Origin of the sequence: Paractinoplanes rishiriensis, from assembly GCF_016862375.1 — a bacterium.
GTDB classification, from domain to species: domain Bacteria; phylum Actinomycetota; class Actinomycetes; order Mycobacteriales; family Micromonosporaceae; genus Actinoplanes; species Actinoplanes rishiriensis.
The window spans coordinates 1-115,343 of the sequence record NZ_BOMV01000073.1; the positions used below are offsets into that span (position 1 = coordinate 1).

Consider the following 115,343-nt stretch of genomic DNA (forward strand, 5'->3'; position numbering starts at 1 on the left):
CCGGCACCATGAAACCGAGCAGCACCCCAGCCACGGTGGCGTGCACCCCGGACGCGTGCACCAGCGCCCACGTGGCCGCCGCCAGCGGCAGCAACAACCACCAGGACCGCACCCGCCGCTGCACCAGCACCGCGAACACGCCGAGCGGCACCAGCGCGCCCAGCAGCGGCACCACGTCGAGGGAACTGGTGTAGAAGATCGCAATGATCAGGATCGCGAGCAGGTCATCAACCACCGCCAGTGTGAGCAAGAACGTGCGCAGCGCGGCCGGCAGATGGGTGGAGATCACCGCGAGCACGGCAAGCGCGAACGCGATGTCCGTGGCCGTCGGCACCGCCCACCCCGCCGGCGCCCCATCGGCCATCGCGGAGTTGACCGCAACGTAAATAAGCGCGGGCGCGGCCATGCCACCGATCGCCGCGGCCACCGGCATGATCGCCCGCCGCGGATCGCGCAGGTCACCCGCGACAAACTCACGCTTGAGCTCCAGCCCCGCCACGAAGAAGAAGATCGCCAGCAAGCCGTCGGCCGCCCACTGCGCCAGCGTCAGATCCAGATGCCACGCGTGCGGGCCAACCCGAACCGCACTCAGCTCCTGGTAGATCTGCGACCACGGCGAATTCGCCCACACCAGGGCCAGCACCGCGGCACCCAGCAGGAGCGCACCGCCGACAGTTTCGGCGCGCAGCACGTCACCGATCCGGCGCGCCTCCGGCCAGCTACCACGACCGAACAGGAAACGAGGGGGACGAGACGGCGATCCGGTCACGAGACTCCTTCACCACGGCACGGCAAGAACATCGCCGACCAGGCTTCCCGGCACACCAGTCTCTAACCTACCGTGTCACCACGGTAGCGGCAGCGATACATCCACCCGAGACCAAAGCTCATCGACGGGCTGACGCCGCCTGTTCCAACAAGTCAACGGCAACCGCTACGCCGTCCTCGGCCCGAACCCGCTCGCCCAACCGGCAAGCCGCATCGTTGATCGACGCGTCGCCGATCGCCTGCCGGATCGCCGCCGCGAGCGCCGCAGCCGTCAAGCGACGCTGGCCGATCGGCTCCGGCGCGACACCGAGCCGGCGCATCCTGTCGCCCCAGAACGGCTGATCGCCCACGAACGGACACACCACCTGTGGCCGGCCCGCACGGACCGCCGCCGCGGTCGTCCCGGCCCCTCCGTGATGCACGACTGCCGCCATCCGCGGAAACACGCTCTCGTGCGGCACCTCCCCCGCCAGGACAACATCCGATGCGGACGGCACCCCACACAGCCCACCCCAGCCGGGGGCGAGCACACCACGAACCCCGGCCGCCCGCAACGCCTGCACCACCACCCGAGTCGTCTCTGCCGGATCTGGACCAGCCATGCTGCCGAACCCCACGAAGACCAGCGGCGCTGACCCGCCAACCACATCCCGCTCACCGAGAATCGGCTCGGCCGCATCCGGCAGCCGGTCGGCGAACCAATAGCCGGTGACCTGCGCCGCAGGCGGCCAATCCCGGGGACGAGGCAGCACGGCAGGGCTCACCGCGTGCAACACCAGCGCCGGCCCACCATCAGGATCGCGCAACGGATCGTGCCTGCCGCGCCGACGCTGCAGGTCCAGACCGGCCCGCCACCGGTCGACTGTCCGGCCGAACATCAACGAGGGCGCCTTCATACCCGCATACGTCAGCCGGTTCACCGCAGCAGGCAACCACGACGGGAACTGCTGCCCCAGCCACGGGAACTCCCCCGTCGGCACATACATCGGCATCGGCAGCGCCAACACCGCCGGCACACCCAGCTTCTCCGCCACGTGCTGCCCGGCCATCACCTGCCCGTTGTGCACGATCACGTCAGCGCCGGCACCCGGCCCAGCCGAAGCGATCCGCCAACAGTCCTCCAGCACACGGGTGAACATCGCCGGCATGCGACGCATCAACGCCAACTTCGCGCGCACCCCACCAGCAGCCACGCCGCCCACCGCGGAGGCATCATCGAGCAGCCGTAACGGGCCGTCGTCCACACCGGCGAAGTCGACACCTCGACCACCGACCACATCGGCGAAACGCTCGGGAGCGCCCAGCACGGCCTCGTGACCTCGCCGCCGCAACTCCTGCGCCAACGCCACGAACGGCTGCACATCACCGCGCGTACCCATAGTAAGGATCAAGACCTTCACGATGAGCCTCCTCAGCCGACGACACAGCCCGTGCCGACCAGGCTTCCCGGCTCACCGCGAAGGAGCATACGCCCGTAGGTGATCGACAGTACCGTCGTTGGTTGCGATCCACCGACGCAAGGTCAGGGCGGTGGCTACCCGCTGCTGGCTGTCCCTTACGCCCGGGACTTTAGCCCCTGTCCGAAATGCCGGCCGCCCGATGATGGTGGAGCTACGACACGCGGACAGTTCATTCTCGCCATTTCGACGGTTGTGGGTCGACCGCGTACTAGGGGGTGACAGCGCCAGAACGCTCGGACCTGACCGGCCGTAATCGACCGATCCGAAAGGAAGAACCGATGACAACGTCCGTGCTCTCCGGCAGCGCGAAACATCATGGGCTCGCCGCCCACGAGGTAGTGCTGCTGTTGGAAACCGACGCGCACCGCGGTCTGGGAGTCCTTGAGGCGGGTGAACGGCTCGGCCGGTACGGGCCGAACACCCTGCCTCCGGCCAAAGGCGCGGGGCTGCTGAGGCGAATTCTGAGCCAGTTCCATCACCCGCTGATCTACGTGCTGAACGCCGCCGGTGTCATCACCGCCGTACTGGGTGAGTACGTCGACTCGGCAGTGATCTTCGGCGTCGTACTGATCAATGCGGTCATCGGGTTCATCCAGGAATCCAAGGCCGAGGCCGCTCTGGAGGGCCTGCGGTCGATGGCGCGCACCCAGGCCACGGTGATCCGCGACGGTCACCGGCGCATCGTCGCCTCCGAAGATCTGGTCCCGGGAGATCTGGTGCTGCTGGACGCGGGCGACAAGGTACCCGCCGACATGCGGCTGATCCGGTTGGCCGAGTTGCGGATCAACGAGTCGGCGCTGACCGGGGAATCGGTGCCGGTCGGTAAGGATGAGGTGGTGCTGGCCGAGCCGGTGCCGGTGGCCGACAGGCACAACATGGCCTACTCCGACACGCTGGTCACCACCGGCAGCGGCGCCGGTATCGTGATCGCCACCGGCGCCGAGACCGAACTGGGGCAGATCCACCGTCTGGTCGGCTCCGCCCAGATCCTTGACACCCCGCTGACCCAGAAACTTGCCGGCTTCAGCAAGATCCTTACAGTTGCGATCCTCGCTCTGGCCGCAGTCACGTTCGCGGTGGGCTTGCTGCGTGGTCACGATGCGGTGGAAACGTTCACCGCCGCGATCGCGCTGGCGGTCGGCGCCATCCCGGAAGGGCTCCCGGCGGCGGTCACGATCACCCTCGCAATCGGGGTGACGCGGATGGCACGCCGGCGGGCGGTGATCCGCCGCTTGCCCGCTGTGGAGACACTGGGCAGCACCACCGTCATCTGCTCAGACAAGACCGGCACCCTGACCGAGAACCAGATGACCGTACGGAACCTCTGGACCACCGCCGGCCTCTACGAGGTGACCGGATCCGGGTACGTCCCCCACGGCGCCCTGCACAGCCCCGCGGGGGAGATGACTACCGTTGACGCCGACCATGCGCTGCGCTGGACACTACTGGCCGGAGCGGCCTGCAATGACGCCGCCCTCACCCACCGCGACGGGCACTGGGACATCGTTGGCGATCCCACCGAGGGCGCTATGGTGGTCGTCGCCAACAAAGCCGGATTCGCCTCCGATCAGGTCAAGTCGATGCTTGCCCGCGAGGCGACGATCCCGTTCAGCTCCGACCGGCAGTACATGGCGACCCTGCACCGCGACGCCACAAGCGGCACTTCGCACGGGCAGGTAGTCCTCGCCAAAGGCGGCGTCGAACGGATGCTCGAGTTGTGCGGCGCGCAGATGGACGCCGACGGCACCGTCGGTGGTTTGGACCGCGACGTTGTGCTCGAGGCGGCCGGTGAACTGGCCAGGCGCGGACTACGGGTGCTGGCCACCGCCATGCGCCCGGCGACTGGCGCCGAGGATTTCGCCGAGGACAGGCTGCCCGGCGGTATGGTGCTGATCGGCTTGCAGGCGATGTTGGACCCGCCCCGAGCCGCCGCGACCACTGCCGTAGCCGCCTGCCGCACCGCTGGCATCAAGGTCAAGATGATTACCGGCGACCACGCCGCAACCGCCACCGCGATTGCCGGGCAGGTCGGCCTGCTCGACCCGACCGAAACTGGCAAGGACCGGGTACTGACCGGCGCGGACCTGGCTGCGCTGCCCGCCGAGGAGCTCCCGGACGCGGTGGACCGGGCAGCCGTGTTCGCCCGGGTCTCCCCGGAGCAGAAACTGCGTCTGGTGGAGGCTTTGCAGGCCCGCGGGCACGTGGTGGCGATGACCGGTGACGGCGTCAACGACGCCCCCGCGCTGCGGCAGGCCGGGATCGGAGTGGCCATGGGCGCCAGCGGCACCGAAGTGGCCAAGGACGCCGCCGACATGGTGCTCACCGACGACGACTTCGCCACCATCGAAGCTGCGGTCGAGGAAGGCCGCGGTGTCTTCGACAATCTCACCAAGTTCATCACCTGGACGCTGCCCACCAACATCGGTGAAGGGCTGGTCATCCTGGCGGCGATCCTGTTCGGTGCGGCCCTGCCGATCCTGCCCACCCAGATTCTGTGGATCAACATGACCACCGCGGTCGCGCTCGGGTTGATGCTGGCCTTCGAACCCAAGGAGACCGGGATCATGACCCGGCCCCCGCGTGACCCGGATCAGCCGCTGCTCACCCGCGCCCTGATGGCGCGGATCCTGCTGGTGTCCGCGCTGCTGGTCGCTGGCTCGTGGTGGCTGTTCCAGTGGGAGCTCGACAACGGCGCGAGCGTGGCCGAGGCCCGCACCGCGGCGGTGAACGTGTTTGTCGTCGTAGAGGCGTTCTACCTGTTCAGCTGCCGCTCACTGACGCGGTCGGCGTGGCGGATCGGGATGTTCACCAACCGGTGGCTCATCGCCGGTGTCACCGTGCAGGCCGTCGGGCAGCTCGCCATCACCTACCTACCCGCGATGAATGCCCTGTTCGGCACCGCTCCCATCGATGGCGGCACCTGGTTGCGCATCCTCGGCATCGCCCTGGCCGCCAGCCTCGTCGTCGCGGTCGACAAGCGCCTGCGGCGACCAGCCTGACCCCGCGCGGGCGGGAAGGCGACTTCGTCAACGCGTTCGACGGCCGTCGTCCGCCGACACCAGTCGACTCCGATGGATGCGTCTACATGCGAAACTTGGCGACCAGCCCTTGCAGCTCGTCTGACATGACGGAAGGGTCGGTGGCGGCCTGCTCGGCGTGGCCGACGTTGTCGCGTGCCGAGGTCGCGGAGTCGGAGACCAGCAGGATGCTGGTGCGGATCTTGCCGGCGCCGTCGGCAGCCTGTTGTGCCAGGCGGCGCATCTCGTTGGTGGTGGCGGTCTGTTCCTCGACCGCTGAGGCGATGGTCCCCTGGCAGTCATTGATGCGACTGATGATGCCGCTGATTTCCCCGATCGCCTCCACCGCTCCGGACGTGTCGCCTTGGATTAGCCTCGATCGTGGCGTTGAGGGCAAGAAGGTTCGTCTGTTCGGCGATGCTCGTGATGACCTTGAGCACGTCGCCGATCTCGGCGCTGGAATCACCAAGCTTCGCGATCATGGCGTTTGCGGAGCTCGCACTCTGCACCGCCCCCGACGCGACTTGAGCCGCGTCCGTTGCGTTGCCGGAGATCTCCCGGATTCTCTCACCCAGTTCCTCGGCACCCGCTGCTACGGTCTGGATACTGCGGCTGACGTCGTCGGCGGCCGACGTGACAGCCCTGACCTCGTCACTGGTCCGGTCCGCGCCGGCGATAATGGCACTGCTGACGGTGGTCAGCGACCGTGACGAATCCTGCAAACGCTCGGCGCTGGAACCGAAGGAAAGCAGCGCTCCACGGCCTGGCTTTCATGTAGCTGGCGAAAGCGTCATCCCACTGGATGAGTAGGTCCCGTTCCGCCGGTGTCCGATGACCGCTGGTGAAGGAACCGCAGCTCCCACAGTGCGTTCTGGGCCGCGTTCAGTTGCACCGTCGAGGCGACGGTACCCTCGAACAGCTGTTTGGATTCTCCTTCGATGGACCGGACACCCTGCCGGCCGGCGATGCCCACAGCCGCCATCAGGAACAGAACCAGAAAGAACGCTCCGAACAACGGCTGCCGGATGCTCAGCCTTCGCACAACGCCCCTCCTACGGGACAACAACCGGGTCTGTCACGTCCCCCTCTACTCCTCAGCATGGTCGGCAAGGACTTTAGTTAAGGGCTACCTGCGGGGATGATTGTCATCGCCTGTCGCAGCGACGTGCGCCGCCCTGCAGCGGTCTCCGTCGGCTCGCGGGCCCGGCGGGAGGTGACCCGCCTCGATGGCGAGCGTCATCCACAATTGCCGAAGCGCGGCTTCCAGCTGATCGTGCGCGGCGACCAGCGCCGCCGAAAGCTCGACCGGCATGCATCGCGTGCCCTGCCCGGCCAACATCGCTCGAGCTGCCTCCAGCCGACGCACGCCGGTGCCCAGTACCTCCACAGCGGTGATTACCGCAGCTCGGTATTCCGAGGTCACCAGCCGACCGTAAACCACCGGACCCACCTCGGAGGCCGGTTCCCCGCCTATGCCCGGCCGCCTCGATCCACGCAGGCAACAGCGCAACGTACCGGAATCATCGGCCTGCCCCGGCGCAACCGGCACGAGCGGCCGGGCGACCGAGCTGTTCGACCCGATCTCACGGATTCCGATCTGGCGCTGCTGCTGTGGCTCCAGTTGAGGCTGCGGGAGTGATCCGGCCGGTGACCCGGCCGAAACCGATCCGGGTGCCGTCCGGGCCCGGCGCGGAGGCCGAAATGCTCACCTCGTCGCCGTCCTCGAGGAACGTGCGCTCCTCACCCTTGACCGTGACGGGTTCGCGGCCGCCCCAGGTCAGTTCGATGAAGGCGCCCCGCTGGTGTTTCTGCGCGCCCGAGATGGTCCCGGAGGCGAACAGGTCGCCGGTGCGGACCGAGGCGCCGTTGACCGTCAGGTGGGCGAGCATCTGGGCCGGCGACCAGTACATGTCGCGGTACGGCGGGCGGGCGACCGGCTCGCCGTTCCACTCCACCGTCAGGTCGACGTCCAGGCCCCAGAGGTCGCCGCGCAGGTAGGGCAGCGGCTGCGGATCCTGCACCGGCAGTGCGATCCGGGCCTCCCGCAGCGCCGCCATCGGCACCACCCAGGGCGAGACCGAGGTGGCGAAGCTCTTGCCCAGGTGCGGGCCGAGCGGGACGTACTCCCACGCCTGGATGTCCCGGGCCGACCAGTCGTTGACCAGCACCGCGCCGAACACGTGCTCGCCGAACTCGTCGACCGTCACCGGGCGGCCCCGCACCGATCCGGCGCCGACGACGAACCCGAGTTCCGCCTCGATGTCCAGCCGGCGGCTCGGCCCGAAGGCCGGTGCGCTCGCGCCGGCGTCCCGGCGCTGGCCGCACGGCCGGATGATCTCGGTGCCGGACACCACCACGGTGCCGGCCCGGCCGTGATAGCCGACCGGCAGGTGTTTCCAGTTCGGCAACAGGGGCTCGGCGTCCGGCCGGAACAGCCGGCCGAGGTTGGCGGCATGGTGCTCGGAGGCGTAGAAATCCACGTAGTCCGGGATGTCGACCGGCAGATGCAGGCGCACCTTCCGGGCCTCGTGCAAAGCCTGATGCGGTACGTGTCTGCCGACCATGACCCGGATCCGCTCGCGCACCTCCGCCCAGCGCCGGGGCCCCTGCGCCAGAAAGGGATTCAGCGTCGGTGCGGCGAACACCGGGTCGCCGAGCAGCACCGCCAGGTCCACCACGGTGTCGCCGACCCGCACGCCGGCCCGTGGGGCACCGCCGGCCACCGAGAACACCCCGTAGGGCAGGTTGTCCGGGCCGAACGCCGAGCCGTCCGGGATGTCGATGACGCTCACGACGTGGCACCTCCGGCGACGACGCCCATGTCCACCAGCTCCTTCAGCGGGTCGGTGATGCTGCACGTACCGAATGACGTGAATGCGGACCGCGCCCGCCGGACCCGCGCCTCGCCCAGGTCGCCGATCAGCCCGGCCACAGTCGCGGCGCGGCGCTCGGCCAGCAGCGCGCGGGCGTCCGACTCGGATCCGCCGCCGGCGAGGGAGTCGGTGGCGAGCAGCAGGTTCAGGAAGCCGTGCTGTTCGAACCCGGTGACCGGATCGGTGTTGCGCACGGCGTGGTGCAGCCCGGCGGTGGCCTTGAACGGCACCCCGGCCGCGACCACGGCGGCGATGGCGCCGGCGAGTTCGGCCTCGCCGGGATGGAGGTCGGCACGGACGCCGCCGGTGCGGAACTTGGCCCGGTACCGGCCGGCGATCGCCTCGATCAGCGGGAGACGCCGGTGATCGCGCGGCACCTCGACGTAGACCTCGAGGCTCCCGGCGCCGGCGAGCCGGTCGGCCAGCTCGCCCGGCGCCACGCCCTCGGGCACGGCCACCTCAACCGAGCGCAGCTCGATCGGCAGAGCTGACGCACCGGCCAGAACGCCGGGCAGGCCGGCCGGGCCGTCCGGAAGGGTCACCGACACCGGCAGCGGCGGGTCGTCCGCGGTCAGCAGCGGCGCGAGTTCGGGCAGCGCCGCCGCGGTGAGCACCAGCGGCCCGACCAGGTCCGCGTACCAGGTGCCCTGCCGGTCGCGGTAGGCCCGGACCGCGTCCGGCAGCGGGGTGAGCCCGGGCGGGAACACCGCGGCGTCGTCGCACAGGCCCGCCACCACGGCCGGGACGGTCATGCTGACGGCCCTCGGCCCGCCCACGTCCAGGCATAGGCCGGATCCTCGCTGGCGAGACCGCCCTCGCCCAGCTCCAGCGGCCGGAACGTGTCCACCATGACGGCCAGCTCGTCGAAGAACTCGGCGCCCAGCGAACGCTCCACCGCGCCCGGCTGCGGCCCGTGGCTGTGCCCGCCCGGGTGCAGGCTGATCGAGCCCTGCGCGATCCCGGATCCCTTGCGGGCCTCGTAGTTCCCGCCGCAGTAGAACATCACCTCGTCCGAGTCCACGTTGGAGTGGTAGTACGGCACCGGGATCGACAGCGGGTGGTAGTCCACCTTGCGCGGCACGAAGTTGCAGACCACGAAGTTGTTGCCCTCGAACACCTGGTGCACCGGCGGCGGCTGGTGCACCCGGCCGGTGATCGGCTCGAAGTCGGCGATGTTGAAGGTGTACGGGTACAGGCAGCCGTCCCAGCCGACCACGTCGAACGGGTGCGTCGCGTACACGTACCTGGTCCCGGTGATGCCGCGCGAGCCCCGGTGCTTGACCAGCACCTCCACGTCGGTCCCCTCGGCCAGCAACGGCTCGGCGGGTCCGTGCAGGTCCCGCTCGCAGTACGGGGCGTGCTCGAGCAGCTGGCCGTACCGCGACAGGTACCGCTTCGGCGGCGCGATGTGCGAGTTGGCCTCGATGGCATACAGCCGCACCGGCTCGTCGCCGGTGGGTATCCAGCGGTGCGTGGTGGCGCGCGGGAGGATGACGTAGTCGCCCTGCCGGGCCGGCAGGACACCGAAGACCGTCTCGACGGTCGCCTCGCCGGACTCGACGTAGACGCACTCGTCGCCGATCGCGTTGCGGTACAGCGGCGACGCCTCCCCGGCGGCGACGTAGGAGATCCGCACGTCACCGTTGCCGAGGACCAGCCGGCGCCCGGTGACCGCGTCGACCGCCTTCCAGTCGTTGCTGGTCAGCTCGTGCAGTTTGAGATGCCGGGGCATGAGCGGCCGGTTCTCGGTGGTCTCCTGGCCGGGCAGGTCCCAGCCGGTGGCGTCGACGATCGCCGACGGCACGCCCGTGTGGTAGAGCAGCGAGGAGTCCGAGGAGAAGCCCTCCTCGCCCATCAGCTCCTCGTAGTAGAGAGCGCCCGACGGCGTCCGGTGCTGGGTGTGACGCTTGGGCGGAATGCTGCCCAGGCTGCGGTAAAAAGCCACGTTGTCGCCTCCGTCCGTCAGAAGTTGCCGCGCTTGGCCTGCTCCCGCTCGATGGCCTCGAACAGCGCCTTGAAGTTGCCGATGCCGAAGCCCAGCGACCCGTGCCGTTCGATGAACTCGAAGAAGACCGTCGGGCGGTCGCCGAGCGGCTTGGTGAAGATCTGCAACAGGTAGCCGTCCTCGTCCCGGTCGACCAGGATGCCGCGGGACTGGAGCTCCTCGATCGGCACCCGCACCTCGCCGATCCGCGCCCGCAGCTCGGGGTCGGAGTAATAGGAGTCGGGGGTGGCCAGGAACTCGATCCCCTTGGCCCGCAACGAGTCCACCGTACGCAGGATGTCGTTGGTCGCCAGGGCCAGATGCTGGGCGCCCGGACCGTCGTAGAAGTCGAGGTACTCGTCGATCTGCGAGCGCTTCTTGCCGGCGGCCGGCTCGTTGAGCGGGAACTTCACCCGGTGGTTGCCGCTGGCCACCACCTTGCTCATCAGCGCCGAGTAGTCGGTCGCGATGTCCTCGCCCACGAACTCGGCCATGTTCGTGAAGCCCATGACCCGGTTGTAGAAGGCGACCCACTCGTCCATCCGCCCGAGCTCGACGTTGCCGACGACGTGGTCCAGCGCCTGGAAGATCCGCTTCGGTTCGGTCGCCGGCTTCGCGTACCCGGAGGTGCGGGCGACGTAGCCGGGCAGGTACGGCCCGGTGTACCGGGACCGGTCGATCAGCGTGTGCCGGGTCTCGCCGTAGGTGGCGATCGCGGCCATCCGGACCGTGCCGTGCTCGTCCGCGATGTCGTGCGGCTCCACCACCACGGTGGCGCCCTGGGCCCGGGCGTGCTGGATGCAGCGGTCCACGTCCGGCACCTCGAGCGCGATGTCGACGACGCCGTCGCCGTGCCGGCGGTGGTGTTCGAGCAGCGGGCTCTTCGGGTCGAACCCGCCCTTGAACACGAACTGCACGGCGCCCGAGCGCAGCACGTACGCCTGGTGGTCCCGGTTGCCGGTCTCGGGTCCCGAGTAGGCGATCAGCTCCATGCCGAACACGATCTGATAGAACAGCGCGGTCTGGGTCGCGTTGCCCACCGACCAGACCAGCGCGTCCCATCCCTTGACCGGGAAGGGATCACTCCGCGCGTCGTACTCCACCAGCCCGACGAGCTGGCGCAGCTGCTGGAGGTCGAGGTCGGCGAGACGTTCCTGGCTGGTGAGGGTCTGGTCGATGCTCACAACTGCCTCCCGGTACGGGTTCGGGTGCGCTGGTAGGCACCCAGCACACCGCAGCCCGGGAAGCAAGGCAATCGTGCCAGCTAGAAGTGGTCGCAGTGCACATCCCAGCAAGCGATTACCGCATTCAGCTATACACGTTGTCCACCCGTTCCCATTTGCCTGAGCTGGCTTCGACGCCATGTGTGACTACCGACAGGTGCCTGGACGAGGCGACGGGGCATGCCGGTGCCGGTCGGTGGGAGTTCGTCACCTTCGATGGATGGGACGGTCGAAGCTCATGATCGGTGTTCACGGCCGGCGCGCCCTGCTCGGTGGGCTGGGGCTGGCGGTCCTCATGGCCGCCTGTGACAACACCACACCGGCACCGGGGCCCGCCCCCTCGTCCGGCCCGGTCGGCGGCGCGTGGGACGTGCTGTGGAGCGACGACTTCGACGGCGCTGCCGGCGCCCGGCCCGCGGACCGGAACTGGATCTTCGCCACCGGGACCGGCTATCCGGGCGGCGCCACGCAGTGGGGAACCGGCGAGGTGGAGCGGATGACCGACAGCCCGGCCAACGCGTCGCTCGACGGTCGTGGGCGTCTCGTCATCACGCCGCTGCGGCAGGGGCCGGGCGCCGGTTCCTGGACCTCGGCGCGACTGGAGACCCGGCGGACGGACTTCGCCGCGCCGCCGGGCGGCGCGGTCCGGCTCGAGGCGTCGGTCAAGATGCCGGACGTCCAGGGGCCGGCCGCGGCCGGCTACTGGTCGGCCTTCTGGGCGCTCGGCGCCCCGGCCCGGCAGGCCGGGGCGACGAACTGGCCGCACATCGGCGAGTGGGACGTGATGGAGAACGTCAACGGCCGCGACTCGGTCTGGCACACCCTGCACTGCGGCACGCCCGTCGGCGGTCCCTGCAATGAACCCACCGGCATCAGCAGCGGGGAGCTGCCGTGCCCGGGGTGCCGGACCGGCTTCCACACCTACGCCATCGAGTACCACCGTGAGGTCACACCCGAGGAACTGCGCTGGTTCGTCGACGGCCGGAACACCTTCACCGTCCGCGCGGACAAGGTGGATCCGGGCACCTGGGCCGCCGCCAATCAGCACGGGTTCTTCATCATCCTGAACGTCGCCGTCGGAGGTGCCTTCCCGGCGGCCTTCGGTGGCGGCCCGACCGCCGCGACAAAGCCGGGTGTACCGATGCTGGTGGACCGCGTCGCGGTGTCCATGAGCGCTCGCCGGAGCTGAGCACGAGGAGGTGCGAGATGGCCACGCCTGACGGCATCGAGCAGGGCCGGGTGCCCGGGGAGCTGACCTGGCGGCCGATCCAGCGGTCCACCCGCCTCGCGGTCGCGGTCGCCCTCGCCGTGACGCTCTACTACATGGTCTTCCTGCTCAACCCGGCCTACCGGGGCGACGTGTGGGTCTGGGCCCTGGTCCTGTTCGCCGAGGGGATCACGATCTTCAACGCGCTGGCGATGTGGTGGACGGTGCTGGTGTTCGTGCCCCGCCCCGACCCGCCCGAGGTCTACGCCTGGCGCCGTCAGCTGCTGGCCGGCGAGCTGACACCCACGATCGACGTCTTCATCACCGTCTACGGCGAGCCGCTGGACATCATCCTGGTGACGATCCGGGCGGCCCGCGAGATGCGGGTGCCGCACCGGGTCTGGGTGCTCGACGACGGCGACAGCGACGAGGTCCGCGCCGCCGCCGACGCGGAGGGCGTGGGCTACCTGCGCCGCAAGGAGCACCTGCACGCCAAGGCCGGCAACATCAACGCCGCGCTGCGCCGCACCGACGGCGAGTTCGTCGTCATCTTCGACGCGGATCATGTGCCCAGCCCGGACTTCCTGGTCCGGGCCCTGCCGCACATGCAGGACCCGGGCGTCGCCTTCGTGCAGACCCCGCAGGCGTTCCCGAGCGCGCGCGGTCTGGTGGCCGAGGGCGCGGCCGAGTCGCAGAAGATCTTCTACGAGCTCGTGCTGCCCGGCCGGAACTTCTTCAATGCCGTCTTCTGCGTGGGCACCAACGTCATCTTCCGGCGGACCGCGCTCGAGGAGATCGGCGGCATGTACACCGCCAGCAACTCCGAGGACATCTGGACCTCGATCGAGCTGCAACGACGCGGGTGGCGGTCGTGGTTCGTGCCGGAGATGCTGGCCCGCGGACTGGCGCCGGACAGCCTCCTGTCCTATTTCAAACAGCAATTCCGGTGGGCGTACGGCGCCTTCGAGGTCATGTTGCGCGGCGGACTGTTCCGGCGCGGCACCGGCCTGACCCTCGACCAGCGATTCCAGTACCTGCTGGCCGGGGTCAACTATCTGCTGTCTCTCGCCGCGCTCATCCTGATGTGCCTGCCAGCCGTCTACCTGCTCTTCGGGCTGAGCCCGATCCGCACGGACATCAGCGTGTGGCTTGTTCACTACGCGCCGTTCTACCTGCTCATCGTGCTGGTGACGGTGATGCAGCTGGGCGGTTTCAAGCCGGCCGCGGTGATCACCAGCATCGCCGCCGCGCCGGTCCACGTCCGGGCACTGGTCATGGCGATCTTCAAGCGCAAGGTGCGCTGGACGGTCACCAATTCGGGCCCCGCGGGCCTGCCGGGAGTGGAACTGGTGCTCCCGCACGTCGCGCTGCTGCTGCTCAACGCCGTGGCGCTCGCGGTCGGCGTCAGCATGCTGCCGCTGCGCGGCACCAACGTCGTCGGGGTCGGACTCTCCATCGCCTGGGCCGCCGTCTATGTGGTCGTACTCGGCCGCGTCGTCGTCGAGGCGGTCATCGCTCCGCACGTCGTCAGGGAGCGGCTGGAGCAGCGCAAGGCCGGCGCGCTGCTGGCCCGGGCGCTGCCCTGGCCGGCCCGGACGGATGCCAACGATGACCTGGTCAACGCCGCCTTGGCGGAGTCCGCGAACCCCGGCCCAGCACGGCGCCGGTCGGCCTGAGAGGAGTCGTCATGGTGCAGTCGAGCGAAATGAGTCCCCCGGAAGCGGGCCCCGTCGAGGCGCCCCGGGTACCACCCGCGGGCCGGCGGCGTGTCAACTGGCGTAAGTGGCGCGCCCGCTTCTTCGTCTTGCTGCTCCTGGCCGCCGCCGTTCTGGCCTTCATCCGGATCAGCGCGAGCCGGGCTGCGGAGTCCGACCGGGTGAGCCTCGAGGAGGTCGCACTCACCGCCCAGGTCCTGCCGGTCGAGCCGGCCTTGACCGGGCAGGTGACCAGTGTTCTGGTCACCGCCCTGCAGCCGGTGCGGCCCGGCCAGCGAGTCGGCACGATGGAGGTCGTCGGCACCGACCAGGACGGCGACCCGAAGATCACCAAGGTGAACCTGACCGCTCCTCGCGCCGGCATTGTGATCGACGTACCGACTCCGGTCGGTTCCACCGTTGGGCCCGGTCAGCCGCTCCTGCAGTTGTACGACCCGGCGCAGCTCACCTTCGTCACCGAGGTCCCGGTGGAGGACCTGCCGGTGATCGCGCCGACGATGACCGCCGTCCTGCGGACGGAAGGGGTGAACCGGGCGGTACGCGCGACGGTTCAGCGCATCATTCCCCGGGTGGAGGGCGCCCGCACGACCTCCGGTGACGATCCTGACGCCCTGCAGGTGGTGCTGGTGCCGGCGAGCGCCCGCGATGTCGAGGGCCTGGTACCGGGACTGCGCTTCACCGGGTACATCAACACGGTCAGCGGCCGGCCCGGCACCGCCCGGCTGGTGTCCCTGCCGTACCCGGAGACGAGCAGCCGTGGAGTTTGACGTCACGGTGGAGATCCCGAAGGGCACCCGCAACAAATACGAGGTGGACCTGAAAACCGGTCGCATCCATCTCGACCGGACGCTGTTCACCGCCACCCAGTACCCGGCCGACTACGGCTACATCGAGCACACCTGCGGCGCCGACGGCACCGCCCTGGACGCGCTGGTCCTCGTCCAGGAACCGACCTTCCCGGGATGCCTGGTGCTCAGCCGTCCCATCGGGCTGTTCAACATGCGGGACGAACAGGGCGCCACCCCCAAGGTGCTGTGCGTGCCCGCGGCCGATCACCGGCTCGCCGGCCTGCGCGACATCAGCGACCTGGACCGGTACCTGCGGCTGGAGATCCAGCACTTCTTCGAGGTCTACAAGGCGGTCGAGCCGGGCAAGTCCGTGTCCATCGACAACGCACCCTGGTCCGGCCGGGCGGCGGCGGAAGCCGAGGTGGAACGCGCGGTGGAGCGTGCCGGCCGGCCGGCCGGCGAACGCCGGTGAGCGTCAGGCCCCGTACGCCTGCACCTCGAGGAGCCCGACCGAAGCGGTGCCGCTCTGCAGGACCACGCGCAACTGCGTCGTGCTCACCGCCGGGAAGGTGACCGCGTTGTACCCGTTCGCCGCGACCGGGTAGCCACTGGCGCCGGGCACATCGGTGAAGGCGCCGCCGCTCAGATACTGCAACCGCCAGGACGCCGGCAGCCGCACGCCGCCGTTGTCGTCGAAGAAGTACACGCTGGCCGAGGTCAGCCGCTGCGCCTGGGGCCAGGTCAGGGTGACCGACTGCTCGCCCTCGTTGGGCCAGGTGCCCCAGCGCGGGTTGACCGTGTCGTTCGAACTGGCCGGCTCGGCGCCGTCGTTCACGGCCGCGACGCTCTCCCAGGACGAGGTGTACGAGGCGCTCGCCGTTGCCGAGCGCGCGAGGTTGGTGCCCGCCGGGGGCGTGGTCGGCGCCGGTCCGGGCGTGCCGATGACGGAGCGGATCCAGGCGATGCTGTTCGGGACGCTGGAGTAGTTCTGGATGCTCTGCCCGTCCGCGGTGGACGCCACGCCCACCTGCTGGTCGTTGTAGAACTGGGGACCGCCGGAGTCGCCGTACCACGCATTGCCGTTGATCCGGCTGCTCTGCAGCGCCTGGCCGCCCTCGGCGTCCCGGGAGAGCCGGTCGAACCGGACCGTGGCGACCTTGAGCTGGCCGGAGGCGCCGCAGCCGCTCTGGCAGGTCTGACCCCAGCCGTAGATGGTGTTCGTCGAGCCGATCGGCGGGTTGGTGCCGGCCAGGGTGACGAACGAGGTGCCGACGGACCGGTCGAGTTCCAGCAGCGCCAGGTCGTGCTGGCTGGCGGTGCGGACCACGGTGGCGACGACGCCTCCGCTGGACCGCTGCACGCTGCCGGCCCGTACGGTCATCTGGTTGCCGTTGATGCAGTGGTGGGCGGTCAGCACGTAGCGCTCGGCGACGATCGAGCCGGAGCAGGAGAAGCCGCCGCCGTTGAAGACGGCAGCCGCCCAGGGCGCGGACGCGACGGTGTCCCCGCCGATGATCATCGGGCCTGGGGCGGTCCCGGCGGACGCCGTGTGGGCGATGGCCGCCCCGCCGGCGCTGGTGACCACTACCGCGGCAAGGATCGTCAGACCCGAGCGGATCCGCATGACAGGCTCCATCCATCGATACTCATCGACCGAAAGCGTTTCGGTAACCTAGGCGCGCGCACGGCACAACGTCAAGAGCAGTTGCCGAAAAGGTTTTCGTCAGCGATGGTGTGCTGGTAATCGAGATGCATCGATATCAGTCGAGCCGCTGAAGGAGACGATGATGCTGCACCGATCACCCGGAGCCCGGTTCCTCGCGGCCGGCCTCACCGCCGCCGTAGCCGTCGGAGCGGCCGCGATCGCCACCGCCGCGCGGGCGGACGCGGCGGGTTGCCGCGTGGAGTACGCGGTCGGTTCCCAGTGGGCCGGCGGCTTCTCGGCCAACGTCACGGTCACCAACCTCGGCGACGCCGTCACCGGATGGACCGTGCGGTGGTCGTTCACGGCCGGCCAGACCGTGGCCCAGGCGTGGAACGCCACCGCGACCCAGTCCGGCGCCGCGGTCACCGCGGTCAACGCCGGCTGGAACGCGTCGCTGGCCACCAATGCCAGCACGTCGTTCGGGTTCAACGGCTCGTGGAACAACGCCAGCAACCCGGCACCCGCGAGCTTCTCCCTCAATGGTGTCGCCTGCACGGGCACCGCCGCACCGACGACCGCACCGACGACCGCACCGACGGTTGCGCCGACCGTGGCACCGACGACATCGCCGACATCCGCGCCGGGGACCCCGCCGGCCCGCACCGTCCGGGTCTTCTGGCTCAAGCCCACCGACGTGGCGTTCGACCAGCGCTATCCCGACGGGATCGGCAACGTGATGCTCGAGTCGCAGCGCTTCTTCCGGCAGCAGCTCGGCAAGACGTTCACGCTCAACAGCCCGGTCGTCGAGGTGGTCAACGGCCAGCACGACACCAACTGGTACATCAACAACAACTGCCCGCCCAACGGCGACCGGTACGCCTGCGTGATCTTCAACATGCAGGGTGAGCTGCGGCAGCGGTTCGGCCTGGGCGCCCCGGACAGCCGCTGGCTGATCGTCGGCGAGGTCAGCGCCGAGGAGGTCGGCAAGTCCGGCGGCGGCGGCCAGCCCGGCTGGGTGATGCTCAGCGGCCACGACGCCGACGGGGCGGCCGGCAAGACCGAGCCGATGCCCCGCTGGTACGGCGGCATGGTGCACGAGCTGGGCCACGCGTTCGGGCTGCCGGACGCCACCTCCACCGACGGCACCTGCATGTCCGCGTCGTTCTACGGCTACCCCAACTGCACCTTCAGCCAGGCGCAGAAGAACGGCATGCTGAACGGCCCGTACGGCAGCTTCCTGTCCTGATCGACCGGCGGCCGGCCCCGCTCACCGCGTCAGGGGGGTGAGCGGGGCGGCCGCCCGGTTCTCCCGGAACCACCGCTCGGCGTCCTCGCCCGGCAGCGGCCGGGAGAAGAGGTATCCCTGCCCGTACGGGCAGCCCATCGCGTGCAGCGCGGCGTGGTCCCCGGGCTCCTCGATGCCCTCGGCCACGACGCCGAGGTCCAGCGTCTGCGCCAGCTTCACGATGCCCTCGACCAGGGCGTTCTGGTGCGGGTTCTCGTTGCCCAGCCCGTCGACGAACGACTTGTCGATCTTGACGACGTCGACCGAGACCTGGCGCAGGTAACTCAGCGAGGAGTAGCCGGTCCCGAAGTCGTCGATGGCGACCCGGATCCCGTGCTCGCGCAGCGTCGCCAGATGGGTCCAGGCCTGTTCGTCGTCGCGCAGCAGCATGCTCTCGGTGATCTCGAGGAGCAGCCCGGACGGCGGCAGTCCGGCGGCGGTGAGCCGTTCCATCACCTCGTCGGCGAAGCCGGTGGTGCGGAACTGCCGGGCCGACACGTTCACGCTCACGTACGGCGGGCGCTCCGGGCGCAGGTCCCGCCAGGTCACCGCGGCGGCCAGGCCCTGTTCGAGCACCCAGAGGCCGAGCGGCACGATCAGGCCGGTCTCCTCGGCCAGCGGGATGAACTGGTCCGGCGGGACCATCCCCCGCTGCGGGTGCTGCCAGCGGACCAGTGCCTCCATGCCCAGCGTGATGCCGCTGCCGAGCTCGACGAGCGGCTGGAAGTGCAGGGTGAACTCCTCGTCGGCGATCGCCTGTTCCAGGTCGGCGCGCAGTTGCTGCTGCTGGAGCATCGGGGTGTGCAGGCTCGGCTGGTAGCGCCGCCACTGCGCCTTGCCGGCCCGCTTGGCGACGTGCAGCGCGAGGTCGGCCTGACGCAGCAGTTCGGCCGCGGTGTCGGCGTCGGCCGTCGACGCCACCCCGATGCCCGCCGAGGACAGCACCGACATGTCACCCAGGTCGAACGGCTCGGCGAACTCGTCGACGATGCGGGCGACCATCGCGTTGATCTCGACGGGCGAACTGAGGTCCTCGGCCAGCACCGCGAACTCGTCACCGCCGAGCCGGGCCGCGGTGTCCGCCGAGCGCAGGGTCGAGCGCAACCGCTGCGCGACCATGGCGAGCAGGCGGTCGCCGGTCTGGTGGCCGGACGCGTCGTTGACCGCCTTGAAGCCGTCGAGGTTGATCAGCAACACCCCGATCAGCCCGCCGGTCCGGCCGGCGCGGGTGACCGCCTGCTGCAGCCGCTCCTGGAACAGCACCCGGTTGGCCAGGCCGGTCAGGCTGTCGTGGAAGGTCTGCCGGGTCAGGTCGTGCTCCAGCTGGCGCCGGGCGGTGACGTCGCGGAAGGTGACCACCAGCCCGCGCACGGTCGGATCCTGCCGCAGGTCCCGCACCGAGGCCGAGACGCGCAGCGACATGCCGCCGGCGTCGTGCAGCCGCCAGTCCGCGCTGTCGGCGTGGCTCTCCCCCGGTTGCAGCATGTCGATCAGGTCGCCCGCGCGGCCGGCGTCCCGGGAGTCCACCAGGTCGAACAGGCTGGTGCCGGTCAGCGGGCCGGCACCGAACATCTGGGCGGCGGACGGGCTGGCGTACCGGACCCGCATCTGCTCGTCGAGGATCAGGATGACGTCGGCGGTGTTCTGCACCAGGGTGCGGAAGTACTCCTCGCTGGCCCGCCGGTTGATCTCCGAGGCCAGCCGGATGCGTTCCCAGGCCAGCGCGGCCTGCCCGGCCAGCACCTCGATGACGCCCTGGAGGTTGACCAGTTCCACCTCCGCCGCGGCCACCGCGAGCGCACCGCAGTCGCGCCCGCCGCCATCGCCGTCCCGGGAACCCACGGTCATCGGGCAGACCAGGGCCAGAGCAAAACCACCAAGCTGATCCCGTACGCTCGGCGGCAGCTCGGCGGCCGAGCGGAGCAGGACGCCATCCCGCCGTACCAGGCAGGCCGCGTCCTCGGGCCGCCGCTCGACGAGCACGGCGTGCGGCGTGCCGGCCGGCAGCAGCCGCGCGGTCGCCTCGCGCAGGATGGTGTCGATCTCGTCGAGGCCGGTCGCGGACACCAGGGCGGCACCGGCGCTGCGCAGGCCCCGCTCCCGGTTCAGGGTCTGCTGGTGGGTGCGGACGACACCGGCGAGCCGGCTCAGTCCGAGCCAGATGATCAGCGTGGACATCAGAGCGATGGCCGTACCGTCGGTCACCCCGCCGTTCTCCACCTGGTACATCAGCACGGTCGGGCCGGTCACCAGCGCGACCGCGGGCAGCCACAGCCGCCGGGCGTTGACCGAGCGGGGCCGGGGCGGCCGCGGCTCGGTGAGGCCGGTCATCGACGGATGCAGCGCGGCCGCGCCCCACAGCAGGTAGAAGGCGAACCAGCCGAGGTCGACCGGGCCGCCGGACGCCCAGGTGCCGGCCAGCCGCAGCAGCCCGTACAGGATGTCGGCGGTGAAGAGGCCGGCGGCGCCCAGGATCACCAGGACGACCGCCCAGCCGCGGCGCACCTCCAGCAGCAACCGGGTGGACAGCGCCAGCAGTACGACGTCACCGAGCGCGAAGCAGACCACGCTGATCTTGTCGACGTCGGTCAGGTCCGGGTTGCGGACGTTCGGCGAGACCAGCGCCACCCACAGGAACAGGCCCACGCCCGCGGCCAGCGCGTAGGAATCGAGCAGGCTGCCCGGGTCCCGGTTGCCACCGGCGTTGGCCAGCATGATCATCGCGGCGGTCATCAGCGGGAAGATCGCCAGATACAGCACCCCGGACAGCAGCGCCTGCCACTCGGCCGGGCCGCCGCCGAGGTCTATCTTGCCGACCGTGTCGCCGGCCACGAACGCCGTCACCGCGAGGGCGAGGAGATACCAGGGCCGGCGCTTGCGCGGGCGATGATGCCGCGTGCCGGCCACGATCGCGGCGACGCTGGACATGCCGATCAGTGCCCACGCCGCCACCCGGGCACCTGGTACCGCGAAATACACCGCCGCCAGGACGACCATCCAGCCGCCGTAGCAGGCAATCAGCCTACGGACTGACAAGATCCTCTCCGACCTGCCGCGGTGCGCACGGGCGCCTTTGCGGTTCCCATCGGCCGGACCGAACAAGATCTGAACCGATTCGCCGACATCGCCCGGCCGGAGCGGTTCCGCCCGAGATGCGACATCGATCAAGGTCACTTAACGTCGTGATCATGCGTCGATTCGATCAGCAAGGCATCGAGGAGAAGCGCGACCCGTTCGCCCGGGTGCGGCGGTGGGCCGACAGCCTGCGCCATGCGAACCGCCTCCGGCTGCGCCCGGCCCGCCTGTCCGACGTACCGGATCTCGTTGAAGTTGATCTTCGGGCCTTCCACCACGTCTACCGCGAGTACGGCAAGAGCCCCGAAGAACTGCGCGCCATGCTGTCGGCGTCGTTCGAGAAACGGCTGTCGCGCCTCGGCCCGGACTGGACCCCCGTGCTGTGCGACGGGGACCGGGTGGTCGGCTTCCTGATGGGTTGCCGCACCAGCCGCTCCACCGCCGACTTCCGCACCTGGGACGAGATGACCGACGCCGGGACGCTGGAGTCGACCTACGACCCGGACGGCCGGAACCTGTACATCGTGACCCTGTCGATGCTGCCCAGCGCGGCCAGCCGGGCGGGTCAGAACATGCTGTTCGCCAACCAGATCTCGGCGATCATCCGCTACGACATCACCGAGGTGTTCTTCGAGAGCCGCCTCCCCGGCCTGCGCGCGTGGACGGTGCGGCAGTGCCGCCGCGACGGCCGGCGGATAGCCGACCTCACCAGCGCCGAACTGCACGCGCACGCCGAGACGTACCTGACCCTGACCCGCACGGTGAACGGCCGCGAGGTGCCGCAGGACCACCTGCTGGCCATCTACCACCGGGTGGGCGCCCGCGTCGTCCGGCTGATCGAAAACGGCTACCAGGACGGCCAGTCGCTGAACTTCGGGGCGCTGTGCGTGCTGCCCAACCCGATGCCAGACTGGGCGCAGCGCAAGCCCCCACTACGCGCCCTCGGCGGCCGCGGCCTCGGCTTGGCGTCCCGCTCCCCGCTGCTGATGCGCAAGGCATTCCCCGACTAGCCCTCGCCCTCGCCGCCGGCCGCCTTCGCCCTAGCAGGGACATACCCGATAAATACCCCCTAAATCGCCTGGCCCGCCGGCTCCTCGGCCGGATGCTCGGCGACGTCCGGCTCGCGCCACCAGCGTTGCGCGACGACGGCGACCAGCACCGCGCCCACCAGCGCCGCGCTCCCCCCGGCGAAGGCGGCCGCCGGCGACGCCCGGTCGACCAGCACGCCGGCGATCGACATGCCGGCCGCGCTGCCGGCGGTCAGCCCGGTCGTCAGCCACGCCTGGGCCTCGCTGCGCCGGTCGGGCGCGGTGTGCCGGTCGATCAGCGACTGCTGGACGATCAGGCTGGGCGCGATGCACAGGCCGGTGGCCAGCAGGATCACCACCAGCAGCGGCAGCGGCGCGGACGGCAGGACCACCAGCACGGCGGCTAGCAGCGCCGACCCGGCCGCGAAACCGGCCAGCGCGACCGGCAGCTGGTGCCGCTCCTGGCTGCGCCACTGCCGGGCGCCGTAGCCGAGGCCGCCCGCGGTGCTGCCGATGGCGGCGGCCGCGAAGAACAGGCCCAGCACCGCCTCGGAGTTGAAGACGCGTTCCGCGGTGGCGGTCATGGCCACGTCGAAATGGCCGAAGGCGACCGCCATGGCCAGGCCGACGACGAGCGTCAGCATGGTGCCGGGCGCGCGCAGCGGCGTGCCGCCCCGGGAACTGTCTGCCGCCGGGGGCACCGGTCGCCAGGTGCGGGCCGCGTAGGTCCGCGCGTAGCCCACGCCGCCGGCCAGCATAAGACCGGCCGTCACCAGCAGGGGCAGCGCCGCGGGACCGGCCAGCAGCACGGTCAGCAGCAGCGGGCCGAGCACGAAGATCGTCTCCACGAGCGAGGCGTCGAGGGCGTACGCGGCCCGGCGGGCGGGCTCGTCCGGCAGGATCACCGACCACGCCACCCGCATCGCCGGGTTTACCGGCGGGCAGCTCAGGCCGACCGCGGCGGCCAGGGCGATCAGCAGGCCGACCGGCGCACCGGCCACCGCGACCAGGGCGAACACGGCCAGCATCAGCGCGGCGAAGACGGAGGTGCCGGCGATGACCAGCGGCTGGCCGATGCGGTCCATCAGCCGGCCCCACACCGGTGCGGAGGCCGCGGTGAACAACGCGAACGTGCCGGCGACCACCCCGGCGCTGGCGTACGAGTCGTGCACCTCGGCGATCAGCACGATCGCGCCGAGCGGGGTCATGGCCAGCGGGAAACGGGCGACGAGCACGGCGAGCAGCGGACCTCGCACGTGGCGGCGCCGCAGTAGATCAACGTACGGGACCGCCATGCCGCTACATTAACGAACTTCGACCTTCAGTGCGCGGCGGCGTTGGTGGTGGCCAGGCGGCGGCCCTCGGCCAGCTCGAAGTGCATGGTGTCGGACTGCCCGTCCCAGGCCACGCCCAGCTCGAAGCCGTGCTGGACCATGGACTTGAAGAACTCGAGATTGAAGCCGTGGGTGTTGCTCCAGGTGCCGGCGGCCGCCTCCCGTTCGCCGCCCTGCTCCGGGTCCGGGGTGAAGAAGCCGCCGCCCTGGGTGCCGCCGGTCAGGCCGAGCAGCTGCACGATGCCGGGGTCGGACACCGCCCGGCTCTTGAGCACGAAGTCGATGTCCGTGCTGAGCGCCCGCGCGGTCTCGTCCAGCCAGTACAGCTTCTTGCGTTCGGCCTGCAGCTGCGCCAGCCCGCCCTTGCCCACGATCGTCGTGACGTCGGCGTTGCGCTGCTTGCGGCCGGCCAGGTCGTCGGCGGTCTCCTGCCGCTCGGTGCGCCGCTCCCGGAGCGGGGCGTCGATCTCATTGAGGCCGGTACGGTGTTCGCCCAGCCGGCCGCCGGTCTTGTCCAGCGCCCGGGTGAGCTGCTCGACCGTCCGCTTGCGGCCGCGTACGTCCTCCTGCTTCTGGGTCTTTGCCTCGCGATCGGGAAGCAGGTCGATCAGTTGCGACTCGAGCAGGACGGCCTCGGCGAGTTGTTCCTCCGCCGTTGCCCTCTCCGCGGCATCGTCGGGCAGCAGGCCGGCGTCGGCCGCGTTCTGCAGCGCGCTGCGGTGCGTCGTCCGCACCGCGTCCAGCAGCTTGCCGGCCGTCCGCTCCATCTTCTGCACGCCCGCGGTCAGCGTGGCCGAGTCGGCGCCCAGCTGCTTCAGCGTCTCGGCCGTGGTGACCTCGCCGCGCAGGTCGACGCCCTGGTCGGCGGCGGCCTGCTCGATCCCGGCCGAGCGCAGCGCGATCTCGTCGAGCCAGGGCTGGAAGATGGTCGACAGGCCGGCCTGCACCTCGGCCTTCTTCTCTTCGAACGCCTGCTGGGCCGCGGCCAGCTCGGCCTCGATCGCCGGCCGGTCGCGGGCGGACGCCTTCTTGAACCGGGCCGCGAGCTTCTCGGCGGCGGCGCGGAGCCCCTCGACCTCCCGCAGCTGCTCCAGGGCCGACTCGGGCAGCGACGTCTTGAAGCCGGCCGACGCCGCGACCAGCCGGTGGTACTCGGCGGTGATCGAGTCGAGCAGCCGGCGGGCTTTCGCCGGGTCGGCGGTGCCCCGGCCCATCTGCTCGATCAGCGTGCGGCGGGCGTCGCCACCGAGCTTGCGGCCGTCGACCTCCAGCTGGAACGAGGCCGGGCCGCCGGTCACGGTCTCGAACAGGGTGTGCAGCTTCGGGTCCTTGATGTGCGGCGCCGCGTACGCCTTCCAGTCGCAGGCGAAGCCCAGGCCGTGGGTCATCATCCCGGCGCCGGTGTTGCTGTGCAGATGGCGGCCGCGCAGGTGCTGGCCCACTGTCGTCGACGGCATCGGGATCTGCTTGGCCGCCAGGTCGGCCTGCACCTCCAGCAGCCGCTCCCGGGCCGAGTCGTGCATCCACAGCTCGGCGCCGCGGCCGATGGCGATCGGGTGTATCGCCTGGAAGTGCGCCCGGACCTGGTCCTCGCCGCCGAGGAAGCGGATCATGTTGTCCAGGAACGTCGTCCGGTTGCGCTGCCGCTCGTCGAGCAGCTTCTGCTGGGCGGCCCCGGTGGCCTTGTCCACCTTCGCCTGCCCGAACGTGTCGATCTGGTCCTTGAGGTACGACGGGAGTCCCTCGATCCAGGCGAGCCGGTCGACCGGGGCCGGCGACGCGCCGTCGCCCAGACCCAGCCAGGCCCCTATCTGTTCGGCCCAGCCCGCTTCCCCGTCCGCGGTCACCCGGTCGCCGTCGGCCAGCAGCTGCATCAGCCGCAGCACCATCGCGTTGCCGCCGCTGGCCTGCAACATCGCCAGCTGCGCGGCGGGCGCGGGAACGGGCGCCCCGTGCGCCGCCTCCGGCCCGGCATCCGTCACCCGGTCCGATCGCTCGTCGCCGTGCTGCCGCGTACCCGGCCCGCTGCCCATGAGTCAACCTCCCCACGAGCATGATGCCGCGCCCGCGCCACCCGCGATGGCGTCTCGCCGACAGTTCGCGGGGCGGCCCGGGTGGCTGCCGGTGCGTACGCTGCACTGTGCTCGGAGGGGGTGGGCAATGATCGATCTGGACCAGCCGGCTCAATACCGGACACCGCCGGACGGGACTCCGGCCGGTTTCTGGCGCCGGTTCCGCACCATGCGGGCGCTGATCCTGGCCGTGGCGGTGTCGCTGCTGGCCGGCGGCATACTGGGCGGCGTCGTGACGTACCTGCGGTGGTATCAGCCGTTGGCCGCGTCCGTGGAGAAGGCGGATCAGGCCGACCGGTCCGCGGTCGCCGTGCTGCTCTTCGCGGAACCCGGCCTGCGGACGGCGACCGGGCAGCGGCGGGCACGCATCGAAGCCCAGGTGGTGGTCGTCAACGCCGGGCCGGAACCGGTCGACGTCCGGGCTGTCCGCGTCGACCAGCCGGGCGTCACCGTCCGCAGCCCCGAGAAGGAACGCCAGGTCGCGCCCGGGACGGCGGTCCCCGTCGACGTGGTGGTCGAGTGGACCTGCGGGGTGGACCGGCCGGCGGCTCTCGCTGCTTCGGTGAGCGTGGAGACGGCGGACGAGCAGGTCCGCGACGTCACGCCGGTAGCCCTCAACGGCGCGCCGTGGACGGAGAGCTGCCGTTAGGCAGGCCCGGATGGCGGGTCACGGCAATGCCGGGGCCTGACAAATCGCTCCATCGACGACAGCGAGAGACCGCCCGGAAGCTGCCTAGCTCGGCCTGATCTCGCGGGCTCCGTCGTGGACGATCACCGCCTGGTCGTCGCGGAGGGGGACGAAGTCGTAACGATCGCCCTCGCTCGCGATGATCCGCGCGTAGAGGTCCTCCCGGCCCCGGTTGGCGTGCGACAGCGGATAGAAGGACACCAGCCCGAGCCCGACGGTGTCCGTCACCCGGCCCGGATCGTCGTCGCCGCGGTAGCGCCCGAGGTCCGGCGCGGCGAGTGCGGCCCCGGAGGACATACCCGCATAGGCGAGCCGGCCCGCGGTGACGCCCTTGCGGACGGCACCGGCGAACCCGGTTCGCTGCGCGTGCTGGAGCAGGAAGATCGGGTAGCCGCCGGTGACGAACACCAGGTCCGCGCCGGCCACGGCGGCGGACACCGCATCGGGTTCGGCCGTTTCGAGGTCGAGGCGACCCACCGACAGTCCCTCGGCGGCCATCGCCGCCTCGGCCACGTCGACCCACGGCATCGCCGGCATCGGGTTGCCCGCGGTCGGAATCAGGACTGCCCGCCGCGGCCGGCGGGCCAGCGCGTCGAACCAGGCGCCCATGGCACCGAGCCCCTGGCTGCCGAGAAAGAGATCCATCGCGGCAGTATGGCGGCGGGGTACATTTCACGGCAGGTGTGCCGGGAAGTCTGGTCGGCGATGTCCTTGCCGTGTCCTGTGAGGGAGTCCCGTGACCGGAACACCGTCCCGCTTCCTGTTCGGCCGCGGCAGCTGGCCGGAGGCTCGCCGGATCGCCGCCGTGCTGCGCACCGAGACCACGGGTGGTGCGCTCCTGCTGGGCGCGGCGGTGCTGGCCCTGGTCTGGGCCAACTCGCCCTGGTCATCGGCCTACCAGACGTTGAGCGGCCTGCGGGTCGGTCCGCACGCGCTGCACCTGGACCTGACGCTGGCCCAGTGGGCGGCCGACGGGCTGCTGGCGATCTTCTTCTTCGTCGCCGGCCTCGAGCTCAAGCGCGAGTTCGTCGCCGGCGACCTGCGCGATCCGCGGCGCGCGGTCATGCCGGTGGCCGCGGCGGTGGGTGGCATGGCCGCACCCGCGCTGATCTACGTGACGGTCAACGCGACCATGGCCGGCGGGTCGCTGGCCGGCTGGGCGGTGCCGACCGCGACCGACATCGCATTCGCCCTGGCCGTGCTCGGGGTGATCGCCACCCACCTGCCGGCGGCGCTGCGCACCTTCCTGCTGACCCTGGCGGTGGTCGACGACCTGCTCGCCATTGTGATCATCGCGGTGTTCTACACCAGTTCGCTGCACGTGCTGTGGTTGCTGGCCGCGCTGGTGCCGCTGGGGTTGTTCGCGGTGCTGGTGCAGCGGCGGGTGCGCACCTGGTGGCTGCTGCTTCCGCTCGCCGCGATGACCTGGGGGCTGGTGCACGCGTCCGGCGTGCACGCGACCGTCGCCGGGGTGCTGCTCGGCTTCATGGTGCCGGTGCTGCGCCGCTCGCCGGGCCCCGGACCGGGTCTGGCGGAGCATTTCGAGCACCGGTGGCGTCCGCTGTCGGCCGGCGTGGCGGTGCCGGTGTTCGCGTTCTTCGCCGCCGGGGTGCCGATCGCCGGCGCACTCGGCGCGACCCTGCGCGACCCGGTCACGATCGGCGTCGTCGCCGGTCTCGTGCTCGGCAAGTGCATCGGCGTGCTGAGCGCCACCTGGCTCGTGCGGCGGATCACCCGGTCCTCGCTGGGCGACGGGGTGAGCTGGTGGGACGTCCTGGGGCTGTCACTGCTGGCCGGGATCGGATTTACCGTGTCGCTGCTGATCGGCGAACTCGCGTTCGGCGCCGGCACCGGGCAGGACGCGCACGCCCGGATCGGCATCCTGGCCGGATCGCTGATCGCCGCGCTGCTGGCCACCGTCGTGCTGCGTGCCCGCAACCAGCACTACCGTCGGGTGTCAGCCGAGGAGGAGGCCGACGCGGACGCCGACGGTGTGCCCGACGTCTACGAACGCGACTGATCACCGGTCAATCACCTCCCGGACGCAGCAGGTGCTCGGGAGTGCCGAACTGATAGCCGCGCGACCGCGCCAGCTCGCTGTCGTCGAACTGCCAGGTCAGCTGGTCGACCACCGTCACCACGCCGGCGACCTCCCCGACGAGATCCACCGCCAGGCGGGCGAGGCTGCGTGTTTCCACCTGCCCGTGCAGCGTCACCGTGCCGTCGTCCACGCCGACCGTTACCGCGTCCGGGTCGATCCACAGGGTGCGGCGGAGGACGTTGTCGGCCACGTCGGCGCGGATGTCGTCGTCCGTGCGGGTGTGTATGCGGAGCAGGTCGCGGCGCGACACGATGCCCAGCAGGCAGCCGTCCGCGCCGACCACGGGCATGCGCTTGACCTTTTCGTCCTCCAGGCGGCGGGCCGCGGAGACCACGGACACCTCCGGTCCGACGGTGATCGCCGGCGCGGTCATCAGGTCGGCCGCCGTGGTGGCGTGCTCCTTGATCTCCCTGATCTCCGCCGAGCGACGCAGCGCCCGGACGATCCGCGGCCGCTGCGGCTCGCCGACCGCCTCGACCTTGTGCAGCAGATCCGCCTCGGACACGATGCCGAGCACCTGCCCCTCGGTGCCGGTGACGGGCACCGCGCTGACCCGGTGCTCGATGAGCCGGTCGACCACGTCGCGGTAGGAGGCACTGGGCGGCACCGAGATCACCTCGCGCGTCATGACGTCCTGGACTGTCCACTGCTTCATCGGAGCGCCCTCCCTCGGAGACCGGTGCTATCGAGCCTCGCACCTCCGGCCGCGGCGCGGCAGTGCCGATCGGCATGGTTCTGCCGTCCATCGAGGACTTTCACCCCGGCCGGATGAGACCCGGCCGGATGAGACCGGGCCGGATGAGACCGGGCCGGATGAGACGCGGCCGCGGGATCGACCACGCTCTGCCCGCTCGCCCGATCGCCGTCAGCCGCGGTCCAGCCGCCGCCCGGCGAGACCGGCGATGTGCTGCGGCACCGGCACGGCCGCATCAGGAAGGGCCGGATCCGGCACGGGACGCTCCCACCGCGGCGCCACCGGGAGCTCCCCCGCCCAGAGCCCGAGCGCCGCGTCCGGGCTGTCCCCGTCGTCCGGCGGCCCTGTTCTGATCTTGACCGAGGCCTCGGCCAGCGAGAGCGCCAGCAGGGCGGTCGCGGCCAGTTCCTTGCGCGACGGCGGCCGGGCGTAATCCCACTGCCCCGGCGCCACGTGCTCGGTGAGAATCCGCAGGCCGTGCAGCTTCTCGTCGCGGCCGGTGACGGCCCGCGGCACCCCGTAGATCATCGCGCTGCGGTAGTTGATGCCGTGCTCGAACACCGACCGGGCGAGCACGAGACCGTCAAACAGGGTGACCGTGAGGCAGACCTCCGACCGCGCGGTGAGGCTGCGGCTGGCCACCGACCCGTGGAAGTAGACGTTGTCGTCGTCGTGGCCGTAGACCGTCGGCACCACCATCGGGCAGCCGTCCACCACCACACCGAGGTGGGCGACCAGGCCGCCGCGCAGCACCGCGAGCAGATCGGAGTGCTGCGTACGCCCCTTTTCCCTCATCCGCCGCAGCCGGGTGCGCGGGGTTGCGGACAGCGCCGGCCGATCACTCATCCCCGGGACCATACCGCGCTGACATACTCCGGTAATCGCTCGTGACGCAAACGGGAAGTGCGATGCAGGACTACGACGAAATCCGTACGGCGCCCGCGATTCCCGCGCAGCGCCGCCCGGCGGAACCGATGGCGGGCAACGCCGGATCAGACGCCGGCAGCACACCGGAAAAGCGATCACCATGATGGGCGCGGCCACCTCCCGCGACGAGAACCGCTGGCTCTGCGAGGGCGTAGCGGAGTACATCGGCGAGTGGCCCACGCCCGCCACGAAGAGCGCCAAGGTGGACAAGACCTGCGCCGCCTGGATCCGCAAGCAGAGGTAGCCACCGGACGGCCGGCGGTTCAGCCGATCACCCACTCGGCGATCGCCCGATGGGAGGCGGAGTCGAGGCTGACCCGCAGCCGGGACAGCCGGACGTCCGGGCCCACGTCGTACGCCACGAACTGGTCGGTCTCGCCGCCCGGCGCGAACAGGACCGGCTCGAAGGACCCGACGGCCGGTTGCCTCCACCCGGTCCGCTCGTCGGCTGCCCAGGTGACCGGCCGCAGCCTCAGGTCGGACAGGCCTGCACCGAGCGACTCGAAGTGCAGCCGGAACGACACCCGGCGGGTGCGGCCCGGTCCCGGCTGCTGCGTCGGCTCGACGCGCGGATCCAGCGCCCGCGTGGCGGTCACCTCGACCAGCTGACCCATGGCGGCGAGGGTCACGGTCTCGCCGAGCACGACCACCCGGCACGGGGGAAAGCCGACGTCGATGGGTCCTTCCGGTGCGGCCGGATACGGTGGCGGCGTCCAGGCGGCGAGATCCTGACAATCCGGCTCCGCCGAGGCGACCGGCGCAACCGGGGCCGGGACGGACGGCGCGGGGAGAACGATCGGCGCGATCTCCGAGGTCGACGGCGGCCTCGCGGCGATCAGGGCCACCGTCCCGGCGACGATGGCCACGGCGGGAACGGCAATCAGCGCGGCCCAGTTGCGCCGGGCTGCCGGCGGCGCACCCCGCGCCGGAGGTTGCGAGTGCACCGGCGGCGGGAGCGGCTCCGGCTCGGCTTCGCCCCTGCGCCGCGAGGCACGGACAGCGGCGGTCACGCCCGCCGCGGCAACGGCCGCGACCGCGATGACGGCCGCCCGCTGCGCCCGGCGTCGCGACGGTGATGTCACGGCTGTCCCTTCGGCGGGGCCCGGCCGGAACTGAGCCGCGAACCCCGCCCCGGCGGGGCGTTTACCCTGCATATTGGGGATTGTCTGACGAATTCGGCCGACCATACCGTCTCCGGATGCGTAGCCTTGGGACTCGTTTTCTCCTCGCCGCGGTCACCGCCGCGGCCACCGTTCTCGTGGCGGTTCCCGCCCGGGCCGCCGTGCCGGCCGACTGTGCACCGGACCCCTGGGAGCCGGACGGCGACTTCGGCTTCTCGGGGGGTGTCGCCGCGCCGATCGCGGTCGGCGGGACCGTGACGCGGGCGATCTGCCAGGCGCCGAACCCGTTTCCGCGCACGATCGCGGGCCAGGACTATGACTTCTTCCGGTTCACCGCGGCCGGCGGCAAGGCGTACACCGGTGAGATCACGGCGGCGGGGGCGGCGCTCGGGCTCGGCGGGCCGGGCGGCCTGCTGATCGGCGGCCTGTACCGGGTCAACGCCGACGGGTCGGGGACGTCGATCAACAACGTGACGATGGCCAACAGCTTCGAGCGGTTCACCACCGACGTGCTGCCCGCCGGGGAGTACGGCTTCCTGACCTACACGCCGGACAACGAGAGGTACCCGAACAACACGCTCGACATCCGGACCGTCTCGGGGCCGGCCGGCGCGTACACGGTCAGGGTTTCGGAGTCGGCGGTCGTCGTGCCCTCGGTCGCCTCGGTCACGCTGCGCTCGACGTCGGTCAAGTACGGCTCGACGGTCACCGGAACGGTCACGATGAGCGGCCCGGCCCCGGCCGGCGGGATGTTCCTGTTCACCGAGTCGAGCTCGCGGCTGACCGCGAACCCGAGCGTGCCCTACCTGCCCGCCGGGGCCCGCACCGCGACCCTGACGGTCACCACCACCACGCTCCGGCCGAGCCGCGACACCCAGGTCACCATCTCGGTCAACACCACGACCGGCGTGCCGAGGTCCGTCGTCCTGACCGTGCGGCGGTAGGCGTCAGGAGCCGAACTTCGTCCATCGCCCCTCGGAGACCACCTCGGCCACGCCGTCGACGACCGTGATGGCCGTCTGCTCGTCGATGGCGTAGGCCGGGGCTCCGAGGCCGGCGGCCCACCGCTCGGCCTCGGCCGGCGTGTTGGTGGGGAACGCGTTCAGGTGCGGGAAGATCGAGAAGTCGACGACCCCCAGGGTGCGGTCGTCCGGCGCGGACGGCCACTCGACGAACAACGTGCCGATCCGGGGCGTCAGCACCATGCTTCCGGCGCTCACCCCCACCCAGACCGTGTCGGGCAGCTCGGGCAACAGGTCGGCCAGCCCGGATTCCCGCATCCAGTGGCACAGGTACGTGGCGTCGCCCCCGTCGACCAGGAGCACGTCGGCCTCGCGGACCCACGGCACCCACCGCTCCGCGCCGATGGTGGGCAGCGCGGTCAGTTCGAGGACGCCGAGCGATGCCCAGCCCAGACCGGACAGGTGCTGGAAGCCGGGCCCGGCGGCGACGAAGCCGCGCACCGACTGCGGCCCGCACATCGGGTGGCCCCACTGTGCGGTCGGGACGCAGAGGGCGTGGCACTCGGCGATCGGTTTGCCGAGCAGCCGCACGAGCGCCGCGGCGATGCTCGGGTTCGTGACGCCGCCCGACGTGAGCAAGAGCTTCAAAGGTGTCTCCCAGTTCGCTGGCCGCGCGGGTTTTGCCGTCGTACGTCCGTGGTCGTTTTTACCACCGCGACCGCCGCGCTCGCCGTCCCGCCGACGGCCTGGCCGTCGCCGGCCCGATTATCGGTAAACCATCGAAGCAGCCGTGCGGCGAGGTCCAGGCCTGATGGCGCGCCTGGCCGGACGACCGCACGCGCCATCGGCCTCGGCGTCCGCGCCGCGGTGCGCATTCTGTCCGATCGGCTTTCCGGACCGTACGATCAACGCATTGACTGACGTCTATTACATAAATAGCCTGGCGGCACCGCATAACTTGCTGGAAGGGGTCCTGAATGCGAAAGTCTTTGTACCTCTTATCCGCCATATCGGTAGTGCTGGCGACCACTTTGTCCGCCGGTCCGGCCGCCGCCGTCAAGTCCGCGATCACCCCCGCGCCGCCGCCGGCCGACGAGGTCATCGTCGACGTCGTGACGACCAACGGCAGCGGCTGTGCGCCCGGCACCGCGGAGGTCGCCATGGTCCCCGGCAACTTCGCCTTCAAGACCACGTACTCGAACTACACGGCCCGGACCGGCGTCGGCGCCGCGCCCACCGACTTCCGTAAGAACTGCCAGATCAACCTGATCGTGCTCGTGCCGGCGGGCTACACCTATGCGATCAACAAAACCAATCACCACGGCTCCGGGTCCCTCGCCGTCGGCGCCAATGCCTCGCAAAGGTCGAATTACTACGTCAAAGGCCAAAGCCAGACCGCGTACGCCGTCCACCCGTTCACCGGCCCGATCGACACCGACTGGCAGACCACGAACGAGGTGGCGGAAACATCCATGGTCTGGTCCCCGTGCGGAACTCGCCGCAACCTGAACATCAACACCGAAGTGCGCGTCGCGGCGGGCACCTCGGACCCCCGCACGACGACCAGCTCCTTGACATTGTTCGCCGGCGTCTACCACCTGTCCTGGGCGCGTTGCCCCTGACCGGCGACCGCTTCGCCGCCTTCGCCAGCCCGGAGATCTTGGCGCAAGCACACCCGAAACGGTGACCAGCCAGCAGGATCTCCGGGCGCGGCCCAAACCCGCGTCGTCTGGCGGTGGTGGCTCCGAGTCGCGATCTCTAGCCCCGGCGGCACACCGACGCCCAGCTAAAGCAGCAATGAGCGACCGCCACCCGATCGGTGGCTTGCCGCCAGCTGCCTAGTCGCCGCCCGCACCGCCGTCCCAGTCGCCCGGCGTGGTGTCACCGCTGACCCCGGAACCGCCGCCCTCCCGGTCCTCCACGCGCGTGCGGCCGCGGTTCCTGGCCCACGAGATCACGCCGAGCACGACGACGGCGAGCAGCATCGCGCCGAGGACGATCAGACCCACCAGCTGGATCGTGTCGACCATGGCAGCAGCATAGGGGCCTCAGCCGAGAATCCGCTCCACCGCGTCGGCGGCGGCCGGAACCCCGCCGGCGGCCGTCATCTCCCGGCGCATCCAGGTCAGCCGCTCGCGGACGTGCTCATCGCCGGCCACCCGCTCGACCGCCTCCCACAGCGATTCCGCGGTCACCTCGCCGGGCGGCAGCACCGTGCCGAGACCGAGTTCGGCGAGCCGATCGGCATTGGCCCGCTGTTCGGCCATCTGCGGTATCGCCACCATCGGCACCTCGAAATGCAGGCCCTCCATCGTGCCGCCCATCCCGGCGTGCGTCACGAACGCGCGCGCGTGCCGCAGCACCGCCAGTTGCGGCGCGTGCCCGTACACCTGCACGTTGGGCGGCACCGCGCCCAGCGCCTCCCGGTCCACCCCGCCCACCGCCAGCACCACCTGCCAGGGCCGGTCCGCCGCCGACCGGAGCACCGTCCGGTAGAGGTCGGGCCGGTCGTTGTAGGCGGTGCCGAGCGACACCAGCATCACCGGGAGATCACCGGACGGCTCCCAGCCACCCTGGTGACCGCGCTCGGCGAACAGCGGCCCGACGAACTCGTACCGGTCGGTGAAGGTCTCCCCGGCGTACTGGAATGCCCGCGGCAGCGTCACCAGCCGGAGCGCGGCGGGGTCGCCCCGCATGAACGCCTCCACCCCGCCGGCGCCCTGCTGCTGCAGGAAGCGGCTCAGCCGGGCCGCCATCAGCAGGAAGCCGGGGCTCAGCGGGTTGACCGTCGTGTACTTCTGGGCCATCGACCAGTGTTCGTTGCTGACCAGGTTCGGCCAGGTCTCCACCGAGGGCACCTGCCACCGCCCCGCCAGGATCCGGCCCCACCAGCACATGGTTCCGTCGTGCACCACCAGGTCGGGCCGCGCGACGCCGCTCAGTTGCGCCAGCATCGCCTTCGTTTCGATCAAGAGCAATTTCATGGCGCGTACGAGTTCCTTGCCGTGCATCTGCGGTGTCCGGATGTCCCCACCGCGCCCCTCCCAGGTGGAGGTGACCGGCACGACCTCGGCGCCCGTCCCGGCAACGCGTTCGGCGTACGCCGTCGTGGTGGCGTAGGTGACCCGGTGCCCGCGCCGCACCAACTCGGCGGCGAGACCGAGCGTCGGGTTGACGTGCCCGGCGGCGGCCGGGGCGAAGAACGCGATGGTGGCCATACCGAGGTATTTAAGTGTCCGAGGCCGGTTCCCGCTGTCCCGCGGTTGCTTTGCGGACGTCCGCCAGCAGCTTGGCGATCACCGCGTCGGTCATCCAGGCGTCGCCGGTCCGGTCGGCGGCACCCAGCCAGTCACCGACGTCCCACATCGCCCGGCAGGCAGCCAGCACCGGGAAGGCGGCCACCTCGTCCCGGCTCAGCGGCCGGACCTGCTGGTAGCCGGCGAGGACCGCGGCCCAGCGTTCCTGTTCCTCCGCCGGCGAGTCCGGCCCGCGATAGAGCGCGATCAGGTCGTACGCGCGTAACCCGAACCCGCAGTGGTCGAAGTCGAACGTGACGAACCGTCCGTCGCCGTCGATGTGCGTGTTACCCCGGTGCAGGTCCGCATGAATGATCCCGTACGCGCCGCCGACCGCCCGGAGCCGCCGGAGCTCGCCGGTCAGCCACGCGCCGAGCTTGCCGAGTTCGGCGAGGTCGGCCGCGGCCCGGCCCGAGCCGGCATAGCGGGCCAGGCCGGCCAGCGGCCGTTCCACGAGGATGCGTTCGTCGAGGTGGTAGCGGTCGTGGCCGGTGCGGAAGGCGTCCATCTCCCGGTGCATGCGGGCGATACCCGAGCCGAACTCGCGCCACAGCCCCTCGGCCATCGTGCCTTCGAACAGGGGCGACCCGGGCGCGTGGGTGAACAGGGCGAAGCACCGTTCCCCCTCGGGCGCCGTCAGCCGGCCGAGCCGGTCGCCGCCGGTCCGCTGGTACGGCCGGATCACGCCCAGCCCGGCCGCGCCCAGGTGCTCGAGCAGGTCGAGCTCGAAGCGGAGGTCGGACTCCGACCGGATCCAGTACTTCTCCCGGTTGTAGACCCGCAACACGCGCCGGCCACCCTCGGCGTCGACGACGAGGTAGGTGTCGTTGAAGCCCCGGTTCAGCAGGCTCACCGTGACGGGCGCGGCGACGGCGTACTCCCGTTCCACCCGCCGGGCGAGGTCCTCGGCGTGCAGGAGCGAGTGGGTGACGCGCATGTCGAGTGACCCTACAAGGGGCGCATCGGCCCCCGGCGTTCCACCTCGACCGCCAGCGCCGCGCGCGAGGCCAGGCCGAGCTTGGCGAAGATGTGCTTGAGGTGGGTCTCGACCGTGTAGCGCGAGATGAACATCTGGGCCGCGATGGCCGGGTTCGACAGGCCCTCGGCGATCAGCCGGGCCACCGTCAGCTCGGTCGGGGTCAGTGCCGCCCAGCCGGTCGTGGCCCGGGCATGTGACCTTCTCGGCGCCGCCCGGACACCGAGGGCGCGCAGTTTCGCGACCACCCGGCCGACGTCGTAGGCGGCACCGACCGACTCGTACCCGGCGATCGCCTCGGCCAGCAGCGGCCGCGCCTCGTCCCGGCGGCCCGCCCCGGCCAGCGCGACCGCGGCCTGCTCGCGGCTGCACGCCAGGTCGACCGGCCGCGGGGCCTGCCGGCATGCCTCGACCGCCTCGACCGCGAGCCGGGCGTCGCCGTCGACGAGCGCGCGGCAGCGCAGCGCGGCGCCGGCCGCGGACGCCGTGCCGAACCGCTCGGCTGCCGCCTGCGTCCGGGCGCTGACCGCGCGGGCGCGCCCGGCGTCGCCGGCCGCGAGCATCAGTCGTACCGCATCCGGGGCGAGCAGCCAGTTGCTGTGCAGGAAGCGCAGCTCCGGCAGGCAGTCCCAGGCGCGGGCGGCGCTCTCGGCCGCCTCGGCGTCCCGGCCCTGCGCCTCGTGCAGCAGCGCCCGGGTCCACCACACCCAGTTGCAGCCCATGATCAGGCCGGCCGTGCGGATCTCGGCCTCGGCCGCGTCGAGGTGGGCGGCCGCGGCCGGCATCTCGCCGCGGGACAGCGCGATCCGGGCGAGCAGGGCAAGTGCGTGCAGCAGCCACGGCGTGTTCAGCTGCTTGGTGACGGTGAGGCCGGCCTCCGCCTCCGAGCGGGCGTTCTCCCAGTCGCCCGCGTGCAGCCGCAGGATCGCCAGCTCGGCGTGGTAGTGCGGCATGAGGTTGGAGCCGCCCAGGCGGTTGGCGTGCGCGATACCGGCCTGATAGCTGCGCTCCGCCTCGTCGAGACGGTCGGCGTCGGTCAGCGCGCGGCCCAGGCAGACGTACGGCATCAGCAGCCCGCCGAACGACGTGGCCGGTCGGGCCGCGACCGCCACGCAGCGCCGGCCCAGCGCGACGGCGTCGTCCATCGCGCCGGTCGCGGCGGCGCCCAGGGTGAGGGTCATCAGTGCGGTCGCCACCGCGATGTCCCGGCCGGCGGGCTCGGCCACGGCCAGGCAGGTCCGCGCCCTATCGACCGCGGTCGTCACCTCGCCGAGCACCAGGTAGAGATAGGTGCCGGGGGCCATCGCGGCGGCCCGGGCGGTGTCGTCGGAGGCGTCGGCCGCCGCGGCGGCCGCGTCGATCCTCTCCCGCGCTTCCTGCCATCGCCCCTGCCTGGTCAGTGCGTGCGCCACCGCAAGATGCAGCCGTACGGTCAGAGCCGCGTCCCGGGTGTCGGCGACGACACCGGCCACCGCGCTCTCCGCCTCGTGCAGCCGGCCCGCCACCACGAGCAGCGGGGCCAGCTCGGCGGTCAGCGCCACCCGGTCGGGGTCGCCGTCGCCCACCAGGCCGAGGGCGCGTTCGTACCATTCCACCGCGACGAGCGTGGACCGCGCGCAGGAGGCACGTGCCGCCTTCCACAGCCAGTGCACGGCCTCCGTGTCGTCGGCGGCAGCCAGCCAGAACTGCTCGGCGATCCGGGTCTCGGCAGCGTCCGCTCCGGCCAGCGCCCGGCCGGCGACGCGGTGCAGGTCGTTGCGGATCGCGACCGGAATGTTCTCGTACAGCGCCTGCCAGACGAGGTGGTGCCGGAAGGCCAGCCGGGCGCCGCACTCGTGCAGCAGGCCGGACCGGATCGCGGTGTGCAGCACCGGCAGCAGGTCGACGGCGGAGCGGCCGCTGACCGCGGCCAGCTCGCTCATCCGGAAGGACGCGCCGAGGATCGCGGCCACGTGCAGTGCGTCGAGCGTCTGCTCGGGCAGGAAGCTGTACCGCCGCAGCAGCGTGGTGCGCAGGTCCGGCGGCATGAGACCGGCGACGACCCGGGCCTCGCCCGCCGACGTGGAGATGGCGCCCTGCTCCCCCAGCGCCCGCAGCAGCTCCAGCAGGAACAGCGGGTTGCCGGCCACCCCGGTGATCTGCTCGCGGAGGCTGCTGGCCGGCGGTGCGCCCAGCACGCCGGTGGTCAGCGCCACCACCGCGTCGTCGTCGAGCACCTCCAGCGTCCGGACCTGGCCGCCGGCGGCCAGCACCTGCTCGAGCAGGCGGTCGAGGTAGCGGCTGCGCGGGAACGGGCGCAGCGTGCAGAGGATCGCCACCGGCAGGTCGCCGAGGCGCCGCAGGAGCGAACTGATCAGGGTCAGGCTCGACACGTCGGCCCAGTGCAGGTCCTCCAGCGCCAGGACCACCGGCCGCTCGGCGGCGAGTTCCTCCAGCCAGGCGATCACCATTTCGGTGATCCGGTAGCCCTCGTCGCCCAGTCGTGAGCGCCGGTCCGCGGGGGGCCCTTTCCGCAATACCTCGGCGAACAGCCCGAACGGTTGATGTTGCGCCAATTCCTCGGCGGTCGCGTATATGACAGTGAATTCGCGATCTCCGGCATACGCGAGCGCTTCCCGCAACAGCCGGCTCTTTCCGACACCGGGTTCGCCCTCCAGCGCCAGCGCGAACAGCGGACCGGCAGCGGCCCGGTCGAGATCGTCCCGGAGCCGGCCGAGTTGTGACTGCCGGCCCACCAGCGGCACCTCGGAAACCAGGATCGGCGAGACCACTTCATCTCCCGCGGTGCGGTGTGCTCACTGTGACCAGGAAAGAGTAGCGGTGCCGGGGGTGCCGGGCCTTCTTTTTACGTGCCGCTTCGCGGGCCGGAGATCAATTCATCCACCCGGGTGTGTCAATTGCCTGAACTCAGGGATGTCTGCCCGCCCGGCGTCGGCGAATATCAGCACAACAGTCTCAGCACTGATGACCATTGCCCAGGAGGATCTTCCGTGGACAACATCGCTCTCACGCTCGCCCGCCGGCTGCCGGGTCTCCTCGAACCACTCGCCCGGATTCCCCTGGTGCGGCGGGTGGTGAGCAGCCTGGCGATCGACATTCTGGCCAGTTCGACCTCACCGCGCCCGCGCGCCTTTTCGATGGCCGGCGACTACACCACCTGGATGAGTCTGACCGATCGCAAGTTCACCGGACGGCACCTGCCCCCTTTCGACTGGCCGCCCGATCTCCTCCCGGCCGAGTCCGACGTGAGCCTTCTGTTCCAAAGCCCAAAAGACGACAAGGGCGACGACGTACGGGTGGAATCGTCGGACACCAGCGTCATGTTCTCCTTCTTCGCGCAGTGGTTCACCGACAGTTTCCTGCGGACCAGCCGCGCCGATTTCCGGCAGAACACGTCGAACCAGGAGATCGACCTCTGTCAGATCTACGGTCTGACCGAGGAGAAGACCGGCATGCTGCGCTCGCACGAGGGCGGGCGCCTGAAGAGTCAGCTGATCGACGGCGCCGAATATCCAGCCTTCCTGTTCGAGCCCCGCTCGCCGGGCGGCACGCTGCTGTTCAAGCCGGAGTTCAAAGATCTGCACGACGAGGCGTTCATCACCGACGTCATCCTCGGCGACTGCCCCGACGACCGGAAGGACTCGTTCTTCGCGGTCGGCCTGGAGCACGGCAATTCGACCATCGGCAACACGATCCTCAACGTGCTCTTTCTGCGCGAGCACAATCGCATCGCCGACGCGCTGCGCGAGGCACACCCGGAGTGGGCGGACGACCCGGAGGGCGCCGACCCGCGCCTGTTCGAGACGACCCGCAACATCATGATCGTGCTGCTCCTGAAGATCGTGGTCGAGGAGTACATCAGGCACATCACGCCGGGCGACTTCCCGATCGAACTCGTGCCGTTCGCCGCGGACGGCAAGACCTGGAACCGGTCCAACTGGGTGTCCATCGAGTTCAACCTGCTCTACCGGTGGCACTCCCTGGTGCCGAGCGCGATCACGCTGGACGGCGGGCGGGTCCCCTCGACCGATTTCCGGAACAACAATCCGCTCATCATCTCGCGCGGGATCGAGACGCTGATCGCGCAGTGCTCGCGGCAGCGCTCCGGCCGGATCGGGCTGTTGAACACCCCCTACTTCCTGTCCACCCGGGCTCCTCAGCACCCCGACGTCCCGTCGGTGGAGGAACGGGCCGTCGCCCTGATGCGCAAGGCCCGGCTGGCGTCCTACAACGACTACCGCGAGCAGTTCGGGCTCGACCGCCTGCGCAGTTTCGACGAACTCACCAAGAACCGGGAACTCCGCAGCCGGCTGGCGGTGCTCTACGGGGACATCGACCGGCTGGAATGGTACGTCGGCATCTTCGCCGAGGACTACGGCCGGGACGAGATGATGGGCTCGCTGATGACGACGATGGTCGCGTACGACGCCTTCACCCAGGCGCTGACCAATCCGCTGCTGGCGCGCAACGTCTACAACGAGGCCACCTTCACCCGGACCGGGATGGACATCATCGCCGGCACGAGCACGTTGCAGCAGATCCTGGCCCGCAACTCGATGTCGCCGGAAACCGCGTACTCGAACTTCAAGTGCTGACACCGGACCGCCCCGCCGGCTCGGGGGTGGCGGGGCGGTCCGGGTCGCACTAGCGCAGGACGCCGGCGAACCGCAGGAACGCCGGGATGCTGTCGACCGGCGACCCGTCCGGCAGGCGTACCCCCGCACTGGGTGACCAGCTGGTCTGCCGCAGGTACGACGTCGGGTCGTGCCGCAGCTGGCCGACGAAGGTCTCCACGACGATCCGGCTGCCCAGCGGGCCCAGGGTGTTGCCCTGGGCCAGCACCTCGGCCTCGCGCAGGATGTAGAACCACAGCGGCGTACGCGTGGCGAAACCGCCGGCCTTGACCGCCGCGGCGATCGGGTCGGAACCGGCGACCTGCTCGGGCGTCAGCGCCGGCAGGCCCAGCACCTCGGCAACCGCCTGGCCGGTTGGCAGCCCGAGCCGGTAGCCGCGCAGCAGGTTGCGCCGGGCGAGGTGGCGGAGCAGCGCCAGCACGTCCGGCGTGCCGGTCTGGCCGGCGGCCTGGTTCGCCATGTCCGCGAGCGGCCGGGCCAGGTGCGTGTCGATCGGCTCGGCGAACCGGTCGGGGAACAGGCTGTCCTTGTCGACGAACCGGTCCCACTCGATCGGCCAGTTGCTCGGCAGGGATCGGTTGTCCGTGGTTTCCGAGGAGCCCAGCCCGCCCACGCCGGTGAACCGGAACAGCAGGTCCAGCGACGCGTTCGGCAGGGGTCCGTTGCCGGGCCGGCCGAAGTTGCGGTTCCAGTCGTACGCGCCGCGGATCATGCTGTGGCCGAAGCGGTAGGCGGCCACCGCGAACTCCAGCGGCATGTAGGGCCGCGGCCGGGAGCCGAGGCCGAGCAGGTCGCCGGTGTCGTTGCCGAGCACGAAGTCCACGACGTCCGGCACGGTGACGGTGCGCAGGAAGTCGTGCAGGCAGAGCCACTGGTACGTCCAGCGGGTCAGGTCCCGGGCACGCAGGAAGACGTCGCTGACGCTGGTCCGGTGCGGCTCGTTCGCGCGTACCCAGTCGACGGTGGCGTTGTGGAAGCGCAGGAAAGCGACGTGGAGCTGGGCCACCACCAGGTTCTCGTCGTTGCGGGAATCGCCGATCAGCGGCGTCCGGTCGTCGCGCCGCGGCAGGTCGCGGGCGAGATCGCCGGCCGGCGGGACGATGACGCCCCCGGTGCCGATCACCTTGATCGTCCCGAGCCGCAGCTTGGCCCGGTCCTCCTCCTGGTACGGCACGGCGATTTCGCCGGGACCGGCCGGCGGTGGCGCGAACGGCCCGTCGCCGTACACCGAATCGAGGTTGAGCGCGGGATTACGCGCATTCGTGAGCAGTTCCCGGACCTGATCGGGGTCCAGCGGCGGCAGCGGCGTATCGCGAATGCTGATTTGGTTGTCGTTGTCGGTGGCCGCGGTGAGGTCGTGGTCGACGAACTGACCCCAATAGGTGTACACCGGCGGGATCGGCGAACTCTTGCCGCCGGACGGCGACTCCTGCGCGATCATGGCGTTGCCCAGATCGTTGAGCGCGGCGACGGTGGCGATGACCTCGTCGTCGCTGCCCGCCGGCAGGTGCTTGTCGGGCCGGCCGACCAGCTCGGGGAAGAGATAATCGAAATCCGTGGTGCCGGCGTCCGGGCTCTGTACCGCCTCGCTGAGTTTCGTCCAGCCCTTTTCGCTGAGCTTGTCGGCATCCGGTGCCGCGTCGGCAATAGCGTGCGAACCGTGTCCAAGACGGGTGATTACCCGGCGGACCTGACCTTTATTATTGTTCATGTTTCTCCACCCGTTACGAATTGCCTGAACAAATTGTCGCATCGGGGTCGGGTAAATCCTGGACGTGTCGCGCGGCTGGCAAATAGCCGACAGTGTCGTAATGATTCGAGCCAATTGCTAGGGTGGCGGGATGAAATTTGGGCTGTACGGGCTGCACCGCGACCGCAACGTCACACCCGAGGTGCTGGTGCGGCGGGCCAGGATGGCCGAGGAGGCGGGTTTCGAGTCGCTCTGGGTGGGTGACCACATCGCGCTCCCGCCCGGCGAGGGCAACCCGCCCCGGCTGGAGGCGCTGGTCGCGCTGACCTACCTGGCCGCGGTGACCAGCCGGGTCCGTCTCGGCGTCGGCCTGATCGTGCTCCCGCAGCGCCAGCCGGTGCTGCTGGCCAAGCAGCTCACCTCGCTGGACGTGCTGTCCGGCGGGCGGCTGACCGTCGCCGTCGGATCCGGCTACATGGAACCGGAGCTCAACGCGATGGGCGTGACCCTCGCCGAGCGCGGCGCCCGCACCGACGAATACCTGGCCACGATGCGCGCGCTGTGGTCCGCTGAGCCGTCGTTCACCGGCCGGTTCGTCTCCTACGACGGCGTTGTCCAGCACCCCTCGCCGGTCCAGCAACCGCACCCGCCCATCGTGGTCGGGGGTCACTCGCCGGCCGCCTACCGCCGGGCCGTGCGGCAGGGCAGTGGCTGGTACGGCTGGGGCCTGGACGTCGACGAGACCGGCCAGGCGGTGCGCGCGCTGGCCGAAACCGCCCGCGACGTGGAGCGACCGGCCGCCCTGGGCGACCTCGAGATCACCCTCACCCCGTCGGGCGTGCCCGACCTCGACACCGTCCGCCGGTACGCCGACGTGGGCGTGCACCGGCTCATCATCGAGCTGGAGGGCATCGACGACAGCGCGGTCGACGACCTGATCACCTCAGTGGGAGACGACCTGGCCGGCGCCACAGGGTAGTGGCCGGCGCGACCCGGAAACGCTGGTGGTACCGCGCGACGAAGTGTTCCAGCCGGGCGAAGCCCCACCGGTGCGCGACGGCGATCACCGACGTACCGGCCGGATCCCCCGCGACCAGCTCAGCGTGCGCCGCCACCAACCGCACGTCGCGCACATACGCCATCGGCGCCATACCGTACTGCCGCCCGAACTCCACACTCAGCCGGCCAGGACTGGTCCCCGCAATCTCCGCCAGCAAACCCACCGTGTACGGCCGCCGCGGGTCAGCATGAACCGCATCGACCGCCGCCGCGATGCTCCGCGGCGCATACCCGAAATACGGCTGCCCGGCCAACATATCCCGGTACTGATGATCAACCGCCAGCAACAACGCCGTCATCAGCGCCTCCTCCACCGGCGCGGCCACGATCGGCTGATAGAACAAACTGCCCGCATTGCCGATCTCGCCACTCAACAGACCCGCCAACGCCGCGCACGAACGCCCAGCCGCCTGATCCAGCTTCACCTGACCGGACAACCGCACCACACCCCGCACCGGAGCATCCAGCAGTGCCCCCAGATGCGCCTCCAGCGCCGACCTGTCGATCTTCACCGCCAACAGCCGGCAGTCGGCGCTGGCATAGTGCAACTCCGTCTCCCCCACCGGCCGGTACACCGCAGCCCGGCCCGGCTCGGCAGCCAACGGCCGGCCAGCCTGGCCCGCCCAGAAATGGCCGGAACGAGCCACGTTGAGGTGATAGCTGCCCAGCTCACCGGTCACCCCGGCCACCTCGGCCCCGTAGCGCACATCCGCCACCGTCATCGACCCGAGATGCAGAAACGCAAACCGCGCGTCGAGACTGGCGCCCGGCCGCAGCAGCCGCATCGACCGCGGGTACAGGTGTTCACCGCAGACGGCACGGGCCACCTCGGGATCGCCGGTCTGCACCGCCACCGCAGTCGATCGATGCGGTTCCACCAGGCAATCGTCCACGGCGGCCGGGCGCTTGGGAAGTGGGCCGGCCGGACAGCCGGCCCACTCCGTCATCCGTAGATGGTCGCCTGCCGCGCGGTCGACCGGATGCCGTTGGCGCCGTTGAACAGGCGCTGGCCCCACGAGGTCAGGGCACCGGCGTTGAAGTTGGTGACCTGGTCGAGGTATTCCACGCCGCCGCCGTTGCCGCTCCAGGACCAGCCGAGATAGCCGATGCCCTGGGAGACCGCGGTGGCCATGATGGTGTCCTCGTCCGGGTTGCCGTCGCTGTGGTTGTGGCCGAACTCCCCGATGACCAGGGGCAGGTTCCGGCTCTTGAACGACGAGACGTACGAGGTGATCTCCGCGGCGGTGTCGAAGACGCCGTACATGTGCACCGAGAAGATCGTGTTGCGCTGGCTGTCCGCGGCCGCGACGGTGGCGGCGTTGTCCCGCATGACGAACTGCCAGTCCTGGCCCCAGTTGGGTGCGTCGACCATGAGGGCGTGCTGGAAGCCGTTGCTGCGCATCTTCTGGATCGCGGCGGTGGTGGCACCGGTCCACTGGGCGGCGTTGTTGTTGCCGACCGGCTCGTTGCCGATGTTGATGATGATGTAGTTCTCCTGGCCGACCAGCGAGTTCTTGATGCTGATCCAGTAGTTGACCGCCTGGTCGAGCGAGGTGGCCGCGCCGTCCTCGCCGTACCCGGTGGTGTCGTGGTTCTCCAGGACGCAGATCAGCCGGCTGGCCTTGCACAGCGAGATCACGTTGGCCACGTCGCTCGCCGAGCTGGCGCCCCAGCGCCCGCCGCTGAGCACCACCCGTACGGTGTTCGCGCCCAGCGCCTTGATGTTGGCGAACGAACTGGTCTGGCTCTGGTACCAGACGTGCGCGTGGCTGGTGCCGCGCATCACGAACGTGCTGCCGTTCGCCTCGACGATGTTCGACCCGCTGACCCGCAGGCCGACTGCGGCATGCGCCGGCTGTGCCACCAGCAGCGACGCGGCCACCAGCACGAACGTCGCGACGGCCGCCGTGCCGAATCGCTTCTTCATGGGTTACCTCCGGTGTTCTTCTCCCCCGTGACTAGGCAGTGATGATCTTCTATGTGTTACCGCCATGTTAAACCGGGACGTATACCCGTGAGTGCGCAAGGAAGGCGCGAACGGCGCATGCCGGAAAGTCCGCTGGCCAGGCCTTGCCGCGGTGGCCGCGCGGTACTAACTTAAGTCGGTTAAATAGCCCGGCGTCAGCCGACTCCCGGCGCCGTGACCGTGCAGACGACGGCGGCCTGGCCCACCGCGCTGTCGCTCTTCAGCGACCAGTACAACTCCAGCCGGTCACCGGTCTGGATCGTCCCGCCGCCGGCGGAGCCCTTCCAGTTGTACTTGTTCAGGCTGCCGTGGAAGTCGTACGTGTTCCGCTCGAAGTGCGGGCCGTACGGCGAGGTGATCTCGCGGCTGTTCACGAAGGCCCGGTCGATCGAGACCGTGAGCATCGGGCCGAACACCAGCATGGCCGCGGGGGTCAGCAGGAAGTTCCAGTCGATCCGGCCGACCGGTGCCGGCGACCGCCGCATGGTGATCAACGCCGGCGACCAGAACGAGGTGAACAGGCCGGCGCAGGGCGGGTCCGCCAGGGCCGTTGCCGGCCGGGCGACCGGCGCGGCGAGAGCCGCCGGTGCGCCGACCGTCGCGGCCATGGAGGCGGCCAGGACGGCCAGCGCCAACCGGTAAGCCGCTCGGGGCATGGGTGCTACGGAGCGTTTCATCGAAGTCCCCTCGACCTGTCGGGTCGCGCGGCCCGGGTGGGCCGCGCGCCGATCATCCTGGCCGGGAGGTTCATCGAAACGGCATCGCCCGCTTCATCGCGGGTGCCCCGGGGTCAGCCGACCGGGTTCCAGCCGTCGTTGCCGGCCAGGTACTTCTGCGGGGTGTAGTTCACGGCCTGCGCATCGGTGAGCTGCTTGCGGTTGCTGTTGGTGGTCGCGCCGGCGCCGGTGTTCCTGTATTCGTAGAACCGGGCGTTCTTCCACGAGTTGCCGGACATGTCGGTCCACGGCTGGGCGATCTTGATGGTGGCGCTCAGCGCCGACTCGCGGACGGTGACCTGGCCGGCGGCACCCCACGGGCGGCCCAGATAGGTCACGTTGTTCGCGGCGCCGGTGACCGTCGACTTGTAGATCAGGAAGCCGTACGCCTGGCTCGCCGGCGTGTTGGCCGCGGTGAGGTAGCCGCCGGTGCTGCGCTTCTCGTAGATGCGGCAGGCGTTGAAGACCGCGGTGCCGTTGCCGTAGATGAAGTCCACGGTGCCTTCGATGTACGAGTTCCAGATGTACGCCCGCGCGCTGTTGTAGATCAGCAGCGTGTCCTGGTCGGCCGTGACCCGCACGTTCGCCAGATGCGCCTTGTCGCCGTAGAGCGCCAGGGCGAGCGCCTGCGACGAGCCGTTCCTGGCCTCGTCGTAGTCGTTGTTGAAGGTCAGGTTCCGGGCGATGAACTCCTTGGCCTGCACGTAGACCGTCGCCGAACCGGTGGTGCCCGCGGTCGACGCGGGCTTGTTGTTCACGATGACGGTCTCGGCGGGGTTCGTGGTGGAGCCCTGGAACGTGATGAACGCTTGTTCGACGGGATCACCACGCTTTCCCGGTAGGTCCCCTTCTTGATGGTGATCGTCGCCCGGCTCGCGTTGTTCGCCGCGACCGCGTTCACCGCCGCCTGCACGGTCCGGTACTGGCCGGTGCCGTCGGCGGCGACCGTCAGGGTGGTGGCGGCCTGCGAGGACAGCGAGCTGATACCGAGGAACGCGGCCGGCACGGCGATCACCGCCGCCAGACCGAGAGCCATTGTTCGTAACGTACGCAAGTCATACTCCTTGGGGCGAGGGATGGGGGTGAAAGTAAATCGACGGACATTAATCTGTCGACCATTTCAGAAAGACAGAAATATCTCCGGCAAAAAGCGTGATGCCGTTCTCCGGGAAGCCTCGTCAACAAAGATTCGAGATTTCTGATATCTGTGTCTTCCGGCGGCATCTACGAGTCGCGGGGGAAGTTCGGTCCGGAGAGGCGGTACGGCGATGTCGGAGGGCACGGCTGACGTCGTGATGGCGGCACAGGCGGGCGACGAGCAGGCGCTCGCCGAGTTGTTCTCCGCGCACCTGCCGATGGTCTACAGCGTCGTCGGCAGCGCCCTGGACGGGCACCCGGACGTCGACGACGTGGTCCAGGAGACCATGGTGAACGCCGTCCGCGGCCTGCCCGGGTTGCGCGAGCCGGACCGCTTCCCGTCCTGGCTGGCCACCATCGCGTACCGGGAAATCCAGCGCAACCAGCGCAGCAAGCGCACGATCGCGCAGCGCCGGCGGGACCTGCCGGCCGATCCTCCGGACGCGAACGCCGACTTCGCCGAGCGGACGGTGACCGGGCTGCTGCTCGCCGCGCAGCGCCGGGAACTCGCCGAGGCCGCCCGCTGGCTGGACGCCGGCGACCGGCAGCTGCTGTCGCTCTGGTGGCAGGAGCAGGTCGGCCGGCTCGACCGCGACGGCACCGCGGAGCAGCTGACCGTCGGCACCGGCCTGCTCGGGATGCGCATGCTGCGGATGAAGGGGCGGCTCGAGGCGGCCCGCAGCGTGGTCCGGGCGCTGGCGGCGGCACCACGCTGCGCGGAGCTCGGTACGGTGCTGCGCGACTGGCACGGCGAGGTCACCTCGGTGTGGCGCAAGCGGCTGGTCCGGCACGTCCGCGACTGCGACCGCTGCGTCCGCTACCGGCACGGGCTGATCGCACCGGAACGGCTGCTGCTCGGCGCCGCGGTGCTGCCGATTCCCGCCGGGCTCGGCACCGGCGTCCCGGTGACGGCGACCCCGGTCTGGAGCGCCGTCCAGAAGTTCTGCTCCGGCAAAGTCCTGGCCGGCGCGGCAGCCGTGACGGTCGCGACCGGCGGCGGTTTCGCCTACGCCGTCCACGTGACGCCGGTGCCCGACGGCGAACCGCAGGCGCTCGCCCGGCCGCCCGCGGTCGCCATCCGGACCCCCAGCGCTCCCCCGTCCAGGGCGGCCGCCACCTCGGCGCCGGCGGCCAGGCCGTCCGGCGCACCGGCCGGCACCGGCGTCGCGGCGGCCGACATCTACGTCGCGCCCGGCGGCTCCGACTCCGGCTCCGGCACCCTCGAGCGCCCGTTCGGCACCCTCGCCAAGGCGGTGGCCACGGTGCGCCCCGGGCAGACGATCGCGATGCGCGGCGGCACCTACCGCCCCACCGCCACGGTGGTCATCCGGACCAGCGGCACGGCGGACCGGCGGATCACGCTCAGCAACTACCGCGGCGAACGACCGGTGATCGACGCCGGCCGCGTGCCGGACGAGTGGGCGGTCAACCACAAGGCGGCGTACTGGACCGTGCAAGGCCTGGAGATCAAAAACTCAACCACGCACGCGTACGTGTGCACTTCTTGTCGTTCGATGGTTTTCCAGCGACTGTCGATGCACGGCAACCGGCGGTCGGGCCTGACCCTGACCGGCGAGGGAACGGTCGGCAACCAGGTGCTGAACAGCGACTTCTTCCGCAACTACGACCCGGCCGCGGGCGGCGGTGCCGGTGCCGGGCTGGCCGTCCAGCACGGTTCCGGCGCCGGCAACGTGATCCGGGGAAACCGCGCCTTCCACAACGCCGACAACGGCTTCGACCTGAGCGGATTCGCCTCCCCGGTGACCCTGGACCACAACTGGGCCTACGGCAACGGCGTCAACCGCTGGAACGTCGCGGGCTGGCAGAGCAACGGCGACGGCTTCCACCTCGGCGGCGGCGCGACGGAGCCGGCCGCGGCCCACACGGTGCGCGACAACGCCGCCTGGGACAACGTCAACGACGGCTTCAGCAACAGCACCAACCGCGGCGCGCTGCGCCTGACCAACAACACCGCCCTCCGCAACGGCCGCCACGGCTTCCGCCTGCTGGAGACCACGGCCGGCGCGCTGACCGACAACGTGGCGTCCGGCAACAGCGGCGACCCCGTACGCGCCAACGCGGGCGCAACCCAGCGCGGCAACATCTGGCAGGACGCGGCCGCCTTGTTCCGCTCCACCGACGCCGCCGTCGCCCAGGGTCCGCGCGCCGCGGACGGCACGCTCCCCCGCAGCGACTTCCTGGTCCCCGCCGGCAGCGCGGGCGCCGACATGTCCGCGGGCTGACGAGAGGGCTTCCGGGACAGCGATCTGCGCCCTCGCCGTCGTCGCCGGGGCCGGGGCCGTGGCCGGCGCGTGCCCCTCCGGGCAGGGAGGTCAGCCCAGCAAGCGTGCGACGTCCGCCGCGGACAGCCGGCCCTGCGACTCCAATTGCAGCGCCAGCGCCCGGGCATGCTCGACGCCGCGGTCGCGCCGGACCGCGAGCACCGAACCGGCGAACCGGTCCCGCTGCCAGCCTGCCGGGTCGGCATCGTGCCGTTTTCCCTGGTCGAGCCACCGCTCCAGCTGGTCGCGGGTGACCCCGTACCCGAAAAGGTGTTGAAGTCCCATCGCGGTGATCGGGTCGTCGACGGCGACGGCGTCCTCCTCGATCCACGGCCGGACGCGCTCCTGGATCTCCTCCTCGCCGCACCGGCCGTCGAGCAGGTCGCGCCACCACCCGGCGACCTCATCCCGTGACGGCGGCCGCACCGCGCGGCGCGCCGACCCGTCCTGCGGGTCCCAGATCGTCAGCCCGTAGTCGGCCGCGAGATCCTGGATCAGCTCCAGGGCCGGGTTGCTGCGGACGCCGAAACTGAGGCTCATGAACACGTGATCGATGCCCAGGTCCAGCGGCGTGCTCATCCATGGGCTGTCGTCCCCACCAGGCGGATGGTCCGGGAACTCCGCCCGCAGCCGCTCGTAGAAGCCGACGATCCGCGGATCGAGATCGCCCTCGGCATGGTCGGCCCGACGGCACCGCTCGACCATCGCGACCACCTCGGCCACGTCGGTCCAGCCGTCGATCGCCAAAACCCCAAGATCAAAGCTCATCCGGTACGCCTTCCGTGCCGCAGCCCCACCCGGCCGGCCGGGACATCGAACCACATGGTGCTGGCGACCGGAGCACTCAGCTGCGCTGTCACCGTGCCGATACTCGCCGTATGCAGAGCTTCATATCGGGCCGGCAGTCCGGCGGCAACGCCTGCCGTCGGCGTCAGGGTCCGGCACCGGCGCGGACGGCGGCCATGCGGCGGAACGCCCGGCGCCTCGGGTTGACGTGGCTGACGGTGTTCCTGGGCGTCGCCGTGACCGGTGGGAGCGCGGTGGCCATCAGCCAGCTCCAGCAGTACGCGGCCGAGCGCGGCGAACTGCGCATGCTGCTCACCGAGATGGACGTCGCCGCGTGGCAGCAGAGCACGCTGCGGCTCCAGGCCGTCATGGCGGGTCAGCTGTCACCGGAGGCTGCGCAGGCCCGGGAGGAGGTCGACGAGACCGTCGACGCCATCGGCGAGCAGTTCGCGCAGCGCGATCCGGCCAGCGCCGAGGCGCAGGCGGTGCAGGACGCCTTCCTGGCCTACGACGCCGCGGTCGACCACGAGTTCGACCTGCTCGCCGAGGGCGACATCGAGGCCGTGCGGCAGGTCGACGAGAGGGAGGCCGACCCGGCGTTCCAGACCCTGGTCACGGCAATCGAGGCGGCCGACCACCACTACAAGCGACTCGCCGACCGGGCCGACGACCGGGCCCGGCTGGGCACCGTCCTGATCCTGGCGGTGGCCGCGCTCACCGTCGTGCTGGTGGTGTGGCAGTCGCACCGGGTGCGGTCCCGGGCCTTCCGCCGGGCCTCGTATCAGGCCACGCACGACGCCCTCACCGGCCTGCCGAACCGGGTCCAGCTGCACCAGTGCATCACCGCGGCCACCGACCCGGAGCACGGCACGGCCGGCGCCGCGCTGCTGCTCATCGACCTCGACCGGTTCAAGGAGGTCAACGACACCCTCGGCCACCACTACGGCGACCAGCTGCTGGTCCAGGTCTCCGAGCGGCTCCGTGCCGCCCTGCGGCGCGAGGAGACGGTAGCCCGCCTCGGTGGTGACGAGTTCGCCGTCCTGCTGCCCGGTGTCACCGACGAGCAGGACGTCGCCGCGGTGGCGGCCCGGCTGCGCGACGCCATGGACGCGCCGTTCGTGCTGGACGGCCTGAGCCTGTCCGCCGGCGGCAGCATCGGCGCGGCGCTCAGCCCGCAGCACGGCAGCACCGCCGAGGAACTGCTCCAGCGCGCCGACATCGCGATGTACACCGCGAAGACCAACCGCCTCGGGTACACCATGTTCGACAGCAGCCAGGCCAGCACCGACCCGCGCAAGCTGACCCTCGCCGGCGACCTGCGCAGCGGCATCGAACAGGGCCAGCTCGTCCTGCACTACCAGCCGAAGGTGGACGCCCAGACCGGCGCGGCGCTGGGTGCCGAGGCGCTGGTGCGCTGGCAGCACCCCGAGCACGGCCTGATCCCGCCGGACGAGTTCATCCCGCTGGCCGAGCACACCGGCCTGATCACCCCGCTGACCACGTTCGTGCTCGACACTGCGCTGCAGCAGTGCCACGCCTGGATCCTGGCCGGCCACGAGCTCACCGTGGCGGTCAACGTGTCCACCCACCGGCTGCTGGACCTGGGCTTCCCGGAGGAGGTCGCCGGCCTGCTGGCCCGGTGGGAGGTGCCGGCCCGGCTGCTCACCATCGAGATCACCGAGAGCGCCATCATGGCCGACCCGGACCGCGCGATGCTGGTGGTCGAACGGCTGCACGCGCTCGGCGTCCACCTGTCCATCGACGACTTCGGCACCGGGTACTCCTCGATGGCGTACCTCAAGACGCTGCCGGTGCAGGAGCTGAAGATCGACCGCTCGTTCGTCAGCTCGATGACCATCAGCGAGCGCGACGCGGTCATCGTCCGCTCCACCGTGGAACTGGGCCGCAACCTCGGCCTGCGGGTGATCGCCGAGGGCGTCGAGGACCTGTCGACCTGGCAGGAGCTGGACGCCGTCGGATGCGACGCGCTCCAGGGCTACTACATCTCCCGCCCGGTCCCGTCGGACCGGTTCGACGAGTGGCTCGACAGCCGGCCGGTCAGGACACCGGCCGGGACCTACTGACCGGTCAATCGGAAGCGGACCCGGGTCTCGCCGTCGTGCCGGTCGATGGCGAGACCGTCGCAGAGCTGGCCGGCCAGCCACAGCCCGACACCCCGGCGGTGCGGGTGCTGCGGCGGGCGGTAGCCCGCCAGCGGGTCGGCCGGGCCGTTGCCGTGGTCGGTCACCTCACAGGTGATCGCCCGCTGGTCGACCCAGACCTGGAGCCGGCGGTCACCGCGGCCGTGCCGCAGGCTGTTCACGGCCACCTCGGTGGTGACCAGCAGCAGGTCGTCGACCGCCGGCCGGGTCCAGCCGAGGGCGCGGGCCACGGCCACCAGGGTCTGGCGGGCCCGGCGCAGGCCGGCCGGCCCGGTCAGGTCCAGCACGAGCAACGCCTCGCCGGCGACCGGTGGCAGCGGTTCGGCCAGGTCGCGCAGCAGCTCGGCCGGTTTCTGGTAGCCCGGCCCGGAGTCGCCCCGGGCGGCGGTCATGACCGGATGGGTTCGCCGGGCGCTGGCCACGACCCGGTCCGGCAGCCGGCGGGTGTCGTACGGGCAGATGATCCGGGCCGGCACGTCGACGAACACCTCGTTGACCGCGGACTCGTACCGTATCCAGGTGTCCTGCCGGGTTGCGGCACCGAACTCCACCTCGCCGACGACGCGCATCGACTGCCGGCCGCGCGCCCGCTCCGCATCGAGCAGGCCGGACCATCCGGCGATGGTGGCGGCGGGCCGCCGGTACCAGGTGTCGCGGTCGATGAACGTGACCTGGCCGGCGTCGTCGCCCAGCCGTCGCCGCAGCAGGTCGATGTTGTGCGCGGTGACGGCCGCGATCACGCCCTCGCCGCGCCGCAGCCCGCCGGCGAGGAACGGGACCAGCGCATCGACGAACTGGTTGTCGTTGTCGTAGATCAGTGCTTCGTGGGCAAGTGGCATCCCGATTATCGTCAATCTTCGAGGATCGCGTGGGGGAAGTACTCCGACCAGCCGGCCGGCTTCCAGATCTTGCGCAGCAGTGGCGTGGCTCCGCGGAGCGTGGTGGGCCCGTGCTCGTCGGCGATGGCCTCGCAGAACCTGCCGATGGCGCGCGCACCGCTCACGTCGATGAAGCAGACGCCGCTCACGTCCAGCACCGCGGTCGGCCGGCTCGGCGCCGTCTGGGCCAGCAGCCGATCCACCTGGGCGGCGGTCAGGAAGTCGACGTCGCCGGACAACCGCAGGGTGCCGTCCCGGCCGACATTCAACCGGAACGCGCTGTGCTGGCGGGACCGCCGGGTGTGCAGCGGCTCGGCCAGCATCAGGTTCCGGGTCGGCCAGCGGCGGGCGTCGTACCCGCACATCGCCGTGATCGGCAGCTGTTTCACCAGCAGGTCGGTATGCAGTTCGTAGGCCGGCCAGGCGGACAGCGCGTCGGGATGCCGCAGCAGAAAATGCGTCTCGACGTACACCCGCAGGCCGGTGTGTCCCTGCGCGATGGCGGATCGGGCCGCGCCGGCACAGCGCTCCAGTCGCTCGTCGGCATCGAAGACACCCTCGGCCAGATACGCCGACTCGGCGGAATCGACGATCAGCAGGCCGTAGTCCACCAGATCGTCGACGGGCAGACCGACGTCGCGCAGATCGTCCAGAATGGTGGCGCTGGCCGCACCCGGAACGGTGAAGACCCGGACCTGCTCCCAGCGCGCAAGACCGGCGAGGGCGTATTCCACCAACGCCTGCCGGACTTCGGCGTCCCGGTCGTACACGAAACACAAATGGTCGTGCACGGTAAGATCGGGAACGCCGCGAACTGCCAGCACGATCATTACTCCTCGGTCGTCATTGCTGGTCAGGTGCACGCCGCTCTGCGGTTCCGGACCAGGATATGGCGCCTCGCCTCCGGCGCCTACCGGCATTCCCCCGAACGGGTGCCGCCACAATCAGGCCCATCGTCATTTGCGGCGCGGGACGACCAGGCCCGATTCGTACGCCCATACGACCAGCTGCGCGCGGTCGCGGCAGTGCAGCTTCATCATCGCCCGGTTGGCGTGGGTCTTGGCGGTCAGCGGGCTGATCACCATCCGCTCGGCGATCTCCTCGTTGCTCAGGCCCCGGGCGACCAGGCCGACGATCTCCTGTTCCCGCGCGGTCAGCACCTCGCGCCCGGCGGCCGGCTCGGCCGGCGCCGGGCTCGCCACGAACTCGCTGATCAGGTGGCGCGTCACCGCCGGGGCGAGCAGCGCGTCCCCGCGCGCCACCACCGCGATGGCCTGCAACAGGTCGGCCGGGTCGGCGTCCTTGAGGAGGAAGCCGCTGGCACCGGCCCGCAGCGCGGCGAAGACGTACGCGTCCAGCCCGTAGTTGGTGAGGATGACGACGCGGACCGCGGCCAGGCCGGGATCGGCGGCTATCCGCCGGGTGGCCTCGATGCCGTCCAGCCCCGGCATCTGCACGTCCATCAGCACGACGTCGGGCCGCAGGAGCCGGGCCTGCCGGGCCGCGGCCAGGCCGTCGGCCGCCTCGCCGACCACCTCCACGTCCTCCTCGGCGTCGAGCAGGGCGCGGAATCCGGCGCGCATCAGTGGCTGGTCGTCGGCCAGCAGCACCCGGATCATGCGGCGCCGTCCAGTGGGAACGTGGCGCGGACGGCGAACCCGCCACCGTCGCGCGGCGCCGCGTCCAGCGTGCCCCCCAGGCCCAGGACGCGCTCCCGCATGCCGCTCAGCCCGACGCCCGGCGTCACCGGACCGGCCGCCGGAGCCTGGCCGTCGTCGGTCACCGAGACGGTCAGCGCGGCGGGGGTGTATTCCACGTGCACGTCGGCGGTGGCCGGCCCGGCGTGCCGGGCGACGTTCGTGAGGGCCTCCTGCACGATGCGGTAACCGGCCTGGTCCACCTCTATCGGCAGGTCCGCGGCCGCACCCGAGACGGTGACCACCACCGGCACGCCGGCCGCCCGGGTCCGTTCGGCGAGTTCGTCCACCCGGTGCAGCCCGACCCGGTCCGCGTCGTCGCCGGGCGAGCGCAGCACCTCGAGCGTCGACCGCAGTTCGCGCATCGCGGTGCTGCCGGCCTCCTGGATCGCCAGCAGCGCCGGTGACGGCTCGGCGCCCTGCTTGCGCGCCAGGTGCACGGCGATCCCGGCCTGCACCTTGATCACCGAGATGCTGTGGGTGAGCGAGTCGTGCAGGTCACGGGCGATGCGCAGGCGCTCCTCGCCGGCCCGCCGCAACGCCATCTCCTCGCGGGTGCGCTCGGCCTCGACCGCCCGTTGCTCGACCTGTTCCACGTACGCCCGGCGCTGCCGCGCGACCAGCCCGGCGATGTTGGCCGCCAGGAACCAGCCGAGCAGCAGGCTGGTGCGTTCGACGATCTGCTGGCCCGGCTGGCCGGCCTCCGCCGCCGAGATGTCGCGGGCCAGGAACCCGCCCAGGAACACGACGCTGGCCAGGGCCGCGGCCGCCCGGTGCCCGCGCCAGGAGGCCACATAGACGGCGACCAGCACGGCGAACCCGGCCGCCACCCCGGCGTGCACGCGCACGTGGAAGGCCAGCATGGTCGCGGTCACCACGGCCAGCGCCGGCACCGGGAACCGGCGGCACCCGGCCAGCGCCCCGGCCGCGACCAGCACCAGGGCGACGTCGAGGGCGCCGACCGGGCCGGCGTCCGGCGCCAGCGACGCGTTGCCGAGCAGGAACCCGCCGAGCACGGCGCCGACCAGGACGTAGGGCAGGTCAGGACGCATGACCGAACTCTAGGACGGCGCGCCGGTGGCGGGCATCCCGCGGGCGCAGGCGCCGGCCGTACTGCGTACGCGGTATCCCGCCGCGCCAAGAGCCTGCGGTGGCACGACGCCCTCGCGGCCCGCCGCGACCAGCATCGAGACCCATGACCTACCGTTTCTTCACCCCTGCCCCACCGGCGGCGGCAACCGGCCGCACCGCCCAGGTCTACCGGCAGTTGCGGGCGGACTTCCTCGGGCCGCTGCCGACCTTCCAGGCGCTGTCGCCGGTCCCGGAGATCCAGGCCGCGACCTGGGTCCTGATGCGCGAGGCCCTGCTGGCCGGCGACACGTCCCGGGTCGAGCGCGAGGTCGTGGCGTCGATCGTGTCCCGGGCCAACCGGTGCCGGTTCTGCGTGGACTCCCACGCGACGCTGCTGCACGCGCTGGGCGAGCACGACCTGGCCGAGGTCGTGGCCCGCGGCGGCACCCCGGCGCAGCCCCGGCTCGCCGAACTCACCGAGTGGGCCGCGGCGAGCCGGACGCCGCGGGACGCCGGCTGGTCGGGCCGGTACGGCCCGGAGCTCACCGGCACGCTGCTCGCCTTCCACTTCATCAACCGGATCGTCTCCGCGCTGCTGGCTCCGGACCTGCTGCCCGGGGGCGTGCAGCGGTTCCCGGCGGTGCGGTCGGTGGCGGGCCGCCTCACCGCCCGGGTGGCCCGGGAGCGGAAGGAGCCGGGCCGCAGCCTTCCGCTGATCGGCGCCGCGGCGACCGCCGACGACCCGGTCGGCGTCGCCTATGCCGCGCTGCGGGACGCCGCCGCACCGGGCGGCGACCTGCTGAGCGCCGTGGCCCGCCGGACCGTCGCGGCCACCGTGCGCTGGGAGGACGGCCGGCACCCGGCCGACGCGGCGGCCTGGGCCACCGAACTGACCCGCGACCTGCCCGCGGCCGACCGGGTGGGCACCCGCATCGCGCTGCTGGCGGCGTTCGCGCCGGGCGCGATCAGCGTGGGCGACGTCGGCCTCTGGCGGCTGTCCCGGCCGGCGGACGAGGACCTGGTCCGCCTGGTCGCGTACGGCGCCATCACCGCGACCGAGCACATCGCCGGGGCACTGGCTCCGGCTTTCCGTTAGGGGGCCACCGTGCGCAAGGCATTCTCCATCGTCAGCGGCGTGCTGATCGTCGCGTTCGCGTTCCAGTTCGTGTTCGCCGCCGTGGGCGCGTTCACGAAGCCCGCGGACGACGGCGCGTATGCGCTGCACAGCATCACCGGGATGGCCGTCATCCCGATCCTCACCCTGCTCACCGTCCTGCTCGCCGCGCTGGCGAAGGCGCCCGGCCGGGTCATCGGGCTGGCCGCCCTGCCGTTCGGCCTGGTCGTCCTGCAGGCTCTGCTCGCCGGGTTGGCGAAGGGGTTCACCGACGAGTCCGGCTCCAGCACCGTGGTCGGGCTGGTCGTCGGCGGCCTGCATGCGGTCAACGGGATCGTGGCGGTGCACGTCGCGGTCGGCGTCGCGCGGGCGGCTCGCCGGCTGGGCGAACCGGTGCCGGACCAGCCGGGGCCGGACCAGCCGGTGCCACATCGACCGGTGACCGCCGCATGACCACCGGTTCGATTCTCGCTGCCGACCTGCTGATCGCGGTTCTCGCGGCGGCAGGCTGGCTGGGCGGCGGGGCGGCGTCGGTCACGGGGCGGCGCCGCCTCGCACTCGGCCTGGCGGCCTTCGCCCTGGTCGCCACGCTGGCCCGGGTCGTGACGATCGTCGCGCTCGCCCGGGCCGGGTGGTGGTTCGCCGCGGAGAAGGTCCTGATCGCGGCCCCGCTGTCGCTGATCGCGACGGCGGGCGCGGGCGCCTGGTGGCTGAGGTCGCGGTCCGTCGGGGTCGCGCTTTTCCTGACCGGGTACGCGCACAGCGCCGCTCTCCTGGTGACCGTGCTGCACGGTTATCCGGCGTCGGCCGGCGCGGCCCTGCTCGCGGCGTCCGGGGTGATCGCCGCGACCGCGGTCACCTGGCGGCTGCTCGGCGCGCGGCCGTCCCGCACGGTCTCCCGGACGGCCGGCGTGGTGGCGGCCGCGGCGCTGGTGGCCGGCACCGGGCTCGCCGCGCAGCCGGGTAGTGCTGACGTCGTACCCCATCTGCATGAAGCCGGTGTGGCAGCCGGCGTGGGCGAACCCACCAAGCGCTTCACCCTGGTCGCCGGCACCACGGCGACCGGGTGGGCGTTCAACGGGCAGGTGCCCGGGCCCGAGCTGACCGCAACCGTCGGTGACGTCCTCGAGGTGACGCTGCGCAACACCGATATCGAGCGCGGCGTCACCCTGCACTGGCACGGGTACGACGTGCCGAACAGCCAGGACGGCGTGCCCGGCATCACCCAGGCGCCGGTGCTGCCCGGCGCGGAGTTCGTCTACCGGTTCCGCGCCGACCAGGCCGGCACCTACTGGTACCACACGCACGCGGTTTCCGATGTCGGCGTCCGCAAGGGACTGTACGGCGTGCTGGTGGTCCGCACCGTCCCGGTGACCGGCGTCGACGTCACGATCCCGGTGCACACGCTGGGCGGCCGGACGCTGCCGGAGCCCCGGACGGAACGGATCGCGGCGGGGCAGCCGGTCCGGCTACGGCTGGTGAACACCGACAACACAACGCATCGTTACGCCCTGACCGGAACCCCGTTCCTGGTCGCCGCGATCGACGGCTCGGACCTGGCCGGCCCGGCGCCGCTGACCGGAACCGCGGTGCTGATCCCGGCCGGCGGGCGCTACGACCTGGTGTTCACCGCGCCGGCGACCCCGGTGGCGCTGCTCGTCGACGGCCGGGCGATCTGGTCGACCGGAGCGGTGACCACCGCGACCGGGAAGTGGCCGGTGCTGGACCCGCTCGGCTACGGGCGGCCGGCGCCGGTGCCGTGGAGCCGCCATGACCGGGAGTTCACCCTGGTGCTCGACCGGGGCCTGGACCTCAAGGGCCTGCTCCCGCGCTATGCGCACACGGTCAACGGCGCGGCCGACCCGGACACCGGGGTCCAGGTCGCCCGCCTCGGCGAGACCGTGAAGTTCACGGTCGTCAACCGCTCCACCGTGGTGCATCCGTGGCATCTGCACGGACATCACGTGCTGGTGCTGTCCCGCAACGGCCAGCCGGCGACCGGCAGCCCGCTGTGGCTGGACTCGTTCGACGTCCGGCCCGGCGAGGTCTGGGAGGTGGCCTTCGTGGCCGGCAACCCCGGCATGTGGGCCAACCACTGTCACAACCTGCCGCACGTGGAGGCCGGGATGACGCTGCACCTGATGGTCAGGGGATAGCCGCCGCCACGAGTTCCTGGTACGCGGCGACGCCGTCCGGGTCGAGATACCCGCCGGCCGGGACCGTGGTGGCACCCAGATACCAGTTGTCCATCTGCCAGTAGTTGATCACCCGGAAGTTGCGGGCGGTCAGCCAGGTGCGCGAGGCCCGGATCGCCGGCCCGCGGGAGGCGCGCACCCCCTGGTCGTCGTCGATGCCCCACTCCGGCAGGGTGAGCGGACGGCCCAGCCCGGAGAAGGCGTTGTACCAGCGGGTCATCCGTGGGTCGCTGCCGACGCTGACCGGGTTGTCCGGCTCGCTGCCCCGGGTGCTGGCCTGCCAGTAGAGGTCGAAGCCGTACGCGTCGGCGAACAGCGGCGGCACGATCCAGTCCTGGATCTCCCGGTCGCCGCCGGTCCCGTTGTTGGTCACCCCCGGCGAGCCCGGCCGCCACTGGTAGGACATGTGAATCGGCACGATGTTGACCGACGGATTGACCGGTTTGGCGACCAGATAGACATGGCTGAAAGCGGCCACGAACTGCGTGCCGGTCATGTCGTCCTCGGGCTCGTGGAAATAGGTCAGGAAACTGTTCGCCGGCATCGCCGCCGCGATGTTCAGGATCTCGGTGTCGCAGCCGCCGGTGGCCACCACGGCCGGCGTGCACGAGGTCTTGAACGAGAACCAGAGGGTGGCGTTGTGCGTGGTGTGGCAGGTGACCGCGTCGGCCGGCGGCAGTTGCCCGGCCGACGCGAACACCCGCCGGATGCCGAGGTAACCGAGGTTGTTGCGCTCGTCGAGGAAGCCGGCACAGGTGTTTCCACTGCCGACGGTGTCGTTGACGGAGGTGGTCGCGCCGACCGCCAGGGTGGGCAGCGCGGCGTGGGCCGGGGTGGGATTCGCCGTCGCCACAAGCACGGCCACGGTGGTGGCGGCAAGGGCTCGGTACAGGACACGAGACATATTCGGAGCATAGGTAGATGAATGGAGGAACCCCCATGCATGAATGCGTGAGGGCTCCGTTCATGTCGTTTACACCGGCCAGAGCTCCCAATGCTGCAACGGATGCCCGGTCCAGGCCCAGTTGCCCACCGGGCTGCCGTTGCCGAGACCGCCCGACGCGAAAGCGTCGATGTGGTTGTGCGGCCCGCCGAGCATGACGGCGAAGATGTACGCGCCGAGGTCCGCGTTGTAGTCCCTCCGGAACTTCTGGCCCGAACTGTTCACACAGTCCCACAGCAGGTACTGGAAGCCGTTGGCGCCGCCGGAGTTGGCCGGGTAGTCCAGACAACGGCGTTGGCTGTTGTCGGTCGGCGTCCGCGCGTTGACGAGCTGGAACCGGTAGTCCACCGCATCGATGTTCTCGTAGAGGTCCCACTGCGTGCTGATCCCGCCGTTGCACTGCCACAACCCCACCCTGTTGCCGTTGAGGCCGCCCCCGTTGAAGTGTGCGTCCAGGCAGGTGCCGGTGTAGCTGTTCCGCAGCTCGTACCGTCCGTAATAGACCCAGATGGCGGCCTGGGCCGGGCTGCCCACCACGGTTACCAGGCCGGTGGCGAGCAGCACCGCCACCAACAGTCCTCTCAGGAATCGCATGCGTTCTCCCCTCTCGGTGCCTCGCCCCCGTGGCGGGCACGATCGAAGCCTGGCGATGACCGGTTTCACGGTGGTTTCATGGACCCGGCCGGCGCTCGGGGGGAAGGCGTTCGCGATGGAGTTCGGGTTACTGGGGAGCCTGCGGGTGGTCGTCGACGGACGCCCCGCGACCTTGGATCAGCCGATGCCGAGCCGCCTGCTCGCGGTGTTGATCTGCCGGGCCGGCACGCCGGTCTCGGTCGACGCCCTCATCGAGGAGCTCTGGGGCGGCACCCGGCCGGCGACCGCCCGCAAGACGGTCCAGCTGTACGTGCACCGGCTCCGCCGGATGCTCGGCGACCCGGACCGGATCCGGCACGGCGCCGGCGGCTACACCCTCGTGATCCACCCCGGTGAACGCGATCTCGACCGGGTGGAGGACCTGGTCCGGGCCGCCCGCGCGACTGCCGACCCCCGCGGCCGGGCCGCAAAGCTCGCCGACGCCCTGGCCACCTGGCGGGGTACGCCGATGGCCGAGTTCGCCGGCCTGTCCGCGGTGCGCGCGCTCACCGACCGGCTGGCCGACTACCGGGCCACGGTGCTGGAGATGCGCGTCGACGCCGACCTGGAGCTGGGCCGGCACGCCGACCTGGTGGGCGAGCTGGCGGAGGCGGTGGCGCACCATCCGCTGCGCGAACGGTTCGCGGCCCAGTTGATGCTGGCGCTCTACCGCTGCGGCCGGCAGGCCGAGGCGCTCGCCGTCTACCGCCGGACCCGGGACCGGCTGGTGGCCGAGCTGGGTGTCGAGCCGGGACCGGAACTGCACGACCGGCACCTGGCGGTGCTCCGGGCCGACCCGGAGCTGGACCCGCCGGCGCGGTGGACGGCCGTCCGGGCGGCTCAGCTGCCACCCGCGCCGCAGCCGTTCACGGGTCGCACCGCCGAACTCGACCGCCTCGACCGGCTGCTGACGGACCGGCCGGCCGCGCTGGTCATCTCGGCGATCTCCGGCACCGCCGGCGTCGGCAAGCCGAACCCAGAAAATTGGCACACTTTTAAGATCACCCATTGACCCGATTAGGGTCGATCAGCGCCGCTGATGCGCGGCGCCCAACCCGTCAGGCCGACGTCCAGCCGGTACCCGCAGCGCGGGGCATCGCCTCCCGGACGCGCCTCGCCGTTTCAGCGTAGTTGCCGGGGCCGCGTGGGTCGCCGTGTGCCCCTCGTTCGGGTGACTCCCACCCGCGAACCCTGATCATTTCGCCCGGTCCCCGCAGCGCGGGGTCGGGCTACCGGCGCATGCCCTTGCGCCGTCACGTCTCCCGACCCTAGGCGCCCGCGCGCCTCGGGAGGCGGCCCATCGAATCCCTTACCTGCAAAGGACTCCTTGCCATGATCCGCGCCCAAGAACAAGTGCAACCCGCAACCACAACCGACCCAAACCGGTCGCACCAACGATCACCCAACGCGGTGCGGCCCGACCCGATGCACAGCCGATCCGGCCAGCCAAGCCGACAACTACCGGTCCGACCTGAGCAGGGAACACCGGTCGGTCCCGGTCCCGGTAAGCCTCGCCGGATGGGTCCTGCTGCCCGTCCGGGACGGGACGGCATGGCTCACACAAGCGTGCGCCCGTGGACCTGTGACACCTACCTACGCGTGCAGGTCGGGGACGTGTACCTGTCGATGCTCGCCGCGAACGCGCGGCGGGTGCTCGCCGATCTGTCCGCCCTACTCGCACTCGCCGCTATCGAGGGGGTGGCCCTGTGAACACCAAGACTGACAAGACATTGCTGATCCTTACCGCCCTGTTCGTGGGTGGACTCGCGGTGGTCGCGGGCGCGATCAGCTTCGACCACATGCGGGAGCTGGCCACCCACCACGATCAGACCGGGTGGAAGTCGTACGCGTTCCCGATCAGCGTGGATGGCCTAGAGATCGTGGCCAGCCTCTACCTGGTCGCGCAGCGACGCGCCGGGCGCCCGACCGGGTGGGTTCCGTGGGTGGCGCTGATCGTCGGCACCGCCGCGAGCCTCGCCGCGAACGTCGCCGTGGGCGGCGCCGATCCGGTCGGCAAGGCGCTTGCCGGGTGGCCGGCGCTGTCCATGCTCGTGTCCGTGAAGCTGTTGTTCGCCATGTTGGATCATGAAACACGAGATGATCAGCGGACGATCGTCCGGGACGATCAGCAGACGGTTCGAGACGATCAGCGGACGTCCGGGACCGTCCCGGCCGACCCGGAGATCGTCCGGCGGAGCGGACGGGACGACGCGGCACCGTCCGCGACCGTCCCGGCCGACCGGTCGGCCGACACACCGACTACAACCGCCCCGGGCGGCAGTGGGCACCCGGGCGGCCCGGCGGCACCGATCGACGTGCGCACCGTGGCGCACCTTATTCCGGCCGCGCGGGCGGCCCGCGCCACGCTCGCTGAGACTGGCCTGTCGCTGTCGCGGGACCACCTTGCCGACGTCATGCGCGACGAGGGGCACGGCGTGTCAAACGAACGCGCGTCACTCCTGCTCAAGATGCTCAAGGCCGAACAGGACGTGACCGCGATCGAACCGGGCACCATCCCACCTCGATCGCAAGAACCGGAAACGCTAACGGAGGTGGTGGCCTAATACGCCAGCCGTAGATCGTGATGGTTATGGATGTTGGTGCTGGTAGTGGCTGATTTTGGCGCGGTGTTGGTGGCGACGTTGCCAGGTTGACCAGGTGTCCGGGCAGGCGATGCGGCTGGCGGTTCGATGACGTGGACGACCAGCAGGTGCCGGATTTCGTTGCAGGTCAATGCGATCAGCCCGTCTGGTGGTGGGGTGCGGGTCTGAATGGGTGCAAGGCTTGCCCGCTTCCGTTAGGTATCCAGCCGCCTCCGCGAGGTGTGGGAAGATTTGGTATCACCCCGTGAATTGCGTGAAATCCTCGATGTACCTCCACCGGACCGCCCATTCAGGGAGCTGCTTCGCTACCGTCGGTAGGGCTGTCAACGCGCGGAGGAGCCCCATGACCGACACGCCGTCTACATTGGCTGATCTCTTGAGATTGGCGACGTGGGGTCCACGTGACCTGGTGGCCGCCATCAACACGCGGTTGTCGCGGCAGGGACGCGATCGTCAGCGTATCGATCCGACCGCCGGCTACTTCTGGCTCCGTGGGGGTCAGCCCCGTCCGTCCGTGCGCTGGCTCGTCGCAGCGGTGCTGACCGAGCGACTCGGTTTCAACGTCGACACAAGCCAGCTCTGGCCAGGCACAGAGACCGGTGAGGTAGCGGCGGCGAGCGGATTCGAGTCGGTGTCACATGTAGATGATCTGCTGCGTGAACTCGGCCACCTGTCCACCATCGCGGCTACGCCGTTAAGCCCGGTCGGTGATGCCTCCGGTCTCGACCTCATCGGAGTGGTACTGGACCAGTTTCGTGGCCTTTCAGTCTCCGCCCGGCTGCGACCCGATCATGAGAACATTAATCCCGAGCAGGTCGATCTTGTTGCGGCTCACGTCGCCGATTTGCGGCGGCTGGATGATCGGCACGGTGGCGGCGCGTTAAGCGTGCGTTATGTGACATCCCAGCTGCGCAGCACGATGGACATGGTTGAATATGCGAGCTACGACGCCGCTACGGGTCGGCGGCTGTTGGCAATCGTGGCCGATCTGGCGCAACTGCTCGGATGGCTTCATTTCGACTCCAGCCGCTACGGTGCGGCGGAGCGATATCTGCTGCTCAGCGTGGGCGTTTGCCGCGCGCTGGGGGACACCGAACGTGCTGCGAACGTCATCGGAATGCTCAGCTACGTGTCCGCTTTCGCTGGGCACGGCCGCCAAGCCGTGCATCTCGCCGAGGCGGCACACACCGAGTCCCGATCGCAGGACGCGCTTATGAGGGCACGACTTCTTGGCCGTGAAGCGACCGCCGCTGCGTCGGACGGTGACCTCGCGGGCTTCCGTCGCTGCGCCGAGGCAGCCGCTGTCCTGCTCGGTGAGGACGTCACGGATGAACCGAGGCCGACGTTTTTGTACTACCTCAGCCCTCTGCAACTGGCTGCGGAAACCGGCCAGGCATTAGTGACGCTCGCGGCCCGCTCGACCGTCCATCGCAAGCGGCTGCTCGACGAGGGAATCGACGTGCTGAGCACCGCGGTAGCCGAGATGACTGGTACTGACGACGCCAACGGGCCGGCCTACGCCAGATCGGGGCTGCTCCACAGCACATTCCTCGCGCAGGCACTCATGCAACGTGGCAGGACGAGCGAGGCCATCGGAGTGATCAGGGACGGTTTGCCGCTTTTGCCTACAGTTCAGTCACCTCGTAGCCGTAGTTACCTGCGGGTCCTCCGGCCGGTCCTGGGCCGTCACTCGCGGTCCGCAGAGGTCAAAGCCTTCCTTCCTGAGTTCGATGCCGCACTATTGCATGCATGACCACCGGCAATCTCGATGCACCCTTCCATGGTGATGCACACAACGACGTCATTTTCGTTGTACGGCGGACCGATCATCCAGACGCCGCGAGGATGCTCGGCGCGTTCTACCGCGAGCAGGTAGGGCGGTACGGATACGCCGAGTCCGTCGATCTTGACCCGAACGTCTACGACGATCCGAGCGGGATCTTTCTTGTCATCTACCGAGACAGCAGGCCGGTCGGCTGCGGTGGTTGCCGCAGGGCCGACAGATCTAGAGATACCTTCGAGATCAAGAAGACGTACCTGGTTCCCGAAGCCCGTGGATGCGGCCTCGGTCATCAGCTTCTCGAAGCGTTGGAGCGCGCCGCCGTCGCCGGGGGCGCGCACAGAATCATCCTGGAAACCGGCATACGCAACAGCGCGGCGCTGCGGCTGTTTATCGGCAGCGGTTACACGCCGATGGCGCGCTACGTTGCCGGGCGAGACCCGGCGATCAACCGAGCGTTCGAGAAGATGCTGACGCGGTCGCCGCAGCGACTCAGGACTGGGGATGCTCGGTCAGCCATCGTTTGAGCAGCATTTGCTCCCGTGCCGGGTTGATTCCATGTTCGCTGAAACGTTCGTGCTCGACGGGTCGGCCACCACGTCTCAGCCAGGCCCAGGTGTCGGCGACGGTCCGGGTTAGGGGACGGCAACGCAATCCTGCCGCGTGAGCCCGATCGGTTCGCATGCTCCAAGGCGCAGCCGCATTACGCCACAACGGCAGCTCGGTCCACTCTGTGACGCCTCGGCTCGTCAACCAATCCTCGTCAACCCAGACAAAGATTATCGGCCAATTCGTTACCCCGACTGCGTCGGCACACGCGTTCAGCATGTCACCGAATGTCGCTTCACCCATTTTCGGTGCAACGTTGTAGACGCCGTTGTCTAGATTTTCTACCCGCTCTAGAAGGAACAGAGATAGATCGCGGACGTCTACCGGCTGAATACCGCGGTCAGGTGCGGGCACCAGTATGTCTCCTCCGCGGTGAATTCTAGTCAGCCACCATTGCAGACGGCCGACGTATTCGCGCGGGCCAAGCACGACATGCGGTCGCAAAATTAGAAGTCGTTCTTTCCCAAAAGCCCGCTCGCAGGCCATCTCGCATCCCACCTTCAGCGGACCGTACGCATCGGGATCCCATTGTCGTGTCACAGGATCCAGGTCCGGGTAGCCATCCCATAGCGGAGAATCCTCATCAACCGGAGCATGCGGCCAATCACGGTAAGCAGAAATCGTCGAAACGAACGTGTAGTGTCCGGTTGCCGGTGCCAACAGTTCGGCCGACCGCCCGACAACCGCGGGCACACTTCCCGACACGTCGACCGCAGCGTCCCACGGCCCTTCCTGTAGCAGCGACTTAAGATCCGCTGCGCTCTCGCGGTCGCCCTTCACATGGCGCACACCATCGGGTAACGCCGCAGGGGATCGGCCTCGATTGTACACAGTGACGTCGTGGCCCCGCGCGACGGCGCTCTCGACAAGCGTCCGACCGACAAACCACGACCCGCCAAGGACCAAAATCCGCACGACCTCACCCCTCGGAACCGGAAGCTGCACGCGACACTTTTCACACAATTCACGTCTACATCGTGGACATTCTCATTGTCCACGACGAGGCGGCCTTCCGGCAACGGTGACCCATTCGCCATGATGATCGGCGAGCACAGCGGTGGCCGCACGGGCACGACGGTCGAGCCAGTTGGTATTGGACCGAACGGGTTTGCAATTGAAACTATCCAGAAGACGAATCCTCTATGCCGTCGGTGCGCGATCGGTTCTCGCACGCCGACACAACGGATCATCGCGACGAAGCCGGAAGGAAGAGAACGATGATGTTACTGGTAGCAGTGATCGCGATCTTCGCACTGTTCCTGGGCCTCCTCGGCGGGTTCGTTCTCGCCAAACGTTCGCAGCGATGGTGTCCCGGGTGCGGCATCATCATCACGACGGAGCACTGCCCCGTCCGTCACCAAGGAATTGGGCCACCCGCCGAACTTACTACGGCCGCTGGCCGCTGCCTCGATTTCAAGCAACGCGCTGTGATGACGGGCTGAACGGCGCCGCGTGCCGCCGGCCCGTTCCACTTTCCGCGGAGGATCTTCCAGTCTTCCAGTCTCCTCAAATGTGTTTTCACTAGGGCCTAGGTGCGCTCCATCATCGTCGGCCTTGGGAGCCGCAGCGGCGGGACTACACAAATCCATCCGTGGGTCAGCTGCGAGCGCTAGGTGGGCTCGTGTCAATACGTAGGTGCGGAAGGTGGTCGTCATGTCGTCATCCCTGGCGTCGAAGCTCACTGATGCTCTGTGGCTTGCGGCGCATGACGGCGTTGATAGCAGGCCGTGTATCGGTGAACGGCCGCTGGCCGTTGGATTGGCGGCGGGGCTGCTCGCCGAGTTGCTGCATGGCGGTTTCACCGAATTGCGACAGGGTGAGCTTTTCCGCGCGACGGACGTGTTGCCTGGTGATCCTGCTCTTTCTCCGTTGCTGGTGACGATGGTGACGGAGGAGCGGGATTGGCAGCGGTCCGCACCGGTGGTCCGGGCGCATGCGCGGGTGAACGAAGGCTACGAATGGCCTCGGCTGGCTGGCGATGGCCTGGATGGGCTGCAATCGGCCCGTGACGGGCGGGGCAGATCCAGTGTGGTGCAGGGAGAGTTCCGGCATCGGATGCGCGGTCATGACCTTGGCGTGTGGTTGTCGTATCTGGCTTATGAGCAGCGTGCCGAGCGGCTGGTGATCGACCGCCTTGAGCGTGCCGGCCTGGTGCAGCGTCAGGGACACACACGTCTGTTCCGCAGTCCGGTGGTGCGGTTCGTGCCGTGCGACTCTGCGGTGTCTGGGAATCCGGCGAACGGCATCACGACGGCGATACAGCGTGGGTACAGCCTCAACGGCCGGGAGTTGGTTCTAGCCGGGTTGTTCTTGGCGACCGGTCTGCACCATCACGCGCTGGCCACGCTGAGTCTTCACGAACGCTCCGTTCTGGCCGACCAGCTCGGGCAGGGCCTGGATCCGATGTCGCGAGAACTGCTGAGCGCTGCTGACGCCGCTATCGGCGAGGCGGCCATGCGCTAACACCGCGGAACATCCCCATCCCTCACCCTTCATCCCTTGTTTCAGGAGGACTTCATAGTGTCCGCAGTATCCGCCCCCCTCGCGGGGAGCACGGTCTCCACCGCGTTAGCCCGTAACCGGCTCGGCGCGTTCGCGATCGGTTCGACGATCGCCTCGTCAGTGGCACCGCTGACGGTGGTCGCACTGGTGGTCAGCACCGCCTTGGCGGTGACCGGCCTGCTCGGCGTCCCGATCGCGATCATCGCAGTCGCCACGATCCTGATGATCTTCGTGGTCGGGTACTTGGCGATGGCCCGGCACATCCCGAACGCGGGCGCGTTCTACGCCTACGTCGCGCACGGTATCGGCCGGCCGTTCGGCGTCGGTACGTCGTGGCTGGCGTTGGCTACTTATAACGCGTTCCAGTTGTGCTGTTACGGCGGGTTCGGTGCGGCGATCGCGGTGCCGCTGGCCCAGCAGTGGTTCGGCATCGACCTGCCGTGGTTTATGGCCGCGTTCGCCGTGTGGCTGCTCGTGGCGGTGCTCGGAGCGAACGAGATCAGCCTGTCGGAGAAAGTGCTGGTCGTGTTGGTCGTCGCCGAGACGATCCTGGTGGTGCTCTACAGCGCCGCCATTATGGCCACGCCGGGGTTCGGTTTCACCGGCGCGGCGGTGGCGCCGAGCAATCTGTGGGCGCCGGGCGCGGGCACGTTGATCGTGATCGGGATGACCGCGTTCGCCGGGGTGGAACAGTCGGCGGTCTACATCGAGGAATCGAAGAACCCCCGGCGCACGATCCCGGTGGCCACCTACGCCACCATCGCCACGATCGCGGCGGTGTACGTGTTCGCCGCGTGGGTGCAGATCTCGGCCGGCGGAGCACAGATCATCGACCGGGCCGCCGCGGAGGGTGCGGATCTGTTCTTCAACCAGACCGCTGTCGTATTGGGCGCAGCGGTCGTCGACGTCGGGCATGTGTTGTTGGGGACCAGCCTGATCGCCGCTTTGCTGGCATTCCACAACGCGGTCGCCCGCTACACCTTCGCGCTCGGCCGTGAGGGTGTGCTGCCGCGGGTGTTCGGCCGCTGCACCCGCAAGGGTGCTCCCCGTAACGCGTCCCTGGCGCAAACCGGTCTCGCGTTCGGGGTGCTCGTTCTGTACGCGGTCGCGGGCTGGGATCCGCTGGTGCAGTTGTTCTACTGGGGCAGCACCTCCGGCGGTCTCGGAGTGCTGCTGCTGATCACCGCAACCAGCATCGCGGTGATCGGGTTCTTCGCCCGCGACACCCACGGTGAAACGCTGTGGCACCGGCTGTTCGCGCCGCTGCTCGCGGTCGTAATTCTGCTGGGCGTCTCCTGGCTCGCCGTGACCAACCTGCCGACCCTGTTCGGCGTCGAAGCGGGCACCGGCCCTGCCAAGGTCGTACCGGTCGCCTTCCTGATCATTTTCGCCGCGGGTATCTGCTGGGGTCTGATCCTGCGCCGTGCCCGGCCCGGCGTCTACGAGGGCATCGGTCGCGGCACCCGCAGCGCCGTCGCGGCACCGTCCGGCCTGTCCGCCATCCTCTCCGAAAGGCACCCCTCATGACCGGCCTCGAAACCAGCGCGAGCAATAGCACGAGCCCGGCCCTGCGGATCGCCGCGGACGGCGACATCGACCGGGTAGCAGATCTGATCACTGACGCGTTCGACCACCTGACGGTCATTCATTTCCTGGTGCGAGACCCGGCGCGGCGTCGGCCGGTGGTCCGTGACTGGTACCGGCTGTGGGTCGAACACGCCATCAGCGGCGCCGGGCAGGTCGTCATGACCGAGGCCGGGGATGCGGCGGCGGTGTGGTTCGACCGCACCGGCACGGCCGGCGAACCCGAGGACTACACCAGACGCCTGACTGCCTTGGCCGGTGACGACTTGTCACGGTTCGAGCATCTGGATGCGCAGATGGACGCCCACCACCCGGGCGAGGCGCACTGGCACCTGCTGTTCCTCGCCGTGCGTCCGGATCGGCAGAACCGCGGGCTCGGCGGCGCCCTCATGCAGCACACTCATGCCCGTCTCGACGACGCCGGCACCGCCGCGTATCTGGAGGCGACCGGTGAGGACAACCGCAGGTTGTACCGGCGGCACGGCTACATCGACATGACCCCCGCCACCCTGCCGGTAGCCCCCGGGATCCGCCTGTACCGGATGTGGCGCCCCGCCCAGGACACCTAAACCCGGCAGGTCAGCTGCCCACCGCAACCCGAACCTGCGATGGGAACAAGATGCCTGCCCCGTCCGGCCCGTCTCCCCGCATGCGATCGACGTCGCCCGATCGCGAAGGGCCGGACCCCGGTGGTGTGCCGCCACCATCGGCCTCCCCACTCTCCGGGGCCGTCGCGGCGGCACACCACCACCCGAACATCGGCCAACATCAGCAACCCGCAGGGAAAGGACCCACTGATGAGCTTGCACCGGCCGTCTCCGATTCCACCCTCGACGTCGGCGGGAACGAACGGCCGCCTGGCTCCGCGCATCCGCGTGGTCCCCAACCCGCGCCGCAACCTGGCTGGCACGCCGGGAGTCTCGTCATGACCAGCGACGACCTGCGTGAGCGGATCGACACGACGCGGCCGCATCCCGCGCGACGGTACAACTACTGGCTCGGCGGCAAAGACAACTATGCCGCCGACCGCGAGTCCGGTGACGAGATCGCCAAGCGGTGGCCCGCGATCGTGACCGCGGTCCGGGAGAATCGGGCTTTCTTGCAGCGCGCGGTCCGCTACAGCGCTGAGCAACTTGGTATCCGGCAGTTCCTGGATATCGGCACCGGTCTGCCGTCGGCGGACAACACCCACGAGGTGGCCCAACGGGCCGATCCGGCCTGCCGGATCGTCTACGTCGACAATGATCCGCTCGTCCTTGCTCATGCCCGTGCCCTGCTCACCAGCACACCTGAAGGCGTCACCGCCTACATTGACGCCGACCTGCGCGAACCTGCCAAGATCCTCAGGGATCCCGGGTTGGTCGGCGCCCTGGATCTGAACCGGCCGGTGGCGCTGCTGCTCGTTGCGGTCCTGCATTTCATCCCCGAGACCGCTGACCCCTACGCCATCGTGAGCACTCTCAAGGACGCGCTCGCACCGGGCAGCCTGCTGGTGCTCTCGCACGGCAGCTTCGACCTGCTACCGCAAGCCACCGTCACCGCGCTGACCGGCGACCACTACCCCGGCAATGACCACTTCCACGCTCGCACCCGCGTCCAGGTCGAACGGTTCTTCGACGGCTTCGATCTGATCCAACCCAGCCCGGACGACCTCGAACGGCCACCGCCTGAACTCGGCGTCATCAGCGACTGGGCTCGCGCCCCGCATGACGGAGGACCGGCTCCGGAGCAGGTCTCCACCTGGGGCGCCGTGGCCCGCAAACCGCGCAGCCGCGGAGACCGCAGTGCTGCGTAACGCCCTGTTCGCCACCGCATCCCGCCTGCCCAACGCCGACGTGGGAGTGGTGATCTGGGGGGTCTACGTGGAGATCGAGGGAGTGCACCTCGACCCCGAACACGGCCGCATCGTCCTGGAACTGGACGAGGACGCCCTACCCGCGGCGATCCGCCGCGCGGCGGACGAGTAGCCCCCCGATGAAGAGCAGGCCCATTGCTACCAACGTTCTCCCAGGCACCAACGGCGGTGACTTCGACCATCTGATCGAGCTGCCGACCGGCCGGCGTGCGCACCGCTGCGGAGTGCGCCCGCCCGGCTTGCCGACAGGGTCCACCGAACCACGCTGATCGGCCCTCGCCAGACCGCCAGGAGCGGCGTCGCGTCACCCCTGGTCACCCACCAGCACCCCGTACTGCAAAAGGAAAACTTCCGATGACTATGTTCCGGCCGTTGCTGAACGCGTCCTTACTCTCCAGCGCGGGCAACGGCCGTGCGCTGCCTCTCGTCACCGCCGGCTCGCGGGAACGGGCGTCAGCAGCGGAGCACAGGCCCGCATGGTGGCGGGCCCGCTTCGCATGGCCGGGTACGCGGCCCCGCCCGGGGCGGGTCGCCGGCCGCGTACCCGGCCCATCCACCGCCACGCTCGACCTCGACCGGCTGCCCCGCACTTGGCGGCAGCGCCGCGTCCCTGGATTGCCAGTGTCGGCTTGCGTGGAGGCGAGGTGAGCAGCGACATTGACCGCGACCCGCGCGTCGCTGCGGATCTCGCCCGCCTCGACAGTCTTCTCGGCGTGCGACCCCGGCGCCGGGCGCCCGCGCGGGCACGGGCGCGGGCCACGGCGACGGGTTCGGAGCATGGCGCCTTCGAAACGGCGGTCGCCGTCGCGGCTGCGCGTGTCGCCGACGAACGGCGGATGCGCTGGTATACCCGGTGGGACCGCTGGCGGGGGCATTTGCTGAGCCGTGGCACTCGTCCGTTGGTGGTCAGGTATCTGCCACCGGACTGGATGTCGTACCTGCTCTGGTACAGCCGGCACACCCAGGCGTGGGTTCTCGAACTGCGCGACGGCAAGGGCCTGATCGTCATGGACGAGAACCGCGACCTCGCCCGTAACGACGTGTACGCCGCGCAGAGCTGGGCCTGCACCTGCTGGACCGACCGGCTGGACGAGCGGTGTTACGCATGGCTGCCAGTCACCGTGACCCGGCGCCGCGGCTGGACTCCGATGTTCGACCCGCACTGGCGACACAGCCGGCTCTACCACGACCTGCACCGCGCAAGAGACGCAGCCAGCTGCTGCACATGGTGACCAGATCCGCGACCTGGCCAGACGCCCCCAACTGGCCCGCCAGGGCAGCCGCGCGGCAACCCGCAAGCCTTCCGCGGCCAAACCACCGGCCGTGATCACCAGCCCTTCGCCAGGCCCCACCCGCAGGAGCACTCCATGACCGGTCCCACCAGCACGCCCGGCGCCCGCCGGCCGGCCCCTCCGGCGTCGGTTGTCGCCGCGGCCCGAGCGGACTACGACCGCGTACGACCCAAGCTCGCGGAAGCGGTGGTGAAGGTCCGCGCCGAACTCGCGGCCGGAGCCGACGACTTCGAGGCGGTCGCCGACGTATGGCTCAGCCTGCTCGTGCAGCAGTACAAACCCGAAACGCTGCTGCTGGCCGCCATCGCCATCGTCCAGGTTGCCAAAGAGCCACACCCGCAAGCACTCACCGACCCCGACAACCAGAAGTAGGCCACCGGTTTCGCCGCCGTGCCAGCTGGCAGAACCGCCCTGCGCACCGGTGCGTTGTCAGCATCTACACCGCCCTCGTCAGCCTCATTCGAGAGAACTTCAATGAAGCCTGTTAGCCGATTAATGATCACCGTGGCTGCCGTGGCCGGGGTGTTCGCCTGCACTGCATCGCCCCGCCGTCACGGAATATTCCGGTGCGCGAAGCCTGGTGGTGGGCAGTGGTGATCGAGCCGTCGGCGTTGCGGGGCCGTCCGGCTGGTCTGCTTCCGCTGCTGGGCTACCAGGCCGATGCGGTGCCCGCGCTGGCCGAAGGGTTGCCGGCCGGTGGCCGGGGGCAGTTCATCGCGGCGTGCGGCACCGGCAAAACGATGGTCGGTTTGCACACAGCCCTGCAGGTGTGCCCAGCCGGACTGGTGGTCCTGACCTGCCCGAGCCTGGCACTGCTGGCACAAACCCTGGAGCTGTGGGCCGCCGTCACCCCGCACGTACTGGCGGTGTGCAGCGACACCAGCGTCGCCACCCGGGCACGCCAGGCGTACCAGGTTGACTGCCCGGTCACGACGAAGGCGACCGAGGTGGTGGTCTGGCTGATCAGGCAGCCCACCGACCGGCTCCGGCTGATCCTGGTCACCCACAAATCCGCCGCCGTCGCCGGCGCGGGTCTGCTGGCCACCGGCATACCGGCGGATCTGCTGCTGGTCGACGAAGCCCACCGCACCACCGGCCACACCGCCAAACAGTCCGCGGTGGTCCACCACGACACCGGCCTACCCGCCCGGCGCAGGCTGTACAAGACCGCCACCCCGAGGGTTCTCGGTCCACGCCAGGACCCGCGCCAGGCGATGTCCATGGACGACGAGCGCTACTTCGGACCAGTGCTGTTCCGCTACCCGTTCGCCGACGCCATCGCGGACGGCTGGCTCGACGACTTCCGAGCCGTCGCGATCGGCATCACCCGCCGCGAGGTCCTGCACCTGCTCCACCAAGCGGGTTCCAGCGCGGTCGTGCAGGCCGGTGACGCACCCCTGCACACCGTCGTCGTGCAGGCCGCCCTGATCCGCGCGGCGAAGACGTTCGGCCTACGCCGGATCCTCGTGTTCGCCCGCACCATCCGCGAGTCCCGCGAGTTCGCCCGCACCCTCGCCCGGACCCTCGACGTGCTGCCACCCGACGAGCGCCCGGACGGCCCGTTGACCGTCCGGCACGTCGACAGCACCCAAAGCGTACGAACCCGTACGGCGGCCCTCGACCTGCTCGCCGAGCCGCCGCAGGACGGGTGGACCGTCGTGTCGAACCCGCACTGCCTCGCCGAAGGGATCGACGTCCCGGCGATCGACACGGTGGTGTACGCCCACGCCCCCCGCTCGGCCGTCGATGTGGTGCAAGGTGTCAGCCGGGCACTGCGCCGCAACCCGCACGGCCCCGGCATCGCCACCGTCCTGGTACCGATGCTGCTACCCGACGACGGCAGTGACCTCACCGACCTCGGCCCCTGGCAGACCCTGCTGCACACCCTGTGGGCGCTACGCGCCCACGACGACCGCTTCGCAGCGTCACTCGACCTGCAACGCGCCCGCCACACCCGCGACCAACCTGTGGCACTACCCGACCAAGTCCGGCTGATCCTGCCCGCCGGCTACACCACCCAAGACATCCTCGACCACGTCGCCGTCCGGATCGTCGAACACGCCAGCACCACCTGGACCGCCGGCATCGACGCGCTGACCGCCTTCCACTCCGAACACGGCCACAGCAACGTCCCACCCGGTTACCACGCCGGCCGCCTCGACCTGTCCCAATGGCTGCGCCAACAACTCGCGCTACTGCACGCCGGTCAACAACCCGCCGACCGGATCGCGGCCCTGCACAAGCTCGGCCTCTCGGTCACCGTCGCCGCCACGACCGGCCCGGACACCGTCGACCACGAAGCCGCACACCACCTCGACGCCGTCCGCGCCTACCACCGCCAGCACGGGCACCTGCGCACCCTGCCCGGCACCGTCATCGACGGCATCGACATCCACCAGTGGCTGGCGAGCAGCCGCCACCCCGGCAGCCGCGCCCGCACCGACCCCGTGGTGGGCCGGATCCTCGACACCCTGGACCCCGGCTGGGACATCATCCACGAACCCGCGTGCGTCGCCTCCCTGCACGCCGCCCGCACCCACCACACCCGCCACGCCGACCTACGGCCCGCACCCGACATCGTCATCGACAACCACGACATCCACCAATGGCTGACCCGCTGCCGCGACCCGCAAAGCTGCGTCCACCGCGACCCGACCTTGCACGCCCTGCTCACCGCCATGGACCCGCGCTGGACGCAGCCACCCCCTCGCGGCCACGACGAAGCCCTGCGCGCCGTCCGCGCCTATCACGCCGAACACGGTCATGTGTTGTGGCCGGCGGGAACCGTCATCGACGGCACCGACCTGGACCAGATATCGGAACGCTTTTACGGCTGGTGTGTCAACGGCAGCCTCTCCGGCGGGCAGACCGCCGCGTGGGCAGCCCTCGGCGTCGCCCGCCGCCACCGCAGCAACCTCACCTTCGACCGCAGCATCACCGCGGCCCGGCAGTACCTCGCCCGGGAAGGTCACCTCAACCCACCTCCCGAACACCGAGAAAACGGCATCGCGCTGCAGACGTGGCTCACCCGCGTACCCAGCTTCGCCCGCCGCGGCTACCACACCACCGAACAGACCCGCGAACTCGTCGAACTCGGCATCGGCGTCCCCCGACCCGAACACCGGACACCAGCTCGCACCACAACCCCGCCACGAGAGCACCCGGACAAGGAACTCCGCGCGGCGCAAGCCTTCCACCGCCGGCACGGCCACCTCTTCCCCACACCCGACACCCTCATCAAAGGCATCAACCTGTACGCCGCGCTGCGCCTGATCCGACACCGATACGTCCAGGGCCGGCTGAACAGCGAGCAGCTCGACCGCTGGAACGCCCTGGGCATGGTCTGGGACACCAGAGAAGCCGAATTCGCCTGGGGCATCACCGCCTGCCGCATCTACCGCGCCCGCCAAGGCCGCCTCAACCCCAGCCCGGACCACAGCGAGATAGGCATCCCCCTGCACCAATGGATCACCACACAACGCCGACGCTCGACTATGGGCACCCTCAGCCACACCGAACGCGACCAACTAATCGACGTAGGCGTACTGCCCCTCCGCGATTCCTGACACGCCCGTTGAGCCGGTGCCCGCGAAGAGGCCGGGGCGGACATTCTCTCCACCTCGGCATAGGCGCCGCAAATATATTTCCGAATACCACAGTATGACTGCAACGGCTTAAAGAGTGCCGCGACGTTTCGGTTCGCGACAGGGTATGCCGACGAAAGGGCTACCGACCGTATTCAGGCCGCGAAGGTCTTCATCAGATGAACGCGATACATCGATCGAAAGGAAATCAGGAATGTCTGAGACAACGGGAAACGGCTCCTCCGGTATCCGGTCGCTGCTGGTCCAGCATCCTTTGCCTGATGTGACTGGACTTGCTCCCTTGTCGATCCTCGACGGGGACGCGCCCACGGTCATCGAGGTAGCGGACGCGCTGAACAGCCCGCCAGCAGACTTGTTCGACGTCGTCGATCAACGCGGTGCGCTCGTCGTGAGATCAGGTGATGGCGGCTTCGCGCGAGACGCGCTGCGTTCCGTATTGGGGGTGGGTGGAGAGCTGATCCAGTCGGCGGCAGAATTGGGGAAAGCAGGGCAGTCCGACTTTTATCAGGTCGTCGATCGCGGCATGGATATCAACGACCCGAACGTTCTGTTCTCGGCGACGACCCTTCCGATCGGGTTCCACTCGGATGGCAATGAGCCGGATTGGGTGCCCGGCTATTTTGCGCTCTACTGCCAGCAGACGGCGAGCCAGGGCGGCGAGTCGCGGCTCGTAGACGCGGCCGAGGCATATGCGCGACTGCTCAAGGTCGGCGAATTCAACGATCTGCTCTCACGCGATTTCTTCCGAGATGAGATCCTGTTCGGCAATTCCGAGCACGCGGCGGCGATGGCCGTCCGGTCCCGGCACTGGCCGATCTTCTCCGAGGATCTGTGGGGAGTCGGCTTTACGTTCCGGTACACGCGCCGCCGGTTGGAGACGGGGCACGAGCGAGCAGGCGCCCCGCTGACCGCGAAGGAGTCCGCCTTCCTGGACGTCATGGACGCCCAGTTCGCCACGGCCGGCGCGACCTTCGCGCTGCGCCAGGGAGATCTGTTGATCGTCGATAACCGGCGGGTCGCCCATGACCGCCTGCCGTACCAGGACGGGCAGGAGAAGCGATCCCTTCTACGCGCGTGGATCCGCCGGACCCCTCTGCAAGACGCCAACGCCTAAAGCGTCTCATGGCGAAGATCAGGACCACCAGGAGCGGAACTCCCCTGGTTTGCATCATCGGGGCGAAGAAGGCAGCGACCACATCGCTTTTTACGTGGCTCGCTGCCGCTCCTGAGATAAACCCTTCAGGGACGAAAGAGTTGCACTACTTCTCCCACGTGACGCAAGGAGACCGTGATTGGTATCTGTCGCACTTCGATCGACACGCGGTCGGTCGCCTGCTCCTTGAGGCAAGTCCTTACTACCTCTTTCATCCTAGCGCCGCTATGCACTGCGCCGAGAATTTCGAAAACGTCAAGGCAATAGCGGTCCTGCGGGATCCCGTCGAGCGCGCCTACAGTGACTATCAGCAGAGCGTGCGACGCGGTAGGGAAAAACTGTCTTTTGAAGAAGCGATAGAGGTCGAACCGCGTAGGCTCGCCGGAGAGGAAGAGAAACTCAAGCGGGACCCTGGATATTCCAGCTTCTCGCACCGGTCGTACGGATATTTCAGCCGCGGAATTTACGCCCCGCAGATTGAGAGATGGCGCGCGGCCATCGGCGCCGAAAACGTGTTGGTCTGCGACTTTCATCGCCTTACCCGAGGAGACCGGAAGTCCGCGCTGGAGGTGCTCAGCTTCCTGTCCATATCGCGCGCATATGCCGATAAGGCCATCGGGAGCGCCAACACGCAGCGGTATCCACCGCTTGCAGGTGCTACCAGGCGGCGTCTCAGGAGGGCGTATCAATCCTCCGATGAAGAACTTTCTTCCCTGACTGGAGTGCATTTCTCGTGGATGAAGGAACAGAAATAGCACGGCTCGCCAGCATCATGCGGTCTCAGCTGCCGAGGCATCGAGAACTCTCCGGCGCGGCCCTGGTCAGCACAGCCGGGGCATCGCTCCGTGGTACCACCATGTCGGGGTTTGACGAACATTCCGACATAGATGTAGTTCTCCTGCTGGAAGGCGAAGCCTGCCTCGACCCACCCACTTGGCTTCCAGCCTTCAAATTCGTCCCGAACAACGGCGCTTCCCGCCGCGAATTTAACGTATTTCCCCTATGCGAACACTGCGAGAATGGGACCGCATCAGGGTGGCCGGACGAGCAGCTCTATGCCTACCAGATCGGTTACCATCTCCTCTTCGAAAGGACGGAGCCCAACCTAGGTGATCTTGTAGAGCGTCGGCTTCGTCAGTTCAGGAGTTCAGCCGGTGATCGTTTGGCCACCGCATATGCCCGTGGGACGATCGCGCTGCGGAAGCAGTCCACCCGCTGCCTTGCCCGACACGACGAGGTTGGAGCGGACATTGTGGCCGGCGACGGTTTCCGCCTTCTGAGCGCGTGCAGTTTCCTGGCCCGAGGGCTGGTACCGCCGCCCGCGAAGTGGTTGCACAGGCGCCTGGTGGACGTTGATGCGCCCGCCAGCGAGATGCTTGAACGTTCGCGGTCTACCAGGTCCTCGTCTCCGGACTTCACGACGCTTGCAGAGGACTGGATCGGCTATCTTGCCGAGACTTCCGGGGTGGACTTTGACGCTTGCTACGCCAGGTGGATCGCTTCCTCTAACCGGCAGTTGGGGCGGGTTACCGACGCGGCGGTCCCACCCTCAAGCGGAAGGGGCGCGGCAGGCGACAGGCGGGCAATGAGCACTCGGGCCCTCTTCGGGCCCGATGCCCATCACGACAGATGATCGAGCAGTGCGGCTGCATCCGACGGGACGGCGTCTGGGTAGGCCACGCGGATAGGATCGACTGCGTGGGTCAGCAGGTCTGTCCGGCCGAGTTCCTTCACCACAGCGTCGCCACTCCAGGCAGCCATGCCGGACAGTTGTTTCATGCACCATCTCGCCTCGTCGGACGTGCCGACACACTCTAAGGCGAAATCCGGCCCGATGCCGAGCAGGCGAGCGAAGGTGGGAGTCAAAGTCTCGTCGGCCAGCATGTTTCTTCCGAACATGCCGATGAGCGTCTGGCGGTCCATTGCAGGCGCCAGCGCTAGGAAAACGAACGCGCACTTTTCGCATTCGCAGCACCAGGACGGCGGCGTCGCAAGGCCGCGCTTCTCGATGGTGTAGGCGCGATTGCAGCTGCAGATCTCGTTGAAGTATTGAGGGTAGTTCGCGAACAACTGGCAGACGCGTACTTCCGAAAAGCGCCGAATCAAGGAGTAGTAGCGGAGCTCGGGGCCCATCGTGGCCGCGAGCGCACGCTGGAGCAGGCGTTCAAAGTCGATGCCCTTGGAATACTGGTGATTGACGTCTATTCCTCGCCATGTCCCTGTTGGAACCGACGCCGAACCTTCATTTGAGAAGACTACGTCCCGGTATCCGTAGGACGCTGCCGCGATCAACGCCGCAACTGAGTTGATCGCAGTAACCGGTATATGCCCGTTCAACGCCCCTTTCTGGTTCAGCTCTAGTAGTTGTTTATCGATTTTCCGCTCCACAAAGATCGCATCTACCTGGGCGACTTCAATCGTCCGCCGGGTATAACGAGTCGGGTTGATGGTGAACGCCACCACGGGCCATCCCGAGGACCGGAGAACCTCTAGGCTGACAACCGAGTCCTTTCCGCCGCCTACCGCGACAAACGCGCCAGGCGTACGGGGAACGTAGCTGTCGTGCTCGACGCGCCGATCAACGACCGGCCTGAAAGCAAACTCGGGCAGCTGAGGGTCGAGACGATTCGTGAAGAAGAACTCCGCTAGGCCGTCGTAGTAGACGCCACGAGCAATTTTAGCGAATACTTCTGGAATACCTTTGACGACTGGCGGCAGGAAAGCCTTATAGTATGAGACTCCTGCAAGCGTCAGGAGGAGATCGTAAAGCTGACTTAGGCGGGGAGCCGCCTGGCTCAGATCAAAATCAGCAGGAAACGTAAATCGTTCGACGAACGTGTGCGAGTCAATCTTATAAGTAAGTTCGAGTGTTTGACCCTCCGCGCGCCAGCCTTCGAGGATCAGCATATCGGCACGGCTGCTCATTTCGAGAGCCTACCAAGGCCGAGGTAGGTCGAACCCGGGCGGACCGTCCACACCGCGTGACCGGGCTCGCGCCGTGACGCCGTCCCACTGACAGGGGGTAGCGGGTTGAAGCCTCCCGTCGCGTGAAAGGTGCTGCCCGTGTCAAGCTGTCACGGAGTCACCGCGCGGTAGGCCCCGCTTCTGCTCGGGCATGCCGGGCGGTGTGAGGGGGTGTCAAGCTGTGGTGGTGGATGCGTCGCGTCGCCATGGGCGGGCCGCACCGGAGGTTGCTGCCGGGTTGCCGGCTGACCCGGACGCGGTGGAGTTGATCCTCACCGATGAGGCGCCCGAAGCGCCGTCGGTGGATGGGTCGCCGCGTGTGCGGTTGGCGGAGCGGATCGTGCAACGGTTGGCCGATCCACCGCCGGGGCTGGCCAACGAGCCGTTGCCGGAGGAGATCGACGCGTCCGTGAATGACGTTCCGGGTCTGCCGGACGTGGTAGCGGACGCCCCCGGAGTCACCGCGATGTGGTCTGCCGGGGCGGTTTGGGTTTCACGTGGCCGGGGCGGTGTGGTGGTCCGAGTCCACGCCCCGCAATGGAGTCTGATGTTCCGCCTCGGTGGCCGGGTGCTGGTGGTGTTGGACGCTGCCCCGCACACCGCGTGGCGTATCGACCGGGATCGGGCATGGACGCATGAGGTGCGGTCGATGATCGACGGGGTGATGCGCGAGATCGACCGGCACGCGTTGGACGACTCTGCTAGCTGAACGGGGCTGCTGATACGCCCCCGCCCGCCATCTTTGCGATGGCGGGCGGGGGCGTTGTGCTGCTTGGTCGCCGGGGCCGGGGTTGGGGGCGGGCGTTGCCGGGCGGGCCGGGTGCTGTCGTCGGTGCCGTCTTGCTCGGTGTTGGCGCCTTGGGCGGCGCTGTTGTGGTTGCTGTTGTTCTGGTCGGGTTTGCGGTAGTCGGCGGGGTCGTCGTAAATGGTGCGCACGCGTGTCCGGGCGCGTTCCAGTCTGCCGCGTAGTGCCTGGTCGGTGCGGTTGCCGACCTCGGCGGGCAGGCTGGCCCGCACGGCGGTGAAGGCTTCCTGCTGTGTCCAGCCGCCGACGTAGGCGTGCGCCAACAGCGACCCGTCGAGCCGGTTGAGTCGGCCCTCGCGGACCAGCCCGGCCAGCACGATCAGCGGGTCGCCGTGGTGCAGGCGGCCGGGCGTCGAGTGGTGTTCCCGTGCGGCCGACCCCTCGATGTGGCGGGTGCCCTCCTCCTCGGGCTCCTCCGTGTGTGGCGCGGTGGATCGGCGGGTTCGGCGGAACGCGGCGTAGTTGATCCGGTCCATGATCCGAACGAACATGTACGGGCCGGTGATGTCGAACGTCTCCGACTGGATGCCGGTTTCGTCGTCGGTGTCGGCCCGCTCGGGGGTGTCGGGCGTTTCCTCGGCGTAGTCGATGGGTTCGCCGGCCATCAGCTCCACCAACCGGGCGATCATGTCGCTGTGGATCAGCGGCCGAATCCGCGGTGGGGTGTAGTTGGGGATCAGCTTGCGCATCCCGTTGACGGCCATGCCGGCGGCGACGGTGAGCCAGTCGCCGCGTTCGGCGCGGGCACGCGCGGCGACATACCACCACACCCGGTCCGCGACGGTGTGCCCGTCCACTATCCATCCCGCCGGGTTCCTGGTGCTGTTGTCCGACCGGTACTTGATCTGCGTGCGGACGGCGAGCGGGGTCATCGGGGTGTCGTGGTCTGCGCCGAGCAGCGACGCGGGCAGTCGGGGTGCGGCGGGGCGGAGTTGTTCGGACAGATCGAGGAATGCTTGGTCGATGCGACCGAACGGGGTTTCGTCGCGTTCGGGGATGGGGTTGTCACGTTCCCGTTGGCTGGTGACGTACACGGCGGCGCTGTCCTTCCCCCGTCTGTGGGTGAACAGCACGCCGGAACACCTCCCCGTGGTGGCGCGCATCGGCGGGCGCCCGGGTGAAGGTCGAGCGTTCCGGCGAGCTGCGGAACTACGCCGGAACGACAAAGGCGAACACCACCCGACCCGTGCGCCCGTTTCGGGGCCGCCCGGCGGGGAAGTGTTCGCGGACGCTCATCCCACCACGCCTACCACCGCGCTAGCAACAGCTTAACCACGCTGGGCCGCTGATTCGATCACGCGCCGCGACCCCCGGAAGCCACCGGAACAAGAATCTTGGAAAAGTTCGGTGGGCCGTGTGGGATCTGCCCCGGACGGCTTCCAACTATCTAATAGAGGTGGTCGCACCCACGGCGGTTCGCTCGGCTACCGCCGGGTGTTCCGGCGGCGGTTTCTGCCGGAGCGCCACGGTTGCCGGGGGCGCGGACCGCCGGTCCGGTAGCGGGCGATGCCCCCAGCGACCATGCCGCGCCCGAACGCGGTGAACAGGTCGGCCACGGGGTCGCGCCCGGGATCGGCCATCCGTAGCCCGGAGGCGATCAACACGGTGATCTGTCGTTGCCGTTCGGCAATAGCGGTCCATTCGGGACCGCCGACGCTCGGCCCCCGGTACGGCTCGTACCCGTCGCGGTCGATGACCAGCAAAGCGTCGGGTGTGCCGTAGGCGGTCAGTCCGGCAATCTTCGGGACGGCGGTCGTCAGGTCGCTGACCGGTGCGAAACCGTCGTGCAGGGCGGTGGCGATCAACGCGTCGATGGTGTCGCCGTTCTCGGTGCGCCACGACTCGGCGACGTTGGCACTGACGACGAGCACGGCGCGCGGATCGTGGTCGGTGACCAGACCGAATGCGCGCATCGGCACGTCCGCCGGCAAACCGACGTCGATGGTGTCGATGACCTGAGCGCCGCTGCACGCCGGGTGCGCGAAGTTGATCACTAGTTTGGTCTGTCCGGCGCCGTTGCCCGTGCGCCGAATCACTACGGCGGCCGGTTCCTCGACGAGCCAGCCGCGCTGTCCGCAGATCGTGCACCGATAGGTGCTGATCTTGACGTCGGCGAGTGTGGCCCGTGTCTGGGCGGGGCCGCCGAGAGCGGCTACTACCTCGGACGTGATCAGCAACCTCGCCCCCATGGGCGGCAACGCTACCGCGTCCGGCGCCGCCCGACCGGCCCGGTTACCGCCGCGTCCCCTGTCCACCCGCCCGGGCAACCGCCCGGCGGGCGTTTCGTCGTGCCCGACCGTTCACCCGGAGGTCTGCTATGCCTGCCCCATCCCTACCCGCTGTCCTGTCCCTACCCGCTGTCCTGTCCCTACTCGCTCTCCTGTCCCTACTGGCTGTCCTGTCCTTGCCCGCCGTGATCCGGCGGGCGTTGGCGTTTCTCGGAGGTGACACGATGATCCATCTGTTGGTGACCGCTGACGGCTGCCCCACCCGGGCCGCCGACAGCGGCACCGATCCGGTAACCCGCCTCGGCTGCACGGTGTCCGGCGCGGGTGACTGGCTGACTCTCGTGCCGGGCCGGCTGGCGCATTGGGCCGCGGTGTCGTGGCCGTGGCTGCTGGCCTCTGCGCTTGTGGTCCTGGTCGCCACGCTGGCGGTGCGGGCCGTGTATCGCCGTGCGTGGCGGCGTGCGGTCCGCCGGGGCTACTGGGTGCAGCTCACCCCGCCCCGGGTGCTCGACCCCTTGCAGTCGGGCAACGTTTGGCGGCTGCTGGCCGGGTTGGCGCGCCGTGCCCGTGCGGGACAGCGGCTGGCCCGCCCACCCCTGGCTTTTGAGGTGTACGCCTCGGGCGGGCACCTGATCGCGGGGCTGTGGCTGCCCCGTTGGGTGCCGCTCGCTGTGGTGCTGGACGAGGTGGCGCGGGCCTGGCCCGGCGTGCGCGCACAACGGCGTACCCCGCCGGTCGTGGCCGCATCCGAACAGTGGCGGGTGGCCGGGTACCGGCTGGCCGCTACCGGTTCGGACCTGGTGCCGTTGACCGACGACCCCCGGCCCGCCGGGCGTCGGGTAGGCGGTACGGCTGACTCCGACCCATTGCGGCCGGTGCTGGCCGCGCTCGGACGGCCGGACGGTCCGGCCGTGCTGCAAGTCCTCGCCCGACCGGCGACCGGTAAGCGCCTCGCCGCGCTCGGGCACGCCGCCCGGTACGGGCCGACGGTGCGTAAGACTGCCGGGCGGCGGCTGGCCGACGGGTTCGCCGCCGTGGTGTTGGGCGCGGCCCGGCTGCTGCTGGACCTGATCACCGAACTGATCAGCAGCGGTCCTGCCCGGTCGACGCGTTCCAACGGCGGGGCGCAGCGGCAGCGCCCGGCCGACCCGCTCACCACGCGGGCGATGCGCGACGCGGCCGACAAGTTGGCCGACGGGCCGCACCTGCTCGCCACCGTCCGCGTAGGGGCGGCCCGCCCGGATACCGGGTTCGCGGTGACCGCCGCGCGGTCGCTCGCCGATGGGTTCGTCACCGCGTCACGCAGGTTGCGGCCGGTGCGGCTACGGCGGGCCGCAATCCGGCTGGCGGATCGGTGGGCGGGCCGCGGTGACTGGCTGCTGTGCACCTCGGCCGAACTGGGCGTGCTGGCGCACCTGCCCGCCGACCCGGCCCGGTACGGGTTCGACACCGCCGCGCTGACCCGCACCCCGCCGACCAGTGCCCGCCGGGCGGGGCCGGAACACAGCTCGGCGCGCGGACCGGGCTGGACCCGGCACGGCTGGACCGACCCGCCGAACAGCGATCCCGACGACCGGTCCGAGGGCTGGGAGGAGAGCGCATGACAGCACGGCAACCAAAGAGGAAGGCGACGGGGGGCGCGAAAGCGCCCCCCGCATTCGTGGTGCGCAAGCCCGCCCGGCTGCGCCTCGTGCCGCCGGACGCGGCGTCCCGGCAGGCGGTCAAGGCGCTCGGGTACCCGCCGATCGGTGAGCCGGAGCTGATCGGGCTCGCCCCCGAGGATGCCCGGCATCACGTGCACCTGCCCGGACCGACCGGCACCGGGAAGACCACCCTGCTGCTCAACCTCGCCCTCGCGGATGCCCGCGCGGGGCGCGGGCTGGCAGTGTTCGACCCGAAAGGCGACCTGATCCGCGACCTGTTGGCCCGGCTGCCCGCGTCGGTGGCCCGGCGCCTCGTCCTGATCGATCCGGACGAACAGCAGGCGCCGCCGGCGTTGAACCTGTTCGACCTGGCCGACGATCCGGAAGCCGTGGCCGACCAGCTCGTCGGAGTGATGGCGAAAGTCTGGGCGCAATACTGGGGGCCACGTACCGACGACTTGGCCCGGCACGCGGTGCTCACCCTCGCGCACGTGCCCGGCGCAACCCTGGCCGATCTGCCGGTGTTGCTCGCCGATCCGGTGTATCGGCGGCGGGTCGTGGCCGGGGTGCGGCGCAAGCTGGGGCCGGTCGGCGCGGCCGGGCTGGTCGCGTTCTGGGCCTGGTACGACTCGCTGAGCCCGGCGCAAGCGTCGGTGCAGATCGGGCCGTTGTTGTCCAAACTGCGGGCGGTGCTATCCCGGCGGTTCGCCGCTCAACTGTTCGGTGCCGGAGCGTCCACGTTCCGGCTGTCCGACATCCTCAACGGCGGCATCCTGCTCGTGCGGTTGCCGCCGTCGCTCGGCGACGACACCGTGCGGCTGGTCGGGTCGCTGCTGCTGGCGGCGCTGCTGCACACCGCCGGACAGCGGGCCGACCTGGACGAACAGGACCGGCTCGACGCGAGCCTGATCCTGGACGAGGCGCACACCTTCCTTCACCTTCCGGTGGGCGTCGACGACGCGCTAGCCCAAGCACGGGCGCTGCGGCTCGGGCTGGTGCTGGCGCATCAACACCTCGGCCAGTTGTCCGGGCGGATGGCTGAAGCGATCGACGCCAACGCCCGCAACAAGGTGTTCTTCTCGCTGCCGCCGAAGGACGCGCGGGACCTGGCGCACCACATGGCGCCGTACTTCGAGCCGGAAGACCTGATGCGACGCGACGCCTACGGCATCGTCTGCCGCCTCGTGATCGACGGCCGCGACGCGGAACCGTTCACCCTGGCCACCCGACCGGCGCCCCCGGCTTGGCCCGGCCGCGCCGATGTGCTGCGCGCGGCAGCGCGAGCACGCGGCCTGTCGATGGCCGACCGCGACGCCATCGCCAACGCCCGCCGGATCGGCCCGGACCGCACCCCGGCACCCACCCAACCGACCCAACGGACCCCACCGGAGAACCCAACCGACCCAACCAGCGGCCAACCGGCCGACCCCACCCGCCCAGCGGGCAACACGCTGAGCGACCCAACCGGGCCGTTCGATCCCACCAAGGCGGACACCGACGGCCCCGCCGATCGCTTCGCCCCGGCCCCGATGCCGCGCCAACGCGGCAACCGCAACCCCTCCCGCCCTGTGAAAGGACACTGACGTGTTCACCATCCCGAACCTTGCCCTGCTCGACATCGCCCCCGCCGTCGCCGCCCTGCTCGGCTGCGAACAGGCGATCACCCACCTGTACCGCACCGCCGAGACCGGCTACGTCTGCACCGTATGCGGAGAGCCGGCGAACCTGACCGACACCGCCCCGGCCGCAGTGGTCGTGCTCGCCTACCCGGACGGGCCACACGTGGTCCGCCTCGCGCACGCCGGGTGCTCCGACTCCGGGATCATCGCCATGACCGACGACCCGACCGACAATCCCGCGGTGCTGTTCCCGGCCATGGCGTGGCTGCGCCCGGCCGACACCACCCCGGCCCCGGTCGTGGTCATCGCCCCGCGCATCTACGGGATGCGGGTCGCCGCCAACGGCGACACCACCGACACCCTGACCGCGAACCTGCTCGGCTACGGCTTCGATCTGCTCAGCCACCCGGAAGCACCCATGCCCGATCTGGACGCGGCGACCGCGTATCTCGGCGCGGACGCAACCCTCACCCTGACCGATGTCGCCGATGAGGTGCTGTGGTCCGGCGTGCTCGACCTGCCCGACGCCTGGACCAACCGGGCGCGGGCCGACCGGCGGATCGGGGTCATCTTCGCCGCCGGGCTCGCCCTGGACGGCGACGGTGACCGCCTCGCCGATCTGTTCACCGCAATCGGTGACGGCCGCGCCGTTGCCGCCTGCGTCGAACTCGACACCGCCACGGCCGAACCGATCTGACAAAACCTCACCAGGACCTGGCAATCCAACCTGACAACCGATCTGACAGTCGCACGCCGACCGGCCCGCGCCCGACCCCCGGGCGCGGACCGGTCGGCGCTATCGGCAGCAAAGCGACCCGCCCAACCACAACCGAAGGATGCCTCATGCTCACCCCACCCAACCCCCCGTCCCATGTGGACAACCAGAGGCCAACCGGCCTCAGCGCTCCTCTCGGAGCCTCTGTCGGACCCTCCCTCGTGCGGGACTCTCCGGCTGAGGCTCCGCCCTGTTCTCGTCTAGCAGTGCTGCTCAACCGGTCTGAGCGCCGTACCTGTCCCAGGGGGACACATGGTGAATAAACCACCTGCGGCACGGCCGCACATCTCCGCGATAGAGCGCCCGCCCCGGGGCGGGGTCGACGTCGCTGGCGAACTCCGGCGTCTGATGCCCCGCGACCGGTGGCTCCTCGAACAACTCGACCAACACGAGGTGTTCACTACCGAACAGGTGGCCGCGCTCTGCTTCGACCACCTGCACACCGCCCGCAACCGGCTCGTGCTGCTGCACCAACGCGGCGTGCTCGCTCGGTTCCGCGACGCGGTACGCCCCGGCTCTCAGTCGTGGCGCTGGACGCTCGATCTGATCGGCGCCACGTTCATCGCCGCTCGTAACGGCGACCCGCTACCGCGTGCGGCGGCTGTCCGGCAACGCATCACCCGACTGGCCACCCGGCCCAGTCTCGCTCACCGGCTCGGCACCAACGGCTTCTTCGTCGATCTCGCCGCGCACGCCCGGACCGCCCCCGGCGCCCGGCTGGACGTGTGGTGGTCCGAACGGCGCTGCCGCGACGTCGGCGGGGACGTGGTCCACCCCGACGCGCACGGCCGATGGACCGAAGCGGGCCACAGCCTCGGTTTCTGGCTCGAATACGATCTTGGGACTGAGAAGCGGCACACGGTTGCCGCGAAAGTCGACGGATACGCCACCCTGCACGACGCGACCGGCCTCGGTCACACGCTGCTGTTCTGGCTGTCCACTCCGGGCCGTGAGGCATCACTACGGCATGCCCTTGCCCGGCACCCGGCCATCACGTCCGGGCGGCTCCACGTCGCCACGGCCGGCGGCGGCACCACCCAACACCCCGCCGGGCCGGTCTGGGCGCCCCTGAGCGCCACCGAAAGCACCCGGCGAGTACGACTGGCCCACCTGTCCACCCACGCGGCCGACGCCACCCGGGCGGCGGCCTGAACGATTTCCGGGCGCATCGCCCGGCGGCGGCGCCCCGCCCGGAGCACTGCAACAACCCCACACGAAGCACATCGAAACCTCCGAAAGGAGGCGAAAGCCATGGAGTGGAACAACGCGCGACCCGCGTCCCACCACAGTGGAGGAACATGGCCACAAGCCAGACACCCAACCCGCACCGTCGCCGGATAGGCGACCGGGCACCCTCCGCTCCACCGGACGGTGACCCCTGCACCCCGCCCGCAGAACCCGCAATACCGCCCCGCCCGCCCCGGCGACGCCGGACCACCGGCGACCGCCGTACCGACATCGACGCGCGCACCCAACAGGCGATACAGGCGGCGGTCGATCGGCTCATAGCCGACGCGCCGCCGCTGTCCGACGAGACTCGGGAACGCCTCGCCGCGTTGCTGTCCACCACCACCTACCGGCCGAAAACGGCCCGGCGGCCCGCCGCGTAGGGCAAACTTCACCAGGGGGAAGGGTCGGCGCCAGCAGGGGGCGCGACCCTCCTGCCCGGCTCGGGCCTTCCCCTACCCGAAAGGGTATGCCTCACGCCGTGTGCTGGCCGGCAGGGGGAACGGCGCGCGGGCGCGGCGCCCGCCCCGGCGCCGCTTGCTCTGGTGCTTCCACCGGATATCCACCGTCGCGGGGTCGAACCCGCGCACGGACGGCAGGACGCGCACCGTCACGAACTCATCGATCACGAGACGCCTGTGCGACGGCGACAGCCCCTCCCAGGTCGCTGTGCACATCCTCGGCCCCGATCAGATCAGCCAACGGGGAGTCAACGGCCACCTGCAACATGGCGGTGATCTCCCCAAGGCGCTTCTTGCCCTTCTCCGTCCCGGAGATCAGTTGCGCCCGGTCGATCAACCCGAGCAGATCAAGAGCCCCACCGGCCGATCAGTGCTCATCGATGGCAACGGGGTGCGCGTTCATGCTCGACACGCGCATGCGGCGGCCCGCCTCGGGTGATCGGGGCAGTGCGGGACCGGCACACGGACAAGATCCACCGGCCGGACGACATTGGCAATGCCAGGGGGTGTGCCATGTATCGAATGACATCAATCTATGTGGTTCGAGAGAGTGCAGCTCAAGCCATGCGCCTACCAGCAGCAACGACGTGAAGGGAACAAGGGCTCTTACCGATGAGCTGGGTGGACGCGAAGGCATGGAGGGTGGTTCGTGGGTGGTGGAGATGATCACCGGCCATGATCGTTAAGACATCGATGAACGTGACGCAATGATCGGTGCGTGACCGCGCGGTTCGGTGGCAAGCCGACCCGCACCGCAGCCGCGCCCCGGCGCGGCGAGGAGCGGAAAGCGGCGCGGCAGAAATGGGGCTGCGGGTGCCTTCGCCGGGCGGGGCCGATGGCGCCTTCCCTGCGGCTGGCCGGGACTACAGGGGACCACCCGGGACCATGGAAGACCACCGGTGATAACCCCAGCCAACTACCGGACCAGGTACGGGCGTGCCTACCGTTGACAATTCGGTCCAGATGGGGCGTGTAGCGGGCCGGAAACTGGCGGTCTCCACCCACCCACGAGGCGGGGCGGGGGCCTCGACGGTGAAGGGGCCGCGTGATGGCCAGAGCCCGTGTCGACAGGGCCCATCCGGTCAACGTGCTCGCCGCGATAGAGCGGCTGACCGAGACCGACCTACAGGTGTTGCGGCTGGTCGCCGAGCACGAGGTGATGAGCACCGAACAGCTCGCCGCGCTGTGCTTTGCGAACCCTGCCCGGGTTGCCGACGCCGTCGTACGGCTGGACTACTTGGCCACCCGGGCGATGCTGGTCAAGTTCGGTCATCCGGGCACGCACCCGGCGGGGGTACCTGCCGACGATCTCAGCAACCGGGCGCCCGCTGGTCTGCCGACCCCGGTACCGGGGCGCTGGGGTGACGGGCGGCGGTGGTCGTGGTCGCTCGGGCAGGGCGGCGCCTACTGGGCGGGCGTCGAGCGCATCCTGAACTCCGACCGGTGGGTAGATGCCTGGTCGCGTTCGTTCGTCCCGCTGGCTCGTCCGCACCTGCGCCGCCGGCTGGCCCTGGGTGACTTCTTCACCGCGCTGCACCACCGCGCCGTGGGCCGCCAATATGCGCGGCTTGATCAGTGGTGGGGTCCGGCCCGGTGCGCCGACACCAGCGGCGGCAAGACCCGACCGGACGCGCACGGCCGATGGCGCTACGGCACCGCGACGGTGCCGTTCTGGATCTACAGCGACAGCGTGCGCCAACCCACCCGCACCCTGATCACGACCGTCGAGCGGCACCTGAACACGCACCCGGCCACCGCCGAGAGCGACGTGATCCTGCTGGTGATGGTCAACGACCACCGGGAACGCGCGCTGCACCGCCGCTGGCCCGAACTCACCGAGGGTGCGGCCCTGCCACCGGTCGCCACCACCTCATACCGCAAGCTGCGCTTGTGGCCGGCAGAGGGCATCTGGCGACCCTTGACCGGCCGTGACGCGCTCAGCGTGCCCCTGCACCGCCTCGCCCGGCACACAGCTCCACATGATCCCCGGTTCGGTGATCCGGGGGCATTCCCTGATCGGCCATCGGCACTGCCGATGGACCTGGGCACAACCCGCCCGAGAGATGTCGATACCCCATGAAGGGAGGCGAAAGCCATGACTGGGAACCGCGCGCGACCCGCGTCCATCCACCATGGAGGAACATGGCCACAAGCCAGACACCCCACCCGCACCGCCGCCCGGTAGGCGACCGGGCACCGTCCGCCCCCGCCACGGCCGACGGTGACCCCGCCACCGAACCCGCCCCGCCCGCCGCACCACCCCGCCCGTCCCGGCGACGCCGGACCACCGGGGACCGGCGGACCACCATCGACACCCGCACCCAAGAGGCGATACAGGCGGCGGTCGACCGGCTCGTGACCGACGCGCCGCCGCTGTCCGACGAAACCCGGGAACGGCTCGCCGCGTTGCTGTCCACCACCACCCACCGGCCGGGCACCAACCGCCGGCCCGCCGCACAAGGCAGCCACGCTGCAAAGGGGGAACCATGAGAAAGCCAGCAGGGGCGCGACCGGGTGAACCGGTCGTGCCCCTGCTGGCTCGGACCTTACCCGGCCCCGAGGTGTTACGCGGCGGCGTCCGCTCCCGCGCGGCGCGCTCTGGTGCTTCCCACCGTGGCGGGGGTCGAACCCGCGTCCGGCCCGCCCGGACGGCATAATCGGCACCGTCACCAACTCATCGATGACGAGGCGCTGGTGCGACAGCCCTTCCCAGGTTTCTGCGGAGCGGCCCATCACCTCAGTTTTGGTTCGAGCACGCGAGGTACTCGATGACGCCGCACCCTGGGGAGGGGAATGGGCCGCCGTCCCCAAATGCAACCGGCTACCACGGTCGTGGCTTACAGTCGGTCAGTCTTCGCGTCCCAGAGGTTGACCACTGCGCTGCTGGAGTGCGTGGGTACGAGAAACCCTTCTGGCCTGAAACGAGCCGTGTGCACTCGGATCGACGTAATCCGCGCTGGCGTGGGTCCACCGATTCGACCTCGGCGGCGCCGCTTCGACGGCAGGAACCTACATGCCGTCGTGAAACATCAATCTCGAGCACATCGGCCAACCGGTATCAAGTTACACCTCCCGGTCTTGCGAGCTTGCGAGGCCTCGTTGTGGCGACTGTCACAATCGTTGCCAACAGTGACAGCGGCGCGCGCTTCGGCTTGCCCGTGAATGCGAGCAACAGACACCGACCTGCGTCGATGCAAAATGGTCGAGGGTCCGCGTTGCCTTCCGTGTTGAAGGAGGATCGGCAGGCAGTGGCCGACCCTTGCGCGATACATCGATGGATACATATGGTCGAGCCGCAGCTGCGGGGGTAGCCCGGTTCGCTCAATTAAAGCGGCCATGCGTAGGAACCTCCGCACCCAATTGGAGGGAGCGATAAGATGCGCGTGTCCGCCCGACCAACAAAGAAAATGGTGTTGGCCCTGCTGGCTGGCGCTGCGACCGTGTTCGCTATCGCGGGTCCGGCAATGGCGAATCCGGTGACCAAGGTTTCCGCTACCGCCGGGATGGAGGGCTTCGCATTGGCGAGCGCCTGTCACAACAACGTCGTCGCAAGCGGCGGGAACTGGCAGTATGGCGCATGCAGCGGGACCGGCGTCAATTACTCGTACTACCACCACGGAAGTCGGAAACACAAGTCGTCCGTGACCAACCAAAAGCACGGGGTGAAGGACAGCGGCTGCGTCAACGCCAACACCTGGGCCTATGCGTCTCAGCCTTATGACCCCAACGGTAACAACCAGGCGTTCTACTCGAACGATCTCTGCAACTGAGATCTGCGATCAAGTCGGTGCTCATCCGCTTGACGTGACCGGTCGCAGGATCGCTCGCCGGGAGCCTGGGCGTTAGCCGCAAGCCTTTACTTGCGTCGAGGCTGCGCCACTATCCCAATAGAGAGTGGTGGCGTGTGGACGGCGCTCCAGCCGGCCACACGCCACCACGCTCTGCGCCGCCAGGTAGTGAGTCGATAAGGATAGGCTAGATGTTGCCTAGGGGAATGAAGTTTGCCTACGCGCTCATTGTGATCGCGGCGGCCATGCTTGCATTTGTAGTCTCGCGAAATCTGGACGAGTCTGTCACACACGGGCATTCGTTGACTCTCGCCGTACAACGGCCTGGAGGCGCGGGCGCCGACAGCAAAGCGGATATCGTCGAGGCTTTTGCCCAAAGCCGCCACGTCAATATCGGACGCCTTTCCTATGATCCGCTCAACAATAGCATTCGGCGTATATACCTGGCGGTCGGCGATCCGCAGGCCGCATCAGCCCAATGGTTGGCGACGGGATACCCGAACTTCAGCCGTGACACAAAGGTTCAGATACGTCCATACGAGGATGTCGCTGAGTCGGGACCCGACGGTACCTACTTCGTCTACGGCCCTAAATCCATGACCTTCGAGCTCAGTAATGAGTTTCAGGCGTTAGGCTACGTCGTCTTCGTCGAGCCAAAGTTCTCAGTCCTAAATGCGATACAGGCTTCTGGAACTAAAGCACTGGTGTGGTGCTTTCTCGTCGTCGGGCTTGTCGTAGCGGTTTCTGTAGCATCTGCTGTTGCACTGAATGCAAAGTCCTACGGCGTGCAGCGCCTACACGGCCAGCCCTTCGCAGCGATCCTGTGGCGTGACTTCCGACAACTCGGCCCGTTTTTTGCCGGCGCCGTCATCGCGACCGGCTCGATCACAGCAGGGTCCTTGTACCTGTACAACGGCCTGCAGCAGTTCACCACCTTTGCCCGGATCGCAATGTCTATCACGGCGGTCTTCGTGCTTGTCGCCCTACTGGCCCATCTGACAACGCTGACGATGGTTCACCGCAGCCCGATCGTGGATGCGGTCAAGGGTGAAGTGACGGCAACCTGGGCCATCATCGGTTCTTATGTGTTGCGAGTGTGGAGCGCTTTACTCATCTTCTCTATCGGGACTTCAGCTATAGCGAGTGCCATGGAATTGCAGCGTCAGGCTGACACCCATCGCTTTTGGACCGCAATGGGGGAGGCGTACTACATGCGCATCAGTGGCGCAGTGTTGAACCCCGTAGATGGGAAGATTGCCCAAAGCAGGATTGGCCACTGGATCCGCGAAGCAGACATAAGAAACGAGATATCCGTTGCATCACGCCAAATCCTTCCCGGGACAACTCGTGACGCCCTCGTTGTTAATCCAAATTATCTCACCATGCACGCCGTCTACGACGCGGACGCCGCGAGGGTACAAGTTAATGACGGCAAGACGATCCGAGTTCTGTTGCCGAGTCGGTACGCACGAGAATCAGAGGAGATAACTGCTGGCGTGGCGCGCTGGGTAGAGTCGCAGGACGGTCGGGAGCTAAAGTCCGATCCGGCTGCGATAGACGTTGCCCTCACGTTAGCCAGAGACAGTCAGTCCCAATTTCACTACGCGGCAACGACGGCGCCGCATGCTTCGTTGATTGTTGAGGAGCCAATAGTCGTTGTCGTTCCCGGCGCCTCCAACGTAATCACCGATACCGAATATTTCACAATGGCAACCAATCAAGAGGTCCTCATTGAGAACCCGACCCAAGCCGTAAAGGGTCTCGTAGCAGCAGGCGTGGGTCACTACATTCTCGGGATGAGCCCTTACGTCGAGGATGCCGCGGCGAATTACCGGAACGCGAAGCGAGATCTTGCTGTCCAGTCTATTAATGTTCTGGTGGGCCTCTCGGTGTTATTGGCAACCGCCATCAGCGTATCGATTGTATATTTCCGGCGAAACTCCCAGACGATTTTCGTGAAGTACATTAGCGGCTGGGGATTCTTGGCTACCCATTGGCGACTGCTCTCCATTGAGGTCATTCTCGGCTTGGCACTGACACTTTGGATCTGGCAAAATACAGCGGTCATCCTCCGTGGGCAGGGGCCTCCTGGCGCGCCGCCGACAGATCTCGGCGATCTATTTCTGGACGGTTGGCAGCCAGCAGTGGCCGGTGGAGTCGCGTTGTTGAGTCTGTTAATGATTGTAGTGACCCTGCTGATAGCGAATGCCAAGTTTGCCAGAGCGAGAATGGCTGAGCTTTCCTGAGTCGGTAAGGACGAGAAATGATTGTCGCAAACGGCATCACTAAGAAGTTCGGATCGCGCGTCCTTTGGGCGGGCGTCTCGTTTAGTGTCGATGCCGGCGAAATGATCGCTGTAACAGGGCCAAGCGGCTGCGGAAAGTCCACTCTGCTGAGCTGTCTCGGACTTCTCGACGATGTTGACTCAGGCACGATCGCGGTCGCTGGAAGAGAACTAGGTAAGTTGCGCGGAGGAGATCGACGTCGGCTACGCCGGGAAACCTTGGGATATCTATTCCAGAACTATGCCCTCATCGACAACGCAAACGTCAACTTCAACCTTGACGTGTCAACAGGGCTCAAACGAAACCGCAGAAAGATGTTCGAAGACGCCCTTCGGAGGGTCGGACTGGAGGGCCGTGGCGAGGAGATGGTTTACCGGCTCAGCGGCGGTGAACAGCAACGCGTTGCCCTAGCACGTCTCATAGTGAAGGAGCCATCGGTGATCCTCGCTGACGAGCCGACTGGTGCCCTCGACGCTGAGAATACGGACATGGTAATTGACCTGCTGAGAGGTATGGCCAACAACGGCTGTGCCGTTGTGGTGGCTACGCACAGTAAGCACGTCGAGAGCAACTGCGACTCGACGCTTTCCCTCACGACCGAGCTGGCGGCGCCATGATGAGTTGACCGTAAGGGTGGTAGTTCGCCGTGAGGCGGCGCTCGCTAGACTCGTCGATATGACCCGCGCACCTTTGCCCGACCGCGTGGCGCGTGCCAGCTCCAGCCTGCTCTGCCAGGCGTACCTGGGTCTGGTCTGTGTCGTCGCAATAGTCTTCGTAGCCATGTGGTTCGAGGGATGGCCAACGGCGGGTAGTTGGCCACTACTTGGTTTTGTTGTGTGCGGCTACCTCTCCAGCTCGTTGACACATGCCCTTGCGGCGAGTCAATTTTCTAGTGGACGCGTGCGCGCTTGGTTGCTTGGCGTCGTCGGACAGGCTCTTCTCTTCACCGCCAGCAGTGTCGGCCTCAGCTTCGCTGGGCGGTACAGTGCTATGTTAGGGCTATTGATGGTGGCTATGATCGTGTCCGCTATATGGACTATTCTGATGCTCTTCCATACGGAGGTCCGTCGCTTCTTCTTTTCGGGTTCGTTACAGTGACAACCGTGAATCGAAAAAACAATCGCATGCCGTGGGTACTGATCGGCCCAGTTGCGGGACTTGCGTGGGGCGCAGTCGATTCGGTTGTGAACCACGTGCCGGAGTTTCTGGGCGAGATTGCGACTCCCCGCGCGGAACGCAGCGGCTGGGCACAGGCTTCCGAGTTCGCCAGTTTGATCCTCGACGCGGGATGGGCTTGGGCTGCGCTAGCGGTCTTGTCGGGCTGGCTAGTGTGCCGAAGTCCAGGATCCGGCAGCGATATAGCCCGCGGCGCTGTTGCGGGATGGCTTGCGCTGGTGTTCGCCACCTCTGCGTATTACTTTTTCGATAGCATTTTCGATAATGATACCTGGTGGGGAATTGCAACCCGGTACTGGCTGATTGGAAGCTCCCTCTTCGGGCCGCCATTGGGGGCGGTCGGCGCGTTGATTCGGCGTCCGGGACGAGTCGGGATGCTCGCTGGCATGGTGGTTCCTGTGGGCGCAGCGTTGCAGATGCTGGTAAGGCCTCCTGCGTCGAATAGCCTGATGGCGGTACCGGTGCGGTCGACTGTATTGCTCGGGGCGGCAATAGCAGCCGCCATGGTTGTGAGAAGGTACGCCACGTGGCGGCGGGCGTCCACGAGCGTTGGGGCCGAATCTAGGGTGGATCGTCCCTCAGGCTGAACTCCGACACAGTCGGTGTTGGGCATGAGGGCCGAACTGTGATAACGGCTGCGGCCTGGCGTGTCCGTTCGATCATAATCTCTCCGCCATTCAGGATCGGATCCAACGATGGCACGCGGTAACGCTGACACAACAAGTTTCGCCATCTGCTCCCCAGCGAGGTAAAGATGCTACTGCAGCGCACGATAATCTCCACTGTGGCGGCCGTTATGGTGACCGTACTCTGTGTGCAGTCCAACGTCCACGCAGCTTCCGCGTCTACCACCACGGGTGCAGGCGACATCTATTATCCCGATTACGGAAATGGCGGCTATGACGTCATACACTACGATATTCGCCTACGCTATTTTCCAGATACTGATAGGTTAATCGGCACAACCACGATCCTCGCCACCGCTACCCAGGATGTTTCTGCCTTCAGCCTTGATTTCATTCTTCATACCCGGTCCGTGCGGGTCAACAACCGAGTAGCAAGTTTCGATCGCCAAGGCGATCATGAACTTATCGTTAGACCTGCCACGCCTGTTGCCAAGGGATCTCGCCTGACGATCGTGGTGCAGTACGACGACGTGCCGTCCACCGTTGTCGCGTCGGATATCACGGCGTGGAACCGTACTGTGGACGGTGCTCTCGCCGTCAATCAGCCGGAGATCGCTTGGTGGTGGTTCCCGAGTAATGACCATCCTACGGACAAGGCAACTTTCGAAGTTTCCGTACTCGTGCCGAACGGAATCGAGGCGATTTCCAACGGGGTTCCTACGCGCTGGGCACAGCCGGCCTTCAGCGGATGGAGCCGCTGGTCCTGGCGGGCAGACGCGCCGCAAGCCACCTACCTGTCGTTCCTGGCAATCGGTGACTTCGAGATCCGCCAGGGCACCTCTGCGGACGGCAGCCCAATCATCACCGCCTACAGCACGCGCTTGGATGCAGACACGGCCGCAGCCGCGCGGACCAGCGTGGAACGAACAGATGAGATCATCGCCTGGGCCGCCGAGCTTTTTGGCCCATACCCGTTTAATGCGCGCGGCGGTGTAGTCACCGGCGCCGGCGATCAATATTTTGCCCTCGAAACCCAGACTCGGCCTGTCTATGACGGTTACTCGTTTATGCTCCCGAACGAGTCGCTGGTAGTTCATGAATTGGTTCACCAGTGGTTCGGCGACTCGGTCTCCGTCGACCAGTGGAGGGACATTTGGCTAAACGAGGGATTTGCGACTTACGCAGAATGGCTTTGGATGGAGGATCAGGGTCAACTCACGACTGATGTAATGGCCGACTTTGTCTCCTCGGTGCGATACCCGGCCGATGATCCCTTTTGGCGGGTCTTACCTGGTGACCCAGGGCCTACACAGCTACTGCACGACGCAGTCTATTTCCGCGGGGCGCTCACCCTACACTATTTGAGGAAATTGGTCGGCAGTAGGTACTTCTTTGTGATCCTTCGGACTTGGGCACAGAAATACCGATATGGCAATTCGAACACTGCTGAGTTTCGTGCTCTTGCCGAGAAAATCTCGGGCCAGAGACTCGACGAGTTCTTTCGCACCTGGCTTTACACACCCATGCGGCCGGACCTCGGCCCGACCTCGGCCGAAACACCGGCGGAGCCTCAGTCTTGGTCGCAAATTGTCGCCGCGCACGAAGCGGCACACGGGCAAAGGTTCACCCGCCTCCGGCCTAGGTAGTCGAAAATGTGAACGGGTTAGGTGAAGGCCATTATTCACGGTCGGCTGGCTGTGAGCATGACTTCCTTGTGGGTGATCTTCAGCGCCTCGATTGGCCTGGTAGCTAACACCAGCTACCGGAGACTCCGGAAAGTCCTACCGGTTTCCACACCGCGTGAGCGGCACTCGCGCCTTCGCCGGGGCCACCTACCGGCCGAACACCACCACCACCCGCCGGCGGCCCGCCGTATAGACAGCACTTCAAGCAGCCAGCAGGGGCGCGACCGGTCATCCGGTCACGCCCCTGCTGGCTCGGACTCCCCGGCCCCGAGAGATGCGCTCACGCCTCTTGCTGGTCAGCGGGTGCGATACGCCGGGCGCGGCGTCCGCCCCCGCGCGGGTTACTCTGGTGCTTCCACCGGATGTCCACCGTGGCGGGGTCGAACCCGCGTCCGGCCCGCCCGGACGGCAGAATCCGCACCGTCACTAACTCATCGATGACGAGCCGCTGGTGCGACAGCGACAACCCTTCCCAGGTTGCTTGCACGTCTTCGGCCCCGATCAGATCAGCCAGCGGGGAGTCAACGGTGGCCTCCTGCAACAGGCTGGTGATCGCCTCAAGGCGCTTCTTGCCCTTCTCCGTTCCGGAGATTAGTTGCGCCCGGTCGATCAGCCCGAGCGACTTGTCTTCGGCAAGCTCATTGAGGTTTTTGCGGATGGCCTGCGCTTCGGCGCGCAACCCCTTGACGTCCACCTCCGGGCCGGTCGTGGGCAACAGGTCTACCGCGTCATCTCGGGACAGCCGGGCGACGATCAGCCTTTCCACCAACGCGTCCACGTGCTTGACCGCGCGCACGAGGTGGTTGCGGTCGGCGCACCGGTACGCCGGTTGCCGCCCACCAATGCGTACCTGCACACCCACCCGCGTCGAGTAGTCCTCCGCCGTGCAGATCCCGCACGTGTACAGGTTGCTCCCGAGCCACTTCGGGGCCGCGCCCGGCCCGGTCTTGCGGGCAGGGTCGGTCAACTTCGACACCAGCGCACGGAACGTCTCCACCGCCACGATCGGCTCCCACGGCGCATCGCCGATCTCCTCACCCTGGTACACCATCCGGCCCGCGTTGCGGGGCCGCAACAGGATGTCCCGCAGCGTCTCGGCGCTCCACTGCGCCCCGGTCACCGTGGGCACGTCACCCTTGCGCAGATCACCCGCCAGCGACCGCAACGAGGCACCTTGCACACACCGGATCGTGCAGTCCTTGATCACTGCCGTCTCCTCCGGGCGCGGCGTAACGCCGTCCTCATCGAACCCGAACGGACGGCGGCCCCCGCCATACTCCCCAGCCTTGGCCTGACGCTCCCGCGCGGCAGCAACCCGCCGAGCCTTATCCCGAGACTCCTTGTTCGCCACCGCCACCATCACCCGCGCCATCGTGATATCCGCATCCGTGCCCAACCGCAACGAACCCGTCACCGAGTCCACCGGCATCCGGTGCTGTTCCACCACATCGATCATGTCCTCCAGGTCCCGCGGATCGCGCACCGTGCGGTCAAGATCCAACGCCACGAACCCGTCCGCCTTACCCGACGCCAGCAGATCCAGGGCCTTGCGGAACCCCGGACGGACCGTCCGCATCTCCACCCGGCCGTCCGGAAGCTTGATCTTGCGACGCTTGAACGCGGACGCGCTGCGGTTCTTACCCCGACCCGGGGAAAGATCGTTTTCCACAATCCAATGAATGATCCGCCAACCCTTGGCCGCAGCCCGAGCCACGATACGCTCGCGTTGATCCTCGTTGCCCTTACCGTTGCCGTCATCGTCAAGATCGACCCGACGCAACTCCGACAGCCGCACGTAACCGATGGCGTTCTGCGGTTCGTTCCTTGAAAACTCCATACGTCAATGATCCCACGGGAAGTGTGTCGTAATCCAGGGTTGGGGAAGACCGCGCTCGCCGTGCACTGGGCGCACCGCCGGCGGGACCGGTTCCCCGACGGCCAGCTGTACGTCAACCTGCGCGGTTTCGCCGTCAAGGAGCCGGTGACGGCCGGCGAGGCCCTCGCGACCTTGCTCGGCGCCCTCGGCGTGCCGCCGGACCGGATACCGGCCGAGGTCGCCGAGGCGTCCGGGCTGTACCGGTCGATGCTGGCCGAGCGCCGGGTCCTGATCCTGCTGGACAACGCGGCCGAGGCCGACCAGATCCGCCCGCTGCTGCCCGGCACACCGGCGAGCCTGGCCGTCGTGACCAGCCGGAACCGCCTCAGCGGACTGATCGCCATCGACGGCGCCCACCGGTTGCTGCTGGAGCCGATGCCCGGGCCGGACGCCTGCGAACTGCTCGCGGCGATTCTGGGCGGCGGCCGGCCGGCGGATCCACCGGACGCCCTCGCCGACCTCGCGGCCGCCTGCGGCCACCTGCCCCTAGCGCTGCGCATCGCCGCCGCCAACCTCATCGACCAGCCGCGCCGCACCATCGCCGACTACCTCGACGAGCTCCGGGCCAGCCGCCTCGACGTGCTCGCCGTGCCGGACGACGACCAGGCCGCGGTCGGCACCGCGCTCGCGCTGTCGTACCGCCGCCTCGAACCGCCCGTGCGGCGGCTGTTCCGCCTCCTGGGCCTGATCGCCGACCTGGAAGTCCATCCGCCGGCCGCGGCCGCCCTCGCGGGCATCGACGAGGAGGCCGCCGCGCAGCTGCTCGAGGTGCTCACCGACGCCCACCTCCTCCAGCCGCTTCCGGCCCGGCGCTACACGTTCCACGACCTGATCCGCCGGTACGCCGAGGAGCGCGCGGAGGCCGACGAGCCCCAGCCGGAGCGGGACGCCGCGCTGGACCGGCTCTACCACTGGTATCTGGTCCGGATCTGTTCGTCCGACCGCCTGCTCATGCCCGGCCGCCCGCCGGTTCTGTACGTCGACGGACCGCCGGCCTTCGACACCGCCCTGGACGCGCTGGCCTGGCTCGACCTGGAACAGCGCAACATCAGCGCCCTGGTACGGCACGCCGCGTCGACCGGGCGGCACGTGGACGCGTTCCGGATCCCGTATCTGGTGCGCGGCTACTACCAGCACCGGAACTGGGCCAGCGCGATCGAGATCCAGCGGCACTCGGTCGCCGCCGCGGTCGCGCTGGACGACCCGGGCCTGGAGGACCGCGCGCGGTCCCTGCTGGCCACTGCCCTGACCAGGGCGCGCGACTACGACGCCGCGATCGAGGAGCAACAGCGGGTCCTGGTGCTCGCACGCCGGGTGGGTGACCGGCAACGCGAGGCTCTGGCGCTCAACAACCTCGGCTGGATGTACAACGAGTCCGGTTCCCCCGAGCGCGCGCTGCCGGCCTACCGGAGCGCGCTGGCGTTGTTCGACCCCGACTTCGAGCCCGACCACCCGTACCTGACGGCGGCTCTGCAGAACGTGGGCGACGTCCTCTCGGTCCTGGGGCAGCACGCCGAGGCGGTGGACCACCACCGGCAGGCGCTGGCCATCGCCCGCGCGGACGGCGACCGCGCCCAGGAGCTGGACTCGCTGACCTGCCTCGGCGAAGCCCACGCCCGCGCCGGCGACCACCGGCGGGCGGTCACCGAGTACCGCGCCGCGCTCGGCGTACAGGACGAGGTAGGAAACCAGTTCGTCGAGGCGCTGACCCGAGCCGCACTAGCCGAGAGCCTGCGCGCACTCGGCGAGATGCCCGCCGCAGCCGCCGAACTCGCCGCCGCGGCGAACGTCCACCGCACCATGGACGACACGCCCGGCGCCATCGGCGTCCTGCTCGACCTGGCCGGCCTGCTTCTCGCGGAAGACGACCAGGCCGGGGCACGGCGCGCCCTCAACGACGCGAGCGCGCTGCACGCCGCGTCACCCGATCCCCGCGAGGCGCACCGGCTCGCCGCCCTCACCGCCGACCTCGAGGCGGCCGGCAAACGCTGACCGGGCAGGTGGACATACCCCGGGACATCGTCAAGCAGGTAGCAGGGGCAACCCGGCCGGCCGCGCGGCAGCTACATTGGATGTTCGGCTCGCTACTTCACCCAAAAGTTAATACGAGATTCGGTGTCAGAGTGACGAGCAACGGGGGGCGCGTCCATGCTGACCCGCGACGTGCGGGATACGGAGATTCGCGTGCTGGGCGCGGTCGAGATCTGGGCCGCTGGGCGGCCGCTGCATCTGCCGCGACGCCAGCTCGCGACGGTGATCGGCCTGCTTGCGTTGCAGACCGGACAGGTCGTGTCATTCGAGCGCATGATCGACGTGCTGTGGCCGGACCACGCGCCGAAGACCGCCCGGGCGGTCCTGCAGACCCGGGTGTCCGAGCTGCGGGCGCTCCTGCAGTCGGGCGGCTTCGAGGGACGGCTGATCACCCACGGCGACGGCTACAGCCTGAGCATCCCGCCGGAACAAATCGACGCGACCCGGTTCTGCCGGGCGGTGAGCGAGGCCCGGCGGGCGGTGGCGCCGCCGGATGCCTGTCGCCTGCTACGCGCGGCGCTCGGGCTGTGGCGCGGGCCCGTGCTCGGCGGGCCACCGGCCTCGGGACTGCTGGACGGGCTCGTGCGGCAGCTCGATTCCCAGCGCCTCACCGCCATCGAGGACCTGCTGGCTCTCGAGACAGGCATGGACACCCCGCACAACTCGGTGGACGAGTTCGTCGGCCTGACCGCCTCCAATCCGGAACGGGAACGCCTCACCGGTCAGATCATGCTGGCCCTGCAACGGGCCGGGCGCACCGCCGAGGCGTTCACCGTCTACGAGCGGACCCGCCGATGGCTCGCCGACGAATTGGGCGTCGACCCGGGTGCCGAGTTGCAGGGCATTCACCTCGATCTGCTGCGCGCCACGTCCCGCAAGGCCGGCGCCACGGCCCGGGATACGGCTGACCCGCCCGCGCCGGCAACGCCGTCCGGGCGTGTCCCGCGTACGCTGCCATCGGATCTTCTGGACTTCACCGGACGCGCCGTCGAGGCCGGCTATCTGGCCGACCTGGCCAGCCGCGACCGCGGAGACGGCGTGCTGGTGATGGCGGTGTGCGGCCAGGCGGGGGTGGGAAAGACCGCCCTGACCGTGCACGTCGCGCACCACCTGCAGAGCCGCTTCGGCGACGGCCAGCTGTACGCGGACCTCCACGGCACCAACTGCGCCCCGGCGACGCCGCACGACGTTCTCGGCCGGTTCCTGCGCGCTCTGGGCACCACCCGCCTGCCGGACACCCTGGATGAGCGCATCGACGTCTACCGGGACCTGCTCGCCGACCGGCGGATGCTGGTCGTACTCGACGACGCGATGAGCGACGAACAGGTCCGGCCGCTGATCCCCGGCGGCAGCGGGTGCGTGGTGCTGGTCAACGGCCGGCCGCGGTTGGGGGCCGCCCTCGGCGCCCGGACGTTGCGCCTCGACGTGCTGAGCCCGGCCGACGCCGTACGGCTGCTGTCCCGGGTGGTGGGCGGCGAACGGGTGAAGGTCGCCCCCGCGGCCACCGCCGAGCTGGCCCGCGCGTGCGGACACCTGCCGCTGGCGCTCCGGATCGCCGGCGCCCGCCTGCAGTCCAGGCCGCACTGGACGGTCAGCGACCTGGCCGGCCGGCTGCGGGACGAGAGCCACCGGCTGGACGAACTCGCGTACGGTCCGCTCGACGTCCGCCACTCGATCGCCGGCAGCATCGCCAGCCTCGGTCCGGAGGCCCGCCGGTTGCTGCGCCGGCTCGCCGCGCTGAATCCGGCGGAGATCACTGCCGAGGCAGCCGCGGCACTGCTCGCCATGCAGCCGGCGCGGGCCGACGACCTGCTCGAGGAGCTCTACGACGCGCACCTGGTGGAGCCGGCCGGACGCGAGCCGGCGTACGGCCGTCATTACCGGATGCCGGACCTGGTACGCCTGGGTGCCCAGGAACCAGCTCCGGAATGCCCGTAGACAACCCGATGAACGGCGATCGGCCGTCTGCGGAATCGCACCGCGGTGAACCGTTGTTAGCGTCCGGTTCTCCGAAGGGATTGCGCATGGTGCAGGGACTCGACTGTCTGGTGCTCGGCTACAACGATCCGCCCTTCTCGAATCATGAACAGCGCGTTCTGAATCGAGGCCCGGACTTCCCCGATCGTCGCATCTTCATGCGGGACCACCTGGTGGTCGACGGAAGCCGGCTGCCGTACATGGACGTCATCAACCACTACGTCGGCGAGCGTGGCATCGGCCCGCCGGACTCCTACTACCACGTCGGCGAGGTCGCCAACCTGGCCGCCGTCTATCTCACCAGCTTCCTGGTGCAGCGCGGCTGCACGGCGACCTTCGCCAGCCTCTTCCACGCCGAGAAGGAACGGATCGCCGCCCTCCTGCGGGACCAGCGGCCGCGGGTCGTGGCGATCACGACGACGTTCTACCTCACCGCCGCGCCGGTGGCCGAGATCGTGGCGTTCGTCCGGTCGGTGCGGCCGGAGAGCCTGGTGGCGGTGGGCGGGCCGCTGATCGACAACCTGGCCCGCGACCTGGATCCGGAGACCCTGACCGAGATGTTCGAGTGGATGGACGCCGACGTCTACGTGCACGACTCGCAAGGCGAGTGCGCGCTGCTCGACCTCGTACGCGGGGCCCGGGCCGGCGAGTCACCGGCGCACGTGGACAACGTCTACTGGCGTAACGGCGAGGAGTTCCGCTTCACCCGGCGACGGCCGGAGAACACCCCGGTGGACGAGGGCACCATCAACTGGCGGCTGTTCGACGACACGGAACTCGGGCGCACGGCTCAGACCCGTACGGCCAGAAGTTGTGCTTTTAAATGCAGTTTCTGCGACTTCCCGGCGCGCGCCGGCGCTCTGAGCCTGGCCGGTCTCGACGTGGTGGAGGCCGAGCTGACGCTGCTGGCCGAACGCGGCGTGGAACACGTCGTCTTCATCGACGACACGTTCAACGTGCCGCTGCCGCGGTTCAAGGAACTGTGCCGGATGATGATCCGCAACCGGTTCCCGTTCCGCTGGTACTCGTTCTTCCGGGCCTCCTCGGCGCGCGACGAGGAGACCTACGACCTGATGGCCGCCAGCGGGTGCGCGGCAGTCTTCCTGGGCATCGAATCGGCGGACGACGGCGTGCTGAAGCTGATGCACAAGTCGGCCACTTCGGACGCGTACCGGTCCAGCATCCGCCGGCTGACCGAGCGGTCGATCACCACGTTCGCCTCTTTCGTCGTGGGCTTTCCCGGCGAGACGGCGGCGACGGTGCAGCGGACCATCGACTTCCTCAACGAGGCCCAGCCGAGCTTCTTCCGCGCCGAGCCGTGGTGGTACAACCATCGCTCGCCGATCCACGCGCAGGCCGACGTGCTCGGCATCACCGGCCAGGGCTACCAATGGCGGCACGCCACGATGGACATCGACGGCGCCGGCGACGCGCTCGACCGCATCTTCGCCGAGGTCACCGGTTCGGTGTGGATACCGACCTACAACTTCGACTTCTGGGCGTTGCCCTATCTCTTCGGCAAGGGATTCACCCAGGAGCAGATCACCGCGTTCCTGCGGGCGGCGCAGCGGTCGATGCGGTTCAACGCCGATCCCGGTACGCCCGCCGCGCGGGCCGCCGCCGAGGAGGTCGCCCGGTCGTTCGACGGGGTGGTGCTGCGGCCACCGCGTTACCGGATGCCGCGGGCACGGCCGCTCCGGGTGACCGCCTGAGCCATGGTGCCCCGACCTTGCTTACCGGCCACCGGACGAATGGGAAGGCATCCGGAAGCGACCACCCGGCCGCCCGGTACGGGGCGAGGTGCGCCGCTGGATCCGCCGGGAAGCCGATGGGAAGCCGGCGCGGCGACCTGCCACGCATGCTGGATCTCCCGTCGGACTCCGGAGGTTCAGATGCTCCCGAACACGTCAGCGGACCCGGTCCGCGTCCTGGTCTGCGAGGCGGAGCCACTCGTCCGTGCCGGCCTGACCGCCAGCCTTCAGGGCACCGACGTCGATGTCGTCGGCGAGGTCGAGACCGGCAGCCAGCTCCTGAACGGCATCGTCCGGCCGGACTTCGACGTGGTGCTGGTCGGGTCGATGCCGGCTGCCGGTGACCGGCTCGACCTGGCTGTCCTGGCCACCCGGCCGCACCATCGCGTCGTGGTGCTGCTGCGGGACACCGACCGGGACGCTCTGATCCGGTATGTCCAGCAGGGGATCCGCGGGTTCGTCGCGCGGCACTCGGCGCTGGACGACGTGTACCAGGCGGTGCGCTCGGTGGCCCACTCCGGCGCCTACCTCTCCCCCACGCTCGCCCGGCACTTCCTCGACTGGCTGGCGGAGCGCCTGGCTCACCAGACGGTGAACCGGGAGATCCCGACCGGCAAGCTCAGCGACCGGGAGTGGGAGGTGCTGCGGCTGCTCGGCAGCGGCCGGTCGAACGCCGAGATCTCGCGGGCGCTGCGCATCCGGGAGACCACGGTACGCAGCCACGTCTATCACATCCTCTCCAAACTCAACCTGCGGAGCCGCACCGAGGCGGTGCTCTACGGGTTTCAGCACAGCCTCCGTTCGGCGGAGTGAGCGCGACGCCCCGTTGACCACACGTTCAGTATCGGAGAAGACGCATGACTGCCACCTCCAGCGAAGTCCGGCTCAGCCAGCTGCTGCGGGATCGGGGCTACTGGCGATGGTCGATCGCCACCCAGCTGATCCGGCTGCCGTCGTTCATGGCTCCGATCGCGTACGTCCTGGTCAGCATCGAGCTGCTGGGCAGCCCGAAGACCGGCGGCCTGCTCCTCGCGGTGATGCTGGTGGCGGTGGAGCTGTCCGCCCCGATCACCGGCCGGATCATCGATCGGCTCGGGGTGGTCAAGTGGGCACCGCGGTCGCTGGCCTTCAGCGCCGTCGCCCGGCTGCTGCTGGCCGGCCTGTTCTTCATCAAGGCGCCCACCGCGGTGCTGGTGGCCGCGGTCATCGTGTTCTCCTGCATCGGTTCCGGCGCGGGCGGCGTCGTGCGGGTCATGCTCGGCCGTACGGTGTCCGATCCGATGCTGCCGAAGGCGCTGGCCGTGGACTCCTCGGTGGTCGAGCTGGTGATCATCGTGGCGCCGTTCGCGGTGGCCTTCGCGGCCCTGTTCGGCGGCGTCGGACCACTGGTGGCGATGGCGCTCTGCACCGGGGTCGGCGCCTTGCTGTTCCGTCAGCCCGGGGCGTCCCGGACAGTGCCCCCGCCGGAACCGGAGCCGGCCGCCGCCGAGGCGGAGACGACGCCGGAACCGGCGAAACCGACCGGCTCGCTGTGGCGCAACCCGCGCTACCTCTTCTGGCTCCTGGTGGCGATCGCCTTCGGTCATCTCCTCGGCACCGCCGAGATCGGTGCCCTGCCGCTGGCCCGGTCGCTCGGGCTCGGCAACGCGATGGCGTCCGCGATGATCGCGGCGCTGGCCGCCGCCAGCGCCACGGCCGGCCTCCTCTACGCCTGGAAGGGCAACCGGATCAGGGCGTCCAACACGGCTCAGGCCGTCGTTCTGCTCACCCTGATGGCCGGCAGTGTCGCGCTGATCGCGTTCGAGTTCTCGCTGCCCTTGATCTTCATCGGCTTCTTCCTGCTGGGCGCCTTCACCGCCCCGATCAACACGGTGCGGTCACACGCCGCCGGACACGCCATCCCGGCGCACCGGCAGGTCGAGGGCTTCGCCATCCTGGACACGGCCAACGGCCTCGGGTTCGCGCTGGCCGGCCTCCTGCTCGCGGTGCTGCCGGTCAGCGGCATGTTCGCCGCCGGGGTGGTGAGCACGGTCGTGGTGCTCGCCCTGACCCCGCTCCTGGTCCGCCGCCCGGCCGGGCGCTAAGCAGGATGTTGACCGGCACTCAGCGGCGCACATGATTACAGCCGATCAGCCGCTGCCTAGGTTGACCCTCGTGGACTCCGAAATCGAGCGGGATCGTGACGCCGGCCGCCTCGCGCTGCTGCGCAGGCTGCGCGGCCAGCCGGACCGGCCGGAGCGGATCCCGGGGCGGGCCGCCGGCGCGGTTGTGCCGGCCACACCGCTCCAGGAGGGACTGTGGTTCGTGGACCGGCTCGCCGGCCCGGGCGGCAACGTCGCCTACAACGTTCCGCTGGCGTTGCGGCTGCGCGGGCCACTCGATCCGGCGGCGCTGCGCGATGCGCTGTCCCGTCTCGTCGCGCGGCACGAGATCTTGCGCACCACGTTTCCGGAGCGCGACGGCGCTCCGACCCAGATCGTCCAGCCCGCGGCGGCGCAGCCGCTGGAGGTCGTCGACCTCGGCCCGGTGGCACCGGCCGATCGTGCCGCCGCGGCGGACCGCCTGGTGCACACCCTGGCCGGCCGCCCGTTCGACCTCACGACGGGCCCGCTGTTCAGCACCACGCTGATCCGGCTCGGCGCCGACGAGCACGTCCTCTTCGTAGCCTTTCATCACATCGTGGCGGACGGCTGGTCGGTGCGGGTGTTCCTGGACGAGCTCGGCGAGCTCTACCGGGCCGGGAGAACCGGACGGCAGCCGGCGCTCGGCGAGCTTCCGATCCAGTACGCCGACTACGCCGTGTGGCAGACCGGCCGGTTGCGCGGCCCGGCCTACGACGACCTGGTGCGCTACTGGACCGGACAGCTGGCCGGCGCTCCGGCCCTGATGCACCTGCCGACCGACCGGCCACGCCCGGTGGTGCCGTCCTTCCGGGGACGGGAACATGGGTTCCGGCTCGACGCCGAGCTGGTCGACGGGCTGCGCGCGCTCAACAGCGCCGAGCGGGTGACCACGTTCATGACGGTCCTGGCCGCCCTGCAGATGGTGCTGGCGCGCCACTGCGGGCAGCCGGACGTGGTCGTCGGCAGCCCGGTCGCCGGACGCCGGCGGCCCGAGCTGGAACCGCTGATCGGCATGTTCCTCAACACCGTGGTGCTGCGCGGCGACCTGTCCGGCGAGCCGAGCTTCCGCACCCACCTGCGCCGGACCCGGGCCACCGTACTGTCCGCCCTGGAGCATCAGGAACTGCCGTTCGATCACGTGGTCCGGCACCTGCGCCCGGAGCGCAGCCCCGGGTACACCCCGTTCCTCCAGGTGGTGTTCGACCTCCTGGACGTCGGCCGGACCCGGCTTGACTGGGGTGACGTCGGGTGCGAGGTGCGGCGGGTGGACGCGGGTGACGCCAAGTTCGATCTCATGCTCGACATCGAGGACGGCCCCGACGGCATCTCCGGCACGTTCGGCTACCGGACCGATCTGTTCGAGCCGGCGACCGTCGAGCGTCTGCGCCGGCATCTGGTGCGCACCCTGGCCGTAGTCGTCGCCGACCCGGACGTCGCCGTGACCGCGGTCGACCTGACGACCCCGGCCGAGCGCAACGACGTGGTGTCGGCCTGGAACGCGACCGGCGCCCCGGCCGGCCGGTCGGTGCCGGAGCTGTTCGCCGAGCGCGCCGCCGAGGCGCCCGACCGGATCGCGGTCAGCGCGGGCGACACCGACGTCACCTACGGCGCCCTGGCGGAGCGGGTCGGCAGCCTGGTCAGCCTGCTGCGACGCCACGGCGCGGGACCGGAGACCCGGATCGGCGTCTGCCTGCACCGGACCCCGGATCTGGCGGTGGCCGTCCTGGCCACCCTCGCGGCCGGCGCGGTGTACGTGCCGATGGATCCGGAGCTGCCGGCCGCGCGCCTGGCGTACCTGGCCGCCGACGCCGGTGTCGAGATCGTCCTCACCACCTCGGACGTCGCCGGCGCGCCGGATGCGCCCGCCGTGGTCCAGCTGGACGCCGCCACGGCGCCGCCCAGCGGGCCAGCACCCGGCGCCGGAGCGCCGGTGGCCGCCCAGCTCGCCTACCTGATGTACACGTCGGGTTCGACCGGTGTGCCCAAGGCGGCAGCCAACACCCACGGCGGGCTGGCCAGCCACCTCGCCTGGGTGCAGCGGACCTATCGGTTGACCCCCGCCGACCGGGTGCTGCTCAAGACGCCGCTGAGCTTCGACGACTCGGTGCGGGAGCTGTTCTGGCCGCTCACCACCGGCGCCCGGCTCGTGCTGGCACCGCCCGGCCTGCAGCGCGACCCGGCCGGTCTGCTGCAGTTGATCGACGAGGCCGGGGTCACGGTGCTGCACGTCGTGCCGTCGCTGTTGCGGGCCGTCGTGGACACCCCGGCGGCGCCCGGCGCCGGGCGCACCCTACGGCTGGTGATGTCCGGCGGCGAGGCGCTGGACGACGAGCTGCAACGCCGATGTCTCGCCCGGTTCACGGCGCCGCTGGTCAACCACTACGGGCCCTCCGAGACCACGATCGACGTGACCCGGTGGACGTGCCGGGAGGGCGACGGCACCCCGATCGGCCGGCCCGGCGACAACACCCGCCTGTACGTGCTCGACCGCCGCGGCGAGCCGGTGGCCGTCGGCCTGCCCGGCGAGCTCTACGTCGCCGGTGCGCAGGTCGGCCGCGGCTATCTCGGCCGGCCGGGACAGACCGCGGAGGCCTTCCTGCCCGACCCGTTCGCCCCGGAACCCGGCCGGCGCATGTACCGGACCGGCGACCTGGCCCGGTGGCGCGACGGCGGGGTGCTCGACTTCCTGGGCCGGCGCGACGACCAGGTGAAGATTCGCGGTTACCGGGTGGAACCGGCCGAGATCGAACACCGGCTGACCGGGCAGCCGGGCATCGTGGAGGCGGCGGTGGTGGTCCGCGAGGACCGCCCGGGCGACCAGCGTCTGGTGGCCTACTGCGCCACCCGCGATGCCACGCCGGACTGGTCGGCGGTCCGACGGGCGCTCGCCGACCACCTGCCGTGGTATCAGGTGCCGGCGTCGTTCGTCCGGGTGGCCGCGCTGCCCCGCACCCCCGCCGGCAAGCTCGCCCGGCGTGCCCTTCCGGCTCCCGGGCCCGACGACCGCGCGGCCGTTCCGTACCAGGCGCCCCGGACGCCTACCGAGACCATCGTGGCGGCCGCCTGGGGCGAGGTGTTCGGGGTGAGCCGGGTCGGCGTGCACGACGACTTCTTCGATTCGGGCGGTCACTCGCTGCTCGCGGTGCGGCTGGTCGCCCGCCTCCGGGACGCGCTGCAGGTCGACGTCGCGGTGAACGCCGTGTTCCTGGCGCCGAGCGTCGCGGCCCTGGCCGACCGGATCAGCGGGTCGGCGAGCGCGGAGTCCGCACCGATCCCGGTCATCGACCGGACCCGGCACCGGGTGGCCGGCCGAGCGGGTGGGCGGTCCGGCGATGCCGACTGAGCCGGTGATCGACAGCTTCACGGTGCCCGCCTCGTTCGCGCAGCAGCGGCTGTGGTTCCTCGACCAGCTGGTGCCCAACGCGTTCACCTACAACATCCCGCTGGCCCTGCGACTGGCCGGGGAGCTCGACCGGTCCGCGCTGCATCGCGCGCTGATCGAGATCGTGCGGCGGCACGAGGCGTTGCGCACCACGTTCGGCGCCGCTCCCGGCGGACCCGTGCAGATCGTCGCCGACTGCCGGGACCCCGAACTGCCGATGCACGACCTCACCGGCCACGACGCCTCGGACGAGGCACTCGCGGCCCTGCTCACCGAGCTGGGCGAGGAGCCGTTCGACCTGGCCGCCGGTCCCCTGCTGCGCTGCCGGCTGATTCGCCTCGGCGCGCGCACCCACGTCCTGTCCCTGGTCCTGCACCACATCGTGGCCGACGGCTGGTCGGTCGGCGTCCTGGTCCGGGAGCTGGCCGCCCTCTACGACGCCTACCGGCGGGGCGCCCCCAGCCCGCTGCCCGATCTGCCGGTCCAGTACGCCGACTACTCGGAATGGCAGCGCGATCCGGCCCGCGCCGGGCTGCACGAGCGCCAGATCGAGTACTGGCGCAAGCGGCTGGCCGATCCGCCGCGCCTGCTGGAGCTTCCGATGGACCGGCCCCGCCCGTGGGCGCGCGACGTGGCCGGCGCCGTCCACCTGGCACCCCTGCCCGCCGAGATCACGACGGCCCTGGACGCGATCAACCGGTCCGAGCGGGTCACCGACTTCATGGTCCTGCTGGCGGCGCTGCAGATCCTGCTGGCGCGGTACAGCGGGCAGACCGACATCCTGGTCGGCACCCCGGTCGCCGGCCGGGTCCGGCCCGAGCTGGAACAGGTCATCGGGTTCTTCGCCAACACGCTGGTGATCCGCGGCGAGCCGGCCGGCGACCGGACCTTCCGGCAGCTGCTGCGCGACGTACGGGCTGACAGCCTGACCGCGTTCGAGCATCAGGACGTCCCGTTCGAGCAGGTCGTGGACGCGCTGGTCGCGGAACGTACGATCAGCCATTCGCCGTTGTTCCAGGTCATGTTCGCGGTGCAGAACGCGCCCGGCGAGGACGAGGCGGCTCTGGCCGGCCTGGACGTCACCGTGCTGGAGCCGGCGCTGCGCGCGGCGAAGTTCGACCTCACCGTGATGGCCTGGCGGGCGGCGGACGGCCGGATCGGCACGTCGTACGAGTACAGCACCGACCTGTTCGACGCGGCCACGATCCAGCGGCTGTCGGACAGCCTGCCGATCCTGCTCCGGGCCTGCCTGGCCGAGCCGGACCGGCCAGTTCGCGAACTGCCGGTGATCGGCGCGGACGAACGACGCCGCCTGCTGGCCGCCGGTGCCGCACCGGCGCCGGCCGGCTCGTCGCGGACCGTGCCGGAGTTGTTCGAGGCGCAGGCCGCGCGCCGGCCGGACGCGGTCGCGGTGGAGGCCGGAACCGACCGGCTGACCTATCGCGAGCTCAACGCGTGGGCCAACCGGATCGCGCACTGGCTGCTCGCCCACGGCGCCGGGCCGGAACGCCTGGCCGCGCTGGCTGTCAGCCGGTCCACCGGGCAGATCGCCGCGCTGCTCGGCATCGCCAAGGCGGGCGCCGCGTACGTCGCCGTCGACCCGGCCCATCCGCCGGAGCGGATCGCCGCGTTGCTGCGCGACGCCGAGCCGGTCGCCGTGCTGCTGAGCGACGACCAGACGGCCGCGGTACCCGACGTGCCCGGCCCGGTGCGGCTGGTCGTCGACACCGCCGCGCTGCTCGACGCCCAGCCGGAGCACGATCCGGCCGGCGCCGGCCGCACCTCGGACACGCCGCTGTACGCGCTCTACACCTCGGGCTCCACCGGCACCCCCAAGGCCGTCCTGATGCCCGGCGGACCGATCGCGACGATGCTCGACTGGCAGGCCCGGCACCTCGGCACCGACCCCGGCCGGCGGGTCGCCCAGTTCACCACCATCACCTTCGACGTGTCGGCGCAGGAGATCCTCGGCGCCCTGCTGACCGGCAAGTGCCTGGTGGTGGTCGACGAGTTGACCCGCCGGGACCCGGACGCCTTCGCCAACTGGCTGGCCGACCGGCGGATCAACGAGTTGTACGCGACCAACCAGGTCCTGCAGGGCGTGCTCAAGTCGGCGCTGGACCGCGGCGTCGACCTGTCGGCGCTCACCGACGTCGCGCAGGCCGGCGAGGCGTTCGTGGTCAGCGACGAGCTGCGCGAATTCGCCCGCCGCTACCCCGGGTGCCGGCTGCACAACCACTACGGGCCGAGCGAGACGCACGTGGTGACCTCCTACTCGCTGCCCGGCGGCGAGAGCGCGGCGTGGCCGGTGCACCCGCCCATCGGACGGCCGATCGACGGCAGCCGGGTGTACGTCCTCGACGGCGACCTCGAGATCCTGCCGCAGGGCGTGCGCGGCGAGCTGTACCTGGCCGGCGCCTGCCTGGCGCGCGGCTACCTCGCACGCCCGGCGCTGACCGCGGAGCGGTTCCGGCCCGACCCCTATGGGCCGCCGGGCACCCGGATGTACCGGTCCGGGGACGTCGTCCGCTGGACCAACGACGGGCAGCTCGAGTTCGCCGGGCGGGTCGACCACCAGGTGAAGCTCCGCGGCTACCGGATCGAGCCGGACGAGGTGGCAGCCGCCCTCATCCGGCACCCGGAGGTGCGCGAGTCCGCCGTCGTGGTACGCACCGACCCGGCCGGCGAACAGCGGCTGGTGGCCTACGTCGTGCCGGCCGACGGTCACCAGCCGGC

90 protein-coding genes and 3 pseudogenes (1 of these 93 running past the window's edge) are annotated in these 115,343 nt (G+C 69.5%); 53 read left to right on the forward strand and 40 right to left on the reverse strand.

Annotation, left to right across the window (positions count from 1 at the left end; all coding sequences use genetic code 11):
* On the reverse strand, positions 1-769 hold a 769-nt coding region (locus Ari01nite_RS34320), incomplete at its 3' end, for a Na+/H+ antiporter NhaA (RefSeq protein WP_203786415.1).
* Between the two features lie 118 nt (positions 770-887).
* Positions 888-2,168 carry a glycosyltransferase gene (locus Ari01nite_RS34325; RefSeq protein ID WP_203786416.1) on the reverse strand — a complete coding sequence of 427 codons (1,281 nt, stop codon included), beginning with the start codon at positions 2,166-2,168 and terminating at the stop codon, positions 888-890.
* A gap of 338 nt (positions 2,169-2,506) precedes the next feature.
* Here Ari01nite_RS34325 and Ari01nite_RS34330 point away from each other — a divergent pair, with 338 nt between their 5' ends.
* A complete protein-coding gene (locus Ari01nite_RS34330; protein ID WP_203786417.1) occupies positions 2,507-5,227 on the forward strand; it encodes a cation-transporting P-type ATPase in 2,721 nt (906 codons plus the stop codon).
* A gap of 82 nt (positions 5,228-5,309) precedes the next feature.
* Here Ari01nite_RS34330 and Ari01nite_RS34335 read toward each other — a convergent pair whose 3' ends face one another.
* Both Ari01nite_RS34335 and Ari01nite_RS34340 read right to left on the reverse strand, forming a co-directional pair.
* Complete coding sequence (locus Ari01nite_RS34335; protein WP_203786418.1) at positions 5,310-5,591, reverse strand: hypothetical protein; 282 nt, start codon at positions 5,589-5,591, stop codon at positions 5,310-5,312.
* Positions 5,545-5,967, reverse strand: coding sequence for a methyl-accepting chemotaxis protein (locus Ari01nite_RS34340; RefSeq protein ID WP_203786419.1), 423 nt, complete (start codon positions 5,965-5,967; stop codon positions 5,545-5,547). The genes Ari01nite_RS34335 and Ari01nite_RS34340 overlap by 47 nt, the downstream gene beginning before the upstream one ends.
* Before the next feature lie 416 nt (positions 5,968-6,383).
* Here Ari01nite_RS34340 and Ari01nite_RS34345 point away from each other — a divergent pair, with 416 nt between their 5' ends.
* Positions 6,384-6,884: a hypothetical protein gene (locus Ari01nite_RS34345; protein WP_203786420.1), complete on the forward strand. Its 501-nt coding sequence runs from the start codon at positions 6,384-6,386 to the stop codon at positions 6,882-6,884.
* On the opposite strand, the gene fahA is transcribed toward Ari01nite_RS34345, so the two are convergent.
* Genes fahA through hppD form a run of 4 tightly spaced genes read right to left on the reverse strand, consistent with a single transcriptional unit; the run spans position 6,829 to position 11,286 of the window.
* Positions 6,829-8,037 (reverse strand): fumarylacetoacetase, encoded by a 1,209-nt coding sequence (gene fahA / locus Ari01nite_RS34350; RefSeq protein WP_203786421.1) that lies wholly within the window; start codon positions 8,035-8,037, stop codon positions 6,829-6,831. The two genes, Ari01nite_RS34345 and fahA, sit on opposite strands and share 56 nt — an antisense overlap.
* Complete coding sequence (locus Ari01nite_RS34355; protein ID WP_203786422.1) at positions 8,034-8,870, reverse strand: hypothetical protein; 837 nt, start codon at positions 8,868-8,870, stop codon at positions 8,034-8,036. Before Ari01nite_RS34355 ends, fahA begins: the two co-directional genes overlap by 4 nt.
* On the reverse strand, positions 8,867-10,063 hold the full coding sequence (locus Ari01nite_RS34360) for a homogentisate 1,2-dioxygenase (protein WP_203786423.1): 1,197 nt from the start codon (positions 10,061-10,063) through the stop codon (positions 8,867-8,869). Before Ari01nite_RS34360 ends, Ari01nite_RS34355 begins: the two co-directional genes overlap by 4 nt.
* Before the next feature lie 17 nt (positions 10,064-10,080).
* Positions 10,081-11,286 carry a 4-hydroxyphenylpyruvate dioxygenase gene (gene hppD, locus Ari01nite_RS34365; protein WP_203786424.1) on the reverse strand — a complete coding sequence of 402 codons (1,206 nt, stop codon included), beginning with the start codon at positions 11,284-11,286 and terminating at the stop codon, positions 10,081-10,083.
* A gap of 277 nt (positions 11,287-11,563) precedes the next feature.
* Between hppD and Ari01nite_RS34370 the strand changes: the two genes are divergently transcribed.
* From Ari01nite_RS34370 to Ari01nite_RS34385, 4 genes are read left to right on the forward strand one after another with little or no spacing between them, the layout of a single operon-like run.
* Positions 11,564-12,514, forward strand: coding sequence for a glycoside hydrolase family 16 protein (locus tag Ari01nite_RS34370; protein ID WP_239163276.1), 951 nt, complete (start codon positions 11,564-11,566; stop codon positions 12,512-12,514).
* Between the two features lie 17 nt (positions 12,515-12,531).
* The gene (locus Ari01nite_RS34375; protein WP_203786425.1) at positions 12,532-14,208 is read left to right on the forward strand and encodes a glycosyltransferase family 2 protein; all 1,677 of its coding nucleotides are present in this window, start codon (positions 12,532-12,534) and stop codon (positions 14,206-14,208) included.
* A gap of 11 nt (positions 14,209-14,219) precedes the next feature.
* Positions 14,220-15,014: a biotin/lipoyl attachment domain-containing protein gene (locus tag Ari01nite_RS34380; protein WP_203786426.1), complete on the forward strand. Its 795-nt coding sequence runs from the start codon at positions 14,220-14,222 to the stop codon at positions 15,012-15,014.
* Positions 15,004-15,507 carry an inorganic diphosphatase gene (locus Ari01nite_RS34385; RefSeq protein ID WP_203786427.1) on the forward strand — a complete coding sequence of 168 codons (504 nt, stop codon included), beginning with the start codon at positions 15,004-15,006 and terminating at the stop codon, positions 15,505-15,507. The genes Ari01nite_RS34380 and Ari01nite_RS34385 overlap by 11 nt, the downstream gene beginning before the upstream one ends.
* A gap of 465 nt (positions 15,508-15,972) precedes the next feature.
* Here the strand turns inward: Ari01nite_RS34385 and Ari01nite_RS34390 are convergent.
* Positions 15,973-16,659, reverse strand: a pseudogene (locus Ari01nite_RS34390) (S1 family peptidase); the annotation flags it as partial.
* A 163-nt stretch (positions 16,660-16,822) separates the two neighbouring features.
* On the opposite strand from Ari01nite_RS34390, the gene Ari01nite_RS34395 reads away from it, so the two are divergent.
* Entirely contained in the window at positions 16,823-17,926 is a 1,104-nt protein-coding gene (locus Ari01nite_RS34395) for a cellulose binding domain-containing protein (protein WP_203786428.1), read from the forward strand.
* 21 nt (positions 17,927-17,947) lie between these two features.
* Here the strand turns inward: Ari01nite_RS34395 and Ari01nite_RS34400 are convergent, their stop codons facing one another.
* On the reverse strand, positions 17,948-21,001 hold the full coding sequence (locus Ari01nite_RS34400; protein ID WP_203786429.1) for a putative bifunctional diguanylate cyclase/phosphodiesterase: 3,054 nt from the start codon (positions 20,999-21,001) through the stop codon (positions 17,948-17,950).
* Between the two features lie 152 nt (positions 21,002-21,153).
* On the opposite strand from Ari01nite_RS34400, the gene Ari01nite_RS34405 reads away from it, so the two are divergent.
* A complete protein-coding gene (locus tag Ari01nite_RS34405; RefSeq protein ID WP_203786430.1) occupies positions 21,154-22,050 on the forward strand; it encodes a hypothetical protein in 897 nt (298 codons plus the stop codon).
* Between the two features lie 59 nt (positions 22,051-22,109).
* On the opposite strand, the gene Ari01nite_RS34410 is transcribed toward Ari01nite_RS34405, so the two are convergent.
* Together Ari01nite_RS34410 and Ari01nite_RS34415 are read right to left on the reverse strand one after the other, a co-directional pair.
* Positions 22,110-23,363, reverse strand: a complete 1,254-nt coding sequence (locus tag Ari01nite_RS34410; protein WP_203786431.1) for an MFS transporter — start codon at positions 23,361-23,363, stop codon at positions 22,110-22,112.
* 26 nt (positions 23,364-23,389) lie between these two features.
* The gene (locus Ari01nite_RS34415) at positions 23,390-25,435 is read right to left on the reverse strand and encodes a hypothetical protein (protein ID WP_203786432.1); all 2,046 of its coding nucleotides are present in this window, start codon (positions 25,433-25,435) and stop codon (positions 23,390-23,392) included.
* 127 nt (positions 25,436-25,562) lie between these two features.
* Here Ari01nite_RS34415 and Ari01nite_RS34420 point away from each other — a divergent pair, with 127 nt between their 5' ends.
* On the forward strand, positions 25,563-26,123 hold the full coding sequence (locus Ari01nite_RS34420; protein ID WP_203786433.1) for a hypothetical protein: 561 nt from the start codon (positions 25,563-25,565) through the stop codon (positions 26,121-26,123).
* 84 nt (positions 26,124-26,207) lie between these two features.
* Here Ari01nite_RS34420 and Ari01nite_RS34425 read toward each other — a convergent pair whose 3' ends face one another.
* Entirely contained in the window at positions 26,208-26,807 is a 600-nt protein-coding gene (locus tag Ari01nite_RS34425; RefSeq protein WP_203786434.1) for a Type 1 glutamine amidotransferase-like domain-containing protein, read from the reverse strand.
* Positions 26,808-26,898: 91 nt separating this feature from the next.
* On the opposite strand from Ari01nite_RS34425, the gene nhaA reads away from it, so the two are divergent.
* Positions 26,899-28,182 (forward strand): Na+/H+ antiporter NhaA, encoded by a 1,284-nt coding sequence (nhaA, locus tag Ari01nite_RS34430; protein WP_203786435.1) that lies wholly within the window; start codon positions 26,899-26,901, stop codon positions 28,180-28,182.
* Positions 28,183-28,189: 7 nt separating this feature from the next.
* Here the strand turns inward: nhaA and Ari01nite_RS34435 are convergent, their stop codons facing one another.
* Positions 28,190-28,918: a CBS domain-containing protein gene (locus Ari01nite_RS34435; protein ID WP_203786436.1), complete on the reverse strand. Its 729-nt coding sequence runs from the start codon at positions 28,916-28,918 to the stop codon at positions 28,190-28,192.
* Positions 28,919-29,128: 210 nt separating this feature from the next.
* Positions 29,129-29,803: a pyridoxamine 5'-phosphate oxidase family protein gene (locus Ari01nite_RS34440; protein ID WP_203786437.1), complete on the reverse strand. Its 675-nt coding sequence runs from the start codon at positions 29,801-29,803 to the stop codon at positions 29,129-29,131.
* A 62-nt stretch (positions 29,804-29,865) separates the two neighbouring features.
* On the opposite strand from Ari01nite_RS34440, the gene Ari01nite_RS51070 reads away from it, so the two are divergent.
* Entirely contained in the window at positions 29,866-29,988 is a 123-nt protein-coding gene (locus Ari01nite_RS51070; RefSeq protein WP_275410903.1) for a hypothetical protein, read from the forward strand.
* Between the two features lie 159 nt (positions 29,989-30,147).
* Here Ari01nite_RS51070 and Ari01nite_RS34445 read toward each other — a convergent pair whose 3' ends face one another.
* Complete coding sequence (locus tag Ari01nite_RS34445) at positions 30,148-30,966, reverse strand: hypothetical protein (protein ID WP_203786438.1); 819 nt, start codon at positions 30,964-30,966, stop codon at positions 30,148-30,150.
* A 116-nt stretch (positions 30,967-31,082) separates the two neighbouring features.
* Here Ari01nite_RS34445 and Ari01nite_RS34450 point away from each other — a divergent pair, with 116 nt between their 5' ends.
* A complete protein-coding gene (locus Ari01nite_RS34450; protein WP_203786439.1) occupies positions 31,083-31,949 on the forward strand; it encodes a hypothetical protein in 867 nt (288 codons plus the stop codon).
* Between the two features lie 3 nt (positions 31,950-31,952).
* Here Ari01nite_RS34450 and Ari01nite_RS34455 read toward each other — a convergent pair whose 3' ends face one another.
* Complete coding sequence (locus Ari01nite_RS34455) at positions 31,953-32,615, reverse strand: Type 1 glutamine amidotransferase-like domain-containing protein (protein WP_203786440.1); 663 nt, start codon at positions 32,613-32,615, stop codon at positions 31,953-31,955.
* Positions 32,616-32,983: 368 nt separating this feature from the next.
* Between Ari01nite_RS34455 and Ari01nite_RS34460 the strand changes: the two genes are divergently transcribed.
* Complete coding sequence (locus Ari01nite_RS34460; RefSeq protein WP_239163277.1) at positions 32,984-33,589, forward strand: DUF4360 domain-containing protein; 606 nt, start codon at positions 32,984-32,986, stop codon at positions 33,587-33,589.
* Positions 33,590-33,805: 216 nt separating this feature from the next.
* Here the strand turns inward: Ari01nite_RS34460 and Ari01nite_RS34465 are convergent, their stop codons facing one another.
* Genes Ari01nite_RS34465 through Ari01nite_RS34480 form a run of 4 tightly spaced genes read right to left on the reverse strand, consistent with a single transcriptional unit; the run spans position 33,806 to position 39,010 of the window.
* Entirely contained in the window at positions 33,806-33,997 is a 192-nt protein-coding gene (locus Ari01nite_RS34465) for a hypothetical protein (protein WP_203786442.1), read from the reverse strand.
* Between the two features lie 18 nt (positions 33,998-34,015).
* Complete coding sequence (locus Ari01nite_RS34470) at positions 34,016-35,185, reverse strand: macrolide family glycosyltransferase (protein WP_203786443.1); 1,170 nt, start codon at positions 35,183-35,185, stop codon at positions 34,016-34,018.
* A gap of 10 nt (positions 35,186-35,195) precedes the next feature.
* Positions 35,196-36,200 carry a phosphotransferase enzyme family protein gene (locus Ari01nite_RS34475; RefSeq protein WP_203786444.1) on the reverse strand — a complete coding sequence of 335 codons (1,005 nt, stop codon included), beginning with the start codon at positions 36,198-36,200 and terminating at the stop codon, positions 35,196-35,198.
* A gap of 11 nt (positions 36,201-36,211) precedes the next feature.
* The gene (locus Ari01nite_RS34480; RefSeq protein ID WP_203786445.1) at positions 36,212-39,010 is read right to left on the reverse strand and encodes an AAA family ATPase; all 2,799 of its coding nucleotides are present in this window, start codon (positions 39,008-39,010) and stop codon (positions 36,212-36,214) included.
* Between the two features lie 219 nt (positions 39,011-39,229).
* On the opposite strand from Ari01nite_RS34480, the gene Ari01nite_RS34485 reads away from it, so the two are divergent.
* Positions 39,230-40,834 carry a peroxidase family protein gene (locus Ari01nite_RS34485; RefSeq protein ID WP_203786446.1) on the forward strand — a complete coding sequence of 535 codons (1,605 nt, stop codon included), beginning with the start codon at positions 39,230-39,232 and terminating at the stop codon, positions 40,832-40,834.
* Between the two features lie 49 nt (positions 40,835-40,883).
* On the opposite strand, the gene Ari01nite_RS34490 is transcribed toward Ari01nite_RS34485, so the two are convergent.
* Positions 40,884-42,584: a peroxidase family protein gene (locus Ari01nite_RS34490; RefSeq protein WP_203786447.1), complete on the reverse strand. Its 1,701-nt coding sequence runs from the start codon at positions 42,582-42,584 to the stop codon at positions 40,884-40,886.
* 130 nt (positions 42,585-42,714) lie between these two features.
* Here Ari01nite_RS34490 and Ari01nite_RS34495 point away from each other — a divergent pair, with 130 nt between their 5' ends.
* Complete coding sequence (locus tag Ari01nite_RS34495) at positions 42,715-43,542, forward strand: LLM class F420-dependent oxidoreductase (RefSeq protein WP_203786448.1); 828 nt, start codon at positions 42,715-42,717, stop codon at positions 43,540-43,542.
* Here the strand turns inward: Ari01nite_RS34495 and Ari01nite_RS34500 are convergent.
* The 5 genes and pseudogenes from Ari01nite_RS34500 to Ari01nite_RS51075 form a co-directional block, all read right to left on the reverse strand.
* The gene (locus Ari01nite_RS34500) at positions 43,502-44,569 is read right to left on the reverse strand and encodes an AraC family transcriptional regulator (protein ID WP_203786449.1); all 1,068 of its coding nucleotides are present in this window, start codon (positions 44,567-44,569) and stop codon (positions 43,502-43,504) included. The genes Ari01nite_RS34495 and Ari01nite_RS34500 overlap by 41 nt on opposite strands.
* Positions 44,569-45,549, reverse strand: a pseudogene (locus tag Ari01nite_RS34505) (glycoside hydrolase family 5 protein); the annotation flags it as partial. The pseudogene Ari01nite_RS34505 and the gene Ari01nite_RS34500, both read right to left, overlap by 1 nt.
* A 194-nt stretch (positions 45,550-45,743) precedes the next feature.
* Entirely contained in the window at positions 45,744-46,265 is a 522-nt protein-coding gene (locus tag Ari01nite_RS34510; RefSeq protein ID WP_203786451.1) for a hypothetical protein, read from the reverse strand.
* A 113-nt stretch (positions 46,266-46,378) separates the two neighbouring features.
* On the reverse strand, positions 46,379-47,062 hold the full coding sequence (locus Ari01nite_RS34515; protein ID WP_275410904.1) for a pectinesterase family protein: 684 nt from the start codon (positions 47,060-47,062) through the stop codon (positions 46,379-46,381).
* Entirely contained in the window at positions 47,059-47,340 is a 282-nt protein-coding gene (locus Ari01nite_RS51075; RefSeq protein ID WP_275410905.1) for a pectinesterase family protein, read from the reverse strand. Before Ari01nite_RS51075 ends, Ari01nite_RS34515 begins: the two co-directional genes overlap by 4 nt.
* A gap of 232 nt (positions 47,341-47,572) precedes the next feature.
* Here Ari01nite_RS51075 and Ari01nite_RS34520 point away from each other — a divergent pair, with 232 nt between their 5' ends.
* Entirely contained in the window at positions 47,573-49,684 is a 2,112-nt protein-coding gene (locus tag Ari01nite_RS34520) for a sigma-70 family RNA polymerase sigma factor (RefSeq protein ID WP_203786452.1), read from the forward strand.
* 90 nt (positions 49,685-49,774) lie between these two features.
* On the opposite strand, the gene Ari01nite_RS34525 is transcribed toward Ari01nite_RS34520, so the two are convergent.
* A complete protein-coding gene (locus Ari01nite_RS34525) occupies positions 49,775-50,491 on the reverse strand; it encodes a hypothetical protein (protein WP_203786453.1) in 717 nt (238 codons plus the stop codon).
* 110 nt (positions 50,492-50,601) lie between these two features.
* Between Ari01nite_RS34525 and Ari01nite_RS34530 the strand changes: the two genes are divergently transcribed.
* Positions 50,602-52,593, forward strand: coding sequence for a putative bifunctional diguanylate cyclase/phosphodiesterase (locus Ari01nite_RS34530; protein ID WP_203786454.1), 1,992 nt, complete (start codon positions 50,602-50,604; stop codon positions 52,591-52,593).
* On the opposite strand, the gene Ari01nite_RS34535 is transcribed toward Ari01nite_RS34530, so the two are convergent.
* The 4 genes from Ari01nite_RS34535 to Ari01nite_RS34550 all read right to left on the reverse strand — a co-directional run bounded on the left by Ari01nite_RS34535 (position 52,587) and on the right by Ari01nite_RS34550 (position 56,298).
* Complete coding sequence (locus Ari01nite_RS34535; RefSeq protein ID WP_203786455.1) at positions 52,587-53,510, reverse strand: sensor histidine kinase; 924 nt, start codon at positions 53,508-53,510, stop codon at positions 52,587-52,589. The two genes, Ari01nite_RS34530 and Ari01nite_RS34535, sit on opposite strands and share 7 nt — an antisense overlap.
* Positions 53,511-53,521: 11 nt before the next feature.
* On the reverse strand, positions 53,522-54,373 hold the full coding sequence (locus Ari01nite_RS34540; protein ID WP_203786456.1) for an MEDS domain-containing protein: 852 nt from the start codon (positions 54,371-54,373) through the stop codon (positions 53,522-53,524).
* 132 nt (positions 54,374-54,505) lie between these two features.
* Positions 54,506-55,168 (reverse strand): response regulator, encoded by a 663-nt coding sequence (locus Ari01nite_RS34545; protein ID WP_203786457.1) that lies wholly within the window; start codon positions 55,166-55,168, stop codon positions 54,506-54,508.
* Positions 55,165-56,298 (reverse strand): sensor histidine kinase, encoded by a 1,134-nt coding sequence (locus Ari01nite_RS34550; protein ID WP_203786458.1) that lies wholly within the window; start codon positions 56,296-56,298, stop codon positions 55,165-55,167. Before Ari01nite_RS34550 ends, Ari01nite_RS34545 begins: the two co-directional genes overlap by 4 nt.
* A gap of 143 nt (positions 56,299-56,441) precedes the next feature.
* On the opposite strand from Ari01nite_RS34550, the gene Ari01nite_RS34555 reads away from it, so the two are divergent.
* From Ari01nite_RS34555 to Ari01nite_RS34565, 3 genes are read left to right on the forward strand one after another with little or no spacing between them, the layout of a single operon-like run.
* Complete coding sequence (locus Ari01nite_RS34555; RefSeq protein WP_203786459.1) at positions 56,442-57,413, forward strand: carboxymuconolactone decarboxylase family protein; 972 nt, start codon at positions 56,442-56,444, stop codon at positions 57,411-57,413.
* A gap of 9 nt (positions 57,414-57,422) precedes the next feature.
* Entirely contained in the window at positions 57,423-57,884 is a 462-nt protein-coding gene (locus Ari01nite_RS34560; protein WP_203786460.1) for a DUF6220 domain-containing protein, read from the forward strand.
* Positions 57,881-59,587: a multicopper oxidase family protein gene (locus Ari01nite_RS34565; RefSeq protein WP_203786461.1), complete on the forward strand. Its 1,707-nt coding sequence runs from the start codon at positions 57,881-57,883 to the stop codon at positions 59,585-59,587. Before Ari01nite_RS34560 ends, Ari01nite_RS34565 begins: the two co-directional genes overlap by 4 nt.
* Here the strand turns inward: Ari01nite_RS34565 and Ari01nite_RS34570 are convergent.
* Together Ari01nite_RS34570 and Ari01nite_RS34575 are read right to left on the reverse strand one after the other, a co-directional pair.
* Positions 59,577-60,530: a hypothetical protein gene (locus Ari01nite_RS34570; protein ID WP_203786462.1), complete on the reverse strand. Its 954-nt coding sequence runs from the start codon at positions 60,528-60,530 to the stop codon at positions 59,577-59,579. The genes Ari01nite_RS34565 and Ari01nite_RS34570 overlap by 11 nt on opposite strands.
* 69 nt (positions 60,531-60,599) lie before the next feature.
* A complete protein-coding gene (locus tag Ari01nite_RS34575; RefSeq protein ID WP_203786463.1) occupies positions 60,600-61,163 on the reverse strand; it encodes an RICIN domain-containing protein in 564 nt (187 codons plus the stop codon).
* A gap of 55 nt (positions 61,164-61,218) precedes the next feature.
* Between Ari01nite_RS34575 and Ari01nite_RS34580 the strand changes: the two genes are divergently transcribed.
* From Ari01nite_RS34580 to Ari01nite_RS34600, 5 genes and pseudogenes are all read left to right on the forward strand, one after another.
* Positions 61,219-62,214 (forward strand): AfsR/SARP family transcriptional regulator, encoded by a 996-nt coding sequence (locus Ari01nite_RS34580; RefSeq protein WP_203786464.1) that lies wholly within the window; start codon positions 61,219-61,221, stop codon positions 62,212-62,214.
* 539 nt (positions 62,215-62,753) lie between these two features.
* Positions 62,754-62,912 (forward strand): hypothetical protein, encoded by a 159-nt coding sequence (locus Ari01nite_RS34585; RefSeq protein ID WP_203786465.1) that lies wholly within the window; start codon positions 62,754-62,756, stop codon positions 62,910-62,912.
* Positions 62,909-63,298, forward strand: a pseudogene (locus tag Ari01nite_RS51730) (DUF2637 domain-containing protein); the annotation flags it as partial. The gene Ari01nite_RS34585 and the pseudogene Ari01nite_RS51730, both read left to right, overlap by 4 nt.
* Positions 63,299-64,148: 850 nt before the next feature.
* Positions 64,149-65,558: an NsdA family TPR-like regulatory protein gene (locus Ari01nite_RS34595; RefSeq protein WP_203786466.1), complete on the forward strand. Its 1,410-nt coding sequence runs from the start codon at positions 64,149-64,151 to the stop codon at positions 65,556-65,558.
* On the forward strand, positions 65,555-66,112 hold the full coding sequence (locus tag Ari01nite_RS34600; RefSeq protein WP_203786467.1) for a GNAT family N-acetyltransferase: 558 nt from the start codon (positions 65,555-65,557) through the stop codon (positions 66,110-66,112). The genes Ari01nite_RS34595 and Ari01nite_RS34600 overlap by 4 nt, the downstream gene beginning before the upstream one ends.
* Here Ari01nite_RS34600 and Ari01nite_RS34605 read toward each other — a convergent pair.
* Positions 66,078-67,139, reverse strand: coding sequence for an NAD-dependent epimerase/dehydratase family protein (locus Ari01nite_RS34605; protein ID WP_369076778.1), 1,062 nt, complete (start codon positions 67,137-67,139; stop codon positions 66,078-66,080). The two genes, Ari01nite_RS34600 and Ari01nite_RS34605, sit on opposite strands and share 35 nt — an antisense overlap.
* 708 nt (positions 67,140-67,847) lie before the next feature.
* On the opposite strand from Ari01nite_RS34605, the gene Ari01nite_RS34610 reads away from it, so the two are divergent.
* The 10 genes from Ari01nite_RS34610 (at position 67,848) to Ari01nite_RS34655 (ending at position 78,940) form a co-directional block, all read left to right on the forward strand.
* The gene (locus Ari01nite_RS34610) at positions 67,848-68,657 is read left to right on the forward strand and encodes a GPP34 family phosphoprotein (RefSeq protein WP_203786469.1); all 810 of its coding nucleotides are present in this window, start codon (positions 67,848-67,850) and stop codon (positions 68,655-68,657) included.
* 57 nt (positions 68,658-68,714) lie between these two features.
* The gene (locus tag Ari01nite_RS34615; protein ID WP_239163280.1) at positions 68,715-70,223 is read left to right on the forward strand and encodes an APC family permease; all 1,509 of its coding nucleotides are present in this window, start codon (positions 68,715-68,717) and stop codon (positions 70,221-70,223) included.
* Positions 70,220-70,849, forward strand: a complete 630-nt coding sequence (locus Ari01nite_RS34620) for a GNAT family N-acetyltransferase (RefSeq protein WP_203786470.1) — start codon at positions 70,220-70,222, stop codon at positions 70,847-70,849. The genes Ari01nite_RS34615 and Ari01nite_RS34620 overlap by 4 nt, the downstream gene beginning before the upstream one ends.
* 356 nt (positions 70,850-71,205) lie before the next feature.
* On the forward strand, positions 71,206-72,075 hold the full coding sequence (locus Ari01nite_RS34625; protein WP_203786471.1) for an SAM-dependent methyltransferase: 870 nt from the start codon (positions 71,206-71,208) through the stop codon (positions 72,073-72,075).
* A complete protein-coding gene (locus Ari01nite_RS34630; protein WP_203786472.1) occupies positions 72,065-72,247 on the forward strand; it encodes a hypothetical protein in 183 nt (60 codons plus the stop codon). Before Ari01nite_RS34625 ends, Ari01nite_RS34630 begins: the two co-directional genes overlap by 11 nt.
* Positions 72,248-73,037: 790 nt before the next feature.
* On the forward strand, positions 73,038-73,367 hold the full coding sequence (locus Ari01nite_RS34635; protein ID WP_203786473.1) for a hypothetical protein: 330 nt from the start codon (positions 73,038-73,040) through the stop codon (positions 73,365-73,367).
* A gap of 135 nt (positions 73,368-73,502) precedes the next feature.
* Complete coding sequence (locus Ari01nite_RS34640; protein ID WP_203786474.1) at positions 73,503-73,799, forward strand: hypothetical protein; 297 nt, start codon at positions 73,503-73,505, stop codon at positions 73,797-73,799.
* Between the two features lie 194 nt (positions 73,800-73,993).
* Entirely contained in the window at positions 73,994-76,993 is a 3,000-nt protein-coding gene (locus Ari01nite_RS34645) for a DEAD/DEAH box helicase (protein ID WP_203786475.1), read from the forward strand.
* Between the two features lie 232 nt (positions 76,994-77,225).
* On the forward strand, positions 77,226-78,146 hold the full coding sequence (locus Ari01nite_RS34650) for a TauD/TfdA family dioxygenase (RefSeq protein ID WP_203786476.1): 921 nt from the start codon (positions 77,226-77,228) through the stop codon (positions 78,144-78,146).
* Between the two features lie 8 nt (positions 78,147-78,154).
* Complete coding sequence (locus Ari01nite_RS34655) at positions 78,155-78,940, forward strand: sulfotransferase domain-containing protein (RefSeq protein WP_203786477.1); 786 nt, start codon at positions 78,155-78,157, stop codon at positions 78,938-78,940.
* Between the two features lie 865 nt (positions 78,941-79,805).
* On the opposite strand, the gene Ari01nite_RS34660 is transcribed toward Ari01nite_RS34655, so the two are convergent.
* From Ari01nite_RS34660 to Ari01nite_RS34670, 3 genes are all read right to left on the reverse strand, one after another.
* Positions 79,806-81,110, reverse strand: coding sequence for a MurL-like N-terminal domain-containing (locus tag Ari01nite_RS34660; RefSeq protein WP_203786478.1), 1,305 nt, complete (start codon positions 81,108-81,110; stop codon positions 79,806-79,808).
* Positions 81,111-81,323: 213 nt separating this feature from the next.
* On the reverse strand, positions 81,324-83,027 hold the full coding sequence (locus Ari01nite_RS34665; RefSeq protein ID WP_203786479.1) for a hypothetical protein: 1,704 nt from the start codon (positions 83,025-83,027) through the stop codon (positions 81,324-81,326).
* Between the two features lie 351 nt (positions 83,028-83,378).
* A complete protein-coding gene (locus Ari01nite_RS34670; RefSeq protein ID WP_203786480.1) occupies positions 83,379-84,143 on the reverse strand; it encodes a hypothetical protein in 765 nt (254 codons plus the stop codon).
* Positions 84,144-84,406: 263 nt separating this feature from the next.
* On the opposite strand from Ari01nite_RS34670, the gene Ari01nite_RS34675 reads away from it, so the two are divergent.
* The 5 genes from Ari01nite_RS34675 to Ari01nite_RS34695 all read left to right on the forward strand — a co-directional run bounded on the left by Ari01nite_RS34675 (position 84,407) and on the right by Ari01nite_RS34695 (position 89,829).
* Entirely contained in the window at positions 84,407-85,786 is a 1,380-nt protein-coding gene (locus Ari01nite_RS34675; protein ID WP_203786481.1) for a hypothetical protein, read from the forward strand.
* Positions 85,787-85,845: 59 nt separating this feature from the next.
* Entirely contained in the window at positions 85,846-87,408 is a 1,563-nt protein-coding gene (locus Ari01nite_RS34680) for a type IV secretory system conjugative DNA transfer family protein (RefSeq protein WP_239163281.1), read from the forward strand.
* Between the two features lies 1 nt (position 87,409).
* Entirely contained in the window at positions 87,410-88,141 is a 732-nt protein-coding gene (locus Ari01nite_RS34685) for a hypothetical protein (protein ID WP_203786483.1), read from the forward strand.
* Positions 88,142-88,567: 426 nt separating this feature from the next.
* Complete coding sequence (locus Ari01nite_RS34690) at positions 88,568-89,371, forward strand: replication-relaxation family protein (RefSeq protein WP_275410906.1); 804 nt, start codon at positions 88,568-88,570, stop codon at positions 89,369-89,371.
* A gap of 146 nt (positions 89,372-89,517) precedes the next feature.
* A complete protein-coding gene (locus Ari01nite_RS34695; RefSeq protein ID WP_203786485.1) occupies positions 89,518-89,829 on the forward strand; it encodes a hypothetical protein in 312 nt (103 codons plus the stop codon).
* Between the two features lie 235 nt (positions 89,830-90,064).
* Here the strand turns inward: Ari01nite_RS34695 and Ari01nite_RS34700 are convergent, their stop codons facing one another.
* Positions 90,065-90,244 (reverse strand): hypothetical protein, encoded by a 180-nt coding sequence (locus Ari01nite_RS34700; protein ID WP_203786486.1) that lies wholly within the window; start codon positions 90,242-90,244, stop codon positions 90,065-90,067.
* A gap of 711 nt (positions 90,245-90,955) precedes the next feature.
* Between Ari01nite_RS34700 and Ari01nite_RS34705 the strand changes: the two genes are divergently transcribed.
* The 6 genes from Ari01nite_RS34705 to Ari01nite_RS34730 all read left to right on the forward strand — a co-directional run bounded on the left by Ari01nite_RS34705 (position 90,956) and on the right by Ari01nite_RS34730 (position 99,428).
* Positions 90,956-91,987, forward strand: coding sequence for a replication-relaxation family protein (locus tag Ari01nite_RS34705; RefSeq protein ID WP_203786487.1), 1,032 nt, complete (start codon positions 90,956-90,958; stop codon positions 91,985-91,987).
* A gap of 62 nt (positions 91,988-92,049) precedes the next feature.
* Complete coding sequence (locus Ari01nite_RS34710) at positions 92,050-92,397, forward strand: hypothetical protein (protein ID WP_203786488.1); 348 nt, start codon at positions 92,050-92,052, stop codon at positions 92,395-92,397.
* A gap of 887 nt (positions 92,398-93,284) precedes the next feature.
* Entirely contained in the window at positions 93,285-93,677 is a 393-nt protein-coding gene (locus Ari01nite_RS34715) for a lactococcin 972 family bacteriocin (protein ID WP_203786489.1), read from the forward strand.
* Positions 93,678-93,901: 224 nt separating this feature from the next.
* Positions 93,902-95,941 (forward strand): bacteriocin-associated integral membrane family protein, encoded by a 2,040-nt coding sequence (locus Ari01nite_RS34720; RefSeq protein WP_203786490.1) that lies wholly within the window; start codon positions 93,902-93,904, stop codon positions 95,939-95,941.
* A 17-nt stretch (positions 95,942-95,958) separates the two neighbouring features.
* Entirely contained in the window at positions 95,959-96,597 is a 639-nt protein-coding gene (locus Ari01nite_RS34725; protein ID WP_203786491.1) for an ATP-binding cassette domain-containing protein, read from the forward strand.
* A 1,373-nt stretch (positions 96,598-97,970) separates the two neighbouring features.
* Complete coding sequence (locus tag Ari01nite_RS34730) at positions 97,971-99,428, forward strand: M1 family metallopeptidase (protein WP_239163283.1); 1,458 nt, start codon at positions 97,971-97,973, stop codon at positions 99,426-99,428.
* A 319-nt stretch (positions 99,429-99,747) separates the two neighbouring features.
* On the opposite strand, the gene Ari01nite_RS34735 is transcribed toward Ari01nite_RS34730, so the two are convergent.
* The gene (locus Ari01nite_RS34735; RefSeq protein ID WP_203786493.1) at positions 99,748-101,304 is read right to left on the reverse strand and encodes a recombinase family protein; all 1,557 of its coding nucleotides are present in this window, start codon (positions 101,302-101,304) and stop codon (positions 99,748-99,750) included.
* Positions 101,305-101,343: 39 nt separating this feature from the next.
* On the opposite strand from Ari01nite_RS34735, the gene Ari01nite_RS34740 reads away from it, so the two are divergent.
* The 7 genes from Ari01nite_RS34740 to Ari01nite_RS34770 all read left to right on the forward strand — a co-directional run.
* Positions 101,344-103,335, forward strand: coding sequence for an ATP-binding protein (locus Ari01nite_RS34740; RefSeq protein WP_203786494.1), 1,992 nt, complete (start codon positions 101,344-101,346; stop codon positions 103,333-103,335).
* A gap of 156 nt (positions 103,336-103,491) precedes the next feature.
* Complete coding sequence (locus Ari01nite_RS34745) at positions 103,492-105,312, forward strand: AfsR/SARP family transcriptional regulator (protein ID WP_203786495.1); 1,821 nt, start codon at positions 103,492-103,494, stop codon at positions 105,310-105,312.
* An 86-nt stretch (positions 105,313-105,398) separates the two neighbouring features.
* A complete protein-coding gene (locus tag Ari01nite_RS34750) occupies positions 105,399-107,063 on the forward strand; it encodes a PhpK family radical SAM P-methyltransferase (RefSeq protein ID WP_203786496.1) in 1,665 nt (554 codons plus the stop codon).
* 180 nt (positions 107,064-107,243) lie between these two features.
* On the forward strand, positions 107,244-107,915 hold the full coding sequence (locus Ari01nite_RS34755) for a response regulator transcription factor (protein ID WP_203786497.1): 672 nt from the start codon (positions 107,244-107,246) through the stop codon (positions 107,913-107,915).
* Between the two features lie 44 nt (positions 107,916-107,959).
* On the forward strand, positions 107,960-109,186 hold the full coding sequence (locus Ari01nite_RS34760; protein WP_203786498.1) for an MFS transporter: 1,227 nt from the start codon (positions 107,960-107,962) through the stop codon (positions 109,184-109,186).
* A 70-nt stretch (positions 109,187-109,256) separates the two neighbouring features.
* Complete coding sequence (locus tag Ari01nite_RS34765) at positions 109,257-112,568, forward strand: non-ribosomal peptide synthetase (RefSeq protein WP_203786499.1); 3,312 nt, start codon at positions 109,257-109,259, stop codon at positions 112,566-112,568.
* Positions 112,558-115,343, forward strand: partial view of a non-ribosomal peptide synthetase gene (locus Ari01nite_RS34770; RefSeq protein WP_203786500.1) — the 5' portion only. Its footprint extends 4,345 nt past the window's final position; 2,786 of the gene's 7,131 nt are visible here — the first part of the coding sequence; its start codon is at positions 112,558-112,560; its stop codon lies beyond the right edge, outside the window. The genes Ari01nite_RS34765 and Ari01nite_RS34770 overlap by 11 nt, the downstream gene beginning before the upstream one ends.

Excerpts from the sequence above, each read along its gene's own strand:
- Ari01nite_RS34475 (WP_203786444.1), bottom strand. The coding sequence starts at position 36,200 with ATGCGCGTCACCCACTCGCTCCTGCACGCCGAGGACCTCGCCCGGCGG.
- Ari01nite_RS34375 (WP_203786425.1), top strand. The coding sequence starts at position 12,532 with ATGGCCACGCCTGACGGCATCGAGCAGGGCCGGGTGCCCGGGGAGCTG.
- Ari01nite_RS51070 (WP_275410903.1), top strand. The coding sequence starts at position 29,866 with ATGCAGGACTACGACGAAATCCGTACGGCGCCCGCGATTCCCGCGCAG.
- Ari01nite_RS34610 (WP_203786469.1), top strand. The coding sequence starts at position 67,848 with ATGTCGTCATCCCTGGCGTCGAAGCTCACTGATGCTCTGTGGCTTGCG.
- Ari01nite_RS34745 (WP_203786495.1), top strand. The coding sequence starts at position 103,492 with ATGCTGACCCGCGACGTGCGGGATACGGAGATTCGCGTGCTGGGCGCG.
- Ari01nite_RS34405 (WP_203786430.1), top strand. The coding sequence starts at position 21,154 with ATGCGTCGATTCGATCAGCAAGGCATCGAGGAGAAGCGCGACCCGTTC.
- Ari01nite_RS34425 (WP_203786434.1), bottom strand. The coding sequence starts at position 26,807 with ATGGATCTCTTTCTCGGCAGCCAGGGGCTCGGTGCCATGGGCGCCTGG.
- Ari01nite_RS34755 (WP_203786497.1), top strand. The coding sequence starts at position 107,244 with ATGCTCCCGAACACGTCAGCGGACCCGGTCCGCGTCCTGGTCTGCGAG.
- Ari01nite_RS34760 (WP_203786498.1), top strand. The coding sequence starts at position 107,960 with ATGACTGCCACCTCCAGCGAAGTCCGGCTCAGCCAGCTGCTGCGGGAT.
- Ari01nite_RS34695 (WP_203786485.1), top strand. The coding sequence starts at position 89,518 with ATGGCCACAAGCCAGACACCCAACCCGCACCGTCGCCGGATAGGCGAC.
- Ari01nite_RS34690 (WP_275410906.1), top strand. The coding sequence starts at position 88,568 with ATGCCCCGCGACCGGTGGCTCCTCGAACAACTCGACCAACACGAGGTG.
- Ari01nite_RS34415 (WP_203786432.1), bottom strand. The coding sequence starts at position 25,435 with ATGGGCAGCGGGCCGGGTACGCGGCAGCACGGCGACGAGCGATCGGAC.
- Ari01nite_RS34710 (WP_203786488.1), top strand. The coding sequence starts at position 92,050 with ATGGCCACAAGCCAGACACCCCACCCGCACCGCCGCCCGGTAGGCGAC.
- Ari01nite_RS34395 (WP_203786428.1), top strand. The coding sequence starts at position 16,823 with ATGCTGCACCGATCACCCGGAGCCCGGTTCCTCGCGGCCGGCCTCACC.
- Ari01nite_RS34675 (WP_203786481.1), top strand. The coding sequence starts at position 84,407 with ATGATCCATCTGTTGGTGACCGCTGACGGCTGCCCCACCCGGGCCGCC.
- Ari01nite_RS34720 (WP_203786490.1), top strand. The coding sequence starts at position 93,902 with ATGAAGTTTGCCTACGCGCTCATTGTGATCGCGGCGGCCATGCTTGCA.
- Ari01nite_RS34450 (WP_203786439.1), top strand. The coding sequence starts at position 31,083 with ATGCGTAGCCTTGGGACTCGTTTTCTCCTCGCCGCGGTCACCGCCGCG.
- Ari01nite_RS34520 (WP_203786452.1), top strand. The coding sequence starts at position 47,573 with ATGTCGGAGGGCACGGCTGACGTCGTGATGGCGGCACAGGCGGGCGAC.
- Ari01nite_RS34655 (WP_203786477.1), top strand. The coding sequence starts at position 78,155 with ATGGCGAAGATCAGGACCACCAGGAGCGGAACTCCCCTGGTTTGCATC.
- Ari01nite_RS34670 (WP_203786480.1), bottom strand. The coding sequence starts at position 84,143 with ATGGGGGCGAGGTTGCTGATCACGTCCGAGGTAGTAGCCGCTCTCGGC.
- Ari01nite_RS34345 (WP_203786420.1), top strand. The coding sequence starts at position 6,384 with ATGATTGTCATCGCCTGTCGCAGCGACGTGCGCCGCCCTGCAGCGGTC.
- Ari01nite_RS34625 (WP_203786471.1), top strand. The coding sequence starts at position 71,206 with ATGACCAGCGACGACCTGCGTGAGCGGATCGACACGACGCGGCCGCAT.
- Ari01nite_RS34355 (WP_203786422.1), bottom strand. The coding sequence starts at position 8,870 with ATGACCGTCCCGGCCGTGGTGGCGGGCCTGTGCGACGACGCCGCGGTG.
- Ari01nite_RS34440 (WP_203786437.1), bottom strand. The coding sequence starts at position 29,803 with ATGAGTGATCGGCCGGCGCTGTCCGCAACCCCGCGCACCCGGCTGCGG.
- Ari01nite_RS34565 (WP_203786461.1), top strand. The coding sequence starts at position 57,881 with ATGACCACCGGTTCGATTCTCGCTGCCGACCTGCTGATCGCGGTTCTC.
- Ari01nite_RS34570 (WP_203786462.1), bottom strand. The coding sequence starts at position 60,530 with ATGTCTCGTGTCCTGTACCGAGCCCTTGCCGCCACCACCGTGGCCGTG.
- Ari01nite_RS51075 (WP_275410905.1), bottom strand. The coding sequence starts at position 47,340 with ATGGCTCTCGGTCTGGCGGCGGTGATCGCCGTGCCGGCCGCGTTCCTC.
- Ari01nite_RS34705 (WP_203786487.1), top strand. The coding sequence starts at position 90,956 with ATGGCCAGAGCCCGTGTCGACAGGGCCCATCCGGTCAACGTGCTCGCC.
- Ari01nite_RS34550 (WP_203786458.1), bottom strand. The coding sequence starts at position 56,298 with ATGCGTCCTGACCTGCCCTACGTCCTGGTCGGCGCCGTGCTCGGCGGG.
- Ari01nite_RS34380 (WP_203786426.1), top strand. The coding sequence starts at position 14,220 with ATGGTGCAGTCGAGCGAAATGAGTCCCCCGGAAGCGGGCCCCGTCGAG.
- Ari01nite_RS34420 (WP_203786433.1), top strand. The coding sequence starts at position 25,563 with ATGATCGATCTGGACCAGCCGGCTCAATACCGGACACCGCCGGACGGG.
- Ari01nite_RS34650 (WP_203786476.1), top strand. The coding sequence starts at position 77,226 with ATGTCTGAGACAACGGGAAACGGCTCCTCCGGTATCCGGTCGCTGCTG.
- Ari01nite_RS34725 (WP_203786491.1), top strand. The coding sequence starts at position 95,959 with ATGATTGTCGCAAACGGCATCACTAAGAAGTTCGGATCGCGCGTCCTT.
- Ari01nite_RS34735 (WP_203786493.1), bottom strand. The coding sequence starts at position 101,304 with ATGGAGTTTTCAAGGAACGAACCGCAGAACGCCATCGGTTACGTGCGG.
- Ari01nite_RS34545 (WP_203786457.1), bottom strand. The coding sequence starts at position 55,168 with ATGATCCGGGTGCTGCTGGCCGACGACCAGCCACTGATGCGCGCCGGA.
- Ari01nite_RS34660 (WP_203786478.1), bottom strand. The coding sequence starts at position 81,110 with ATGAGCAGCCGTGCCGATATGCTGATCCTCGAAGGCTGGCGCGCGGAG.
- Ari01nite_RS34435 (WP_203786436.1), bottom strand. The coding sequence starts at position 28,918 with ATGAAGCAGTGGACAGTCCAGGACGTCATGACGCGCGAGGTGATCTCG.
- Ari01nite_RS34495 (WP_203786448.1), top strand. The coding sequence starts at position 42,715 with ATGAAATTTGGGCTGTACGGGCTGCACCGCGACCGCAACGTCACACCC.
- Ari01nite_RS34595 (WP_203786466.1), top strand. The coding sequence starts at position 64,149 with ATGACCGACACGCCGTCTACATTGGCTGATCTCTTGAGATTGGCGACG.
- Ari01nite_RS34470 (WP_203786443.1), bottom strand. The coding sequence starts at position 35,185 with ATGGCCACCATCGCGTTCTTCGCCCCGGCCGCCGCCGGGCACGTCAAC.
- Ari01nite_RS34555 (WP_203786459.1), top strand. The coding sequence starts at position 56,442 with ATGACCTACCGTTTCTTCACCCCTGCCCCACCGGCGGCGGCAACCGGC.
- Ari01nite_RS34510 (WP_203786451.1), bottom strand. The coding sequence starts at position 46,265 with ATGAAACGCTCCGTAGCACCCATGCCCCGAGCGGCTTACCGGTTGGCG.
- Ari01nite_RS34580 (WP_203786464.1), top strand. The coding sequence starts at position 61,219 with ATGACCGGTTTCACGGTGGTTTCATGGACCCGGCCGGCGCTCGGGGGG.
- Ari01nite_RS34585 (WP_203786465.1), top strand. The coding sequence starts at position 62,754 with ATGGCTCACACAAGCGTGCGCCCGTGGACCTGTGACACCTACCTACGC.
- Ari01nite_RS34525 (WP_203786453.1), bottom strand. The coding sequence starts at position 50,491 with ATGAGCTTTGATCTTGGGGTTTTGGCGATCGACGGCTGGACCGACGTG.
- Ari01nite_RS34640 (WP_203786474.1), top strand. The coding sequence starts at position 73,503 with ATGACCGGTCCCACCAGCACGCCCGGCGCCCGCCGGCCGGCCCCTCCG.
- Ari01nite_RS34575 (WP_203786463.1), bottom strand. The coding sequence starts at position 61,163 with ATGCGATTCCTGAGAGGACTGTTGGTGGCGGTGCTGCTCGCCACCGGC.
- Ari01nite_RS34620 (WP_203786470.1), top strand. The coding sequence starts at position 70,220 with ATGACCGGCCTCGAAACCAGCGCGAGCAATAGCACGAGCCCGGCCCTG.
- Ari01nite_RS34715 (WP_203786489.1), top strand. The coding sequence starts at position 93,285 with ATGCGCGTGTCCGCCCGACCAACAAAGAAAATGGTGTTGGCCCTGCTG.
- Ari01nite_RS34465 (WP_203786442.1), bottom strand. The coding sequence starts at position 33,997 with ATGGTCGACACGATCCAGCTGGTGGGTCTGATCGTCCTCGGCGCGATG.
- Ari01nite_RS34750 (WP_203786496.1), top strand. The coding sequence starts at position 105,399 with ATGGTGCAGGGACTCGACTGTCTGGTGCTCGGCTACAACGATCCGCCC.
- Ari01nite_RS34530 (WP_203786454.1), top strand. The coding sequence starts at position 50,602 with ATGCAGAGCTTCATATCGGGCCGGCAGTCCGGCGGCAACGCCTGCCGT.
- Ari01nite_RS34330 (WP_203786417.1), top strand. The coding sequence starts at position 2,507 with ATGACAACGTCCGTGCTCTCCGGCAGCGCGAAACATCATGGGCTCGCC.
- Ari01nite_RS34500 (WP_203786449.1), bottom strand. The coding sequence starts at position 44,569 with ATGACGGAGTGGGCCGGCTGTCCGGCCGGCCCACTTCCCAAGCGCCCG.
- Ari01nite_RS34535 (WP_203786455.1), bottom strand. The coding sequence starts at position 53,510 with ATGCCACTTGCCCACGAAGCACTGATCTACGACAACGACAACCAGTTC.
- Ari01nite_RS34490 (WP_203786447.1), bottom strand. The coding sequence starts at position 42,584 with ATGAACAATAATAAAGGTCAGGTCCGCCGGGTAATCACCCGTCTTGGA.
- Ari01nite_RS34410 (WP_203786431.1), bottom strand. The coding sequence starts at position 23,363 with ATGGCGGTCCCGTACGTTGATCTACTGCGGCGCCGCCACGTGCGAGGT.
- Ari01nite_RS34600 (WP_203786467.1), top strand. The coding sequence starts at position 65,555 with ATGACCACCGGCAATCTCGATGCACCCTTCCATGGTGATGCACACAAC.
- Ari01nite_RS34370 (WP_239163276.1), top strand. The coding sequence starts at position 11,564 with ATGATCGGTGTTCACGGCCGGCGCGCCCTGCTCGGTGGGCTGGGGCTG.